Annotated in this window: 110 protein-coding genes and 7 tRNA genes (2 of these 117 cut by a window edge); 38 read left to right on the top strand and 79 right to left on the bottom strand. The window is 56.9% G+C overall.

The genetic code is table 11. The features are described 5' to 3' along the window. The 4 genes from F0319_RS00855 to F0319_RS00840 form a co-directional block, all read left to right on the top strand. Positions 1-3,477, top strand: the 3' portion of a protein-coding gene (locus F0319_RS00855; RefSeq protein ID WP_149366068.1) for an RHS repeat-associated core domain-containing protein. It extends 780 nt beyond the left edge of the window; 3,477 of the gene's 4,257 nt are visible here — the last part of the coding sequence; its start codon lies beyond the left edge, outside the window; the stop codon is at positions 3,475-3,477. 33 nt (positions 3,478-3,510) lie between these two features. Next, on the top strand, positions 3,511-4,074 hold the full coding sequence (locus tag F0319_RS00850) for a hypothetical protein (RefSeq protein ID WP_045401990.1): 564 nt from the start codon (positions 3,511-3,513) through the stop codon (positions 4,072-4,074). A gap of 189 nt (positions 4,075-4,263) precedes the next feature. After that, positions 4,264-4,497, top strand: coding sequence for an SMI1/KNR4 family protein (locus F0319_RS22300; RefSeq protein WP_240168069.1), 234 nt, complete (start codon positions 4,264-4,266; stop codon positions 4,495-4,497). A gap of 909 nt (positions 4,498-5,406) precedes the next feature. Further along, on the top strand, positions 5,407-5,793 hold the full coding sequence (locus tag F0319_RS00840; protein ID WP_149366067.1) for a hypothetical protein: 387 nt from the start codon (positions 5,407-5,409) through the stop codon (positions 5,791-5,793). 272 nt (positions 5,794-6,065) lie between these two features. On the opposite strand, the gene F0319_RS00835 is transcribed toward F0319_RS00840, so the two are convergent. The 11 genes from F0319_RS00835 to F0319_RS00785 all read right to left on the bottom strand — a co-directional run bounded on the left by F0319_RS00835 (position 6,066) and on the right by F0319_RS00785 (position 15,156). Beyond that, positions 6,066-6,320 (bottom strand): hypothetical protein, encoded by a 255-nt coding sequence (locus F0319_RS00835; RefSeq protein ID WP_111964480.1) that lies wholly within the window; start codon positions 6,318-6,320, stop codon positions 6,066-6,068. 82 nt (positions 6,321-6,402) lie between these two features. Continuing rightward, the gene (locus F0319_RS00830) at positions 6,403-6,993 is read right to left on the bottom strand and encodes a hypothetical protein (RefSeq protein ID WP_111964461.1); all 591 of its coding nucleotides are present in this window, start codon (positions 6,991-6,993) and stop codon (positions 6,403-6,405) included. Between the two features lie 138 nt (positions 6,994-7,131). Beyond that, a complete protein-coding gene (locus F0319_RS00825) occupies positions 7,132-7,587 on the bottom strand; it encodes a hypothetical protein (RefSeq protein ID WP_149366066.1) in 456 nt (151 codons plus the stop codon). A 231-nt stretch (positions 7,588-7,818) separates the two neighbouring features. Next, positions 7,819-8,850, bottom strand: coding sequence for a C45 family autoproteolytic acyltransferase/hydrolase (locus F0319_RS00820; protein WP_149366065.1), 1,032 nt, complete (start codon positions 8,848-8,850; stop codon positions 7,819-7,821). Between the two features lie 21 nt (positions 8,851-8,871). Then, a complete protein-coding gene (glnQ, locus tag F0319_RS00815; RefSeq protein WP_024906944.1) occupies positions 8,872-9,594 on the bottom strand; it encodes a glutamine ABC transporter ATP-binding protein GlnQ in 723 nt (240 codons plus the stop codon). A 2-nt stretch (positions 9,595-9,596) separates the two neighbouring features. Beyond that, positions 9,597-10,253, bottom strand: a complete 657-nt coding sequence (glnP, locus tag F0319_RS00810; RefSeq protein WP_024906945.1) for a glutamine ABC transporter permease GlnP — start codon at positions 10,251-10,253, stop codon at positions 9,597-9,599. Between the two features lie 50 nt (positions 10,254-10,303). After that, on the bottom strand, positions 10,304-11,056 hold the full coding sequence (gene glnH, locus F0319_RS00805; protein WP_111964458.1) for a glutamine ABC transporter substrate-binding protein GlnH: 753 nt from the start codon (positions 11,054-11,056) through the stop codon (positions 10,304-10,306). 125 nt (positions 11,057-11,181) lie between these two features. After that, on the bottom strand, positions 11,182-11,736 hold the full coding sequence (locus F0319_RS00800; RefSeq protein WP_181574023.1) for a carboxymuconolactone decarboxylase family protein: 555 nt from the start codon (positions 11,734-11,736) through the stop codon (positions 11,182-11,184). Then, entirely contained in the window at positions 11,733-13,061 is a 1,329-nt protein-coding gene (locus tag F0319_RS00795) for an aspartate aminotransferase family protein (protein WP_149366064.1), read from the bottom strand. The genes F0319_RS00800 and F0319_RS00795 overlap by 4 nt, the downstream gene beginning before the upstream one ends. Before the next feature lie 127 nt (positions 13,062-13,188). Next, positions 13,189-14,046 (bottom strand): MurR/RpiR family transcriptional regulator, encoded by an 858-nt coding sequence (locus F0319_RS00790; RefSeq protein ID WP_111964456.1) that lies wholly within the window; start codon positions 14,044-14,046, stop codon positions 13,189-13,191. A gap of 228 nt (positions 14,047-14,274) precedes the next feature. Next, positions 14,275-15,156 carry a LysR family transcriptional regulator gene (locus F0319_RS00785; RefSeq protein WP_149366063.1) on the bottom strand — a complete coding sequence of 294 codons (882 nt, stop codon included), beginning with the start codon at positions 15,154-15,156 and terminating at the stop codon, positions 14,275-14,277. A 105-nt stretch (positions 15,157-15,261) separates the two neighbouring features. On the opposite strand from F0319_RS00785, the gene budA reads away from it, so the two are divergent. The 4 genes from budA (at position 15,262) to F0319_RS00765 (ending at position 19,130) form a co-directional block, all read left to right on the top strand. Beyond that, the gene (gene budA / locus F0319_RS00780) at positions 15,262-16,041 is read left to right on the top strand and encodes an acetolactate decarboxylase (RefSeq protein WP_149366173.1); all 780 of its coding nucleotides are present in this window, start codon (positions 15,262-15,264) and stop codon (positions 16,039-16,041) included. Positions 16,042-16,054: 13 nt separating this feature from the next. Continuing rightward, on the top strand, positions 16,055-17,734 hold the full coding sequence (gene alsS, locus F0319_RS00775; protein ID WP_111964453.1) for an acetolactate synthase AlsS: 1,680 nt from the start codon (positions 16,055-16,057) through the stop codon (positions 17,732-17,734). A gap of 20 nt (positions 17,735-17,754) precedes the next feature. Beyond that, on the top strand, positions 17,755-18,525 hold the full coding sequence (locus F0319_RS00770; RefSeq protein WP_023618768.1) for a (S)-acetoin forming diacetyl reductase: 771 nt from the start codon (positions 17,755-17,757) through the stop codon (positions 18,523-18,525). A gap of 125 nt (positions 18,526-18,650) precedes the next feature. Continuing rightward, positions 18,651-19,130 (top strand): cold-shock protein, encoded by a 480-nt coding sequence (locus F0319_RS00765; protein WP_149366062.1) that lies wholly within the window; start codon positions 18,651-18,653, stop codon positions 19,128-19,130. A 60-nt stretch (positions 19,131-19,190) separates the two neighbouring features. Here the strand turns inward: F0319_RS00765 and F0319_RS00760 are convergent, their stop codons facing one another. The 5 genes from F0319_RS00760 to F0319_RS00740 form a co-directional block, all read right to left on the bottom strand. Next, the gene (locus F0319_RS00760; protein WP_149366061.1) at positions 19,191-19,895 is read right to left on the bottom strand and encodes an ABC transporter ATP-binding protein; all 705 of its coding nucleotides are present in this window, start codon (positions 19,893-19,895) and stop codon (positions 19,191-19,193) included. Next, a complete protein-coding gene (locus F0319_RS00755; protein ID WP_149366060.1) occupies positions 19,882-20,718 on the bottom strand; it encodes an ABC transporter ATP-binding protein in 837 nt (278 codons plus the stop codon). Before F0319_RS00755 ends, F0319_RS00760 begins: the two co-directional genes overlap by 14 nt. Then, positions 20,711-21,544, bottom strand: a complete 834-nt coding sequence (locus F0319_RS00750; RefSeq protein WP_111964448.1) for an ABC transporter permease — start codon at positions 21,542-21,544, stop codon at positions 20,711-20,713. Before F0319_RS00750 ends, F0319_RS00755 begins: the two co-directional genes overlap by 8 nt. Continuing rightward, on the bottom strand, positions 21,544-22,557 hold the full coding sequence (locus F0319_RS00745) for an ABC transporter permease (RefSeq protein WP_149366059.1): 1,014 nt from the start codon (positions 22,555-22,557) through the stop codon (positions 21,544-21,546). The genes F0319_RS00750 and F0319_RS00745 overlap by 1 nt, the downstream gene beginning before the upstream one ends. A gap of 97 nt (positions 22,558-22,654) precedes the next feature. Next, on the bottom strand, positions 22,655-24,223 hold the full coding sequence (locus tag F0319_RS00740; protein ID WP_149366058.1) for an ABC transporter substrate-binding protein: 1,569 nt from the start codon (positions 24,221-24,223) through the stop codon (positions 22,655-22,657). A 201-nt stretch (positions 24,224-24,424) separates the two neighbouring features. On the opposite strand from F0319_RS00740, the gene F0319_RS00735 reads away from it, so the two are divergent. Beyond that, positions 24,425-25,123, top strand: a complete 699-nt coding sequence (locus F0319_RS00735) for a GNAT family N-acetyltransferase (protein WP_115876037.1) — start codon at positions 24,425-24,427, stop codon at positions 25,121-25,123. A 33-nt stretch (positions 25,124-25,156) separates the two neighbouring features. Here the strand turns inward: F0319_RS00735 and F0319_RS00730 are convergent, their stop codons facing one another. From F0319_RS00730 to betI, 8 genes are all read right to left on the bottom strand, one after another. After that, positions 25,157-26,851, bottom strand: a complete 1,695-nt coding sequence (locus F0319_RS00730) for a thiamine pyrophosphate-binding protein (RefSeq protein WP_149366057.1) — start codon at positions 26,849-26,851, stop codon at positions 25,157-25,159. A 33-nt stretch (positions 26,852-26,884) separates the two neighbouring features. Further along, positions 26,885-27,625, bottom strand: a complete 741-nt coding sequence (locus F0319_RS00725; protein WP_111964443.1) for an SDR family oxidoreductase — start codon at positions 27,623-27,625, stop codon at positions 26,885-26,887. A gap of 273 nt (positions 27,626-27,898) precedes the next feature. Beyond that, entirely contained in the window at positions 27,899-28,546 is a 648-nt protein-coding gene (locus F0319_RS00720) for an anti-sigma factor (RefSeq protein WP_149366056.1), read from the bottom strand. Further along, complete coding sequence (locus tag F0319_RS00715) at positions 28,543-29,097, bottom strand: RNA polymerase sigma factor (protein WP_115874447.1); 555 nt, start codon at positions 29,095-29,097, stop codon at positions 28,543-28,545. Before F0319_RS00715 ends, F0319_RS00720 begins: the two co-directional genes overlap by 4 nt. Before the next feature lie 43 nt (positions 29,098-29,140). Further along, entirely contained in the window at positions 29,141-29,704 is a 564-nt protein-coding gene (locus F0319_RS00710) for a fasciclin domain-containing protein (protein ID WP_115874448.1), read from the bottom strand. A 153-nt stretch (positions 29,705-29,857) separates the two neighbouring features. Then, a complete protein-coding gene (gene betA / locus F0319_RS00705; protein ID WP_127729938.1) occupies positions 29,858-31,522 on the bottom strand; it encodes a choline dehydrogenase in 1,665 nt (554 codons plus the stop codon). A gap of 13 nt (positions 31,523-31,535) precedes the next feature. Further along, positions 31,536-33,008 carry a betaine-aldehyde dehydrogenase gene (gene betB / locus F0319_RS00700; RefSeq protein ID WP_149366055.1) on the bottom strand — a complete coding sequence of 491 codons (1,473 nt, stop codon included), beginning with the start codon at positions 33,006-33,008 and terminating at the stop codon, positions 31,536-31,538. Positions 33,009-33,021: 13 nt separating this feature from the next. After that, a complete protein-coding gene (betI, locus tag F0319_RS00695) occupies positions 33,022-33,609 on the bottom strand; it encodes a transcriptional regulator BetI (protein WP_111964437.1) in 588 nt (195 codons plus the stop codon). A gap of 128 nt (positions 33,610-33,737) precedes the next feature. Here betI and betT point away from each other — a divergent pair, with 128 nt between their 5' ends. Beyond that, positions 33,738-35,771, top strand: a complete 2,034-nt coding sequence (gene betT / locus F0319_RS00690) for a choline BCCT transporter BetT (RefSeq protein WP_029741651.1) — start codon at positions 33,738-33,740, stop codon at positions 35,769-35,771. A gap of 111 nt (positions 35,772-35,882) precedes the next feature. Here betT and entD read toward each other — a convergent pair whose 3' ends face one another. Continuing rightward, the gene (gene entD / locus F0319_RS00685) at positions 35,883-36,530 is read right to left on the bottom strand and encodes an enterobactin synthase subunit EntD (RefSeq protein WP_149366054.1); all 648 of its coding nucleotides are present in this window, start codon (positions 36,528-36,530) and stop codon (positions 35,883-35,885) included. Positions 36,531-36,615: 85 nt separating this feature from the next. After that, complete coding sequence (locus F0319_RS00680; RefSeq protein WP_115874453.1) at positions 36,616-38,865, bottom strand: TonB-dependent siderophore receptor; 2,250 nt, start codon at positions 38,863-38,865, stop codon at positions 36,616-36,618. Between the two features lie 144 nt (positions 38,866-39,009). On the opposite strand from F0319_RS00680, the gene fes reads away from it, so the two are divergent. The 3 genes from fes to entF are packed head-to-tail and all read left to right on the top strand — an operon-like array spanning position 39,010 to position 44,286. Then, complete coding sequence (gene fes, locus F0319_RS00675; protein WP_149366053.1) at positions 39,010-40,209, top strand: enterochelin esterase; 1,200 nt, start codon at positions 39,010-39,012, stop codon at positions 40,207-40,209. 10 nt (positions 40,210-40,219) lie between these two features. After that, positions 40,220-40,432: an MbtH family protein gene (locus F0319_RS00670; protein ID WP_149366052.1), complete on the top strand. Its 213-nt coding sequence runs from the start codon at positions 40,220-40,222 to the stop codon at positions 40,430-40,432. After that, positions 40,429-44,286 carry an enterobactin non-ribosomal peptide synthetase EntF gene (gene entF, locus F0319_RS00665; RefSeq protein ID WP_149366051.1) on the top strand — a complete coding sequence of 1,286 codons (3,858 nt, stop codon included), beginning with the start codon at positions 40,429-40,431 and terminating at the stop codon, positions 44,284-44,286. Before F0319_RS00670 ends, entF begins: the two co-directional genes overlap by 4 nt. Positions 44,287-44,368: 82 nt before the next feature. Here entF and fepC read toward each other — a convergent pair whose 3' ends face one another. The 3 genes from fepC to fepD are packed head-to-tail and all read right to left on the bottom strand — an operon-like array spanning position 44,369 to position 47,153. Further along, on the bottom strand, positions 44,369-45,163 hold the full coding sequence (gene fepC, locus F0319_RS00660; protein ID WP_111964431.1) for an iron-enterobactin ABC transporter ATP-binding protein: 795 nt from the start codon (positions 45,161-45,163) through the stop codon (positions 44,369-44,371). Next, the gene (gene fepG, locus F0319_RS00655; RefSeq protein ID WP_111964476.1) at positions 45,160-46,149 is read right to left on the bottom strand and encodes an iron-enterobactin ABC transporter permease; all 990 of its coding nucleotides are present in this window, start codon (positions 46,147-46,149) and stop codon (positions 45,160-45,162) included. Before fepG ends, fepC begins: the two co-directional genes overlap by 4 nt. Then, complete coding sequence (gene fepD, locus F0319_RS00650) at positions 46,149-47,153, bottom strand: Fe(3+)-siderophore ABC transporter permease (RefSeq protein ID WP_149366050.1); 1,005 nt, start codon at positions 47,151-47,153, stop codon at positions 46,149-46,151. The genes fepG and fepD overlap by 1 nt, the downstream gene beginning before the upstream one ends. Positions 47,154-47,261: 108 nt before the next feature. Here fepD and entS point away from each other — a divergent pair, with 108 nt between their 5' ends. Then, positions 47,262-48,509, top strand: coding sequence for an enterobactin transporter EntS (entS, locus tag F0319_RS00645; protein WP_149366049.1), 1,248 nt, complete (start codon positions 47,262-47,264; stop codon positions 48,507-48,509). A 46-nt stretch (positions 48,510-48,555) separates the two neighbouring features. On the opposite strand, the gene fepB is transcribed toward entS, so the two are convergent. After that, complete coding sequence (gene fepB / locus F0319_RS00640) at positions 48,556-49,515, bottom strand: Fe2+-enterobactin ABC transporter substrate-binding protein (RefSeq protein WP_149366048.1); 960 nt, start codon at positions 49,513-49,515, stop codon at positions 48,556-48,558. A gap of 188 nt (positions 49,516-49,703) precedes the next feature. Between fepB and entC the strand changes: the two genes are divergently transcribed. The 7 genes from entC (at position 49,704) to F0319_RS00605 (ending at position 57,090) form a co-directional block, all read left to right on the top strand. Further along, positions 49,704-50,879: an isochorismate synthase EntC gene (gene entC / locus F0319_RS00635; RefSeq protein ID WP_149366047.1), complete on the top strand. Its 1,176-nt coding sequence runs from the start codon at positions 49,704-49,706 to the stop codon at positions 50,877-50,879. Between the two features lie 9 nt (positions 50,880-50,888). Further along, the gene (gene entE / locus F0319_RS00630) at positions 50,889-52,499 is read left to right on the top strand and encodes a (2,3-dihydroxybenzoyl)adenylate synthase EntE (RefSeq protein WP_149366046.1); all 1,611 of its coding nucleotides are present in this window, start codon (positions 50,889-50,891) and stop codon (positions 52,497-52,499) included. 10 nt (positions 52,500-52,509) lie between these two features. Then, the gene (locus F0319_RS00625) at positions 52,510-53,364 is read left to right on the top strand and encodes an isochorismatase (protein WP_149366045.1); all 855 of its coding nucleotides are present in this window, start codon (positions 52,510-52,512) and stop codon (positions 53,362-53,364) included. Continuing rightward, positions 53,364-54,119: a 2,3-dihydro-2,3-dihydroxybenzoate dehydrogenase EntA gene (entA, locus tag F0319_RS00620; protein ID WP_111964424.1), complete on the top strand. Its 756-nt coding sequence runs from the start codon at positions 53,364-53,366 to the stop codon at positions 54,117-54,119. The genes F0319_RS00625 and entA overlap by 1 nt, the downstream gene beginning before the upstream one ends. Continuing rightward, positions 54,120-54,533 carry a proofreading thioesterase EntH gene (gene entH, locus F0319_RS00615; protein ID WP_136195332.1) on the top strand — a complete coding sequence of 138 codons (414 nt, stop codon included), beginning with the start codon at positions 54,120-54,122 and terminating at the stop codon, positions 54,531-54,533. It abuts the gene before it with no gap. Positions 54,534-54,682: 149 nt separating this feature from the next. After that, positions 54,683-56,788: a pyruvate/proton symporter CstA gene (gene cstA / locus F0319_RS00610; RefSeq protein ID WP_136195333.1), complete on the top strand. Its 2,106-nt coding sequence runs from the start codon at positions 54,683-54,685 to the stop codon at positions 56,786-56,788. 104 nt (positions 56,789-56,892) lie between these two features. Then, a complete protein-coding gene (locus tag F0319_RS00605; protein ID WP_006809671.1) occupies positions 56,893-57,090 on the top strand; it encodes a YbdD/YjiX family protein in 198 nt (65 codons plus the stop codon). On the opposite strand, the gene F0319_RS00600 is transcribed toward F0319_RS00605, so the two are convergent. The 4 genes from F0319_RS00600 to F0319_RS00585 all read right to left on the bottom strand — a co-directional run bounded on the left by F0319_RS00600 (position 57,087) and on the right by F0319_RS00585 (position 59,840). After that, positions 57,087-57,491 carry a helix-turn-helix domain-containing protein gene (locus F0319_RS00600; protein WP_149366044.1) on the bottom strand — a complete coding sequence of 135 codons (405 nt, stop codon included), beginning with the start codon at positions 57,489-57,491 and terminating at the stop codon, positions 57,087-57,089. The genes F0319_RS00605 and F0319_RS00600 overlap by 4 nt on opposite strands. Then, positions 57,472-57,768 (bottom strand): type II toxin-antitoxin system RelE family toxin, encoded by a 297-nt coding sequence (locus F0319_RS00595; RefSeq protein WP_149366043.1) that lies wholly within the window; start codon positions 57,766-57,768, stop codon positions 57,472-57,474. The genes F0319_RS00600 and F0319_RS00595 overlap by 20 nt, the downstream gene beginning before the upstream one ends. A gap of 182 nt (positions 57,769-57,950) precedes the next feature. Next, positions 57,951-58,694, bottom strand: coding sequence for an SDR family NAD(P)-dependent oxidoreductase (locus F0319_RS00590; RefSeq protein WP_149366042.1), 744 nt, complete (start codon positions 58,692-58,694; stop codon positions 57,951-57,953). Positions 58,695-58,751: 57 nt separating this feature from the next. Further along, positions 58,752-59,840, bottom strand: a complete 1,089-nt coding sequence (locus tag F0319_RS00585; protein ID WP_149366041.1) for an oxidoreductase — start codon at positions 59,838-59,840, stop codon at positions 58,752-58,754. A gap of 158 nt (positions 59,841-59,998) precedes the next feature. Between F0319_RS00585 and F0319_RS00580 the strand changes: the two genes are divergently transcribed. The 4 genes from F0319_RS00580 to F0319_RS00565 are packed head-to-tail and all read left to right on the top strand — an operon-like array spanning position 59,999 to position 64,815. Then, positions 59,999-61,501, top strand: a complete 1,503-nt coding sequence (locus F0319_RS00580) for a sugar ABC transporter ATP-binding protein (protein WP_149366040.1) — start codon at positions 59,999-60,001, stop codon at positions 61,499-61,501. After that, positions 61,498-62,493 carry an ABC transporter permease gene (locus tag F0319_RS00575; RefSeq protein WP_115874471.1) on the top strand — a complete coding sequence of 332 codons (996 nt, stop codon included), beginning with the start codon at positions 61,498-61,500 and terminating at the stop codon, positions 62,491-62,493. The genes F0319_RS00580 and F0319_RS00575 overlap by 4 nt, the downstream gene beginning before the upstream one ends. Positions 62,494-62,512: 19 nt before the next feature. Continuing rightward, complete coding sequence (locus F0319_RS00570; RefSeq protein ID WP_048026943.1) at positions 62,513-63,577, top strand: sugar ABC transporter substrate-binding protein; 1,065 nt, start codon at positions 62,513-62,515, stop codon at positions 63,575-63,577. Further along, positions 63,574-64,815: an LVIVD repeat-containing protein gene (locus F0319_RS00565; protein ID WP_149366039.1), complete on the top strand. Its 1,242-nt coding sequence runs from the start codon at positions 63,574-63,576 to the stop codon at positions 64,813-64,815. The genes F0319_RS00570 and F0319_RS00565 overlap by 4 nt, the downstream gene beginning before the upstream one ends. A 52-nt stretch (positions 64,816-64,867) precedes the next feature. Here F0319_RS00565 and mtnK read toward each other — a convergent pair whose 3' ends face one another. Next, complete coding sequence (gene mtnK, locus F0319_RS00560; RefSeq protein ID WP_149366038.1) at positions 64,868-66,067, bottom strand: S-methyl-5-thioribose kinase; 1,200 nt, start codon at positions 66,065-66,067, stop codon at positions 64,868-64,870. Positions 66,068-66,171: 104 nt separating this feature from the next. On the opposite strand from mtnK, the gene mtnA reads away from it, so the two are divergent. Both mtnA and F0319_RS00550 read left to right on the top strand, forming a co-directional pair. After that, the gene (gene mtnA, locus F0319_RS00555; protein ID WP_149366037.1) at positions 66,172-67,188 is read left to right on the top strand and encodes an S-methyl-5-thioribose-1-phosphate isomerase; all 1,017 of its coding nucleotides are present in this window, start codon (positions 66,172-66,174) and stop codon (positions 67,186-67,188) included. Between the two features lie 42 nt (positions 67,189-67,230). Further along, the gene (locus tag F0319_RS00550) at positions 67,231-67,701 is read left to right on the top strand and encodes an SRPBCC family protein (RefSeq protein ID WP_111964413.1); all 471 of its coding nucleotides are present in this window, start codon (positions 67,231-67,233) and stop codon (positions 67,699-67,701) included. A gap of 53 nt (positions 67,702-67,754) precedes the next feature. Here the strand turns inward: F0319_RS00550 and F0319_RS00545 are convergent, their stop codons facing one another. Genes F0319_RS00545 through F0319_RS00535 form a run of 3 tightly spaced genes read right to left on the bottom strand, consistent with a single transcriptional unit; the run spans position 67,755 to position 69,594 of the window. Beyond that, positions 67,755-68,297, bottom strand: coding sequence for a 1,2-dihydroxy-3-keto-5-methylthiopentene dioxygenase (locus tag F0319_RS00545; RefSeq protein ID WP_023293046.1), 543 nt, complete (start codon positions 68,295-68,297; stop codon positions 67,755-67,757). After that, positions 68,294-68,983, bottom strand: a complete 690-nt coding sequence (gene mtnC, locus F0319_RS00540) for an acireductone synthase (RefSeq protein ID WP_149366036.1) — start codon at positions 68,981-68,983, stop codon at positions 68,294-68,296. The genes F0319_RS00545 and mtnC overlap by 4 nt, the downstream gene beginning before the upstream one ends. Beyond that, positions 68,980-69,594, bottom strand: a complete 615-nt coding sequence (locus tag F0319_RS00535; protein ID WP_111964411.1) for a methylthioribulose 1-phosphate dehydratase — start codon at positions 69,592-69,594, stop codon at positions 68,980-68,982. The genes mtnC and F0319_RS00535 overlap by 4 nt, the downstream gene beginning before the upstream one ends. Before the next feature lie 122 nt (positions 69,595-69,716). Here F0319_RS00535 and F0319_RS00530 point away from each other — a divergent pair, with 122 nt between their 5' ends. Beyond that, the gene (locus tag F0319_RS00530; RefSeq protein WP_111964410.1) at positions 69,717-70,877 is read left to right on the top strand and encodes a pyridoxal phosphate-dependent aminotransferase; all 1,161 of its coding nucleotides are present in this window, start codon (positions 69,717-69,719) and stop codon (positions 70,875-70,877) included. On the opposite strand, the gene F0319_RS00525 is transcribed toward F0319_RS00530, so the two are convergent. The 3 genes from F0319_RS00525 to citR all read right to left on the bottom strand — a co-directional run bounded on the left by F0319_RS00525 (position 70,878) and on the right by citR (position 73,782). Continuing rightward, complete coding sequence (locus F0319_RS00525) at positions 70,878-71,504, bottom strand: IbrB-like domain-containing protein (RefSeq protein ID WP_111964409.1); 627 nt, start codon at positions 71,502-71,504, stop codon at positions 70,878-70,880. It abuts the gene before it with no gap. Beyond that, positions 71,489-72,712, bottom strand: coding sequence for a phosphoadenosine phosphosulfate reductase (locus F0319_RS00520; protein WP_111964408.1), 1,224 nt, complete (start codon positions 72,710-72,712; stop codon positions 71,489-71,491). The genes F0319_RS00525 and F0319_RS00520 overlap by 16 nt, the downstream gene beginning before the upstream one ends. A 170-nt stretch (positions 72,713-72,882) precedes the next feature. Next, the gene (gene citR, locus F0319_RS00515; protein ID WP_111964407.1) at positions 72,883-73,782 is read right to left on the bottom strand and encodes a DNA-binding transcriptional repressor CitR; all 900 of its coding nucleotides are present in this window, start codon (positions 73,780-73,782) and stop codon (positions 72,883-72,885) included. 622 nt (positions 73,783-74,404) lie between these two features. Here citR and ahpC point away from each other — a divergent pair. Together ahpC and ahpF are read left to right on the top strand one after the other, a co-directional pair. Beyond that, positions 74,405-74,968, top strand: a complete 564-nt coding sequence (ahpC, locus tag F0319_RS00510) for an alkyl hydroperoxide reductase subunit C (RefSeq protein ID WP_014882974.1) — start codon at positions 74,405-74,407, stop codon at positions 74,966-74,968. Positions 74,969-75,094: 126 nt separating this feature from the next. After that, on the top strand, positions 75,095-76,660 hold the full coding sequence (ahpF, locus tag F0319_RS00505; protein WP_047648423.1) for an alkyl hydroperoxide reductase subunit F: 1,566 nt from the start codon (positions 75,095-75,097) through the stop codon (positions 76,658-76,660). A 61-nt stretch (positions 76,661-76,721) separates the two neighbouring features. Here the strand turns inward: ahpF and uspG are convergent, their stop codons facing one another. Beyond that, positions 76,722-77,150, bottom strand: a complete 429-nt coding sequence (uspG, locus tag F0319_RS00500; protein ID WP_023310731.1) for a universal stress protein UspG — start codon at positions 77,148-77,150, stop codon at positions 76,722-76,724. Between the two features lie 180 nt (positions 77,151-77,330). Between uspG and F0319_RS00495 the strand changes: the two genes are divergently transcribed. Beyond that, positions 77,331-78,569, top strand: a complete 1,239-nt coding sequence (locus F0319_RS00495) for a zinc-dependent alcohol dehydrogenase (RefSeq protein WP_149366035.1) — start codon at positions 77,331-77,333, stop codon at positions 78,567-78,569. An 8-nt stretch (positions 78,570-78,577) separates the two neighbouring features. Here F0319_RS00495 and yldA read toward each other — a convergent pair whose 3' ends face one another. After that, positions 78,578-78,667 carry a small membrane protein YldA gene (gene yldA / locus F0319_RS22460; protein WP_271367125.1) on the bottom strand — a complete coding sequence of 30 codons (90 nt, stop codon included), beginning with the start codon at positions 78,665-78,667 and terminating at the stop codon, positions 78,578-78,580. Between the two features lie 139 nt (positions 78,668-78,806). Beyond that, positions 78,807-79,217, bottom strand: a complete 411-nt coding sequence (gene rnk, locus F0319_RS00490; RefSeq protein ID WP_033144918.1) for a nucleoside diphosphate kinase regulator — start codon at positions 79,215-79,217, stop codon at positions 78,807-78,809. A 246-nt stretch (positions 79,218-79,463) separates the two neighbouring features. Between rnk and F0319_RS00485 the strand changes: the two genes are divergently transcribed. After that, positions 79,464-80,081, top strand: coding sequence for a flavin reductase family protein (locus F0319_RS00485; RefSeq protein WP_149366034.1), 618 nt, complete (start codon positions 79,464-79,466; stop codon positions 80,079-80,081). On the opposite strand, the gene rna is transcribed toward F0319_RS00485, so the two are convergent. Together rna and dcuC are read right to left on the bottom strand one after the other, a co-directional pair. After that, the gene (rna, locus tag F0319_RS00480) at positions 80,075-80,848 is read right to left on the bottom strand and encodes a ribonuclease I (protein WP_411800868.1); all 774 of its coding nucleotides are present in this window, start codon (positions 80,846-80,848) and stop codon (positions 80,075-80,077) included. The genes F0319_RS00485 and rna overlap by 7 nt on opposite strands. A 130-nt stretch (positions 80,849-80,978) precedes the next feature. Further along, the gene (gene dcuC / locus F0319_RS00475; protein WP_111964403.1) at positions 80,979-82,346 is read right to left on the bottom strand and encodes an anaerobic C4-dicarboxylate transporter DcuC; all 1,368 of its coding nucleotides are present in this window, start codon (positions 82,344-82,346) and stop codon (positions 80,979-80,981) included. A 392-nt stretch (positions 82,347-82,738) separates the two neighbouring features. Between dcuC and pagP the strand changes: the two genes are divergently transcribed. Both pagP and cspE read left to right on the top strand, forming a co-directional pair. Then, complete coding sequence (gene pagP, locus F0319_RS00470) at positions 82,739-83,356, top strand: lipid IV(A) palmitoyltransferase PagP (RefSeq protein ID WP_249429395.1); 618 nt, start codon at positions 82,739-82,741, stop codon at positions 83,354-83,356. Between the two features lie 190 nt (positions 83,357-83,546). Further along, on the top strand, positions 83,547-83,756 hold the full coding sequence (gene cspE / locus F0319_RS00465) for a transcription antiterminator/RNA stability regulator CspE (RefSeq protein WP_002439184.1): 210 nt from the start codon (positions 83,547-83,549) through the stop codon (positions 83,754-83,756). A 219-nt stretch (positions 83,757-83,975) separates the two neighbouring features. Here cspE and crcB read toward each other — a convergent pair whose 3' ends face one another. Continuing rightward, positions 83,976-84,359 carry a fluoride efflux transporter CrcB gene (gene crcB, locus F0319_RS00460; RefSeq protein ID WP_008501029.1) on the bottom strand — a complete coding sequence of 128 codons (384 nt, stop codon included), beginning with the start codon at positions 84,357-84,359 and terminating at the stop codon, positions 83,976-83,978. A gap of 67 nt (positions 84,360-84,426) precedes the next feature. Here crcB and F0319_RS00455 point away from each other — a divergent pair, with 67 nt between their 5' ends. Together F0319_RS00455 and tatE are read left to right on the top strand one after the other, a co-directional pair. Continuing rightward, on the top strand, positions 84,427-85,215 hold the full coding sequence (locus F0319_RS00455; protein WP_149366032.1) for a deaminated glutathione amidase: 789 nt from the start codon (positions 84,427-84,429) through the stop codon (positions 85,213-85,215). A gap of 125 nt (positions 85,216-85,340) precedes the next feature. Then, complete coding sequence (gene tatE, locus F0319_RS00450; protein WP_023310742.1) at positions 85,341-85,544, top strand: twin-arginine translocase subunit TatE; 204 nt, start codon at positions 85,341-85,343, stop codon at positions 85,542-85,544. Positions 85,545-85,625: 81 nt separating this feature from the next. On the opposite strand, the gene lipA is transcribed toward tatE, so the two are convergent. The 14 genes from lipA to leuS all read right to left on the bottom strand — a co-directional run bounded on the left by lipA (position 85,626) and on the right by leuS (position 100,587). Further along, positions 85,626-86,591: a lipoyl synthase gene (lipA, locus tag F0319_RS00445; protein ID WP_028019480.1), complete on the bottom strand. Its 966-nt coding sequence runs from the start codon at positions 86,589-86,591 to the stop codon at positions 85,626-85,628. Between the two features lie 207 nt (positions 86,592-86,798). Continuing rightward, positions 86,799-87,752 carry a YbeF family transcriptional regulator gene (locus F0319_RS00440; protein WP_115874489.1) on the bottom strand — a complete coding sequence of 318 codons (954 nt, stop codon included), beginning with the start codon at positions 87,750-87,752 and terminating at the stop codon, positions 86,799-86,801. 291 nt (positions 87,753-88,043) lie between these two features. Continuing rightward, positions 88,044-88,685, bottom strand: a complete 642-nt coding sequence (gene lipB / locus F0319_RS00435) for a lipoyl(octanoyl) transferase LipB (RefSeq protein WP_111964398.1) — start codon at positions 88,683-88,685, stop codon at positions 88,044-88,046. Positions 88,686-88,779: 94 nt separating this feature from the next. Further along, positions 88,780-89,043, bottom strand: coding sequence for a DUF493 family protein YbeD (gene ybeD / locus F0319_RS00430; protein WP_006177135.1), 264 nt, complete (start codon positions 89,041-89,043; stop codon positions 88,780-88,782). Positions 89,044-89,149: 106 nt separating this feature from the next. Next, the gene (dacA, locus tag F0319_RS00425) at positions 89,150-90,361 is read right to left on the bottom strand and encodes a D-alanyl-D-alanine carboxypeptidase DacA (RefSeq protein WP_032638844.1); all 1,212 of its coding nucleotides are present in this window, start codon (positions 90,359-90,361) and stop codon (positions 89,150-89,152) included. Positions 90,362-90,500: 139 nt separating this feature from the next. Next, the gene (gene rlpA / locus F0319_RS00420) at positions 90,501-91,613 is read right to left on the bottom strand and encodes an endolytic peptidoglycan transglycosylase RlpA (RefSeq protein ID WP_149366031.1); all 1,113 of its coding nucleotides are present in this window, start codon (positions 91,611-91,613) and stop codon (positions 90,501-90,503) included. A 16-nt stretch (positions 91,614-91,629) separates the two neighbouring features. Continuing rightward, positions 91,630-92,742: a peptidoglycan glycosyltransferase MrdB gene (mrdB, locus tag F0319_RS00415; RefSeq protein WP_023310746.1), complete on the bottom strand. Its 1,113-nt coding sequence runs from the start codon at positions 92,740-92,742 to the stop codon at positions 91,630-91,632. Positions 92,743-92,744: 2 nt separating this feature from the next. Further along, positions 92,745-94,646, bottom strand: a complete 1,902-nt coding sequence (gene mrdA / locus F0319_RS00410; protein WP_008501038.1) for a peptidoglycan DD-transpeptidase MrdA — start codon at positions 94,644-94,646, stop codon at positions 92,745-92,747. A 28-nt stretch (positions 94,647-94,674) separates the two neighbouring features. Then, entirely contained in the window at positions 94,675-95,142 is a 468-nt protein-coding gene (gene rlmH, locus F0319_RS00405) for a 23S rRNA (pseudouridine(1915)-N(3))-methyltransferase RlmH (protein WP_003858701.1), read from the bottom strand. 3 nt (positions 95,143-95,145) lie between these two features. Further along, positions 95,146-95,463 carry a ribosome silencing factor gene (gene rsfS, locus F0319_RS00400; RefSeq protein WP_023334893.1) on the bottom strand — a complete coding sequence of 106 codons (318 nt, stop codon included), beginning with the start codon at positions 95,461-95,463 and terminating at the stop codon, positions 95,146-95,148. Between the two features lie 268 nt (positions 95,464-95,731). After that, a complete protein-coding gene (gene nadD, locus F0319_RS00395; protein ID WP_045402141.1) occupies positions 95,732-96,397 on the bottom strand; it encodes a nicotinate-nucleotide adenylyltransferase in 666 nt (221 codons plus the stop codon). Beyond that, positions 96,390-97,421: a DNA polymerase III subunit delta gene (gene holA, locus F0319_RS00390; RefSeq protein ID WP_149366172.1), complete on the bottom strand. Its 1,032-nt coding sequence runs from the start codon at positions 97,419-97,421 to the stop codon at positions 96,390-96,392. Before holA ends, nadD begins: the two co-directional genes overlap by 8 nt. After that, positions 97,421-97,990, bottom strand: a complete 570-nt coding sequence (lptE, locus tag F0319_RS00385; RefSeq protein WP_111964394.1) for an LPS assembly lipoprotein LptE — start codon at positions 97,988-97,990, stop codon at positions 97,421-97,423. Before lptE ends, holA begins: the two co-directional genes overlap by 1 nt. Before the next feature lie 14 nt (positions 97,991-98,004). Continuing rightward, positions 98,005-100,587: a leucine--tRNA ligase gene (leuS, locus tag F0319_RS00380; protein ID WP_146749031.1), complete on the bottom strand. Its 2,583-nt coding sequence runs from the start codon at positions 100,585-100,587 to the stop codon at positions 98,005-98,007. A 214-nt stretch (positions 100,588-100,801) separates the two neighbouring features. On the opposite strand from leuS, the gene F0319_RS00375 reads away from it, so the two are divergent. Beyond that, entirely contained in the window at positions 100,802-101,284 is a 483-nt protein-coding gene (locus F0319_RS00375) for a zinc ribbon-containing protein (protein WP_111964474.1), read from the top strand. A gap of 63 nt (positions 101,285-101,347) precedes the next feature. Here F0319_RS00375 and rihA read toward each other — a convergent pair whose 3' ends face one another. The 10 genes from rihA to miaB all read right to left on the bottom strand — a co-directional run bounded on the left by rihA (position 101,348) and on the right by miaB (position 111,571). After that, a complete protein-coding gene (rihA, locus tag F0319_RS00370) occupies positions 101,348-102,286 on the bottom strand; it encodes a pyrimidine-specific ribonucleoside hydrolase RihA (protein WP_149366030.1) in 939 nt (312 codons plus the stop codon). 120 nt (positions 102,287-102,406) lie between these two features. Then, the gene (locus F0319_RS00365) at positions 102,407-103,132 is read right to left on the bottom strand and encodes an amino acid ABC transporter ATP-binding protein (protein ID WP_014883001.1); all 726 of its coding nucleotides are present in this window, start codon (positions 103,130-103,132) and stop codon (positions 102,407-102,409) included. Further along, entirely contained in the window at positions 103,132-103,806 is a 675-nt protein-coding gene (gene gltK / locus F0319_RS00360; protein WP_111964391.1) for a glutamate/aspartate ABC transporter permease GltK, read from the bottom strand. Before gltK ends, F0319_RS00365 begins: the two co-directional genes overlap by 1 nt. After that, positions 103,806-104,546: a glutamate/aspartate ABC transporter permease GltJ gene (gene gltJ, locus F0319_RS00355; protein ID WP_008501048.1), complete on the bottom strand. Its 741-nt coding sequence runs from the start codon at positions 104,544-104,546 to the stop codon at positions 103,806-103,808. The genes gltK and gltJ overlap by 1 nt, the downstream gene beginning before the upstream one ends. Before the next feature lie 155 nt (positions 104,547-104,701). Continuing rightward, on the bottom strand, positions 104,702-105,607 hold the full coding sequence (locus F0319_RS00350) for an amino acid ABC transporter substrate-binding protein (protein WP_008501049.1): 906 nt from the start codon (positions 105,605-105,607) through the stop codon (positions 104,702-104,704). Between the two features lie 353 nt (positions 105,608-105,960). Then, a complete protein-coding gene (lnt, locus tag F0319_RS00340) occupies positions 105,961-107,499 on the bottom strand; it encodes an apolipoprotein N-acyltransferase (RefSeq protein ID WP_111964389.1) in 1,539 nt (512 codons plus the stop codon). A gap of 5 nt (positions 107,500-107,504) precedes the next feature. Continuing rightward, positions 107,505-108,383, bottom strand: coding sequence for a CNNM family magnesium/cobalt transport protein CorC (corC, locus tag F0319_RS00335; RefSeq protein WP_021242574.1), 879 nt, complete (start codon positions 108,381-108,383; stop codon positions 107,505-107,507). A gap of 89 nt (positions 108,384-108,472) precedes the next feature. After that, positions 108,473-108,940: an rRNA maturation RNase YbeY gene (ybeY, locus tag F0319_RS00330; protein WP_008501052.1), complete on the bottom strand. Its 468-nt coding sequence runs from the start codon at positions 108,938-108,940 to the stop codon at positions 108,473-108,475. Beyond that, complete coding sequence (locus tag F0319_RS00325) at positions 108,937-109,983, bottom strand: PhoH family protein (protein WP_149366029.1); 1,047 nt, start codon at positions 109,981-109,983, stop codon at positions 108,937-108,939. The genes ybeY and F0319_RS00325 overlap by 4 nt, the downstream gene beginning before the upstream one ends. A 163-nt stretch (positions 109,984-110,146) precedes the next feature. Then, on the bottom strand, positions 110,147-111,571 hold the full coding sequence (miaB, locus tag F0319_RS00320; protein ID WP_111964387.1) for a tRNA (N6-isopentenyl adenosine(37)-C2)-methylthiotransferase MiaB: 1,425 nt from the start codon (positions 111,569-111,571) through the stop codon (positions 110,147-110,149). Positions 111,572-111,706: 135 nt separating this feature from the next. On the opposite strand from miaB, the gene ubiF reads away from it, so the two are divergent. Beyond that, positions 111,707-112,882, top strand: coding sequence for a 3-demethoxyubiquinol 3-hydroxylase (ubiF, locus tag F0319_RS00315; protein WP_149366028.1), 1,176 nt, complete (start codon positions 111,707-111,709; stop codon positions 112,880-112,882). A gap of 97 nt (positions 112,883-112,979) precedes the next feature. On the opposite strand, the gene F0319_RS00310 is transcribed toward ubiF, so the two are convergent. From F0319_RS00310 to asnB, 8 genes are all read right to left on the bottom strand, one after another. Next, a tRNA-Gln gene (locus tag F0319_RS00310) sits at positions 112,980-113,054 on the bottom strand. A gap of 36 nt (positions 113,055-113,090) precedes the next feature. Continuing rightward, a tRNA-Gln gene (locus F0319_RS00305) sits at positions 113,091-113,165 on the bottom strand. Positions 113,166-113,205: 40 nt separating this feature from the next. After that, a tRNA-Met gene (locus F0319_RS00300) sits at positions 113,206-113,282 on the bottom strand. A gap of 17 nt (positions 113,283-113,299) precedes the next feature. Beyond that, positions 113,300-113,374, bottom strand: a tRNA-Gln gene (locus F0319_RS00295). 32 nt (positions 113,375-113,406) lie between these two features. Then, positions 113,407-113,481: transfer RNA gene (locus tag F0319_RS00290), tRNA-Gln, on the bottom strand. Positions 113,482-113,504: 23 nt separating this feature from the next. Beyond that, positions 113,505-113,589, bottom strand: a tRNA-Leu gene (locus tag F0319_RS00285). 8 nt (positions 113,590-113,597) lie between these two features. Then, a tRNA-Met gene (locus F0319_RS00280) sits at positions 113,598-113,674 on the bottom strand. A 226-nt stretch (positions 113,675-113,900) separates the two neighbouring features. After that, positions 113,901-113,933, bottom strand: the 3' portion of a protein-coding gene (gene asnB / locus F0319_RS00275; protein WP_010428626.1) for an asparagine synthase B. It continues 1,632 nt past the right edge of the window; only the last 33 of its 1,665 coding nucleotides appear in the window; its start codon lies off the right edge, out of view; it ends in the stop codon at positions 113,901-113,903.

Genomic DNA, 113,933 nt, shown 5'->3' with positions numbered 1-113,933 from the left:
GTCCTGCCTTCCCGTCTTCCGGTGCGCTGGCAGCGCTACTGGCGCAGCGGCAACCCCGGCGACAGCGTGCTGGGCCGCGGCTGGAGCCTGTTCTGGGAAAGCCGCCTTGAGCCGTATCAGGACGGCCTGGTGTGGCGCGCGCCGTCCGGCGATTACGTCGCCTTCCCGAAGGTCCCGAAAGGGATGCGCACCTACTGCGAAAGCGAAAAGAACTGGCTTGAACATCATCAGGACGACAGCTGGTCGGTGTATGACGTCAGCGGCGAACGCTGGCGCTATTCACCGCTTAAGGATGATGCCCCGTCGCTGCTCCAGCGCATCTCTGAACCCTGCGGCAACGATATCCTCTTCGAGTGGAATGCGGATAATACCCTGCATGCCCTGACCGACAGCGCGGGCCAGCGCGTGGTCTGCCGCTACGACCGTGACAGGCTCCTCGGCGCCTGGCTGGATGACGAGATCTGCCTGGTCAGTTACGCTTATGATGAACAGCGCCAGCTGGTCTGTGTGACCGGCCGGGGCGGTAGCGTGCGCCGACGCTTCCGCTGGCAGGACGGGCTGATGAGCGCCCACGAGGACGTCAACGGCCTGCTGAGCGAATACCGCTGGCGGGAGATTGACGGCCTGCCGCGCGTGGTCGGCTTCCGCCACAGCGGCGGCGAACAGCTGACGTTCGAATATGATTTTGATAACGGCACCCGCCGCGCGACCCGCGAAGACGGCGCTCAGGCGCACTGGCTGGTGGACGACGACGACAACGTCGCGCGCTTCGCGGATTACGACGGTCGCCAGACGACGTTTGTTTACCGCGACGGCGAGCTCTGCGACGTTATTCTGCCCGGCGGCGCGATGCGCCGCAGCACGTGGGACAAATACGGCCGCATGACCAGCGAGACGGACCCGGCGGGCCGCCGCACCGAGTATCACTGGCATCGCCTGACCGACCGCATCACCCGCACGGTGTACCCGGACGGCACCTCATCGCAGGCCATGTACGACCTTCGCGGTCGTCTGCTGTCGGAAACGTATCCGGCCGGTAGCACCACCGCGTATCGCTATCCTGACGATGAAGAAAACCTGCCGGAGAGCATTACCGACGCCGTCGGCGGCGTGGTGCGCCTGGTCTGGAACCACCAGGGGCTGCTGACGCAGCGCACCGACTGCTCCGGCAGCGTCACCCGCTTCACCTACGATCGATTCGGGCAACTGATTGCCAGTGAGGATGCGGAAGGGAATATCACGCGCCGGGAGTGGAGCCGTGCCGGGCTGCTGATCGCCGTGATCCACCCGGACGGCAGCCGCGAGTCGCTGGTGTGGAACGAACGCGGCCAGCTCACGGGCTGGCGCGATCCGCTGGAAAGCGAGGTGAGCTGGGCCTACAACGTGCTCGGCCTCCCGGTCAGCCTCACCGACCGTATTGGCCGCGTGCGCCAGTGGCGCTACGACCCGCGCGGCAACCTGCTGCGACTTGATAACGGCAACGGGGCGGAATACCGCTTCACCTACGACGCCGTGGGCCGCCCGCTCAGCGAAACGCGCCCGGATGAGACCGTGCGCCATATGGAATGGGACGCGCGAGGGTTCCTCTGCGCGCTCGAAGAAAACGGACGGCCTGCCGCCGACGGCGGCATCGCCCGTCGCGTCCAGCAGTTCAGCTATGACGACAGCGGGCTGCTGATCGGACGCACTCAGCGCCAAGCGGAGTACCGCTACTTTCGCGATCTGAGCGGCCAGATCACCCGCATCCGCCGCACGCCGACGGCCGAAGGCGTTGCCCTGGGTATAGAAAGCGATGAGATCGCTTACCGCCACGACGCCGCCGGGCGCGTGCTGAGCGAGTCCGGCATTAACGGCGCGGTGGGCTACGAATGGGATGCCCTGAGCAACCTGACCGGCCTGACGCTGCCCGGCGAGCAAAAGCTGGCGTGGCTGCACTACGGCTCCGGCCACGTCAGCGCCATCCGCTTCGGGCAGCAGTTGGTGACCGAGTTCACCCGCGACCGCCTGCACCGCGAGGTGCGCCGCACTCAGGGCGCGCGCGAGCAGATTCGCCATTATGACAGCCTCGGCAGACGCACCCTGCAGCGCAGCGAATTAAGCACGGACGTGACCCTGCCGGAGCAGGCGATACTGGAACGCCTGTATCGCTACACCGCACGCGGCGAGCTTTCCGGCGTCAGCGACACCCTGCGCGGTGAGGTGGACTACGGCTACGACGCCGAAGGGCGTCTGCTGAAGCACTACGAGGCCCGCCAGGGGCACAGCCGCGCGCAGTTCAGCTATGACGCCGCGGATAACCTCGCCGCCAATGACGATGCGGAACCGGTCACGGATAACCGCCTGCAGCACTGGCAGGCGCTGTTTATGAAATACGACTCCTGGGGCAACCTGGTCAGCCGCCGGAACGGGCTGTATGAACAGCATTATGCGTATGACGCCGAGAACCGTCTGGTGTCCGCCCGGGGAACCGGGCCGGAAGGGCGGTTTGAGGCGCGCTATCACTACGACGCTCTGGGCCGCCGTACGCGCAAAATCGTCACTACGACGCACGGCACCACAGAAACGCGCTTCCTGTGGCAGGGCTACCGCCTGCTGCAGGAGCAGCAGGAGAGCGGGCTGTGCAGCACCTATGTTTACGATCCGAATGAGGCCTGGAGCCCGCTGGCGCGGGTGGATCACCTTCGAGACCAGAGCAGCGGTGAGATTTACTGGTTCAACACCGACCTGAACGGCGCGCCGCTGGAGGTCACAGACGAGCGCGGCGCGGTGCGCTGGAGCGGCCAGTTCGACAGCTTTGGCGAGGTACGCCACCAGAGCGAAGGGTTCTCACGGGTTGTGAACCGTACGGCGATGCCACACCAGCCGCTTCGCTATGCCGGGCAGTACGCTGACGGTGAAACGGGATTGCACTATAACCTGTTCCGCTACTACGACCCGCAGGTCGGGCGGTTTATTGTGCAGGACCCGATTGGGTTGAATGGTGGGTGGAACCTTTATCAGTATGCGCCAAATCCGTTGGGGTGGATTGATCCGTGGGGACTCTCTGCGCAAGGTTTAGTTCGTTATAAACCAGATCCCACCCTTAGCGCGCAACCGGGAGCTAGGGCGACAGCAATAAGCCGAGCATGGGGAGAAGAAAGGGAACTAGTTGCGGCTGGTGGTGGAAGCCGAGACTGGACGGCCGCTGAACGCGAAGTAATATTAAGCACAAAAAATAATCGCCAATTATCGTCGGTTATGTCCGAAATGGGTTATACAGGCCATCATATCAATAGTGTGAAAGGTAATGGTGTTCTGGGAGGGAAATGGCAAGGTGATCCAAGGAATATTGTATTTCTCCAGAATGCTAATCATCCAAGCGGCTATGATGAGCATTTACATGGTCTACAAGGCCACCGTGGCAGCTATGAGACTCCAGGTAAAGGACGATTGATAGACCGTAATCTTACCCGTAAGAATTTGAAGAGCTGTCAATAATATCAATGAATATGCTGAATGTGAGGTATTGTTATGAGTGAAATTGAAGAGTCTTTAAAAAAACTTGTTGCTGTTTGCAAAAAATTCTCGCTGTCAGGGAATTTTAATACAATCAATGACTTGGATAATGCATTCCCGTCCAGCTTACCTCGTTCAACAGATGTTGATTACTTATATAAAAATTATAATCCTGAAAAATTAAAGATTGAAACAGGCTTCACGCCAATTAAAATTCATTCTGTCAGTGAGCTCTCGAAGGCTCAAAGTGGTTATGAATACTTACCAAACAATTATCTTGTTTTTGGTGATGATTTAGGTGGAGGTAAACCTATAATTGCGGTTATCGATGAAGGGAATACCTCTGTCTATGCTAGTTATGATGTAATTGAACCATTTAAAATAGCTGGCAGTCTCTCTGGATTTATATTTTCATTGGCTGAGCTTATTGATTTGGTATATGGTCAATACGATATCTTTGATATAGCAGATGATAATGACGAAGTGAAAGATGACTTTATTGATGAGTTGCGGAAAAGAATTGTGCCTCTTATCGGTAATGAAAGTTTTAATGCATTCTATGATTATTTTTATGGCTAGGGCACATGTTTTTTTATTTAGATAAATGAATGCAATATGCCGGAAACCATTAAGTTCCGGCTTTAATTACTACCATCGATTTTTCCATAATAGAGGTGGAGTATCTAAGATCACTAAGTCATGACCTTTGCAAGGAGAGCTTATGCCTATTTCATATGGTAAACCTGCAAATAAAGATGAAATTAAAGTTTGGAGAGGAAATTCAAAATCAGTTTACCTGAAGATTATAAAGAATTTCTCAGGTTGAAAAATGGCTTTGTTGTAAAATCTCCGGATTTTTGTGAGTTGGAGTATGAAGGTGTCGATGACGGGGTTATCGCTTTTTATGCCCTTTTTGGAATAAATATGAAAAATCCAAACCACGACATTTTTCGTCAAAATGAAGATTTTTTAAGTGAACTTGATTTCATTGATGATAAGTAAATTATTGGTGATGATCCTGGAGGTGATTTTTACCTTATATTAAATGGCAGTGAAAGCCAAGGCGTGTATTATTGGGACAGAACACATCTACATGCTGAGGATGATATCCAACAGTTTGAAATCGCTGAGAAAAAAGAGTGCGGCAATATCTATGAAATTACTAATAGTTTTACGGAATTATACAAGGAAATTTGTGAGGCATCTCTTGATGCAGTAATGAATGTAACTGTTGATTTATGATATTTCAAAATAAATCCATAATCAGAATATGATCATGGCTTATTTTTTACATTTAGATGTTAGTAAATAGATAAACAGTAATAAAAAGAATGACAGATATGCTTGTATTTTACGATTGGTAATAATGCCATTGCATAGAAAAAAGGCATTACACAGAAAGCGGCTCAGAATTTGTTAAGGGAAAAATGCTTACTCCAAATCATCTTATTGCGAATACTATAATTCTTGTCCCAAGAGATCTTCATGACAATGTGCAACATATTGGCTCCGCATCTGATATGAGGAGGAAAGGAAAATGTTGAAAAATTAGAGCGCTTTGGAGCGAAACCGGCATCATTACCATCAGATGAATTTATAAAGTGTTTAAATACATTAGAAGCATCAATAGGGCTAATCCCTGAAAGTTATCGTGCCTATTTACTTCATTTTGGCGCTTCTGTTCTTTTTAATATAAACATTTTTTTCAAAGTGTTACAACCATCTCTATGGTCTGATGATCAAGGAAACGATACGCTTGAGTCTTTGTACGGCCTTGCAGAATCGGGTAAAGAGTATACTGTGTTTGAAATGGCTGATACATACCGGAATGATTTTCTCGATCTTTAAAATAGTAATACTATGTATTTATTTAATTGTAATTAATCTAATGCATGAAAAGAGAGGGGTTATATGCATACTACGCGAGTAATGGGAGAAGGATATGAACCTTACGTTGAGCAATTAGGTGACAAATTGATTTATTCATTACCTGTTGAATCGGGGTTTGTCAGTTTTCATTTTGAGTTTGATATTCGTCAGACCGATCTTGACATCCTGTTGTCCGATCATTACCGGCGGGCCGTCCTGGAAGTGTCCGCACACACTTTGCTCCAGCGCTCGACGTTAAAGGGACATAAACATTTTACTCAGAACGATTTTGATAACCTTATTGCCACTACCCTTCATGCATCGCAAGAGCATCTTAACGCATTCATTTCTAAGATTAATCGTGAGCACAATATTTCGATTGAACATTATGTAAATGACATAGTGAATAGACGCTTAACTAAAGGATGAATTTACCGATCCTAGATAAGGTCGATATTATTGTCAAAATCACGCTGGATCGATAGCTCTTTTCAATCTCGTGCTGCCCAAAGTGGTTAAAATCGATTTTTCGTGATAAGCGCTCAGGTGGTTCTTTTTTTTCATGGAGAAGCTTTCCATAAACGCTTATCTGTCGGTGTCGTCGTGATGCCTATCTTTTACCTTGCTAAACATTTTTCCGGGAGCTGGAGGCAGGTAAGGAAACAGAATCAGGATGAGCTAGCGTATTGTGACGCTTTATCTCATTGCCTGGCGCTCTTCATTGCATCCTGCTTCCCCGGGTTGCATTGTTTTTTTGTACCGGGAAGATAAAAATGCCCCGATGGATCCGGATCTGTTCCGCCCGGACAACCCGCTCGGCCATTAGATGAGACGGTACCATCAGAACCGCTTCCGCCATCAGAGCCATTTCCTCCATCACCACCCTTACCGCCATCAGCAGAATTTACAGCGAATGAACTGAGTAAGAGCAAACAGGCAATAGCGCGTTTATTCATCAAAACCTCCATTGTTCTATCCATAAATGTTCAGGAAAATATTCCCGTAAGGTTCCCTTTCGGAATATTTCACAGGTACACCTCACGTCTGACTTTCAATATTCGCTCTGACCGCCTTCAGCGTCCTTTTACGGATCCAGCCGCTGCCCGCCCGTATTGCCAGCCAGTAAGCCGCCATTCTGAGCCGGGTGCTTCTGTCCGGGCAATATACGAACGTTTCTGTACTGAGTTCATGCTGCCCTGGCGCCAATTCCGTTACTTGATAGCGCAGCAACAATGTCGCGCTGCCCGGCGTCACTGACGTCTGAAAAGCGCTGACATCCGGTACTTTTTCCAGACCAAAATTTGAACGCCAGAACTGTCCTCGCAAGCCATAGCAGAGCTCAGATGCTGAGTTTTTCAAAAGGGTAAAACTGTGCAAGCCAAAGTTGCCGATGGAGTTAGCCTGCTGATTACGCAGAAATTTCTGCGGTAATTGCCGTAAAAACATCAGCCGCCGAATGACGACATCTTGCCGGACGTCAAAGTTTGCAATCAACGGCAGAATATGTTCGGGATGCGCAGTATGAATGACCGTTCGGTGTTTTTCATGAAACTGGAACTGAGGTAAAAAAGCGGGGACATCCTGCCACTGAGCAAGCGCTTTGCGGGTTACGAATCCAGGATTCAGCATTTCTCTTCCTTGTCATCCCTTGAGTGCAGCCAGAGTATCAGATGGCGTTCCGCAAGCAATTACCAGGAAAAGAGAGGGTATCTGGCCGAAATGCTCCCCCATCCGCAGCAGCAGAATTCCGGCCTTCCATCACCCGTCTCAGTGCGCTGCGATATACGGCTCCTTCACAAACTCCGCCAGCAGCCAGACCATATCATGCAGCAGCCCGGTCAGTTCTTTCGCCACGCTCATGGGCAGTGTTCCGCCCATCACCGCCAGCGTTAACGCTACGGCATAATCCACCTGCAACGTCGTTTCCTGCCAGCAGTCCGGCACGCAGGAGGTAATCTTTTCCCCCGCAACCAACTGTTCAACCAGATACGGCGGAAGTTCCGAGTCACAGCACTCGCGCAGCCGTTTCAGCGCAGCCAGTAATCGCGTACAGAGCATGGCAAACGTCACCGCGTCGTCAGTTTCCACCAGTACGCTTACGTAAGCGGCGCAGGCATCGGCCAGTTCGAAGAGATCCGCAGAATCGGAATTTGGGTGGTTGATGAGATGATGAACAGCGCTTTCCTCAGAAAGCGCGTAGGAAAATTCAGGGATAGTCGCCATTTAGCATCCTCTTTGTCCAAAAATGTCATGTCATGCTAACGGGTTCCTACGCCCGGTTACGGATGTACCGCAACGCAGGCACTTTACGGCGGTGAAAAAAGGAAGGAAAGGGGATGCCCCTGAATTACATAAGGTTGCTTGCAGGTTTGCGAGGCGGCTTCCAGAACGGCATTGCCGGGTGGCGGCTACGCCTGACCCGGCCTACAAAAATCACAGCCCTGTAGGCCCGCGCTAGCGCAGCGCCGCCGGGCATTCCTGCTGTAAAACGGGTTTTTGCCGATCGTGAGTGAATATCTGCCATTTTATGTCCGACGTACTCAGGGTAAAAATGGCCGTGGCCAGCGTGTTCTCTTCATCCGGGTCCTGTGGCGAGAGACGATAAATCGGGAGCGCGGGATCATGCTGGTCTGAAAGAATACCCAGAGCCGCTGCAGCATCAAGGTGAGATTGCGTCTCCAGCCAGGCGTTTAGCCGCTGCTGGCGTGACCGGGAGCTGTCAGTGATTACCTGCTCAACCGCATCAAGCTGAGGGTGGATAAGGTGATTAGCATGGGCGAAAACGTCCCGCAGCGGCGTGACGGAACAGCCTGTTCCCGTCGCCTCCACGCTGAACAGCCGGCTGTCTCCCATTTGTCCCAGCGTATGATGAAAGGCTCCGGCGCGTGGTGATGAGGTCAGTATAGTGACAGCTTCATCCAGGCTGGCGGCATTCAGCGCAGCGCGGGCAAGTATCTGGCGCGGCATGCCGTCCGGACGGTGCAAAGCGCGTATGTTATTCACCGTATTCACTACGCCCTTTTCGTTTACGGCGAAGGTATGTCCGCAAATCGATCCCGGATAAGCAAAACTGGTGAACGCCAGGCCGTCATCCGGGGTGATGCTGACGATGGCGCAGTCATTGCGAAGCTGCGGGAAACCGTCTTCATTATGCGCGATAATCAGCTCTCCCTCAGCGGTGCTTCCCGCTACCGTGGTGCAGCCATCGGAGGTTGAGCGCACCAGATCGCCACGGCAGTTCCAGGCAAACACCTCATCAAACGGTGCATCCAGGCCCTCGGCCAAACCTTCCAGCTCCTGCCAGATCAGGGGATATTGAGACTGGACCCGCGAGCGCATGCTCCGGGTCTGTTCTGCGTCTTTCATGGCGGTAACGGTTTGCCACAAGGCCGTTTGCGTCAGTTTTGCATGCCAGGCCTCGCGGCCGAACGCGCCAAGCGCCTGACCTACTGCAAAAGCGGAACCACGAATGTCGATTTTTTTCATAGGGTTATCATTCACTTCTATTCAGGATACGTGTTGCAAAAATTCTTTCAGGCGTGGATTGCGACTGCTATTCAGCAGCATATCAGGTGGACCATCTTCGGCAATGGTACCGCCATCAATAAAGATGAGCCGCGATGCCACATCGCGGGCGAAGCCGATTTCATGGGTCACAATCACCATGGTCATGCCTTCTTCGGCCAGCGAGCGCATGACTTTCAGCACCTCATGCCGTAATTCGGGGTCCAGGGCTGAGGTCGGCTCATCGAACAGCATCATTTTCGGCTTCACCGCCAGGGCTCTGGCGATGGCCACGCGTTGCTGCTGACCGCCAGAGAGCTCTGATGGGTAGTGACTGGCGCGTTCGCGTAAGCCAACGCGGTCCAGCAGCGCCAGCGCCTGTTCCCGCGCGGCGGCTTTGCTCTGTTTGCGTACGCGAACCGGACCAAACATCACATTCTCCAGCGCCGTCAGATGGGGGAACAGATGAAACTGCTGAAACACCATCCCGGCTTCACGGCGGATATCACATTCGTTAGCGTGAGGATCGGTAATATGCATTCCCGCTACCAGCAGCGTGCCGGAGGAAATTTCCTCCAGCTTGTTAATGCAGCGCAGCAGCGTCGATTTGCCCGAACCGGAAGGTCCGATGATCACCACGACTTCGCCAGCATCAATTTTTAAATTGATGTCGTGCAGCACCTGAGTGGCGCCGAAATTTTTCGACACTGCGCTAAATTCAACCATGCTCATAAAATATGGATCCTCTTCTCCAGTTGCTTCAGCAGGAAACTCAGGCACAGCGTCACCAGCAGGTAGATCATTGCCACTGCGGTCCAGACTTCCAGCGCGCGGAAATTACCGGCAATAATTTCTTGCCCCTGACGAGTCAATTCCGCCACACCAATCACAATAAACAGCGAGGTGTCCTTAATACTGATAATCCACTGATTGCCTAGCGCAGGGATCATCCGGCGTAATGCCAGCGGCATAATGACATGCCATAGCGTGCTGCGCTGGGATAATCCCATTGCCAGGCTGGCCTCTCTAAAACCTTTATTAATTGAGAGGATCGCTCCTCGGGTGATTTCTGCAATATAAGCACCCGAGTTAATCACAATGGTCGTAATGGCTGCCGTTACCGGGTCGATATGAATCGGTAACACCATGGGGAGTGCGAAGTAAATAAACATCACTTGCACCATAATAGGCGTTCCGCGGATTAACTCGACAAAGACTAAAGAGACTGTCTTTGATATTTTTCCTCCGAGCGCCCGGCAGGTTCCCGCCAGCAGGCCAATAACAAAACCACCCAATAAACCTGATAATGAAATAATCAGCGTCAGCTGTAGTCCTTGCAACAGCAGCGGCAGGGACTCCCAAATATATTTACTGTCGAAATTCATATGTTACCCGTTAAGATGCAACGAGGTCGGATCGCTCCGACCTGGTGGGATTATTTTGGCTGTTTAGCAAACCACTTCACGTAAATCTTGCTGTACGTCCCATCCGCACGTAACGCCTGCAGCGCAGCGTTGATCTTCGGCGTCAGAGCGCTGTTCTTCTGCATGGCAAAGCCATAGTGCTGCGGCAGAATGCTGTCAGTCTCGCCGGTCGATTTCACTTTGCCATCGCCCGCCGTTTTTACGTAATAGAGCACGTTGGGGGAATCATGCACCACGGCATCAAGGTTACCTGCCTGCAAATCAAGATAGGCGTTGTCGATATTCGGGAATTCAACATAGTTCGCCTTATATTTGCTTTTCATAAAGCTGGCCGCCGCCGTTCCCTGCTTTAATCCCACTTTCTTTCCTGCTAAATCGCTGAATTTAGTAATGGTGTTATCGCTGCTTTTCACCGCCATTAATAAATCAGCATCATAATAACCGTCGCTGAAATCGACGACCTGTTTACGCGCGTCGGTTATCGTAATGCCCGCCATGGCGACATCCAGATTGCGTGATTGTAAACCCGGGATCAGTCCCCCAAAATCCATCGGGCGTAATTCGTAGCTGACATCCATTTTTTTAGCTATGGCATCCCACAAATCAATATCAAAGCCGACGTATTTATCGCCTTGTTTAAATTCAAAGGGGACAAAGGCGGTATCCACACCAACCGTTAATTTATCCTGCGCTTGTGCCACAAAACTGGCGGAGCAAGCGACCAGCGCTAACGTAACTTTTAATTTAGTGAATAATCCAGACATGATAACCCTCGGCGTCAGTGAAGTAGCGTGCATGAATGTCACCCGGCGAAATACATCGGCGGAATGGGAAAATAAAAAGTTGATATGCAGGGCGCACTTTCATGCGCCAGATTTAAAGCGAAAGCTTATGCGGGAATAATCTCATCCCGGCTGTCGGGTACCGGCGTCTGTGCGCCGTTCATTACCATTGAGAGAAAACTGTAATAACCATTGATGCCGATCAGATCCACCACGCCTTTCTCGCCCCAGAGCGCGATAGCGTGCTGCCAGGTGGCATCGCTGACCTTCTGCTGCTCCTGTAACTCCTTGCAAAAGTGATAGACCGCCCATTCATCCGGCTGCAGATCCTCTGGAAGACGCTTTTCATTAATCGCCTGCACCGACGCGGCAGAAATACCCTTCTCGCGCGCTATCGGCGCGTGAATCGCCCACTCAACAGGCTGCGACCAGTGCCGCGCGGTCATCAAAATCGCCAGTTCCGACAGGCGCTGTCCCAGCGCGCTGCGATAACGCAGGTATTCCCCCATACGTTGCGCATGTGCCATGAGCTCTGGACTGCGCAGCAGCGGCTCGAAAGGTGGCAGCAGCGCACCGCGGGGCCCGTTGATTATCTCTTCGGCCAACGCGCGCTGCTGGTCGTCCCACTCATGCTCCGCCAGCGGCGGTAAACGATTGATCATAATTTGCTGGTCTCTTCGCGAATCACGGTGTTCAGCGTGTCCACCACAAAGTCGAGCTGGCCAGGCGTGACGATAAACGGTGGTGCGATCAGGATATGGTCGCCGTACTGTCCGTCAATGGTTCCACCCATTGGATAGACCATCAGCCCACGTGACATACAGTTTGCTTTGATTGCTGCATGCAGCTTCAGGGCAGGATCGAAGGGGGTTTTGCTGGCTTTATCGCGCACCAGCTCAACCCCCGCAAACAAGCCGCGCCCGCGCGTATCACCGACGTGCGGTAATTCCCCCAGCACTTCACGCAATGCGTTGTGCAGGTAAGCCCCCTGTTGCCTGACCGCCTGCAGCAAATTATCGCGCGCAATCACCTGCTGCACGGCCAGAGCTGCGGAAGCGGCGGTCGCGTGGCAAATGTAGGTGTGCCCGTGCTGGAACAGACCGCTACCGGCCTGCAGCGCTGAGACAACCTTCTCGCTCGCTAATACTGCGCCAATCGGCTGATAGCCGCCCCCCAGCCCCTTCGCGATGGTCACCAAATCCGGCACCACATCATCCTGTTCAAACGCATGCAATGTGCCGGTGCGTCCCATGCCACACATGACTTCATCCGCGATATAGAGGATGCCGTATTTATCACACAGGTTGCGCACGCCTTTAAGATAGCCCGGGGTAGGCGGCGTGGCGCCGGTGGTGGCTCCCACCACGGTTTCTGCACAGAAACCAATAATGGTGTCGGGACCGGCCTCAATAATGGCTTGCTCCAGCTCGTTGAGCAGACGCGTGGTGTATTGCTGCTGGGTTTCGTCTGCGCGGCGGTCGCGATATTCATTGCAGGCCGAAACGCGGATCACGTCGATCAGCAAGGGAGCAAACTGGCGGCGACGCCATTCGTTGCCTCCCACCGCGAGCGCCCCAAGGGTATTGCCATGATAGCTCTGCTTACGGGCGATAAATTTGGTGCGCGACGGCTGTCCGATCTCAACAAAGTACTGGCGCGCCAGCTTAAGCGCGGTTTCAACCGCTTCCGAACCGCCCGAAACGAAATAGGCATAGTTAAGATCGCCAGGCGCGGTGCGCGTCAGCTGTTCAGCAAGCTGTTCAACGGTGTCGCTGGTAAAAAAACTGGTGTGGGCATAGGCCAGCCGATCGATCTGGCGATGCATCGCAGCCAGCACGTCAGGATGCGCGTGGCCTAAACAGGAAACGGCGGCGCCACCGCAGGCATCCAGATACTGTTTTCCCTGTGCATCAAAAATGTACGCCCCCTGGGCGCGTACCGCCACGGCGGGCGTGCTGCGTAAACTGCGGTGAATGATATGGGTCATGCGGGTCCTGCTCCTGAATGCGCTGTGCTAATAAAGCGCATCTTGCAGGATCCATTTGTATCGCGTCAATTTCATTTTGATCCAAATGCATTCTGTTTTCTTATGCCGAATGCAAATGAATCATTTTTCAGGGTTTCCCAGGGACCACATAGGCACCAGAGTCGATAAGATAGCGTTCAGCATTTTCGATTTTATTCACTGCATCCCGACCATGTCGCGCGACCAGCATCGCCAGTAAACACTCGGCGAGCCCCATACCCGACACTACGGAAGGGAAAAATGACGGGCTGTCGACAGAGAATAGCAGCGTGCAATCGGCAGCCTGGGCTAATGGCGAGACGGGAGAATCCGTGATGGCGACGATTGTCGCGCCCGCCTGCCGGGCCGCACGCAGGACATCCAGCGACTCACGGGAATAGGGGGCAAAACTGGTGAGTAACAGGCAATCTTGTGCTGTTAATTCACGTGTGAACACTTCGATGTTGCTCGCCAGACCATCAATGAGCGACGCTTGACGATTAAACAGTCGGTAGACATAAAACAGCGACCAGGCGATAGGAAAGCTGGCCCGGAAGCCGCAAATATAGACATTCTCAGCCGCGTCCAGCAGCGATACGGCCTGCTCCATCGCCTGATGGTTTTCGTGCTGTGTAAAAGCCAAATTTGCCTGATGCGCCTGAAACACCTCTTCATATAACTGCGGCTGAGTGCCTTTGGCGATCAGCTTCTCGGCCTTTGATACATATGTATCATTGCGCAGTCCGAGTTCATCAATGAATGCGTCCTTGAGTTCACCCCAGCCGTTGTAGCCTAATCGTTGCGCCAACCTCAGCAGCGTGGCGGGTTTCACACCGGCTTCACTTGCGAAGGCGCGCATCGATAGCACGACCAGTTGATTGGTATTCTGTAGCGAGAACTCGGCAGCACGCTGTAATTCTGCAGACAACTCACTGAATGTACTGACAATATTTTCCCTTGGATTCATAGCAAATAGTCCTGCTTTTTAAGGTTAGCGCTGCAGTTGTCAAGTGACGTTCGATCTTCGCAGACTGAACGGACTCGCGTTGTCCCGGAAACGGATGATGAAAACACAGCGTAAATAAGTCAACGGGGAGCTGAACAGAGAGCATCAGGCGTGTGAAACCCAACCTGACCGCGTCCCCAACCGTAGGCCCGCGCAAGCGCAGCGCCGCCGGGCACAGCCGCGCTGCCGTCACCCCTCGTTCAGCATCGTCAAAAACCGCTTCACCGTCCGCGAGCGTTCAAACCGCCGCCAGCAGAGCGCGATATCGGTATAAAGCTCCGGCGAGCTCAGCGCGTGGTAGGTGACATTCGGCGGAGAAATGGCCGCCATGGATTTCGGCACCAGCGCGAACCCGCCGCCGGCGGAAACCATGCTCAGGGAGGAGGAAAGCTGCGACGACTGCAGCGCGTGCTGCACGTCGATTCCGGCCCGCTCGCAGCAGCCGTGAACCCGCTCGTACAGCCCCGGCGCGACCTCCTGCGGGAACAACACTACCGGCGTATCCCGAAGCTGCTCTAACGCCAGCGAACCGCACGCCGCCAGCGGATGGTCGCGATGCAGCGCCACCACCATCGGCTCCCGGTCGAGGATTTTTAACTCGAACGCCTTGCTGCTCTCGCACGGCAGGCGCACGAAGGCGATATCCAGTTCACCCTCCGCCAGCATAGTCCCTAGCGACGACATATTGGCTTCCACCTGGTGAACCTGCACCGCCATATTCTGCACCTGAAACTGGCGAATCAGCGCGAAAATTTTGGGATGAAAAGCATCGGAGCTGGTGATGCCAATCGACAGGTTTCCGTTCAGCCCGCGCGCGATGCCGCGGGCTTTTTCCAGCGCGGCGTCGCTCAGCGCCAGGATCTTGCAGGCGTCCTCGTAGAAGGCTTCTCCCGCCTCGGTCAGCTCCACGCCCCGCGTCAGGCGCCTGAACAGCGGCGTACCGACTTCCTCTTCAAGCCGTTTGATCTGCTGACTCAGAGGAGGCTGTGAAATACCCAGCGCTTCGGCCGCCCTGGTGAAGTGTCGCTCGCGTGCAACCGCGACAAAATACCGCAGATAACGAAGTTCCATATCTAAAACGTCTCAAACCAGCATGGTTTCTATATTGGAACTCTCTGCTGAATCGGGTCAACATTTATTTAACCTTTCTAAATAAAGTTGAAGAGGACGAGCATGATGGTGCATTCATCTGCCTGCGACTGTGAAGCCAGCTTGTGCGAGACCCTGCGCGGGTTCTCCGCCCAGCATCCTGACAGCGTGATCTATCAGACATCGCTAATGAGCGCCCTGCTAAGCGGCGTGTATGAAGGAGAGACCACCATCGCCGATCTGCTGGCACACGGTGATTTTGGTCTGGGCACCTTCAACGAGCTGGACGGCGAAATGATTGCCTTCAGCAGCCAGGTGTACCAGCTGCGCGCCGACGGCAGCGCCCGGGCCGCGAAGCCGGAGCAGAAAACGCCGTTCGCGGTGATGACCTGGTTCCAGCCGCAGTATCGTATCACCTTCAATGCGCCGGTTAGCCGTCAGCAGATCCACGACGCGATCGATCAGCAGATTCCCTCCGATAACCTGTTCTGTGCGCTGCGCATTGACGGCAACTTCCGCCATGCCCACACCCGCACCGTACCGCGCCAGACGCCGCCGTACCGCGCGATGACCGACGTGCTGGACGACCAGCCGGTGTTCCGCTTTAACCAGCGTGAAGGGGTGTTGGTCGGGTTCCGTACGCCACAGCATATGCAGGGCATCAACGTGGCGGGCTACCACGAACATTTCATCACCGACGACCGTCAGGGCGGGGGCCATCTGCTCGATTACCAGCTGGAGAGCGGCGTGCTCACCTTCGGTGAAATTCACAAGCTGATGATTGACCTGCCCGCCGACAGCGCGTTTTTACAGGCCAACCTTCACCCCAGCAATCTGGACGCAGCGATCCGTTCCGTCGAAAACTAACAGGAGAACTATCGTGAACAGTGAGAAACAGTCACGTCAGTGGGCGCACGGCGCCGATTTGGTTGTCGGCCAGCTGGAAGCGCAGGGCGTGAAGCAGGTGTTCGGGATCCCGGGGGCGAAAATCGACAAGGTCTTTGACTCCCTGCTGGATTCCTCCATCGAGATTATTCCGGTGCGTCACGAAGCGAACGCGGCGTTCATGGCGGCGGCGGTAGGGCGTCTGACCGGCAAGGCCGGGGTGGCGCTGGTGACCTCCGGGCCCGGCTGTTCGAACCTGATCACCGGCATTGCCACCGCCAACAGCGAAGGCGACCCGGTCGTGGCGCTGGGCGGGGCGGTGAAGCGGGCAGATAAAGCCAAACTGGTGCACCAGAGCATGGACACCGTCGCCATGTTCAGCCCGGTCACCAAATACGCTGTCGAAGTGAGTGCGCCGGACGCGATCGCTGAGGTGGTTTCCAACGCGTTTCGCGCCGCCGAGCACGGCAGGCCGGGGGGCGCGTTTGTCAGCCTGCCGCAGGATATTGTCGACCAGCCCGCCACGGGAGCAATTTTGCCTGCCAGCGGCCCGGCGCTGATGGGCCCGGCACCGGAATCCGCCATTAACGACGTGGCGAAGCTTATCGAAAAGGCCAAAAACCCGGTCATCCTGCTGGGGCTCATGGCGAGCCAGCCCGCCAACAGCGCCGCGCTGCGCAAGCTGCTGGAAAAAAGCCGTATTCCGGTCACCAGCACCTATCAGGCCGCCGGGGCGGTGAATCAGGAGCACTTCACCCGCTTCGCCGGACGCGTCGGTCTGTTCAATAACCAGGCGGGCGACCGGCTGCTCCATCTGGCGGATCTGATTATTTGCATCGGCTACAGCCCGGTGGAGTACGAGCCGTCCATGTGGAACAGCGGCGACGCCACGCTGGTGCACATTGACGTGCTGCCTGCCTATGAAGAACGTAACTACGTGCCGGATCTGGAGCTGGTGGGGGACATTGCCGAAACGCTGAACCTGCTCGCTAACCGTATCGACCATAAGCTCGAGCTGAGCCAGCGGGCCTCCGAAATTCTGGTCGATCGCCAGCATCAGCGCGATCTGCTCGATCGTCGCGGCGCCTCGCTCAACCAGTTTGCCCTGCATCCGCTGCGCATCGTGCGGGCCATGCAGGATATCGTGAATAACGACGTGACGCTCACCGTGGATATGGGCAGCTTCCACATCTGGATCGCCCGCTACCTCTACAGCTTCCGTGCGCGTCAGGTGATGATCTCCAACGGTCAGCAGACCATGGGCGTCGCGCTGCCGTGGGCGATTGGCGCGTGGCTGGTCAACCCGAGCCGCAAGGTGGTGTCGGTCTCGGGTGACGGCGGCTTCCTGCAGTCAAGCATGGAGCTGGAAACCGCGGTGCGCCTCAACGCTAACGTGCTGCACATCATCTGGGTGGATAACGGCTACAACATGGTTGCCATTCAGGAAGAGAAAAAATACCAGCGTCTTTCCGGCGTCGAGTTCGGCCCGGTCGATTTTAAAGTCTATGCCGACGCCTTTGGCGCGAAAGGCTTTGCCGTGGAGAGCGCCGACGCGCTCGAACCCACGCTGCGTGCGGCGATGGATGTGGATGGCCCGGCCGTGGTGGCCATTCCGGTCGACTACAGCGATAACCCGCTGCTGATGGGCCAGCTCCATCTCAGCCAGATTTTGTGACTCAACATAAGGACAGAGAAATGCAAAAAGTTGCTCTCGTAACAGGCTCAGGCCAGGGGATTGGTAAAGCGATTGCGCTTCGCCTGGTGAAAGATGGCTTTGCCGTCGCCATCGCCGACTATAACGCGGAAACGGCCAGAGCCGTGGCCGATGAAATTATCCGCAACGGCGGTAACGCCGTTGCCGTGAAGGTGGACGTCTCTGACCGCGAGCAGGTATTTGCGGCGGTGGAGAAAGCCCGCACCGCGCTGGGCGGTTTCCACGTTATCGTTAACAACGCCGGGATCGCGCCGTCCACGCCGATCGAATCCATCACGCCGGAGATTGTCGACAAGGTCTACAACATCAACGTGAAAGGGGTGATCTGGGGGATCCAGGCCGCGATTGACGCGTTCCGCAAAGAGGGGCACGGCGGCAAAATCATCAACGCCTGCTCCCAGGCGGGCCACACCGGCAACCCCGAGCTGGCCGTCTACAGTTCCAGTAAATTCGCGGTGCGCGGCCTAACCCAGACCGCCGCGCGGGATCTTGCTCCGCTGGGGATCACCGTTAACGCCTACTGCCCGGGCATCGTTAAAACGCCGATGTGGGCAGAGATTGACCGTCAGGTTTCCGAGGCGGCGGGTAAACCGCTCGGCTACGGTACCGAAACCTTTGCCAAACGCATCACGCTTGGCCGCCTGTCCGAACCGGAAGATGTCGCCGCCTGCGTTTCATACCTGGCGGGACCGGATTCCGACTACATGACCGGCCAGTCTCTGCTCATCGATGGCGGGATGGTGTTCAACTAAATTCTAATAAGCTCTGACATGAGTTTTCCCCTGCACCCGTGCAGGGGCTTTTTTTTGTCTCCTCCGTCATTGTGCATTACACTGCGCGCTGCAAAACTTTAGTCATTACGATCTGACAGGCGGTAATAGCGATGAACGGTACAATCACAACGTGGTTTAAAGATAAAGGCTTTGGATTTATCAAAGATGAAAACGGCGACAACCGCTATTTTCATGTGATTAAGGTCGCGAACCCCGATCTGATTAAGAAAGATGCCGCGGTGACCTTTGAGCCAACGACCAACAACAAAGGCCTTTCCGCCTACGCGGTGAAGGTGATCCCCGAAAGCAAACATCTCTATATCGCAGGAGAGCGCGTGAAGCTCAGCTCGATCAAGTCCTTCGTGGTGTTCAGCGAAGAAGAGCCTGCCGATACCAAAATCGACAAAGAGAATGCGGTGCTGTCGGTGGGGCTGCTGATGAACAGCATCAAGCCGAAATCTGATAAAAAGCCGGGCGAAATGCGCACGGTGAAGAAGCTGGCGATCACCACCTTCCAGAACACGACGCTGATCTTCACCGAAGATGAGATCGACATTGATGCCACGGTGAAGCTGCTGAAGTAATTGTAGGCCGGGTGGCGGCGATGCCTTACCCGGCCTGGAAAACCCGCGCCGCCGCACGGTTTACCCCATCCTGTGCTCGCCTCTTAACATAGCCTCACGGTCAAACACCTTCTGGATCTTCCCGTGCGCCATAAACGCCGCCCGCTCGGACATATGCGCAATCACGTCCGCGTCGTGGCTCACCAGCAGATAGGTCATCTCGTGCTCGGCCTTAAGACGGTTGAGCAGGTTCAGGATCTCCGCCTGCACCGACATATCCAGCGCCGAGGTCGGCTCGTCCAGCAGCAGAAGCTGCGGGCGCAGCAGCAGCGCGCGGGCAATAGCCACGCGCTGGCGCTGGCCGCCGGAAAGCTGGTGCGGGTAGCGCCTGCCCGCGTCGGCGGAAAGCCCCACCTGCTGCAGCGCATCCGCCACCTTTTCGGCAATCTGCGTTTCGCCGTGGATTTTTAACGGCTCCGACAGGGTGCGCGCAATGGTGTGGTTCGGGTGCAGCGACGCCCACGGATCCTGAAATACCATCTGCACGTTGCGGCGAAGCTCGCCTTCAAAACGTCGTCCTGGCGTTAACGCTTCTCCCAGTAGCGCAATACTGCCGCGCCACTCGCGCTGCAGCCCAGCCAGCACGCGCAGAAGGGTCGATTTGCCGCAGCCGGATTCACCGATCAGGCTGAACGTCTCGCCTCTCTCAATGCTAAAGCTGGCGGCCGAAACCGCCGTTTTTTCCCCAAAGGTGACCTGCACCTGGTTAACCTCAACGAGCGCCATCGCTGGCCTCCTTCCACGGCTGCGAACGGTCGAGCGTCGGCAGCATCTGCCCATAGGTATTGGCGTCTGGACGACAGGTCCACAGGGTTCGCGTGTACGGATGCGTCGCCTGCGGGAGCCGGCTTGCCGCCATCTCATCGACCTTTTCACCCTGATACATCACCAGCACGCGGTCGCAGTGCTCCGCCACCAGCGGCAGATCGTGGCTGATTAACAGCATCGCCATCTGGCGTTCTTCGCACTGCTGCACCAGCAGCTCGAGGATCTGGTTGCGCAGGCGGGCGTCCAGCGCGGAGGTGGGTTCATCGGCAATCAGCACCTGCGGGTTGTTGATCAGCGCCATCGCAATCATCACCCGCTGGCCCATGCCCCCGGAGAGTTCGCCGGGATAGCGCTGGAGGACATGTTCGTTGAGTCCGACGGCGCGGAGGATGTCGTGAATGCGCGCCAGGCGTTCAGCGCGGGGCAGGCGCTGATGCAGGGTCTGCGCCTCATCAAGCTGAGCAGCGACGTTTTTCGCCGGATTCAGCGCGTAGCGCGGGTCCTGCAGGACCATCGCAATCCCGTTACCGCGCAGCGCCTGCCAGCGGCGGGCGTTCAGGGTCAGCAGATCGTTGCCAAGCACGTTAAGCCGGTTGGCGCTTACAATACCGGGTTTGCGCACCAGACCCATCAGGGCGCGGGCGGACATGGACTTGCCGGAGCCGGATTCCCCCACCAGCGCCAGCCGCTCGTTGCCAAGCGTAAAGCTCAGATTGTTGACCACGCGCGCGGCGGGGTAGTCGATATTCAGCGCATCGACGATGACGCGGGGTTCATTCATGCTGTGGCTCCAGAACGTCGCGCAGGCCATCGCCCAGCAGGTTAAACGCCAGGCTGGCAAACAGGATGGCCCCGCCCGGAATGGCGGCAATCCACCACTGGTCGAAAATCACCTGCATGCCGTCGGCAATCATCGCTCCCCATTCGGCCATGGGCGGACGTGCGCCAAGGCCGAGGAAGCCGAGACCGGCGGCGGCCAGAATAATGCCTGCCAGATCCAGCGCCAGCCGCACAATCGCGGACGGCAAACACAGGGGCAGAATATGCCCGACCAGCAGGCGCAGGCCGCGAATGCCCATCATCTCCGCGGCGGCCAGGTAATCGCTGTGGCGCAGACGCTGAATTTCACTCCGCGCCTGACGCGCGTATGCGGGCCAGGTGGTTAAGGCCAGCGCCAGCGCGCCGTTGACCAGCCCCGGGCCAAGCATCGCCACAAACGCGAAGGCGAGGATCAGGCGAGGCATCGACATCACCACGTCGGTAAAACGCATCAGGATGCGCTCCAGCCAGCCGCCGTAGTAGCCGGACAAAATTCCCACCAGCAGCCCGGCGGGCAGGGTAATGACGGTAACCAGCGCCACCAGCCCGAGCGCCGGACGGGTGCCGTAAATCAGACGTGAAAGCAGGTCGCGCCCGTAGCTGTCGGTGCCCAGCCAGTGCTGGATATTGGGTGCCTGAAGGCGCGCGGCGGCGTCCTGCCAGTTCGGGTCAACCGGGGCCAGCAACGGCGCGAACAGGGCAATAACCCCCAGCAGCGCGATGGCAACCAGCCCGCAAAATGCGGCAGGGGAGCGGCGCAGCCGGCGTAAGAAGAGATATAACGGCATCAGCGTACCCTGGGATCGGTTGCCCGCACGAGCAGGTCGGTAAGGTTATTGATCAGGACAAAGCAGACGCCAATCAGCAGCGTGCCGCCCATGACCGCGGTGGTGTCTCCTGCGAACAGGGCGGTGGTGAGATAGCGCCCGATCCCCGGCCATGAAAAGACGGTTTCGGTTAATACCGCGCCCTCCAGCATGCTGGTGTAGGCCAGCGCGATCACCGTCAGCAGGGTGCTGCGAATGTTAGGCAGGACGTGTCGCAGCAGGATGGCCATCTCCCCGGCACCTTTTGCGCGGGCAAGCAGGATGTACTCTTTGTTCATTTCGCTCAGGCAGGCCGAGCGCGTCAGGCGGGTAATGCTTGCCAGCGAGTAATAGGCCAGCAGCAGCACCGGCAGCACCAGGTGGCTGAGGGCGTTGCGCAACGCCTCGCGATCGCCGGAAAGCCAGGTATCTATCAGCGCAAAGCCGGTACGCGGCTCGACGGTGAACTGCCAGAGATCGTCCAGCCTGCCGGGACCCGCGCTCCACTGCAGCTTCGCGTAGAACAGGGCCAGCATCAGCAGGCCGAGCCAGAAAATCGGCACCGAGTTGCCGAGCAGGGTGAGGGTTCTGATGGCTAAATCGAGCGGCGAACCGGCGTAGCGAGCGCACAGCACTCCGGCAGTCACGCCGAGCACGGCGCCGATGATTAATGCCAGCGTTGCCAGTTCCAGCGTGGCGGGGAAGGCGTGCAGCAGATCCTGCAGCACCGGCTGGCCGGTGGCGCTGGCGGTGCCTAAATCCCCGTGGGCAAGGTTTTGCAGGTAATGCCAGAACTGCACGGGCAGGGGCCGATCCAGCCCTAGCTGGTGGCGAACCTGATCGTACGTCGACTGGCTGGCGTGATCGCCGACGATCTGCAGCACGCGATCGACCGGTGAAAACGCCGAGAGCGCAAACGTGACGAGCAGCAGCCCGAAAAGCGTGAGCAGCAGGGTCAGCAGGCCCTGAAGCACGCGGGTGGAAAGATGTGGCATGGGAAATCTCTTCATGCCGGGTGCGGCTTCGCCTTACCCGGCCTACAAAAACCGATAACACAGGCCGGGTCAGCGCAGCGCCACCCGGCAACAAGGGCTACTTCGTGACGCGATCGTACCAGACCATATCCGCGTTCAGCCCCTGCTGATACCCCTTCACGTTATCGCGCACCACGATCTGGGTTTTGCCCTGATCGACGAACACGTACGGCGAGCTCTGCTGCAGCTGTTCCTGCATTTTCTTGTACAGGTCCAGACGCTTCGCCGGATCCGGCTCGGCAACCGCCGCCAGCGTGGCCTTGTTCAGCTCCGGAATTTTCCAGCCGTTCAGACCGGCCACGGTGCTGGATTTACCGTCGTTCCACGCGAAGGCGCTGGCGTTAGAGTGCGCATCGAAGTAGTCCGGGATCCACAGACGAATCGCCGCCTGATGCTGCTTAGCGCGCACGCGGGCATAGACCTGGCTCCCGGCTGCAGGCAGCAGATCCACCTTCACGCCACCCTGCGCAAAGCTCGCCTGCATCGACTGGGCGATGGTAATAAACGGCGGCTTGTTCTCCACGTCCAGCGTGAAGTGCGCGTCCTTAATGCCCGCTTTGGCGAGGATGTCTTTCGCTTTTGCAGGGTCAAACTTAAACGGGTTGTCTTCCAGCGCGCCCGGCAGGCCGACCGGCAGGAAACTCTGATGAACAAAATACTGGCCTTTCAGCAGATTTTTGGTGATGCCTTCATAATCGACCAGCCAGCGCGAGGCTTCCCAGAACGCCGGGTTGTTCAGAAGCGGGTTGGCGCTGTTGCCGGTGTTAAACACCAGGTAATTCTGCTCCGCAGACGGGATGCTCAGCACCTTCACGCCCGGCTTGCCGTCCAGGGCGCTTATCTGATCTGCACCGAGATCGCGCGCCACGTCCGCATCACCCTGCTGGATCAGCAGGCGGCGCGAAGCCGGATCGGGGACGTTTTTAATGATGATGCTTTTCAGCTTCGGCGCGCCGCCGGGGGCGGAGTCGTTGGCTTCCAGCACGATGGCCTGATGCGGCTGATAGACGCGCATTTTGAACGCGCCGCTGCCCGCCGAGTGCATTTTCAGCCAGGCGTTGCCGAAGTCGTTATCCTTCACGTTCGCGGCGACGAGCTTTTCATCCACGATGGAGGCAATCGGCGTGGAGAGAATATTCAGCGCCACCGACGGGCTCACGTCCGCCGTCCAGTGAAGCTGGAGGGTGTGATCGTCCACCTTTTTCAGCTGGCTGGCGATGTTGCTCGCGTCCCAGCCCAGCACGTTGAGAATAAAGGCCGGGGATTTGTTCAGCGTCACGGCGCGGGTGTAAGAGAAAATTACGTCTTCCGGGCGCAGCGGGTTGCCGGAGGCGAATTTCGCATCGGGCTTGAGCTTGATGGTCAGGGTTTTTGCTGCCGCGTCCGCTTCCCAGCTTTCTGCCAGAATCGGCGTGATTTTTTCCGGATTATCGCGGTCCGGCTGTACCAGACGCTGGTACAGGCTCGGCACGGTCTGGATGCTGGAGAGCTCGTTGGCTTCGGCCGGGTCGAGGCTCACGATGTCATCCAGCCCCTGGGCAACCACCAGCGTGTTGGGCGGAGTAGCGGCGTGGGCTGCGCCTGCGAGCGCAGTCAGTACCAGTAACGGCAGCAGTTTTTTCGTCATAGCGATCCCTGAGAAGAATATATTGTGATTGTTTTATGCTCCGCTACGTTAGGTCGAGTGTGACATTCCGCAAAGTCGAAATTCAGCTTTACTTATGCCTTCCGGGAATATCGCATGCGCTCGTGCTATTAAAACACGCTGCTTTTCGCCTGCTTTTTAACCTGCTATAACAAATGCCTTACCTTTCAGGGAGTCACCGCCGTGCCCGAAATCAATCAACATGGTCAAACCGTTAACGATATCGTTCCCGACTGGAAAGGCGCGCGCGTATTAACCCGCACCCCGCTGTTCGGACAGTATTGTCGCCTGGAGCCGCTGGACGCCGATCGCCACGCGGCCGATCTCTATGAGGCCTACGCGCTGGGCGACGACAGCGACTGGACGTGGCTTGCCAGCACGCAGCCCACGAGCGTGGAAGCCACCGCGCACTGGATCGTGGCGAAGGTTATGGACGATGAGCTGGTGCCGTTTGCCGTCATTGATTTACGCACCGAGCGGGCGGTAGGGCTGGTGAGCTATATGGCCAACGAGCGGCTGCTCGGGTCGGTGGAGATAGGACACGTCACCTGGTCGCGTAAAATGAAAGGATCCCGCATCGGCACCGAAACGGTGTGGCTGCTGCTGAAAAATGCGTTTGAGCACGGCTACCGGCGCCTCGAGTGGAAGTGTGATTCCATGAACGTTGCCTCACGCAGGGCGGCGGAGCGGCTGGGGTTTGTCTGGGAAGGGCGCCTGCGCCAGAAGCTGGTGCGCAAAGGGCGCAACCGCGACAGCGATATGCTTTCTGTTATTGACGGCGAATGGCCACAAAGAGACGCGGAGCTGCGCGCCTGGCTGGCGGCGGAGAATTTTGACCATGAAGGGCGGCAGATAAAGCGGCTTGAGGCGTTTCGGTTATAAGTTTTTTATGTAGGGTACAGCGTAAGCGCGCGGCTAATCCGCGGAAATTGCGATTTCAATCAGGTTGGTTTTTCCTGACTGCAGGCCGCGCGTTACCGCTTCGGCGATATCTGCAGCCTCGGTTACCCGGCAGCAGTGGACGCCCATGGCGGTGGCAAGCGACTGAAAATCAATATGTGGGTTCACCAGGTCCATCCCGATAAAACGCCCCAGCCGCGTTGAGCTGTAGTCAGCCTGGCTCTTCATAAAGTTTTTCAGGATGTTGTACTCCCTGTTATTCATGACGATAAAGGTGACCGGCAGATTTTCGTGTGCCGCCGTCCAGAGCGCCTGCGGCGAGTACAGGGAGGCCCCGTCGCCTATCAGGCAGACCACCGGCTCCCGTCCGCGTCCCAGCGAGTGCCCTACTGAGGCAGGCATCCCCCAGCCCAGTCCGCCGCCGCGCATAAAGTAGTAGCGCTGGTGCTGCTGGTCAGAGATGAACCGGCGGACATGCCTGGCGGTCGCTATCGCCTCATCAACGATGGTGGTACCCGCCGGAATGGATCGGATGACTTCCCAGGCTGCGACCATCGGGGAGATCGCCGGGCGTAGCCGCTCGGCGGCCAGACGTTCCTCCTGCTGCTGCCACTCCTTCTCCCGTTCGTCGCGGGCCGCAACCAGCAGCCGCTGGTGGACCAGCGTGCTGGCGATCAGTCGCTGCTTAAGCTTTGGCAGTAGTTCATGTAGGGACAGTTTGATATCCCCCATCACTGAAAGGCGAGTGGCATAGGTGCGGCCAAGCTCGTGCATATCCGCCGAAAGCTGATATACCGCGCAGGTTTCCGGAATGGCCTCGCCCTCGCTGTACAAAATGGTGATCAGGCTTCTGCCGCCGATGATAAATACGGCATCGTAGGCGTTGATGATGCTGGCGATTTCGCTGGCGGTGGTGGGCATATTGCCCCGCCAGAGCGCATGCTGCGTAGGGAAGGGCAAATTCAGGGGCCAGGAGGAGCCGTAGACATGGGCGCTGAGCGCTTCAGCAAGCTGGACAATCTCCTGCGTCGAGCCGCTGGAGTGAACTTCATCTCCCGCCACAATCATGATCCTACCGGGCGTAACCTGGCTCAGTTCTTCGGCCAGTTCGTCCAGCGAGCCCGCCACGGTGTGGTAGTTCACTTTTGAGGCCGTCTGTATTCCGGCGTCGCTCAGCTCTTCCATGACGTTCATCGGGAGTGAAAGCAGGACCGGGCCACCCGGAGGGTAGCTGGCCGCGTGAAACGCACGTCGAACCAGCACCGGGAGCTGGTCGGCGCTGGTAACCTCCTGCGCCCATTTCATGACCGGGGAGCCTATGGACACAATATCGTCATACAGAAGCGGGTCGCGGACGTAGTGCCGCGTGTCCTGCTGTCCAACGGTGACCACCAGCGGGGTTTTCATGATCCGCGAATTAATGAGGTTCCCCATGCCGTGTCCCAGACCGCTGGCGGTATGCAAATTGATAAATCCGGTCTTGCCGGAGGCTTTTGCGTAGCCGTCGGCAATGGCCACCACGGTGCTTTCCTGAAGCGCGAGAATATAGTGAATATTTTCATGGCGAAGCAGGGCATCAATGAGCGGAAGTTCGGTTGTTCCGGGGTTGCCAAAAATATATTCCACCCCTTCACTCTCCAGCACTTCAAGAAGAATGTCGGCACCCGATCGCATATTTAAATCTGATAAGGACGTTAATGATTTAATCATAATGACACCTCATTCAGCATTATTTAACGCCGGCTAAAATTCTTCCTGCGTCGGACGAACAACAATTTCATTAATATCAACGTCGCCCGGCTGTTCAATAGCAAATAAAACCGCGCGGGCAATTGCGTCAGCCGGAATAGCCTGCTTGTAAAATTCATGCAGGAACTGTTTGCTTGGGGCATCAGAGCTGCCGAACTGCAGTTCGCTTTCGACGGCACCGGGAGAAATAAGCGTCGTGCGGATGGTTTTACCCGCCTCCTGACGTAAGCCTTCACTCAGCGCGCGGACGGCGAATTTCGTGGCGCTATACACCACGCCGCCAGGGGCCAGCACTTTGATGCCCGCGACGGAGGCAACGTTTATAAAATGCCCGCGGCCCTGACGCTGGAACACCGGGAAAGCCGCGGCGATGCCGTACAGCACCCCTTTCAGATTGGTATCAATCATCTTGTCCCATTCGTCGGTTTTCAGCTCGCTGAGCGGGGCGATAGCCATAAAGCCCGCGTTATTGATCAGCACATCCACGCGCTGGTAGGCGGCAACGGCAGCGTCAATGGCGCGCTGCACCTCTTCCTGACGGGTGACATCGGCTTTTACGGCTATCGCCTGGCCACCCTGCTGGATGATGCGGTCCACCAGGGCATTAATTTTCTCCAGACGACGGGCAACAAGCACCAGTGAAAAAGGTTTATCTGCCAGATGAAGGGCGATGGCCTCACCAATACCGCTGCTGGCGCCGGTGATAACAACAACTTTGTTTGCACTATTATTCATGATCTTATCTCGCTATTGAGTGATGCAAAAAATAAAAGGCAGAGAAGCGTTAATGAATAATGACAAATTCATTAACGCGGTTTTTGATATATTGTGTATCAGGAATAAAAGGATGTTCGTATAAAACTTAATGGAGTGCGGAAGAGTCTGTCAATGTCGTTTTTTAATAATTAAACTAATTGCCGGGCTAATATTTAATTTTTATAGGTAACCGAGGGTATTATATAAATGAAATTGGTTAACAATAGCGGCCCTGCGAACAGGGCCTGAGGATTACAATTTGCCACTGTAAAGCACCGGCCCTGTCGGGAGGCCAGTGGGCGAGCCGCCCTCTGGTTCAAGGCTTATGGCTATCATGACGTCAGGAGGGAGCGTTGTGTTCCGGAGGGTGACGCGTGTGGGTATGTCGTTATGCAGCAGCCCCATGGAGACCGGCGCCTGCCCGCCTGGGATCAGCCAAAGCTGCAGGCTGTGTTGCGCCGCGACAGCAGTTGGTCGAAGAGGGGCAATGCTCAGGTGCTGGCGGCTCGCGTCCGCGCTGACGACCCAATCCCCGTGCTGTTGGGCATCGTTGAGGACCATCAGCGGAACGAGTTCCGGGGCTCGGGTGGCATACCAGGCAACGACCGCCAGGGCGGCGAGTGAGGCTGCAACCATCCAGCCGACATAAGGCCGACTTTTGCGTAAAGGCTTTTTAGGCGGCAGATCGAGGGCGATTCTTTTCCACACCGTCTCGGGTGGAGGGACGGGCACAAGATGGCTATCCAGCGTGCTGAACATTTCCTGCCAGTACGCGACGCGGGCGGCCAGGGCGGGTTCATGGGCAACCCGTTTCTGGAACTGAAGCCGCGCTCCTCCCCGCAGCGTGCCGAGGGCATACTCTGCTGCCAGCATGTCGTCGCGTTTTTCTGCGTCATTCATAGCCCGACACACTCCCGAAGATGGTCCATTGCCCGACGTATCCAGCTTTTCACCGAGCCAAGAGGCTGCTGGAGCCAGTCGGCAATGTCGCTGTGAGACATTCCCTGATAGTAGGCGAGCGTAATGCTCTGGCGCTGCTCGCTGCTTAAATGTTCGAGACACTGCCTGAGCCGTGCTGCCTGCCCATCGTCGTGCCAGTTATTCTGCTCATCGTTCTCGCAAGGCAAAAGCGCTTCGTTATACGGCGTCTCGCGGTCGGCAGCCCGCGTTTGCCCGCTGCGCAGCCAGTCGATACACCGGTTGCGCACAATATGCGTAAGCCAGGTCATCGGGGAGCTCAGTGCAGCGTTGTAGGTTTCAGCTTTACTCCAGACGGTGATAAAACAGTCGTGAAGGATCTCTTCTGCCCATGCGCGGTCGTGCAGCATGCGCAGCGCGACGGCAAACAGGTGTGGCGATGTGAGTCGATAAAGTTGTTCAAATGCACGGCGATCGCCGTTTGCGACCGCCTGCATTAATTTCAGCTGCTGTTCAGCCAGCGCGTTATCCATATTATTCCCGGAAGGCAACGTCACACTTCCGAAGTATAGACAACTACTTAGGCATCAGGACGGTATCAATCACATCGATCACGCCGTTTTTTTGATGAACGTCATAAGTGCTAATGTTCGCCACATTACCTTTACCATCCTTAAGCTGAATATTGTGCGGGCCGTTGCTCATGATCCACAGCGGCTGACCGTTAACGGTCTTCAGCTCCGCGCGGCCGCCGCCCTGTTTAATTTTCTGCTCCAGCGCTTTCATATCGTAATTACCGGCGACCACGTGATAGGTCAGGATGCTGGTGAGCGTGGCTTTGTTTTCGGGTTTGACCAGGTTCTCGACGGTGCCGGCAGGCAATTTTGCAAACGCCGCATTGGTCGGCGCAAAGACGGTGAATGGCCCTTTGCTCTGAAGCGTATCCACCAGCCCGGCCGCTTTGACGGCGGCCACCAGCGTGGTGTGATCTTTCGAGTTCACGGCGTTTTCAACAATATTTTTGCTCGGGTACATTTCCGCTCCGCCCACCATCACGGAGCCTGACGTCATGGCTGCTGATGCGCCTGCACAGAAGAGTAAAGCGCTGGTTACGAATGCAACACGGGTTAGCTTTTTCATCATCTTTCCTCGGATTAGGGAGCAAAGGGGTTGCTCACATATGCATATACGAGGGGAGGGTGGAAACTGGATGCAGGAAAATAAAAAAATTTGGGGTGGGAAGATAAATGCCCTCTCCCTTGAGGGAGAGGGCTCGGGTGAGGGGAAATATCCTCAGCGGCGAACCGGCGCCCCGTTCGCCACATAATACGCAGCCGTGCTCTTCGCCAGCGGCTCGCGCCCGCGAATGGCGTCGGCAATCTTTTCGCCGATCATAATAGTGGTGGCGTTCAGGTTGCCGGTGATGATCTGCGGCATAATCGACGCATCCACCACGCGCAGCCCTTCCAGCCCGTGAACGCGGCCTTCGCCGTCGACTACCGCCATCTCGTCGTAACCCATCTTGCAGGTGCCGCACGGGTGGAACGCGGTTTCGGCGTGGTTACGCACGAACTCGTCCAGCTGCTCGTCGGTCTGGCAGTCAATACCCGGACTGATTTCACGGCCGCGGTACTTGTCCAGCGCGGGCTGGTGCATGATCTCGCGGGTGATGCGGATCGCGTCGCGGAACTCCTGCCAGTCCTGCTCGTGGGACATATAGTTGAACAGGATCGCCGGATGCTGGTGCGGATCGCGCGACTTAATGCGCACGTGCCCACGGCTCGGGGAGCGCATGGAGCCAACGTGGCACTGGAAGCCGTGCTCTTTCACCGCGTTCGAGCCGTTGTAGTTAATCGCCACCGGCAGGAAGTGGTACTGAATGTTCGGCCACTCGAACTCCTCGCGGCTGCGGATAAACCCGCCCGCTTCGAAGTGGTTGCTCGCGCCCACGCCGGTGCCGCCAAACAGCCACTCGGCGCCAATCTTCGGCTGGTTCCACCACTGCAGGGCAGGGTAGAGAGAGACCGGCTCTTTGCATTCATACTGGAGGTACATCTCCAGGTGATCCTGCAGATTTTCCCCCACGCCGGGCAGGTCGTGCACCAGCGGGATATCAAACTGCTTCAGCAGGTCAGCATTGCCCACGCCGGAGCGCTGGAGGATCTGCGGGGAGGCAATCGCCCCGGCGCTCAGCAGCACTTCTTTCTTCGCCGTTGCTTTGGACGGAATGGTGCTTTCGCCCTCCAGCCACTCGACGCCCACGGCGCGCTTGCCGTCAAACAGAATGCGATCGGTCATGGCGTGGGTGCGGATGGTCAGATTCGGACGGGGTTTCGCCTGATCCAGATAGCCGCGCGCGGTGCTGGCGCGTCGGCCCTGCGGCGTGACCGTGCGGTCCATCGGGCCGAAGCCTTCCTGCTGATAGCCGTTGAGATCGTCGGTGCGCGGATAGCCCGCCTGCACGCCCGCTTCCACCATCGCCTCAAACAGCGGGTTCACGCCAGGCTTCGAGGTGGTGACGCTCACCGGACCATCGCCGCCGTGGTAGTCGTTCGGCCCCACGTCGCGCGTCTCTGCCTTGCGGTAGTAGGGCAGGCAGTTGAGGTAGCTCCAGTGCTCCAGACCCGGCTCTTTCGCCCAGTGGTCGAGGTCCATCGCGTTACCGCGGATGTAGCACATGCCGTTGATCAGCGACGAGCCGCCCAGCCCTTTGCCGCGACCGCACTCCATGCGGCGGTTGTTCATGTACGGCTCTGGCTCGGTTTCGTACGCCCAGTTGTAGCGCTTGCCCTGCAGCGGGAACGCCAGCGCGGCGGGCATCTGGGTGCGGAAGTCAAAGCGGTAGTCCGGCCCGCCTGCCTCAAGCAGCAGGACGGTGGTGTTCGGATCTTCAGTCAGTCGTGTAGCCAGCACGTTGCCGGCAGAGCCGGCCCCGATAATGATGTAGTCAAATTGCAAATAAACCTCCCGGTTAAAATATGGACTGGAATTTACCCATCTCAACCTGGATGGACTTCACCTGGGTGTAGCTCTGCAGCGTCATCACGCCGTTCTCGCGACCAATGCCGGAGTGCTTGTAGCCGCCGACCGGCATCTCTGCGGCGGATTCACCCCAGGTGTTGATCCAGCAGATGCCCGCTTCGAGCTGATGAATGGCGCCGTGGGCGCGGTTCAGGTCTGTCGTGACGATGCCCGCCGCCAGACCGTAGTCGGTATCGTTGGCGCGGCGAATCGCTTCTTCATCGGTGTCATAGGTCAGGATGGACATCACCGGGCCGAAGATCTCTTCGCGCACGATGGTCATTTCGTCAGTGCAGTCGGTGAACACGGTCGGGGCTACCCACGCGCCGTTATCGAAGCCTTCGCCCTTCAGCATGTCGCCGCCGCACAGTACGCGCGCGCCTTCCTCTTTGCCTTTGGCGATGTAGCGCATCACGCTGTCGCGGTGCGGGAAGCTGACCATCGGACCAAAGTTGGTGGTTTCATCGAACAGATCGCCCGCGCGGATGCGGCCCACGCGCTCAACGATTTTCTGCTCAAACGCGGCTTTGAACTTAGCCGGAACAAACACGCGGGTGCCGTTGGTACACACCTGGCCGGAGCTGAAGAAGTTGGCCATCATGGCGATGTCCGCCGCGAGATCGAGATCCGCATCGTCAAAAATAATCAGCGGCGATTTGCCGCCCAGCTCCATCGTCACCTCTTTCAGGGACGAGGCCGCCGAGTTGGCCATCACTTTTTTTCCGCTGGCGACGCCGCCGGTAAAGGAGACTTTGGCGATGCCCGGATGCTCGGTCAGGTACTGGCCGGTCTCCGCGCCCACGCCCGGCAGGACGTTAAACACGCCGTCCGGAACGCCCGCTTCGGTGTAGATCTCTGCAAGCTTCAGGGCGGTGAGCGGGGTCACTTCGCTCGGCTTGAAGATCATTGCGTTGCCCGCCGCCAGCGCCGGGGCGGATTTCCACAGGGCTATCTGGATCGGGTAGTTCCACGCGCCGATGCCCGCCACCACGCCCAGCGGCTCGCGGCGGGTGTAGACGAACGAGGTCTCACGCAGCGGGATCTGGCTGCCTTCCAGCGCCGGGATCAGCCCCGCGTAGTACTCCAGCACGTCCGCGCCGGTGACAATGTCGACGGTTGAGGTTTCGGAATACGCTTTACCGGTGTCGAGGGTTTCCAGCTTCGCCAGCTCGTCGTTGCGCTCGCGCAGGATACCAACGGCGCGACGCAGGATGCGCGAGCGCTCCATGGCGGTCATCGCCGCCCAGACTTTTTGCCCGCGCGTTGCGCTTTCTACGGCGCGATCGACGTCCTCGCGCCCGGCGGCCTGTACGGTCGCCAGGACTTCACCGTTGGCCGGGTTGATGGTCTCGAAGGTGCGACCGCTGGTGGCCGATGTATAACCACCATTGATATAAAGCTGCTGTTCTGCCATTCGGGACATAAATTCTCCTCGGTTATTCGGTCGGTAAATGCTGGCTGATAAAGTGGCTGGTCAGTGACTGGGCCTGGGTCTTATCCAGCGGTTTGCCACTCAGCGCGGCGCGCAGCCACAGCCCGTCGATCAGCGCCGCCAGGCCGTAGCCCGCCTCCTGGGCCTGTTCGCGCGGAAGCTCGCGGCGGAACTCGTACACCAGGTTCGACAGCAGGCGGCGGCTGCTCACCTGCTGCAGGCGGTAGAGCATCGGCTGGTGCATGCTGCTCGCCCAGAAGGCCAGCCAGGCCTTCATTGCCGCGCCGCTGGTCTGGGTTTCATCAAAATTGCCGCCGACAATCGCCTGCAGACGCTGCTCCGCGCTGCCGTTCGGCAGGGCGTGCAGGCGGCTCAAAACCGCGTCGCGCAGCTGGCCGGTGATGTCGCGCATGGTCGCTTCCAGCAGACCGTTTTTGTCTTTGAAGTAGTGACTGATGATCCCCGTGGAAACGCCCGCCCGACGGGCGATCTGCGCGATCGTCGCGTCATGCATTCCCACTTCATTTATTGCTTCCAGCGTGGCGTCGATAAGCTGCCTGCGCCGGATCGGCTGCATCCCCACTTTGGGCATTGTTGCCACTCCATTCATCAGCTTTGGTTATACATTAAAGCGGTTTTTGATTGGACGTTCAATATAAAATGTGTCTTAATTGTTGCGGATTTGGATTTTAATAGTTACAAAAACAGTGAGGATACTGGATGACAGACCTTTCACAGGACAGAGAAAAAGACAAAATCAACCCGGTCGTTTTTTATACGTCCGCCGGGCTGATTTTGTTGTTTTCCCTGACGACGATCTTCTTTCGTGATTTTTCTGCCGAGTGGATTGGGCGCACCCTGAACTGGGTGTCGAAGACCTTCGGCTGGTACTACCTGCTGGCGGCGACGCTCTATATTGTCTTCGTGGTCTGCATTGCCTGCTCGCGCTTTGGTTCGGTAAAGCTCGGGCCTGAGCAGTCCAAGCCCGAGTTCAGCCTGCTGAGCTGGGCCGCAATGCTGTTTGCCGCAGGCATCGGCATCGACCTGATGTTCTTCTCCGTGGCGGAACCGGTCACGCAGTATATGCAGCCGCCGGAAGGGGCAGGGCAGACGATGGAGGCCGCGCGCCAGGCGATGGTCTGGACGCTCTTCCACTACGGACTGACGGGCTGGTCGATGTACGCCCTGATGGGCATGGCGCTGGGATACTTTAGCTATCGTTATAATTTACCCCTCACCATCCGCTCTGCGCTCTACCCGATCTTCGGTAAAAAGATTAACGGCCCGATTGGCCACAGCGTCGACATTGCGGCAGTGATCGGCACCATCTTCGGCATCGCGACAACGCTCGGGATCGGCGTGGTGCAGCTCAACTACGGGCTGAGCGTGCTGTTTGATATTCCGGACTCGATGGCGGCGAAAGCGGCGCTGATTGCGCTCTCCGTCATTATCGCCACCATTTCGGTGACGTCGGGCGTCGATAAAGGCATCCGCGTGCTCTCCGAGCTGAACGTGGCGCTGGCGCTGGGCCTGATCCTGTTCGTGCTGTTTATGGGGGATACCTCATTCCTGCTCAATGCCTTAGTGCTGAACGTGGGCGACTACGTGAACCGCTTTATGGGCATGACGCTGAACAGCTTCGCCTTTGACCGCCCGGTGGAGTGGATGAACAACTGGACGCTGTTCTTCTGGGCGTGGTGGGTCGCGTGGTCGCCGTTTGTCGGCCTGTTCCTCGCGCGCATTTCGCGTGGCCGCACCATTCGTCAGTTCGTAATGGGCACGCTGATTATCCCGTTCACCTTTACCCTGCTGTGGCTGTCGATTTTCGGCAACAGCGCGCTGCACGAGATCATCCACGGCAATGCAACCTTCGCGCAGGAAGCGATGGCGCACCCGGAGCGCGGCTTCTACAGCCTGCTGGCGCAGTACCCGGCGTTTACCTTTAGCGCCTCCGTGGCGACCATCACCGGCCTGCTGTTTTACGTCACCTCGGCGGACTCCGGTGCGCTGGTGCTGGGCAACTTCACCTCGAAGCTCAAAGACATCAACAGCGACGCGCCGAACTGGCTGCGCATCTTCTGGTCCGTCGCCATCGGCCTGCTGACGCTCGGCATGCTAATGACCAACGGCATCTCGGCGCTGCAGAACACCACGGTGATCATGGGGCTGCCGTTCAGCTTCGTCATCTTCTTTGTCATGGCCGGGCTGTATAAATCGCTCAAGGTGGAAGACTACCGCCGCGTCAGCGCCAGCCGCGACACCGCGCCGCGTCCGATGGGGGCGCAGGACAGGCTGAGCTGGAAGAAACGCCTGTCGCGCCTGATGAATTACCCGGGCACGCGCTACACCAAACAGATGATGGAGACCGTCTGCTTCCCTGCGATGGAAGAGGTGGCGCAGGAGCTTAAGCTGCGTGGCGCCTACGTGGAGCTCAAAAATCTGCCGCCGGAGGAGGGCGAGACCCTGGGGCACCTGGATCTGCTGGTGCACATGGGCGACGAGCAGAACTTTGTCTACCAGATCTGGCCGCAGCAGTACTCGGTGCCCGGGTTTACCTACCGGGCGCGCAGCGGGAAGTCGACCTACTACCGGCTGGAGACCTTCCTGCTGGAAGGAAGCCAGGGGAATGATTTGATGGACTACAGCAAGGAGCAGGTGATTACCGACATCCTGGATCAGTATGAACGGCACCTGAACTTTATCCATCTTCACAGGGAAGCGCCGGGTAATAGCGTGATGTTCCCGGATGTTTGAGCCTTGATCTGAAGAACGTATAAAGGCATCGCCGCTGTCCTCATGCCGGGTGGCACTGCGCTTACCCGGCCTACAAACCGCTTTACTGTAGGCCTGATAAGCGTTGCGCCATCAGGCTTTTAGCAGTGTCCACACGCTCGTATCATTATTCTGCCAGATGAGGGTGAAGCGTTTACCCTCAGGATAGTCTCCAGCCGGGTGCGAAAGCGCCAGCGTGATTGTTTTTTCCGTTAACTCTGTGACTCTCGCCCACTCAAACCCCATAAAAGTCTTCACCTGCGGAAAGAACGCCTTAAACAAACTTTCTTTGGCGCTGAATGCAAGCGTCAACGCCAGCGCAAAGGGGTAGCCCGAGCGCGTCAGGCACATCGCTTCCTGTGCATTAATGATGCCGTCCTGGATTTCTCGGGCTTCACGGTCAGGAAGAATGGCTTCGCAATCAATACCCACAAGCGCGTCTGGATAACGCACGGCAACCGCAATCGCCTGCGTGCCGCTGTGGGTGATGCTCCCTGAGACGCCTTCCGGCCAGAGCGGTTCACCGCTGGGGCCGATGCCGGGGACGGTGTGCTCAGGTAAGGCATGTGCGGCGGCAATGCGGCCTGCCAGATGCTCGGCTTTGCGTTTGCGTCCGGCTTTTGAAAGCTCTGCGTGATGGGGGAGCCAGAGAAGATCGGCGTCTGTGAAGGTGGTTGGGTCGAAGGTGACGTGGTGTACGGTATGGCCGGCGAGAATGAACGTGCGGTGGGTGGTGTGCATGGTTTCCCCTCTATCAATAAATAGTGCGGCCTGATGCCCTCACCCAGCCCTCTCCCACAGGGAGAGGGAGGCGTTGTTGCCTTTATCAGAATCGCGTATTTACGCTCATATACCACGTGCGGCCTGGCTCATTATAGGTATAAGCCCCCGCGCCGTACATATACGCGCCGGTGGTGGCGTTCCCGGTCGTCTGGGCATTACCCGCACGCCACTGGCGCTTGTCGAAGACGTTATCCACGCCGCCGGTCAGGCTGACATTTTTGGTCATGTCCCAGGTCGCGCTAAGGCCAACGATGCTGTACGGACTGACCTCGTCTTTTTCAGACCCGGTCACAGGCTGACCTTTGTAGTTGTACTTCTTCGGCTGCTGCTTGCCGTACCAGGTAAAGGTCGACTGGAGCGACACGTCCTGATGAACCTGCCAGCTCAGGGTCGAGTTCAGCGTGTACTCTGGAATAATCGACAGACGATCGCCGGTCTCCTTGTTCTTGCTCTGCAGCATGTATGTAATATTGTTGGTCCAGTTAATGGTGTCGCTGACCGGTACGTTCAGGGAGCCTTCCAGCCCCTCGACCACCGCCTTCGGTACGTTTTCCCACTGGTAGATATCCGTCTTCACTTTACCGGACGAGGTGTGACCGATCGGCGCGTAGCCCGCTTCGATCTTGTCGCGGTAGTCGTTACGGAACCAGGTCACGCCCGCCAGCCAGCCGTCGCGTTTCCACTCCAGGCCAATCTCTTTGTTGATGCTGGTTTCGGCCTTAAGGTCGTCGTTACCCATCATGTAGCAGCCCACGCCGTCGGAGCTGGCGTAGCAGCCCTGACCTTTACTGTAGAGCAGGTAGTTCGGGTTGGTCTGGTACAGGCTCGGCGCTTTGTAGGCGCGGGCGATCCCCATCTTCAGCGTGAAGTCATCCCCCAGACCCTGCGACAGGTTAAGTGACGGGCTCCAGTTGTTGCCGACGATGGTGTGATGGTCGAAGCGCAGGGCAGGGGTCAGCATGGTGCTGTCGGTCAGCTCCATGTTGTTCTCGGCGAACAGCGAGAAAATCTCTGCCGAGGTGTACGGGCTGCGGTCGTTGCTCATGCCCGGAATGATGCCGCCCTGCTGGGTTTGCGTGAAGGAGGTGGAGTCCTTCATACGCTGCTGGTTCCACTCGGTGCCCAGCGTCAGGTTCTGGTTAACGAGGAAATCAATCGGCAGGTTGATTTCACTGTGCAGCATCACGTCGGCCAGATCGGTGTCGGTGAATTTATTACTGTTGAACAGGCCTTCCAGACCGCCCGCCAGCCCTTCGCCCAGACGGGAGTTGCGGGTGTGCTCGTACTGTGCCCAGTTGCTGGTCGTGATGCCGTTATCCCAGCCGCCGTTCCAGGTCACCGCGAAGTTCTGGCGATAGATACGGTTGGTCTCTTTGCCGTAGTTCTTCTTCACCAGGCCGCTGGAGCTGTTGTCGTTGTTGGTGTTCTGGGTATCACCGGCGTAGAGGTTATTCTGACGGCTGTAGCCCGCCTCAAATTCCAGGGACTGCATCGGCGCAAAGTCCCAGCGCACCACGCCGTTGATGTCTTTATTTTCCACCCCTTCACGGCCCGCGGGCAGCGTGTCGGCGTAGGCACCGGTTCGGTCAGACTGGTGACCCTGGTTGATGTCCCACGCGTCGGCCTGGGTTTTGTCCAGGTTACCGAACATGCGGAAGCTGAAGTCGCCGCCCAGCGGGCCGCTCAGGCTGAAGTTGGTGCGTTTGGTGGAACCTTCATCCTTGTGCTCAGGCGCATTCAGGTAGGTGTTCCAGGATCCGTGCCACTGGTCGTCGAATTTTTTGGTGATGATGTTCACTACGCCGCCTGCCGCGCCGTTGCCGTAGCGCGCGGCGGCCGGACCGCGGATCACTTCGATGCGCTCGATCATCTCCGGCGGCACCCAGCCGGTATCGCCGCGGGTGTCGCGCTCGCCGCGCCAGCCCAGACGGATGGAGTTACGGCTGGTCACCGGCTTGCCGTCGATCAGGATCAGGGTGTTTTCTGGCCCCATGCCGCGGATATCAATCTGACGGTTATTCCCGCGCTGGCCGCTGGTGGAGTTACCGGTCAGGTTAACGCCCGGCATGGTGCGGATGATTTCCGCCACGTCCCGCGCGGGCGGGTTTTTGCGGATCTCATCGGCGGTGATGGTCGATACCCCCGGCGCCTGCAGATTCTGCTCGGCGGCGGTGATCACCATCGTGTCTTCGTGCTGCGCAGAGGCGGTGTTGTCGTCTGCCAGAGCGGGCAGCGCGACGCCGTAAATCCCTAAATTGACCAGCAAGGCCAGAGAGTGAATCTTCTTATTCATTGTACGTCCTGCTTTTGTGGTTGTTTTATGAGCGCTTCCCACAGCGCGGGCACTACGCTATTGCAAATGCAAATAGTTATCAATAATATTATCAATAAAATTTGCTCTGAAACAAAAAAGACTGTTAAACATGAGGTTATAAGGGTGACGGCGTTAACAACGGGAAGTGAGGCGTGGTGGCAGTCTAAAAACGGGCCTGAATGGAAGCCGGAAAAGGGAAAATATCGCGTCACGTTCTGGTGGCGTGACCCGGCAGGAACGCAAACAACGTCACCGATCAAACGCGTCTGGCTCTACGTCACCGGCGTGACCGATCATCACCAAAATGCCCGTCCGCAGTCCCTCAAACGCATTCCCGATACCGACGTCTGGCAGTGGCAGGGTGAGTTCAGCCCCGAGTGGCGCGGAAGCTACTGCTTTATCCCCTCTGTGAATGAAAACGATTTTGCCAGCGTCGTGTTTGAAGGCGAGCAGCCGGAACGCATGGCGCTGCGCGAGGGCTGGCGCAAGCTGCTGCCGCACGCGGTTTCAGACCCGCTGAATCCGCAGAGCTGGCGCGGCGGGCGCGGCCATGCCGTCTCCGCGCTGGAGATGCCGGACGCGCCGGTTCAGCCGGGCTGGAATCATCCCGATACGCCGTATCAACCTCCGATTTGCATTGAGTGGGAAAGCGCGCGCCTGAAAAATCGCCGCCGCATCTGGATTTTCACCTCCGGGGGCGACAACCCGGAACGTCCGCTGGCGGTGCTGCTCGACGGGCAGTTCTGGGCCGAAAGCATGCCGGTCTGGCCTGCGCTGGCGTCTCTCACCGCCGAGCGCAAATTACCGCCTGCGGTCTACGTCTTAATCGATGTTATCGACATGCAGCATCGCAACCGCGAGCTGCCGTGCAATCCCGATTTCTGGCTGGCGGTGCAGGAAGAACTTCTCCCCCTTGTCCAAAAAAGCGCGCCGTTCAGCGACCGCGCCGACCGTACGGTGGTCGCAGGGCAAAGCTTTGGCGGGCTCGCGTCTCTTTATGCAGGCCTCAACTGGCCGCAGCGTTTTGGTTGCGTGCTCAGCCAGTCCGGCTCCTACTGGTGGCCGCACCGCGGCGGGCAGCAGGACGGGCTGTTAATCGAACTACTTAAAGCCGGTGAAATATCCCCTCGCGGGCTACGCATCATTCTTGAAGCCGGGCGCAACGAGCCGCTCATCTTCCGCGCGAATCAGGCGATTTACGCCGAACTGCACACGCACCAACCGGTTATCTGGCGTCAGGTTGACGGCGGACACGATGCGCTTTGCTGGCGCGGTGGGCTGACGCAGGGGCTGATGACCCTCTGGCAGCCGCTTATTCACTAACGGAGTCTGTATGGAATTCAGCAATCCTTTCGATAATCCGCAGGGACAGTTCGCCATTTTGCAAAATGACCAGGGGCAGTACAGCCTGTGGCCGCAGCAGTGCGAACTGCCGGCAGGGTGGCGCGTAGTGTGCGAAGCACAGTCTCAGGAGGCGTGCCAGCAGTGGCTGGCGGAGTACTGGCAAACGCTTGAGCCGTCTCACTTTGCGGGAGAGAACGCATGAACCGTCTTCCTCTCGTCGCTGCCCAGCCGGGTATCTGGATGGCGGAACAGCTGTCCACGCTGCCAAACGCCTGGAGCGTGGCGCACTACACCGAGCTGAAAGGCGATATTGATGCGCCACTGCTGGCAAAAGCCATTGCCGCAGGCATGATGCAGGCCGATACCCTGCGCATGCGCTTTGCGGAAGAAAACGGTGAGGTGTGGCAGTGGGTGGATGACACCTTCATTCTGCCGGAACCGCCCGTTGTTCGCGTTGATTCCCACGCCGCCGCCGTGGCGCTGATGGAATCCGATCTTAACCAGAACCTGCGCGTCGACAGCGGCCAGCCGCTGGCGTTTCACCAGCTGATTCAGGTCGGTGAAAACCACTGGTACTGGTATCAGCGCTATCACCATCTGGTGGTGGATGGCTTCAGCTTCCCGGCCATTACCCGGCAGATAGCCGCGATTTATGCCTCGTGGAAAAAGGGCGAAACCACGCCTGAATCCCCGTTTACGCCTTTTGAAGAGGTAGTGGGCGAGTACCAGCGCTATCGCGACAGCGAGGCGTACCGGCGCGACGGCGCGTTCTGGGCCGAGCAGCGTAAACAGCTGCCTTCTCCGGTCTCGCTCTCTTCCGCGCCGCTGCCTGGACGCGCTGCCGCGACCGATATTCTTCGCCTGAAGGTTGACGCCGACGGTCGCGCCTTTAGCCAGCTTGCGCAGGCGGCAGGGCAGACGCAGCGTACTGAACTGGCGCTTGCGCTGGTGGCGCTGTGGCTGGGCCGTCTTACCGGACGCCTGGACTACGCCGCCGGGTTTATCTTTATGCGCCGCATGGGGTCTGCCGCGCTGACCGCAACCGGCCCGGTGCTTAACGTCCTGCCGCTGGCGGTCAATATCAATCCGCAGGAGAGCCTGCCCTCGCTGGCGCTGCGCCTGGCGAACCAGCTGAAAAAAATGCGCCGCCACCAGCGCTACGACGCCGAGCAGATCGTGCGCGACAGTGGGAAAGCGGCGGGCGATGAAGCGCTGTTTGGTCCCGTGCTGAACGTTAAAGTGTTCGACTACCAGCTGGATATCGACGGCGTGGAGGCCATCACCCACACGCTGGCGACCGGCCCGGTGAACGATCTGGAGCTGGCGCTGTTCCCGGACGAGCAGGGCGGGTTGGGCATTGAGATCCTCGCCAATAAACAGCGCTACGACGAGGCGACGCTGACGCGTCACGTCGCGCGCCTGAACGCGATGCTGGTGCAGTTTGCTACCAACCCGGACCTGCGCTGTGGTGAAGTGGAAACCGTTTCTGAACAGGAATACGCGCAGCTTGCGCGCATCAACGATACCGGACTGGCGCTGCCGTCCACTACGCTCGCGGATCTGGTGGCGGAACAGGCGAGCAAAACGCCGGACGCCCTGGCGCTGGCGGATGCGCATAATGAGCTGAACTATCGCCAGATGCGCGAGCAGGTCATCGCGCTGGCAAACCTGCTGCGCGCGCGCGGCGTGAAGCCGGGCGACAGCGTGGCGGTGGCCCTGCCGCGCTCGGTGTTCCTGACGTTAGCACTGCACGGCATTGTGGAGGCGGGCGCCGCGTGGCTGCCGCTCGACACCGGCTACCCGGACGATCGCCTGCGGATGATGCTGGAGGATGCGAAGCCGTCCCTGCTTATTACCACTGACGAACAGCTTTCGCGCTTTAGCGATCTTTCCGTCGAGACGTTTAGTTACAACACGCTATTACCGACCGCGGGTGCTGAGCCGCTGCGGCTGGCGAAGCCGGAGCAGACGGCGTACATCATCTTTACCTCCGGCTCGACCGGGCGTCCAAAAGGGGTCATGGTCGGCCATACCGCTATCGTCAACCGCCTGAAGTGGATGCAGGATCGCTACCCTCTGAACGCGAACGACGTGGTGGCGCAGAAAACGCCGTGCAGCTTTGACGTGTCGGTGTGGGAGTTCTGGTGGCCGTTTATCGCCGGGGCGAAGCTGGTGATGGCCGAGCCGGACGCGCACCGCGATCCACAGGCGATGCAGAGCTTCTTCGCCCACTACGGCGTGACCACCACCCACTTCGTGCCGTCGATGCTGGCGGCGTTTGTTGCCTCACTGACGCCGGAAAACGTCGACTGCTGCAAAACGCTTAAGCAGGTGTTCTGCAGCGGCGAAGCGCTGCCGACGGAACTGTGCCGCGAGTGGGAACAGCTGACCCACGTGCCGCTGCACAACCTCTATGGCCCGACGGAAGCGGCGGTAGACGTCAGCTGGTATCCGGCGTATGGCCCTGAGCTGGCGGCAGTTGCAGGCAACAGCGTGCCGATCGGCTTCCCGGTGTGGAACACGGGCCTGCGCATTCTGGATGCCATGATGCGCCCGGTGCCGTTCGGCGTGGCGGGCGATCTCTACCTCACCGGCATTCAGCTGGCGCAGGGATATCTGGGCCGTCCGGACCTCACCGCCAGCCGCTTTATTGCTGACCCGTTCGCTCCCGGCGAGCGCATGTACCGCACCGGCGACGTTGCCCGCTGGCTGGATAACGGCGCGGTGGAATATCTCGGCCGCAGCGACGATCAGCTAAAAATTCGCGGTCAGCGCATTGAGCTGGGCGAAATCGACCGGGCGATGCTGTCGCTGCCGGACGTGGCCCAGGCTGTGGCGCACGCCTGCGTCTTCAACCAGGCGGCTGCAACGGGTGGCGATGCCCGCCAGCTGGTGGGGTACGTGGTTTCTGAGTCCGGTTTACCGCTGGATCGCGATGCGCTGCTGGAATCACTCAAAGCCCAGTTGCCGCCGCATATGGTGCCGGTGGTGCTGCTGCAAATCAGCGCGATGCCGCTGAGCGCCAACGGCAAGCTTGACCGCAAGGCGCTGCCGCTGCCGGAACTGACCCGCAATACCTCCGGGCGGGCGCCGGAAAGCGAAACCGAAATCGCCGTCGCGCAGGCTTTTACCGCGCTGCTGGGCTGCGAGATCAATGACATCGAGGCGGATTTCTTTGCCCTCGGCGGCCACTCGCTGCTGGCCATGCGTCTGGCGGCGCAGCTTAGCCGCACGTTCAACCGTAAGGTGACGCCGGGGCAAATTATGGTTGCCTCCACGGTGAGCAAGCTTAGCGCGCTGTTGGATTCGGCGATGAGCGACGAGCTGGCGCAGCGTCTGGGGTTTGAAACGCTTCTGCCGCTGCGTGAGAGCGACGGCCCGACGCTGTTCTGCTTCCATCCGGCGTCCGGCTTCGCCTGGCAGTTTAGCGTCCTGGCGCGCTATCTCAGCCCACGCTGGTCAATCGTCGGCATTCAGTCGCCGCGCCCGGACGGCCCGATGCAGCAGTGCGCGGATCTCAATGGGGTGATCGAACATCATCTGAACACGTTGCGTAAGCAGCAGCCGCAGGGGCCGTATTACCTGTTCGGTTATTCCCTCGGCGGCACGCTGGCGCAGGGTATTGCGGCCCGCCTGCGCGAGCAGGGTGAAGAGGTGTCGTTCCTCGGCCTGCTGGATACCTGGCCGCCGGAAACCCAGAACTGGGCGGAAAAAGAGGCTAACGGTCTCGACCCGGCGGTGCTGGCGGAGATCGAACGCGAGCGTCATGCGTTTATCGCCGCCCAGCAGGGACAGGGCTCCAGCGAGCTGTTTAACGCCATTGAGGGCAACTACGCCGATGCGGTGCGGCTGCTCACCACAGCGCACAGTTCACGCTTTGACGGTAAAGCGACGCTGTTTGTCGCCGAACGTACGCGAACGATGGATCCGCATACGGCCTGGATGCCGTGGGGGGGGGAGCTGGAGGTCTACAGCCAGGACTGCGCCCACGTGGATATCATTTCACCGCAGGCGTTTGAAAAGATTGGGCCGGTGTTGAAGGAAATTTTAGGATAGTGCAAATGCCCGGTGGCGCTGCGCTTACCGGGCCTACGGGAGCTAAATGTAGGCCGGGTAAGGCGTAGCCGCCACCCGGCTATTACCGCCGACCTAACGGCACCACCAGCGGCGTACCCGCCACCGGATCGTCGATTATCATGCAGCGCATGCCGTAGATCCGCTCTATAAGCTCCTGCGTGACAATCTCTTTCGGCGCACCCTGGGCCACAATCTCACCGTCCCGCAAGGCAATCAGGTGCGTGGCGTAGCGGCATGCCTGGTTTAAATCGTGCAGTACCGCCGCCAGGGTGTACCCCTGCGTGCGGTTCAGCTCGCTCAGCAGCTCCAGCAGGTCAATCTGATGGCTGATGTCCAGCCACGTTGTCGGCTCGTCCAGCAGCATGATCGACGTCTCCTGCGCCAGCACCATCGCAATCCACGCTCGCTGACGCTGGCCGCCGGAGAGGGTGTCCACGCTCTGCCGGGCGAGATCGGCGATCCCCGTCGCCTGCATCGCGCGGTTCACCGCCTCGTCGTCCTCTTTACGCCAGCGGGTAAACAGCGGCTGGTGCGGGTAGCGCCCGCGCGAGACCAGCTCCTGCACCGTGATGTCCCCCGGCGTAGTGGCGTTTTGGGCCAGCAGCCCGATGCGGCGTGCCACCTCTTTGCTGGCGAAGCGCTGGATCTGCTCCCCGTCGAGGAAGACGCTGCCTTCCACCGGCGTCATCAGGCGGCTCAGCGTGCGCAGCAGGGTAGATTTGCCGCAGCCGTTCGGGCCGATAATTGCCGTGAAGTGGCCGTCCGGAATGGCAACGGTTAAGTCTCGGGCAATGATTTTTTTGCCGTAGCCGAGGGTGAGATGTTCGCCGCGCAAGCGGGTGGTTGTATCTGTCATTTCTTGCGTGACTCCTGAACGAGCAAGACGATGAGGTAAATCCCGCCGAGGCTGACGGTCACTACGCCCACCGGCAGTTGATAAGGCATAAACAGCTGTTGGGCGCAGAGATCGGCGGCCAGCAGCAGCAGCGCGCCGCACAGCGCCGCCTGGGTTAATCCCCAGCGCGCCGTCCCGCTAAGACGTCGCGCGATATGCGGTGCCACGAGGGCGATAAACGAGATTGGCCCGGCGATCGCCGTAGAGGCTGCGGTCAGCAGTACGGCGACCAGCATCAGCATCAGGCGCGAGCGCTCGACGCTCACGCCCAGCGCGCAGGCGCTGTCGTCGCCCATCTCCAGCAGCCGCATGCGGCGAACCAGCAGCAGCGCGCCGATAAACATCAGCACAAGCAGCGGCGCGGCGGGCCAGGTTTTGCCCCACGTCAGGCCGTTAAGGGAACCTGCGTACCACAGCCCGGCGGAAAGCGCCGTTTCCAGCGAGGCCTGCAGCAGCAGCCAGGTATTGAAGGCCATCAGCATCGCACGTACGCCGATACCGATAATGATCAGCCGGAAGGTATCGATGCCGTTGCGCCAGGCCAGCAGCCAGATAACCAGCGACGTCAGAATGCCGCCCGCCATTGCCGTAAAGGTGATGGCCGTCAGGTGCTGGCCGAACAGCACCATCGCCACCAGCACGCCGCTCCAGGCCCCGGTGTTGAGGCCCATCACGTCCGGGCTGCCGAGCGGGTTGCGCATCAGCGACTGGAATATCGCACCGCTGACGCCGAGCGCCGCACCTACCAGAATCGCCATCGCCACGCGCGGCAGGCGCCATTCGGTGACAACCATGGTGATATTGCGCGGCGCGCTGCCGAGCAGGGCGTTAAGCACCTGAGAAAAATCGAGCGTTACCGCGCCGCTGCGCAGGCTCCAGACCGCCAGCAGCAGAATGAGGATACTTAGCAGCGAGACGCTGGTGAGTAAACGACGGGACGGGGCCATCATGCGCCACCTCCGCGTCTACGACGAACCAGGAAGATCAGCACCGGCGCGCCGATAAAGGCGCTGACCACCGAGACGCGCAGCTCGCCCGGCACCAGCAGGCGACCCAGCACGTCGGCAAACAGCAGCAGCGCAGGAGTAGCCAGCAGCGTGACCGGCAGCGACCAGCGGTGATCCGTCCCCACCAGCCAGCGCGCCATGTGCGGCATCATCAGGCCGATAAAGGCAATCGGACCGACCACGGCGGTCGCGCTGCCGCACAGGACGGTGATGGCAAGCAGGCCAATCAGCTGCGTGCGCGCCACGCGGTTGCCTAGAGCGGTAGCGGTGTCGCTGCCGAGGCTCAGGCTGTTCAGCGCCCGGCTTAAAAACAGCGCCACGGCGGCAGCAATAATGACCGGGAACGCCACCACTTTCAGGGTTTCAAGGGTGCGGATATCCAGCGAGCCGGCCTGCCAGAAGCGCAGCTGGTCGTAGACGTCCGGGTTGAGCAGGGCGATGCCGTTAGATAAGCCTTCCAGCACCGCCGCGAGCGCCACGCCCGCCAGCGTCAGGCGTACCGGACTCAGCTGGCCGCCGCCCTGGCTGCCGGTAAATGCCACTAGCAGCGAGGCGGCCAGCGCGCCGCAGAAAGCCATCGCCAGCTGTTCAGAGGGAGAAGTAAACCCAAACAACGCCGCGCCGAGGACGATGGCAAAACTGGCGCCAGAGTTAACGCCGAGAATACCGGGGTCCGCCAGCGGATTGCGGGTGAGGGTTTGCATCAGGGCACCGGCAAGGCCGAGTGCACCACCGGCCAGCAGCCCGGCAAGGGTGCGGGGTAGGCGAGCGTCGAGCACGATAGTGCAGTCAGCGCTCTGGCAGGTGCCGGAGAGTGCATCAACGATGACGGACGCGGGAAGCGGCTTCGCGCCGACCAGCAGGCTGAGTGCAGTCGCAAGGATCAACAGCAGCAATAAAACGGGCACGGCAATGGCGCGCACCGAAGAAGAGGAAAACGACATAGCAACATCCATGATTTGATAATGATAGTGATTATCGTTATCTATCTTATTTGGCTATGTTAGCATGTGCGCCCATGGAATGGGTAGAATTACACTCAAGGCTTTGTCATGAATCAAAAATCCTGGCTGCTTAACCTCAGCCTGCTCAAAACGCACCCGGCCTATCGCGCCGTGTTTATCGCTCGCTTTATCTCCATTTTATCCCTCGGCCTGCTCGGCGTGGCCGTGCCGGTCCAGATCCAGACCATGACGCACTCCAGCTGGCTGGTGGGGTTATCGGTTACCTTAACCGGCGGGGCGATGTTTATCGGCCTGATGGTTGGCGGCGTGCTGGCGGACCGCTACGAGCGCAAGAAGCTGATCCTGCTGGCGCGCGGCACCTGCGGCGTGGGCTTTATCGGGCTGTGTCTGAACGCCATGCTGCCAGAGCCGTCGCTGATCGCCATTTATGCCCTGGGGCTGTGGGACGGCTTTTTCGCCTCGCTGGGCGTGACGGCGCTGCTGGCGGCCACGCCCGCGCTGGTCGGGCGAGAAAATCTGATGCAGGCGGGGGCGATCACCATGCTCACCGTGCGCCTCGGCTCGGTGATTTCACCGATGGTGGGCGGCCTGCTGCTGGCGACCGGCAACGTGGCGTGGAACTACGGGCTGGCGGCGGCAGGGACCTTTATCACCACGCTGACGCTGCTGCGCCTGCCGCTGCTGCCGCCTCCGCCGCAGCCGCGCGAGCATCCCCTGAAATCGCTGATGGCCGCGATTCGTTTCCTGTTCAGAAACCCGCTGATTGGCGGCATTGCGCTGCTCGGCGGCCTGCTGACCATGGCGAGCGCCGTGCGCGTGCTGTATCCGGCATTAGCGGGAGAATGGCAGATGAGCGCCTCGGAGATTGGCATTCTCTACGCGGCCATTCCGCTCGGCGCGGCGTGCGGGGCGCTGACCAGCGGCAACCTGGCGCAGAGCGCGCGTCCGGGGCTGATTATGCTGCTTGCCACTCTGGCGTCGTTTATCGCCATCGGCTTCTTTAGCCTGATGCCGGCGTGGGCGCTCGGGGTGTTGTGCCTGGTGATTTTCGGCTGGCTGAGCGCCATCAGTTCGCTGCTGCAGTACACCCTGATCCAGACCCAGACGCCGGAAGGGATGCTCGGGCGCATCAACGGCCTGTGGACGGCGCAGAACGTCACGGGGGATGCGATTGGCGCGGCGATCCTCGGCGGGCTGGGGGCGATAATGACCCCGGCGGCGTCGGCGAGCAGCAGCGGGTTTGCGTTAGCGATGGTTGGCGTGATTTTGTTAGTGGCGTTGGTGGAATTGCGGCGGTTCAGGCAGGAGGTTGTGTTGAACGACGGTGTGGCCTGATGCCCTCACCCCGGCCCTCTCCCACAGGGAGAGGGTGGGAAAATGCCTACTTAAACAACGTATTCAATCTGTCTAACACCAGCATCGCGCTGTAATAATCCAGGCGGAACGTCTCTGTTCCCAATGCCCAAACCCGTTTGTTTTTCACGGACGGCAGATGCGCCAGCAGCGGGTTGGCGTAAATCGCATCCACATCTTTCTGGTCGCCGGCAAACACGAACAGCCCTTCGCCGTTCAGTCCCGTTGCCAGGTTTTCACCGCCCAGCTGGATAATATCGTGCCGTTTTCCCTGGCTTTTAGAGGTGTGCAGCCCGGCGGGCAGGTCCGCCAGCGTAAAGCCCAGCTGGTGCAGCAGCTTGCCCTGCGCTGATTCCGCGGTCCACAGGTTGGCGCTGTGCGCGGCGGCGGTGTAGACGATGGCGTTCACCGGCTGCGGCGGCAGCTTCATCTGCTGTTTCACCTGCGCGAGCTGTTTATCAAACGCGGCAATGCGCTCTTCGGCCTGTTTTTCCTGCCCGGTGATGGTGCCCAGTTGCGTCAGCAGTGCCTGCCAGCTCTTGTCGTCGTAGTTGATGATAAGCGTCGGCGCGATGGCGGAGAGCTGATCGTACAGCGCCAGCGCGGAATCACCGCCGGTGGCGCTAATCAAAATCAGATCCGGCATTTGTGCGGCGACCGCTTCGGCGCTCGGTTCGCCAATATACATCCGCGCAACCTTACGCTGTTTCGCAATATCGCCCCACTGGCGCAAAAAGCCCTGCGCATCCGCCACGCGGTTGTTCGGCGTGGTCGCGCCGCTGGCGACGACCGGGGCGTCTATCGCCAGCAGGGAGCCGGTTAAGGTCACGCTGGTAGAAACAATGCGCGTCGGTTTGCTCTCTAGCGTGTGAACGCCGCGGCTGTCAGTCACCTGACGCGGCCAGTCGGCGGCAGCGGCTGAGGTAAGTCCTAAAACAAAAAGTGCCAATAAAAGCAGGGGATTACGGAAAACGGCAGGGGATTTCACAGCGCGGGATCCTGTTTTTGTTGAAGATAATGCTTCTCATTTTCATGGTTGCAGCATCTGGATGCAAGCTTTTGTCGCACAAGTTAATTGTCCGACGGTTGACAGCGGAGCGATGTGGGATTAGGTTAGCCGACGAAAATATAAATGATAATCATTATTGCTTCTTTTATCATTTTAAGGAGGATGATATGGATACGTCCCTGGCTGAGGAAGTTCAGCACGCCGCAACCACGCTGGAATCAGACCGTTTTTTCTTTATGTCGCCTTACCGCAGCTTTACTACGTCCGGCTGCTTTGCCCGCTTCAGTGAACCCGCTGTTGGCGGTGACGATCCGGCGGGTCGCTTCCAGCAAAAATTAGCCCAGGCCTTCCTGAATGCGAAAGCCAGCGGTATCGCTCATCCGGTGATGGTAGGGGCTATCCCGTTCGATACCCGCAAGCCGTCCTCTCTGTTTATTCCCCAACGCTGGCAGACCTTTTCCCGTCCGGCACGTCAGCAGTCTGCACGCTATTTTTCCGGCTCGCAGGCGCTGAAGGTGGAACAACGCACCGAGATCCCGCCGCAGCCCGTTTTCGAAGAGATGGTGGCTCGCGCCGCGTCGCTCACCGCCACACCGCAGGTGAACAAGGTGGTGCTGTCGCGCCTGATTGATATCGCGACCGACAAAAACATGGACAGCGGCGCCCTGATGGAGCGCCTGATCGCCCAGAACCCGGCGAGCTTCAACTTCCACGTGCCGCTGGAAGACGGCGGCGTGCTCCTCGGCGCCAGCCCTGAACTGCTGCTGCGCAAAGAGGGCGCGCACTTTAGTTCGCTGCCGCTGGCAGGCTCGGCGCGTCGTCAGCCCGATGATGTATTAGATCGCGAAGCGGGCAATAAGCTCCTGGCCTCTGAAAAGGATCGCCACGAGCACGATTTGGTGACCCAGGCGATGAAGGCCATTCTGGCACCGCGCAGCCACCATCTCAGCATGCCTGATTCTCCTCAGTTGATTACCACGCCGACGCTGTGGCATCTGGCGACGCCGGTAGAAGGCGAGGCGCGTGAAAACGAAAACGCCCTGACCCTGGCCTGCCTGCTGCACCCGACCCCGGCGCTGAGCGGCTTCCCGCATCAGGCGGCAAAAGAGCTGATCGCCGAGCTGGAGCCGTTCGACCGCGAGCTGTTCGGCGGCATCGTCGGCTGGTGCGACAGCGAAGGCAACGGCGAGTGGGTGGTGACCATCCGCTGCGCGCGCCTTCGTGAAAATACCGTTCGCCTGTTTGCCGGCGCGGGCATTGTGCCTGCCTCCTCGCCGGTGGGCGAGTGGCGCGAGACGGGCGTGAAGCTCTCCACCATGCTCAACGTATTTGGTTTGCACTAAGGAAGACTCATGACCATTCCCTTTACCCGCTGGCCTGAGGCATTTGCCCGCCGCTACCGTGAAAAAGGCTACTGGCAGGATCTGCCGTTGACCCACATCCTGACGGATCGCGCGGACAGCGATGCCGTGGCGATAATTGACGGCGAGCGGCACATCACCTACCGCGCGCTGAATCAGGCCGTAAACAACCTGGCCTCAGCCCTTCAGGGGCGAGGGCTGCACCGCGGCGAGACCGCGCTGGTGCAGCTCGGCAACGTGGCCGAGTTCTACATCACCTTCTTCGCGCTGCTGCAAATCGGCGTCGCGCCGGTCAACGCGCTCTTTAGCCACCAGCGCAGCGAGCTGAACGCCTACGCGGCGCAGATCAACCCCGCCGTGCTGATCGCCGATCGCGACCACGCGCTGTTTGCGGGCGATGACTTCCTCAACGCTTTCGTGGATGAACACCGTTCGGTACGCGTCGTGCTCCTGCGCGGCGATAAGGGTGAACATGCCCTGGAAAAGGCGATTGCGCGTCCGGCGGACAACTTCATCCCGAACCCGACGCCCGCCGACGAAGTGGCCTTCTTCCAGCTCTCCGGCGGCAGCACCGGCACGCCGAAGCTGATCCCGCGCACGCATAACGACTACGACTACAGCATCCGCCGCAGCAACGAGATCTGCGGCATTACCGCCGAAACCCGTTACCTGAACGCGCTCCCCGCGGCGCACAACTACGCCATGAGTTCGCCGGGATCGCTGGGCGTCTTCACCGCGGGCGGCTGCGTGGTGCTGGCGAACGATCCGAGCGCCACGCTCTGCTTCCCGCTGATCGAACGGCATCAGATTAACGTCACCTCGCTGGTGCCCCCGGCGGTCAGCCTCTGGCTGCAGGCGATTGCCGACGGTGCGGACAACGCGCAGCTTAAGACCCTGAAGCTGTTGCAGGTGGGCGGCGCGCGCCTCTCCGCCACGCTCGCGGCGCGCATTCCGGCGGAAATCGGCTGCCAGCTTCAGCAGGTGTTCGGCATGGCGGAAGGGCTGGTGAACTATACCGCGCTCGACGATGCGCCGGAGCGCATCATCAACACTCAGGGCCGCCCGATGTGCCCGGACGACGAAGTGTGGGTGGCTGACGAGCACGGCAACCCGCTGCCGCGCGGGGAAGTCGGACGCCTGATGACGCGGGGTCCGTATACCTTCCGCGGCTATTTCAACAGTCCGGAACACAATGCCAGCGCCTTCAACGCCGACGGCTTTTACTGCTCCGGGGATCTGATCGCCATCGACGAGCAGGGCTACATCACCGTGCAGGGTCGTGAGAAAGATCAGATCAACCGCGGCGGGGAGAAGATCGCCGCCGAAGAGATCGAGAACCTGCTGCTGCGCCATGAGTCGGTGATCCACGCCGCGCTGGTGAGCATGGAGGACAGCCTGCTGGGCGAGAAGAGCTGCGCGTATCTGGTGGTGAAACAGCCCCTGCGCGCGGTCGAGGTGCGTCGCTTCCTGCGCGAGCAGGGCGTTGCCGAATTCAAGCTGCCGGACCGCGTGGAGAGCGTGGATGCGCTCCCGCTGACGCCGGTCGGCAAAGTCGATAAGAAACAGTTGCGCCTGTGGCTTGCTGAACGCGCCCGGGGCTGAGGAACAGAGTATGGCCATCCCAAAATTAACCGCTTACGCGCTGCCAACCGCCGCAGAGTTGCCGACCAACAAGGTGAACTGGGCGTTTGAACCGGAGCGCGCCGCGCTGTTGATCCACGATATGCAGGAGTACTTCCTGAACTTCTGGGGCGAAAATAGCGCGATGATGCAGCAAGTAGTAGCGAACATCGCTAAACTGCGCGCGTACTGCAAAGAACACAATATCCCGATTTACTACACCGCGCAGCCAAAAGAGCAGAGCGATGAAGACCGCGCCCTGCTGAACGACATGTGGGGGCCGGGCCTGACCCGCTTGCCGGAGCAGCAGCGCATCGTCGCTGAGCTGACCCCGGACGAAGCGGACACGGTGCTGGTGAAGTGGCGCTACAGCGCGTTTCACCGCTCGCCCCTGGAGCAGATGCTGAAAGAGACGGACCGCAACCAGCTGCTGATTACCGGCGTGTACGCTCACATCGGCTGCATGACCACCGCCACCGACGCCTTTATGCGCGACATTAAGCCGTTCTTTATTGCCGACGCGCTGGCGGATTTCACCCGTGACGAGCACCTGATGTCCCTGAACTACGTGGCCGGACGTTCTGGCCGCGTGGTGATGACCGACGAGCTGCTGCCGTCCGTTCCGGCCTCGAAAACCGCGCTGCGCGAGCTGATCCTTCCGCTGCTGGACGAGTCCGACGAGCCGATGGATGACGAAAACCTGATCGACTACGGCCTGGATTCAGTGCGCATGATGGCGTTGGCCGCCCGCTGGCGCAAAGTGCACGGCGATATCGACTTCGTGATGCTGGCAAAAAATCCCACTCTCGACGCCTGGTGGGCGCTGCTTTCCCGCGAGGTGAAGTAATGGCGGGATTCGATTTTACCGGCAAAACAGTCTGGGTGACGGGCGCGGGGAAGGGGATTGGCTACGCGACTGCACTGGCGTTTGCCGAAGCAGGCGCGCAGGTGACCGGATTCGATCTGGCCTTCCCGCAGGATGATTATCCGTTTGCCACCGAAACGCTGGACGTGGCGGATGCCGCACAGGTACATGAGGTGTGCGGGCGCGCGCTGGCTTCGCTCGAACGGCTGGACGTGCTGGTCAACGCCGCGGGCATTCTGCGCATGGGGGCGACGGACCAGCTCTCGCAGGATGACTGGCAGCATACCTTCGCGGTCAACGTCGGCGGCGCGTTCAACCTTTTCCAGCAGACGATGGGCCAGTTTCGCCGCCAGCAGGGCGGGGCGATAGTCACCGTGGCGTCCGACGCGGCGCACACGCCGCGCATCGGCATGAGCGCCTACGGCGCATCGAAAGCAGCGCTGAAAAGCCTGTCCCTGACCGTCGGGCTGGAGCTGGCGGGCAGCGGCGTGCGCTGTAATCTGGTGTCGCCGGGCTCAACGGATACCGATATGCAGCGCACCCTGTGGAAAAGCGACGACGCGGAGCAGCAGCGCATCCGCGGCTTCGGCGAGCAGTTTAAGCTCGGCATTCCGCTGGGCAAAATTGCCCGCCCGCAGGAGATAGCTGCGACCGTGCTGTTCCTTGCCTCCGATGCCGCCAGCCACATCACCCTGCAGGATATCGTGGTGGACGGCGGCTCCACGCTGGGGGCGTAAATGATCTGGAAACGTCATTTATCGCTTGAAGAACTGAACGCCACCAGCGTGAATACCCTGGTGGCGAACCTGGGCATCGTCTATACCCGCCTCGGGGATGACACGCTGGAAGCGGAGATGCCGGTAGATGCGCGAACCCATCAGCCGTTTGGCCTGCTTCACGGCGGTGCCTCGGCGGCGCTGGCGGAAACGCTCGGCTCAATGGCCGGATTTCTGATGACCCGCGACGGGCAGAGCGTGGTGGGAACGGAGCTGAACGCCACGCATCATCGGGCAGTTTCCCACGGTAAGGTTCGCGGCGTGTGTCAGCCGCTGCATCTTGGGCGTTCGAGCCAGAGCTGGGAGATTGTGGTCTTCGACGAGCAGGGGCGGCGGTGCTGCACCTGTCGGTTGAGTACGATGGTGCTGGGCTAACCCAGGCAGATCAAAGTGATCGGCTTAACACTGTGGTGTAAATCTCTGGTTTGACCACGCATTATTGCGTTTCAAAGTTGTTAAATTTTTCCGGTTGTTCTAGAAACAAAATGTAACATCTCACTGTTTCACAACAACGGACAACAACTATGAACAACTCAGGGAAATACCTTACATGGGCAGGGCTCTCCGTTGTGGGAGCCTTTGCCCTGGGCTATATCGCCCTCAACCGGGGGGAACAGATCAATGCGCTCTGGATCGTCGTCGCCTCGGTCTGCGTTTACCTGATCGCCTATCGTTTTTATGGCCGCTATATCGCGAAGAACGTCCTGGGCGTTGACGCAACGCGCATGACGCCTGCCGTTCGCCATAACGACGGTCTGGACTACGTGCCGACCGACAAAAAAGTGCTGTTCGGTCACCATTTTGCGGCGATTGCCGGGGCAGGCCCGCTGGTGGGGCCGGTGCTGGCGGCGCAAATGGGCTACCTGCCGGGGATGATCTGGATCCTGGCGGGCGTGGTGCTGGCAGGCGCGGTGCAGGACTTTATGGTGCTGTTCGTCTCCACCCGCCGCGACGGACGTTCGCTGGGTGAGCTGGTGAAAGAGGAGATGGGCGCGACCGCCGGGGTGATTGCGCTGGTGGCGACCTTTATGATCATGGTCATCATCCTCGCGGTGCTGGCGATGATCGTGGTGAAAGCGCTGACCCACAGCCCTTGGGGAACGTATACCGTTGCCTTCACCATTCCGCTGGCGCTGTTTATGGGGATCTATATCCGCTACCTGCGTCCGGGCCGCATTGGTGAAGTGTCGGTGATTGGCCTGGTATTCCTGGTGTTCGCCATTATCTCCGGCGGCTGGGTGGCGGAAAGCCCGACCTGGGCGCCTTTCTTCGACTTTACCGGCGTACAGCTGACCTGGATGCTGGTGGGCTACGGCTTTGTGGCGGCGGTGCTGCCGGTATGGCTGCTGCTGGCGCCGCGTGATTACCTCTCCACCTTCCTGAAAATCGGCACTATCGTCGGGCTGGCGATCGGCATTCTGATTATGCGCCCGACCCTGACCATGCCGGCGTTAACCAAATTCATCGACGGTACCGGCCCGGTCTGGACCGGCAATCTCTTCCCGTTCCTGTTTATCACTATCGCCTGTGGTGCGGTGTCGGGCTTCCACGCGCTGATTGCCTCCGGTACCACGCCGAAGATGCTGGCGAATGAAAATCAGGCCTGCCTGATCGGCTACGGCGGTATGCTGATGGAGTCCTTCGTGGCCATTATGGCGCTGGTCTCCGCCTGCATTATCGACCCGGGCGTGTATTTCGCAATGAACAGCCCGATGGCGGTCCTGGCCCCGGCCGGCACCGTTGACGTGGTAGCGTCTGCCGCGCAGGTGGTGAGCGGCTGGGGCTTTGCGATCACCCCTGATACGTTGACGAGCATCGCCAGCGAAGTGGGCGAGCAGTCGATTATCTCCCGCGCGGGCGGCGCGCCGACGCTGGCGGTCGGCATGGCGTATATTCTTCACGGCGCGCTGGGCGGGCTGATGGATGTGTCGTTCTGGTATCACTTCGCCATCCTGTTTGAAGCGCTGTTTATCCTGACGGCAGTGGATGCGGGAACCCGTGCGGCGCGCTTTATGCTGCAGGATCTGCTGGGCGTCATCTCCCCGAACCTGAAGCGGACCGATTCGCTCCCGGCTAACCTACTGGCGACGGCGCTGTGCGTGCTGGCGTGGGGGTATTTCCTGCATCAGGGCGTGGTCGATCCGCTGGGCGGGATTAACACCCTGTGGCCGCTGTTCGGTATCGCCAACCAGATGCTGGCGGGCATGGCGCTGATGCTCTGCGCGGTGGTGCTGTTCAAGATGAAGCGCCAGCGTTACGCCTGGGTGGCGCTGGTGCCAACCGCGTGGCTGCTTATCTGTACCCTGACGGCGGGCTGGCAGAAAGCCTTCAGCCCGGATAATAAGGTGGGCTTCCTGGCGATTGCCAACAAGTTCCAGGCGATGATCGACAGCGGCAAGATCCCGGCACAGTACACCGAATCGCAGCTGTCGCAGCTGGTGTTTAACAACCGTCTGGACGCCGGGCTAACCATCTTCTTTATGGTGGTGGTCGTGGTGCTGGCGTTGTATTCTCTCAGGACCGCGCTGGCTGCGTTGAAAAATGATAAGCCAACGGCGAAAGAGACGCCGTACGAGCCAATGCCTGAAAACCTGGAAGAGATTGTGACCCAGGCGAAAGGGGCGCACTAACCTGTGTGCCGGGTGGCGGCTTCGCCTTACCCGGCCTACATTTCTTATCCTCCCTCTCCCTTTGGGAGAGGGGCGGGGTGAGGGAAACAAACGAGAAATGACCTATGTTCGACACCCTTTCCAAAGCAGGTAAGTACCTGGGCCAGGCCGCCAAAATGATGATTGGCGTGCCGGACTACGACAACTACGTCGAGCATATGCGCGTCAATCATCCGGACCAGACGCCCATGACCTACGAAGAATTTTTCCGTGACCGCCAGGATGCCCGCTACGGCGGCAAGGGCGGAGCGAAGTGCTGTTAACCCTCTTTCGGTAAATAGAGGCTGATCTGCTCCTGCTTACAGCCGTAGATCGCCGCCAGCTTTTTGCGGGTGCGCTTTTGCGGACGGGAGTCCAGCGCTTCCAGCTGTGACACGGCGGACTGGCTGATGCCGAGTTTCTCCGCCACCTCCTGCTGGGATAGCCCGCGCAGGATACGCCACGCGGCCTGCAGGCTGACGTTCTCGCTATGCATGACGTCGCATACTTCACCAGGTAATCCTACGTCATCATAACAATCGTGTTCGACTTCAATATCCTCTAGATCATCATCGGTTTCGTCGTCAATTTCTGCCATCTGTAAGCACATACGAAAGTATTCATCATAGGGAATAACGGCGTACTGCGCTTTTCCGTCATCGTCCTTAATTAGCTGAACAGCCATAGGGGGCTTTCTCCTCGTGAAGGTAGGTCGTTGATGTTCTGCGCTTGACGGCCAAAACATAACAATGGTTATCGGGATCGTCCCGAAGTGTAATCAGAATGCGGTAATCGCCAACGCGTAGCCGAAAATGATTTTCTGTTGCCGATTTTTTTTTGATATCGGGCCGGGGAGCTGAGCGATCGCCCAGCTCAGCAAGTTTTGCTTTGATTCTTCGCTGATATCGGCCATCGATTTTGGAAAACTCTTTCTTTGCATTCTTTGACCAGACAATCTTCATCCGTACCTCCACTGTACGCCCACACAAAATATAAGGAAATAATAAGGCTATTAGATAAATTCCGAATTTCTTATGGGGTACTGTAGAGCGGAGAAAAATACAGGTAAGAGGCAAAACGCAAACCTTCGAGGCGGCTCGAGAAGGCCTCTGCCTGGCGACAGAGGCTTGCAGGGTGATTGCGATCAGGCGTTCAACCCGCCGTCCACATCCAGGCCGGTACCGGAGATCTGCCCGGCGGCTGGGCTGGCAAGAAACGTGACCGCCGCCGCGATGTCTTCCGGCTGGCCGTAGTGGCCGACGGCGATCATCTGGCGCTGGGCTTCCGCCTGTTCGCCGTCTTCCGGATTCATATCGCTGTTGGTGGGGCCGGGGTGGACAAGGTTAACGGTAATACCGCGCGGCCCCAGATCGCGCGCCAGGCCGCGGGTGAGGGAGTTGAGGGCAGACTTGGTCATCGAGTAAACGGCAATACCCGGCATCGCCACGCGGTTGGCCAGACAGCTGCCGATGTTGATAATGCGCCCGCCGTCAGACATGTGCACCAGCGCTTCCTGAATGGCGATCACCACGCCGCGAATGTTGACGTTGATGAGCGCGTCGATGTCCGCCAGCGTCATAGACTCCAGCGGGCCGCCGCGCGCGATCCCGGCGTTATTGACCAGAATATCCAGCCCGCTAAGGGAACGCGCCGCATGGGTGACGGCATCCTGAATCGCCTGCGCGCTGGCGCTGTCCGCCTGCACGGCTTCGCCGTGTCGTCCCAGCGCCTTAATCTCATTGGCGACCGCCTGGGCTTTATCGGCAGATTTTTCATACGTAATAATCACATCCGCACCGGCGCGCGCCAGCGACAGTGCAATAGCCCGACCCAACCCGCGGCTGGCACCGGTAACCAGCGCCTTTTTACCTGTTAAATCGATCTGCATGATGACCTCGTTACGAGAGTGGTAAGAATCATCATTAGGTATAGACGGTCAGGGAGATTAACGGCTGAAGTATTCCACCTTCTCAAACGCCGCGCGCAGAACGTCGGGCGTTAACGTCACCGGCAGATAATGAATTGACTCCACCGGACGCAGGGTGTGGGCAATCACCTTATCCAGCTCCTCTCGGCTGTTAATATCGACCTCCAGCGCGCGAAGCGTGGTCGGCAGGTTAAAACGCCGATACGCCGAGACCAGCTGTGCCAGCACGTCGTCCTGGCCGAGCAGGGCGCTCTGCACCAGAATGCCGTAGGCCACCTTGGTGCCGTGGAGGTATTTTTCCGTCTGCGGCAGCACGGTCAAACCGTTGTGCACCGCATGCGCCGCCGCCACGCGGGTATAGCGTTCGCCCAGACCGCCGACCATCCCGCCGCCTGCGATAATCGCATCCACCACGTCCCGGAACGCCTGCGTCTGTTCACCGCGCTGCTGGTCAGCCAGGGCTTCCTCACTGTGCTCCAGCAGCACGTCGCGGATAGCCAGCGCGCCGTTGATGCCCAGCCGCACGGTCAGCGGCAGCTTTTCAGGCTGCGGGGCGAGCACTACCGCTTCGTACCACTTCGCCAGCGTATCGCCGATGCCCGCCAGCAGGTATTCCGCGGGTGCGTTAAGGACGATCTGCGGCTCCACCAGTACCAGGAAGTTGGCGTCGTCGAAGATCTCAAAATGCAGCGCCTGACCGGCATCGTTGTACCAGACGGAGAGCGGGGTCCACGCCGCGCAGGTGGCGGCAATAGTGGGGATGCCCACGAACGGCACTCCTAAGCGGCGCGCCACGGCCTTGACGGCATCGAGCACCGTGCCGCCGCCAACGCCAATCACCACGCTGGCGTCGCTGCCGGATTCATTCACCAGATCGGTGACGTCGCGCTCGCTGCAGTGGCCTTTAAACAGCAGGTGTTTCGCCCCCGGCGCATTAAAGCTCTCCGGCAGGAAAGGGCGCGCGCCTTCGATCGCGCGCTCGCCGTAGATCCACACCGCGCGGGAAAGCTGTTCAGGGGTAAAGAAGTCATTCAGATGCGCAAGGCTTCCGGAATGAGAGAAGTAGTTCGCCGGGCCAGGCACGACGCGGATATCGGTGTTGCTCATGATGGTGTCCTTTTTGGGAAGCGCTAACCCGATGTTATGTCTGGACATCCGGATGGCTAATAATATTTCGCTTTAACTTATGCCTTTTCCGTCGTTGTCAGTCAACCGGAGCTGTGAAAAATTCGATAAATCAGAAGAGTAATGAAGGATTTACGCGGATGGTTTCCAGTCGCCTTGAAATGCGCGGTATCAGCCTGGCCTTTTCCGGCTTTCAGGCGCTGTCGCGCGTGAATTTCACCTTAGCCGGCGGCTCCGTACACGCGCTGACCGGCGCCAACGGCGCGGGAAAATCGACGCTGATGGCGGTGCTGTGCGGGACGCACGACCACTATGAGGGCGAGATCAGTATTAACAACCAGCCGGTGAGCATCCGCGAACCGCTCGATGCCAAACGGCTGGGGATCCACCTTGTGCAGCAGGAAGTGGACGTGGCCCTGATCCCGGGGTTAAGCATCGCCGAGAACATCATGCTCGACCAGCTGGCGCAGCCGGGGCATCGCTTCAGCTGGGGAGCGATCCGTCAGCAGGCGAGACAGGCGCTGGCGCAGCTGGATGTTTCTCTGGACGTACGCCGTTCCATCGACAGCTGCACGCTTGCCGAAAAGCAGCAGATTTTGCTGGCGCGGGCGCTGTCCCACCACTGCCGTTTTTTGATTCTTGATGAGCCCACCGCGCCGCTGGACGCGCACGAGAGCGAGCGCCTGTTTGCGGTAGTAAGACGCTTAAAGCAGCAGGGCATCGGCGTGGTGTTTATCTCCCACCGCATTCACGAGCTGAAGGCCATCTGCGACACCCTGACGGTGCTGCGCGACGGCAAGCTGATTGAGTCCGGACCGATGGCCGATCTTAGCGGAGAAGCGATCGTCGAGAAGATGCTCGGCCACGTGCTGAGCGATATCTATCCGCCCGCGCGGCCGCCGCACGGCGACGAAACGTTGCTGCGGGTAGAAGGTCTGCACGACGACGCGCTGCTGAAAGATATCTCCCTGCACCTGCGCAAGGGCGAAATTCTTGGTATTGCCGGGCTGGCGGGGGCGGGAAAAACCGAACTCTGTAAGGCGCTGTTTGGTGCCAGCAAAAGCCGCGTGGCGCGCGGTGAGCTGAATCAACAGCCCTGGCAGCCGCGCGATCCGGCGGACTCGGTGCTGCGCGGGCTGGCGCTGGTGCCGGAAGAGCGGCGTAAAGAGGGTATTTTTATCGACGAGCCGGTGAGCATGAACCTTGCCGTGTGCGCTGATAACAGCTTCTCGCGCTGGAGCCTGTTCGGCCATCGTCAGGCGTGGCGCTGGGCGGAGGAGGTGATCGCCCGCGTCGGCGTTCGCGCGCGCGGTCCCGGGCAGGTTTTGCGACGTCTGTCCGGCGGTAACCAGCAGAAGGTGGCTATCGGCAAGTGGCTGCGCAATGACGCGAGCGTGCTGATCTTCGACGAGCCGACCAAAGGCGTGGACGTGAAGGCCAAAACCGATCTTTTCCAGCTGATTGACGGCCTGGCGCGCGAGGGCAAAGGGGTGATTTACGCCTCCGGCGAATTTGCCGAGCTGGTCGGGCTGTGCGACCGCATCTGCGTCCTGTGGGACGGGCGCATCGTGGCGGAAATCGCCGGGACCGAGGCCCGTGAAGAGACATTACTTTATTATTCAACCGGAGGAACGGCGTCGTGAGCAAGGCCCTTTCAGTAAACGCGACGGCGTCTGGCCGTCAGCAGATTTTCGATTTTCTCTACAGGTGGGGCATGTTGCTGACCGTCGTCGCGCTGGTGGCCGTCTTTGGCCTGGCGTCGGACAGCTTCCTCGATCCGAACAACATCATCAACATTCTGCGCTCGATTGCCATCGTGACGGTGATTGCCATAGGCGTGTCGATTTCGCTGACCATCGGCGGATTCGATCTCTCCGTGGGGTCTACCGCGTCGCTGGCGAACGCGCTGGTGATTTCCCTTTTCGTCTGGCACGGCTTCGGCACCACCGAGTCGATTCTGATTACCCTCGCGCTCTGCACGCTGGTGGGACTGTTTAACGCCTTTCTGATCGTTATCCTGCGTATTCCGGACATGCTCGCGACGCTGGCCAGCCTATTTGTGATCCAGGGCGTGGCGATGACCTACAGCTACGGCGGGTCGATTACCGAAAACATGGTGCTGCCGAGCGGCGATATGGCGGAAGGGACTATTCCGGCGACGTTCAGCCTGCTGGGACAGGTGCCGACCATCGTGATCGTCATGCTGGTGGTGACCGTGCTGGCACAGCTGGGGCTGTCGCTCACCACTCACGGACGCCGGATGTACGCCATTGGCGGTAACCCGGAAGCGGCGCGTCTCTCCGGGATTCGCACCACCCGCTACAAGGTGGCGGCCTACGTGATTGCCTCCCTGCTGGCGGGCCTGGGCGGGATTTTGCTGGCCTCGCGCATCGGGTCGTCGCAGGTGAACGCAGGCGGCGGATATCTGATGGATGCGGTGGCGGCGGCGTGGATTGGCTTCTCGCTGGCCGGGTCCGGCAAGCCGAACGCGCTGGGGACCCTGGTCGGGGCGGTGATTCTCGGCGTGCTGTCGAACGGGCTGGTGATGCTCTCCGTGCCGTATTACGCCATGGACATTATAAAAGGGCTGGTGCTCGCGGTAGCGCTGGCGATTACCTACATACAAAAACGCTGACAACACAACGGGATAAAAAATGAAAAAGATTGCACTCTCTTTGGTGGCATTAGGGTTATTCACCGCTCTGCCTGGCTTCGCGGCCACGCCCGCACCGCTTCCGGCTGCCATTGCGAACCATGACGGCCCGATCCGCATAGCGGTGATCCGTAACCTCGGCTCAGACGACAACACCACGCAGTTTATTGCCGGGGCCATTCAGGAAGGGAAGAAGCTTGGCTTTAAGGTCAGCACCTTTTTAAGCAACGGCGACGACGCCAAATTCCAGGACTTCGTGAACCAGGCCATCAGCCAGAAGTACGACGGGATTATCTTGTCTCAGGGCCGCGATCCGTACTCCACCGCGCTGGTGAAGAAGGCGGTGGACGCCGGGATTAAGGTCGCGGTGTTTGATACCGCCGTCAACGGCGAGATCCCGGGCGTGACCGTTACCCAGCAAGACGATGCCTCCCTGACGAACCTCTCCTTCGGCCAGCTGGCGAAAGATTTCAACGGCAAGGCCAATATCGTCAAGCTATGGGTGGCGGGCTTCCCGCCGATGGAGCGTCGTCAGGCGGCCTATAAAGAGCTGCAAAAACAGTATCCGGACATTAAAGAGCTGGAGTCTATCGGCGCGGTCTCTTCCGACGTGCAGGGCGACACCGCCAACAAGGTGGGCGCAATCCTCGCTAAATACCCGAAAGGCAAAATCGATGCCATCTGGGGAACCTGGGACGCCTTCAGCCAGGGCGCGTATAAGGCGCTGAAAGAGAACGGCCGCACCGAGATTAAGCTCTACAGCATCGACATCTCCAACCAGGATCTGCAGCTTATGCGCGAGCCGGGCAGCCCGTGGAAGGTGAGCGTGGCGGTGGATCCGAAGCTGATTGGGGCGACCAACGTGCGTCTGGTGGCGAACAAGATTGCCGGGGAAGCGACGCCAGCGACCTACGATTTTAAGGCGGCGGCCATTCCTCAGGCGCTGCTGACCGCCCAGCCGGGCGCGGTGAACGTGGCGTCGCTGGGCAAAATCATTCCGGGCTGGGGCCAGACGGAAGATTTCATTGCGCCGTGGTTTGCGACGCTGGAAGCGAAAAATAAATGAGCGAGCTCCCTACGCCCGAATACAGCCGCAATATGCGGCTGATTGGCCATAGCGATCAGGGTGGTCGCCCGGACGGCGTGCAGCTGATGGTGCATCGCGGTTTCGCCTATATCGGCCATATGGTGTCGCAGGGCTTTTCGATTGTCGACGTGCGCGACCCGAAAAACCCGAAAGCGGCAGGCTACGTGCCCGCGCCGCCGGGCACCTGGAACGTGCATCTGCAGGCGCATGACGATCTCCTGCTGGTCATCAACGCGCGGGATCTTTTTGCCGATGCGCGTTTTGCCGACGAGAAGGTCTACTACACCCGGCAGGTGGGCGAGACCGTCAGCGACGTGCAGGACAAAGGCTGGAGCGCGGGGCTTCGCGTTTTTGATATCTCCACGCCGGACAAGCCGCGCGAAATCGGTTTTCTGTCGCTGAGCGGTATCGGCATCCACCGCATCTGGTACATCGGCGGACGCTGGGCGTACGTGTCGGCGCTGATCGACGGCTTTACCGACTACATCTTTTTGACGATCGACCTGGCCGACCCGCGTAAGCCTGAGGTGGCAGGGCGCTGGTGGCTGCCGGGCATGAACCAGGCCAAAGGTGAGAAGCCGAACTGGCCGGAAGGGAAACGCTACGCGCTGCACCATGCGATTATTGCAGGCGATACCGCGTACGGCAGCTGGCGCGACGGCGGCCTGACGCTGCTGGACGTGAAGGATCGTACCCAGCCTAAGCTCATTAGCCACCGTAACTGGAGCCCGCCGTTTGGCGGCGGCACGCACACCGCGCTGCCGCTGCCCGACCGCGATCTGCTGGTGGTGCTGGACGAAGCGGTGCTCGATAACCAGGAAGACGGTGAGAAGCTGATCTGGCTGTTTGATATCCGCGAGCCGTCGAATCCGGTAAGCATCTCGACCTTCCCGCAGCCGGATGAAACCGACTACGTGGCGAAAGGGGCGCATTTCGGGCCACACAACCTGCACGAGAACCGGCCGGGGAGCTTTGTCAGCTCAACGCTGATCTTTGCGACGTATCAGAACGCGGGCGTGCGCGCGTATGACATTTCCAATCCGTATAGACCGGTTGAAACGGGGGCGCTGGTGCCCGCAGCACCGGAGAAAATGATGGATACCCGCCCGAATCGCCCGCAGGTGATCCAGTCGTGTGACGTGTTTGTGGATGCGCAGGGAATTATCTACAGCACGGATTATAACGGCGGGCTGTCGGTGATTGAGTATTTGGGGTAAGCGCGGTTTGATGCCCTCACCCCGGCCCTCTCCCACAGGGAGAGGGAGAAAATCAACTGTACTGCCGCACCCGCGCCACCAGATCTTCCACGCTGTCGATGCGGTCGGCAATCACAATTAGCGCTTTACCGAGCGTTATCGCGTGGCGCAGGCATTCGTGTCGCATGGCCTCGTCCTGAATGGTGTCGATATCCGCGACGTGGGAAAGCCCGACGCTGCGGCGAATGAGTTCGGTGCCGCAGAAGCCGATGGCGTCATGCCAGACCTTTTTCAGGAACGCAGAGGCGTAACCCGGCGCGCCGAGCGCGGCGTCGCGCGTTTTCTCGTGTGCCAGTGCCTGGAAGCGTTCCGCGAAGGTGTTCCACAGCTCCTGAATATCGGTCAGGCGCTGCTCGCGCGCGGCGGCGGCATCGCGAATGCCCAGGTGCCCCGGCAGGCCGCAGAAGTTCAGCAGCAGGTTGCCGATGGCGGTACCGACGTCAAAGCCAATCGGGCCAAAGTAGCCAAACTCGGCGTCGATGGCCTTCAGGCTGCCGTGCGCCACAAAAATCGACCCGCTGTGAATATCGCCGTGCAGGAGCGCTTCGGCGTGCGAGAAGAAGCGGTGCTTCAGGGAGGCCACGGCTATTTTCAGCTGGGCGTCGTCGCGCAGCGCCGCGACGTCATTTTCCAGCTCGGCCGGGTAGCTGTTGCGCTCGTGGATCTGGTACGGATCGTTGAAGAACAGATCTTCGGTGATCTCGCACATCTCCGGGTTGATGAATTTCGCCACCTGCGCTTTCTTCTCGTGCGGGTGCAGGTAGAAATCGCTGGTGTGGAACAGCGCGTGCGCGAGGTATTCACCCAGCTGGCGCGCCGCCAGCGGGTAATAATTATTTTTGATCAGCTCGCCGCGCCAGATGCGATGGCTGGAGAGATCTTCCATCACCATCACCGCCAGCTCCGGATCGAAGTGGTGGATTTTCACGGTGTGCTGCGGGCTGTGCCGGTAGTGCTCGACCAGGGTTTGCGCCTCCAGGCGGGCGCGGTCCAGCGTCAGCGGCCAGGACTCGCCGACGCAGCGCACGTAGGGTAGCGCCTGCTTAACGACGATGCGGCTCACGCCCGCGCTGTCGAAAATTTTAAAGACCAGATTGAGGTTGCCGTCGCCAATCTCCTGCGCCTCTACCAGCGATGAAGGATCGTCAAGTCCGCCAAACTGCCTGGCATACTCCACGGCATCCTGAGCGGTAAAGGTACGGTATTGCGACATGGCCTGCTCCTCACGAGTTTTTAAATTAAGACATGTAGACGTCTATACATCTGGATTTCATCCTGACACAATGTGCTACAACAACGCAACAGGGAATTAACGACATGCAGACATTACAGACGACCAGCCTGCGGGTGGCGAATAATCAGCTCTTTATTCTCGACCAGCAGGCCCTCCCGCAGGAGATACGCTGGCTGGATGCCTCGACCGTAGAGGCGCTGGTTGGGCATATCCACGCCCTGCGCGTGCGCGGCGCGCCGCTGATTGGTCTCTCTGCAAGCCTGCTGCTGGCGCTGCTGGCGGAAAACGGCAAAAACCGTGACGAGCTGGCGGTTGCGCTGGAAACCCTGCGCGCGTCCCGCCCGACGGCGGGGAACCTCATGAACAATCTCGACCGCATGAAGATTGCGCTGTGGCAGGAAGAGTATGTTCCGGCGCTGGTGTCGGAAGCGCTGCGCCTGATTGATGAAGATAAACGACTCTGTGATGCCATTGCGAAAGCGGGCAGCGCGCTGGTGAAGCCCGGCAGCCGCCTGCTGACCCACTGCAACACCGGCGGACTGGCAACGGCGGGGGTCGGTACGGCGCTTGGGGTCATTGCTCGCGCGCACCGGGAAGGCAACGTCAGCAACGTCTGGGTCGATGAAACCCGCCCGCTGCTGCAGGGCGGTAGATTGACCGCGTGGGAGCTTGGCGAGCTGGGCGTGCCGTATCAGCTGATTACCGATTCCATGGCCGCCAGCCTGATGGCGAAAGGGCAGGTAGACGCCGTGTGGGTGGGCGCAGACCGCATTGCGGCTAACGGCGACGTGGCGAACAAAATCGGCACCTACTCCCTGGCGGTGCTGGCAAAATTCCACGGCATTCCGTTCTATGTGGCCGCGCCGCAAACGACCCTCGACCCTGAATGCCCGAACGGCGACGCGATCCCGATTGAGCAGCGTGCCGCCAGCGAGGTGACGGGCGTCGCCGGAAGCTTTGGCGCGGTTCAGTGGGCGCCGGAAAACGCGCAGGTCTACAACCCGGCGTTTGACGTTACGCCAGCCTCGCTGATTAGCGGCTGGGTGCTGGATACGGGCGTGGTCACGCCGGAAGAGGTTGCGGAAGGGAAATTTGCCTGAGTCCGGCTATCCTTTAAGGGGCTCCCTTAAGAGGACAACATCGTGACGCTCGATCCTGAAACTGACTTAAAACTGGAGCGCGTGGTGGATGCACCGCGCGACCTGCTTTGGCTCTGCTGGACTAGGCCGGAACACATCAAAAACTTCTTCATTCCTGCTCCCCATAAGGTGACCGAATGCGATCTCGACCTGCGCGTGGGCGGGCGGTTCAACACCGTATTTGAGGTGGACGGTCAGCGGATGGATAACCGGGGCGTCTTCCTGGAAATCGATCCCGGTAAAAAGCTGGTCTTTACCGACGGCTATACCGAAGGCTGGAAACCGGCCGAGAAGCCGTTTATGACGGCGATTTTATTGCTGGAAGATGTCGGGGAGGGGAAGACCCGCTATACGGCGATTGCGCGTCATCCGACGAAGGAGATCCGCGAGCAGCATGAACAGATGGGCTTCCACGAAGGATGGGGGATTGTGCTGGATCAGCTGGTGGGATATGTGAAGGGATTGAAGGTGTAACGCGCGCGGATGCCCTCACTCCTACCCTCTCCCACAGGGAGAGGGAGAAAAGATCATGCCAGGCGTGGATACGCATCCGCGATGGCATCACCGGTAAACTGGGCCACCCAGCCTTCCGGGTTATCGAAAATACGAATGGCGGTAAAGTTCGGCTCTGAGCCCATATCAAACCAGTGCGGCGTGCCCGCGGGGACGGAGATCAGGTCGTTTTTCTCGCACAGCACCTGATACACCTCATCGCCAATGTGCAGGCAGAACAGCCCCGCGCCTTCCACGAAAAAGCGTACCTCGTCTTCGCCGTGGGTGTGTTCGTTCAGGAACTTCGCGCGTAGCGCATCTTTCTGCGGATTGTCGGCGCGCAGGCTGATCACGTCCCAGCTCTGGTAACCCTTCTCTGCCACCAGTTTGTCGATCGCATGTTGATACGCCTCGATCACTGCTTCAGGCGCGGGATCGTGTCCTAAATCGCGATCCGCAGCCCAGCGTTCAAACCGAACGCCTTTCGCGTTGAGCTGTTGGGCAATCTCGGCGGCGTCGGTACTGTGCCACTGGTGTTGACTGGCGTCTTTGTCGGAATAAATGGTCAATGCGCTCATGAAGGGATCTGCTCCGGGTTAATCTCGTCAAACTGGTGGACCTGATGGTGGTGGCTTGCGCCGTCATCATCACCGCGAATCAGCTGCAGGGTACGAAAACCTGCCTGTTCAGCCGCATCCAGCTCCTGATGAATATCGGACAGGAACAGGATCTGCGACGGGGCAATGCCCGTTTGCGCCGCGATGTTCTGATAAGACTGCACCTCGCGCTTGGCGCCGATGTGGGTATCAAAATAGCCGCTGAACAGATGAGTAATATCACCTTCGTCGCTGTAGCCAAATAACAGTTTCTGCGCGGCGACGGAGCCAGAGGAATAAACATAGAGATCAATCCCTTGCGCTTTCCACTTTTCCAGTGCAGGCAGCACGTCGGGGTAGAGGTGTCCGGTAAAATCGCCGTTAACGTAGCCGTCGTGCCAGATGATCCCCTGCAGGGCTTTGAGCGCGGTCGATTTGCGGTCTTCGTCCATAAAGGCAAACAGAGCGTCGATAAGTTCGCCGACGCTGGCGTGCGGGTTATCGATTTCATCACGCAGGTTGTCCAGAATGGATTTGACCGGCTCGGCGTACTGCTGCGCGGTCACGAAGGCCGCCAGCCGCTCACGCGCGTAGGGGAACAAAACGTTATGGACAAAACGAATATCGCTGGTGGTCCCTTCAATATCCGTCACAATCGCGCGAATCATATTCTCTCCAGTTGTCGTAAACGCATTTCGCATTCAAATAAGAATTCTAGCCCTTCCAGATGACGGCGGGCCTCGGCCACGTCGCGTCCCCAGCAGGTTAAGCCATGACCGCGCAGAAGAAAACCATAATTAAGCGGGCGTTCCTCTGCGTAATGGGCGATTCGGGAGGCGAGGGCGTCGATATCCTGGTCGTTATCAAAGATCGGGATAGCCACCGTGTCCATATGCGTGGTCTGCCCGGTGAGGGATTTTTGCATCTCAAAGCCGCTGATGTTGAGCTCGGCTTCTTTGACCAGACGGGACAGCACCGTGGCGTTAACCGTGTGAACGTGAAGGACGGCGTTGGCGTCAGGGAACAGGCGATAGATGAGGGTATGCAGCCCGGTCTCCGCCGACGGTTTACGACCGGACGGGGCGCGATTGGTGGCAATCTCGACCTGGAGGAAGTCATCGGTGGTGAGGCTGCCTTTGTCCTTTCCGGATTCGCTGAGCCAGCACAGATGTTCGTCCTGACGCACCGACATGTTGCCGCCGGTGGCGGGGGCCCAGCCTTTGGCACCAATCCAGCGGCAGGCGTCGACCAGATGCGTGAGTTGCAGGTTATCTCTCATTTCCTTTTACCCTCTCGGCCAGGAATATTCATATGGTTTAGACGTCTAAGCGTCTTGATTGCCAAAGACTAACATCGTGTTATAGTGGCAGCAACATAAGTATTACAGGCAGGCACGACACAATGAGCAATAACGCATTGATTCCGCAGAGTAAACTTCCCAATCTCGGTACCACCATCTTTACGCAGATGAGCGCTCTGGCACAAAAGCACAACGCCATTAACCTTTCTCAGGGGTTCCCGGATTTCGATGGCCCGACGTATCTGCAGGAGCGTCTCGCGTACCACGTGGCGCAGGGGGCAAATCAGTATGCACCGATGACGGGCGTGCAGGCGCTGCGGGAAGCCATTGCGGATAAAACGGCGGAGCTGTATGGCTATAAGCCCGATGCGAACAGCGACATTACGGTGACGGCAGGGGCGACCGAAGCGCTGTATGCCGCCATCACCGCGCTGGTGCGTACGGGCGATGAAGTCATCTGCTTTGATCCGAGCTACGACAGCTATGCGCCTGCGGTTGAACTCTCCGGCGGCGTGGTGAAACGCGTGGCGCTCCAGCCGCCGCATTTCCGCCCTGACTGGCAGGCGTTTGCTGCGCTGCTGAGCGACAAAACCCGCCTGGTGATCCTGAATACCCCGCACAATCCGTCGGCGACGGTGTGGCAGAAAGCCGATTTCGCCGCGCTGTGGCAGGCAATTGCGGAACGCGAAATTTACGTGCTGAGCGATGAGGTCTATGAGCACATTTGCTTTGCTGAAGAGGGACACGCCAGCGTGCTGGCCCATCCGCAGCTTCGCGAGCGTGCTATCGCCGTCTCTTCGTTTGGTAAGACCTACCATATGACCGGCTGGAAAGTGGGCTACTGCGTCGCACCGGCGGCTATCAGCGCTGAGCTGCGCAAGGTGCACCAGTACCTGACCTTTGCCGTGAACACGCCGGCCCAGCTGGCGCTGGCGGATATGCTGCGCGCTGAGCCCGGACATTACCGCGAGCTGCCGCACTTCTATCGTGAACGTCGGGATCTGTTTGTGACGGCATTAAGCAAAAGCCGTCTGGAAATTTTGCCCTCAGAAGGGACCTATTTCCTGCTCGCCGACTACAGCGCGATATCGGAGCTGGACGACGTGAGTTTCTGCCAGTGGCTGACGAAAGAGGTCGGCGTGGCCGCAATTCCGCTGTCGGTGTTCTGCGCCGATCCCTTCCCGCATAAGCTGATCCGTCTTTGCTTTGCGAAGCAGGAATCGACGCTGCTGGCGGCGGCAGAGCGCCTGAACACGCTCTGATTATTTCACCGTCCAGGCTTCTGAGTAACGGCGGTCTGCAAACAGCTCCAGCAGGCCGTTGATTTGCTTGAGGCGCAAGACTTCATCGCTGTCCATGCCCAGCTCTTTGCCTATTCTCTCATCATTCCAGCCAAGCAGCGCCAGCTCGCGAACGATTTCCGACATGGCGTTAATCTGGTGTCGACCCCGCGCCCGATTGTGGCGAATGGTTGCGGCCATACGGTTATGTTTATCCTGCCGATCCCGACGCAGGCAGGTGACGGGGAGATAACCCTTAAGCTGACGCTTCAACGCCGCCCGATTTTTACCGATTTCATGGCGATGAAAACCATCCACGATTTCGTAGTGTTGCGGTTCACTTTCTGTCACAACGATAGGTTGGGTGAATCCATCGAGTTCCAGCGACTTACTGAGCAGTCGTTTTTCTGGTGGAGCAACGTTATTGGGGTTGTAATCGTTAGCGGTAATAGCGTCCTGTCTTATCCAGAGGACGCAGTCTATCGGTTGCTCGCGAAACGGACTGTGTTTATGGATCGCCTCACGAAAAGCATTTATTGCGTTAATGCGGTCCTCTTCTGAAAGTGACTGAAGGTACGTTTCCATCTCGGTGATTAGTCTTTGTCGCATAATATGCCCCACTCCTTGCGTTTAGCCTTCATTCTGTCGCTGTAGCGCTGATAATGTTTGGGTTTATTCGGGCTGAACGATAGCGCCCTGCACCAGTAGTCGTTATTCAGGAGAACCTTGCAAATACGGCGCCATGAGGGAATGTCTTTGGCTCCGATATCACCGTCCTGGGTATCGGGAATATCCTTCATGCCTCTCTTCTGATACCAGTGCAGATAAATGGCGATTTTATTGCGGTAATGCTCAGCCGTATTTTGCGGCATGCTTTCGAGGAGCAACATGGCATATTCGCGCCAGCAGAGGTGTTCGGGTTTCAAAATTTTTCGGTGACCATAAAAATGATTATCGTGTCCGGCGTACATTCCTCCGCTGCGCGCACCGCTCACGCGCTCGCACATGGCCGCCCAGCGATCGGGCTCAACAACGTGGTAGAGCCATAGTCCCTGGCGCTGTTCCGGGCCAAAGGGTTCACAAATACGCATGTAGCGTAGCGGCACGCCAGCCTGAAACATCAGGTCATAAAGTGGGTTATAGCAACAACCTGATTTGGCGAACCAGGTCCATATATCGGCGGTTTTCCAGTCGTAGAGAGGATAGATATACCAGGCATGTCCTCCCGGTGCGACGGTAGTCCAGGGTTTATCGTCGGCAAACCGCTGCTTACGCGCCGATGCAATAGCCAGGAAACGGTTGTAAGACTCATCGGCGCGGATGCCAATCAGTACCGCCGCCGGGCGATTGCGAGAGAACCAGTCGCAGAAACTGCGGACAAAGGTTTCAAACGTCATTCCAGGCTGGTAAAAAGGAAAAAAAGCGGGATCGGTTATCGCATCGCCGGGAGGCTGGCGGACCCATTGGGTGCCGGGTTCCCAGCATTGCCATTCCGGCTGGAATTGCGACAGTGAATTTTGCGTTGTCAGGGGAAGCGCGACCCACCAGAAATGGTTAATGACATCGCTGTACAATTCACGCATATGTTGCACATGGTTAATGGTATGGGAAAACTGCGCCTCCCAGTCAATAAAGAGCACATCTATTTTGACTTTCATCTGTCGCGCCTGTTGGGCAACCAGATGCAGCATGACGGTGGAGTCTTTTCCACCTGAAAAAGAAACACAGGTTCTGGGAAAATTTTCGAGAGTCCATTTTATTCGTTCCCGAGCAGCAGTAAGAACATCCTGGTTTAAAGGGTATTTATAAATTGACATGTTTATTCTCATCCTGAGGAATAAATACCAGACTGTAGCGTCAAAACCAAAGAGAGGATTATATCAGTCAACAATTAAATGGATATATGACGGTCATGTCGCGTAGTTCTATAACGGTGGTGTATGTTTTGCAGTATGTTTCCCATTTGGTGCGAAAACTACATCAATATTCACGGTGATGATATTTCTCCAATAAAACTGGCGAATGCCGAGCTATTGAGTGCAGAACGATTATACATCATGTAAATATCAATGCTGGGGAAATGAATGTCTGTTTCCACTTTGCGCAGATTGAGGGCGGGCCCATATTGTTCGAAGGCCGACGTGGGTACTAAACCTATGAGATCGGATGAACCGATCATCGACAGAAGGGATATAAAAGAGTCGCTACGATAGACGATATTTCTTTCGAATAACAGGTTATCGGCCTTGTTCTGATAGCCTTTGAAGCTGTTCTCACCGTTCAGGCAGGCGGTGAAGTTTTCATTCAGAATTTCTTCACGTGTAGGATTTTCACCGAGACGGGGGTGACCCTCCCGACAAACGAGAACGAAAGGAAGTTTATGGTAGAGGCTACAGGCGACAGAATGACTGTTAGAAGAGGAATACGAGAATATCAAGTCCGCCCTTCTGTAGGCCAGGAGATCTTCCGCTGAATCAGGAGAAAGAAAAACATCATGTAATTCAATCGAATAGTTATGGTTATTCATGAGCAGTTTTATAGGATCAAGGGTTGCTTTCGTACTCATAAACTGCGGGCAATAAATGACAAAATTCTTCTTCAACCCGCTGCTGTGCATGATATTGATAGTCTGCTCTAGCTGGTTCAGGTTCTGTTCCAGATGATAATGCAAATTGACGCCGACGGTCGTGGGCGTGATCCCTTTTCCGGAACGGATAAACAGAGGATCGTTAAGTTGTCCTCTCAGGCGTTGCAGTGACTGGCTCACGGCAGAGGGCGTGATATACAGCGTCTCGGCGGCTTTACTGATACTAAGGTGTTGGTAAATACACTCAAAAATGACTAACAGATTAAGATCGAATTTTTTAAGGTCATAGAGGTTTGCCATGTTTCGTCCTGAGATGCTGCGTTTGCTTTGGTTATCATATAACTGATAACAATAGTTTGAAGCTAATCATTAACAATCCGTTCGGTTAACTTTCGTAGTTTTAAATTAAAATCATCTTAATATATCACGGTGCCAGATTATTGAAATAGCGCTTCGAAGACGATTAGGATAATTTTATCCTCGAGTAGGGAGTAAACGTATTAAATGACAATTGTCACTTATATATTGTGATGGTTTTATAATAAAAATAAATTTATAACGCTCCGCAATGATGTTCGACATAGCCTATCACAGCCATAGGCAGGAATGCCTCTCTTATGGATTGCTCAATCCCTGCGCGGGTGGTGTAATCAAACGGCTGTTACCGCCTTGATATAAAGGGTTGTAGAGCGCAACGCAACGCCAGTTTCGGCTGGCACTGAATGTACCTGCGGGGAATTCAGGTATCAGGGCCGCCCGTTGAGGCGGCCTTTTTACTTTCAGGCTTTCCTGTAAAAGGTTCACCTTGTTGTCTTGTCGACGTTGTAAGGTTTGGCTGATTGATTTGATAAAGCATACGCATTAGCCCCGATGAATAAAGTTGGTTACCTTACATCTCAACGAAAACACGGAGGAAGTACAGATGTCTTTGATTAATACCAAAATTAAACCTTTCAAAAACCAGGCGTTCAAAAACGGTGAGTTCATCGAAGTTACCGAGAAAGATACCGAAGGCCGCTGGAGCGTCTTCTTCTTCTATCCGGCTGACTTTACCTTCGTTTGCCCGACTGAACTGGGCGACGTGGCAGACCATTACGAAGAACTGCAGAAGCTGGGCGTAGACGTTTACTCTGTCTCTACCGATACCCACTTCACCCACAAAGCATGGCACAGCAGCTCTGAAACCATCGCCAAAATCAAATACGCGATGATCGGCGACCCGACTGGCGCCCTGACCCGTAACTTCGACAACATGCGTGAAGATGAAGGCCTGGCTGACCGCGCCACCTTCGTTGTTGACCCGCAGGGCATTATCCAGGCTATCGAAGTTACCGCTGAAGGTATCGGCCGTGATGCTTCTGACCTGCTGCGTAAAGTGAAAGCCGCTCAGTACGTGGCTTCTCACCCAGGCGAAGTGTGCCCGGCAAAATGGAAAGAAGGCGAAGCAACGCTGGCTCCATCCTTAGATCTGGTTGGTAAAATCTAAGTTTTGCCCATTCAGTAATCAATGGGCGCACCGCGCCCATTTCATTCCAGCACCATGATGCAAGTTGCATTCAGGCCGCCCGTATAAGGCAGCTTGCATGATGACGTCTTAAGAGAGGGAAGAACAATGCTCGACACAAACATGAAAACCCAGCTCAAGGCCTACCTTGAGAAACTGACCAAACCCGTTGAGCTGATTGCTACGCTTGACGACAGCGCCAAATCGGCAGAGATCAAGGAACTGCTGGCGGAGATCGCCGAGCTGTCGCCGAAAGTGACCTTCAAAGAAGACAACGCGCTGCCGGTCCGTAAGCCCTCTTTCCTGATTACCAACCCAGGGTCCGATCGAGGACCACGCTTTGCCGGTTCTCCGCTGGGTCACGAGTTTACCTCACTGGTGCTGGCGCTGTTGTGGACCGGTGGTCATCCGTCAAAAGAAGCGCAGGCGCTTCTGGAGCAAATCCGCGATATCGACGGTGATTTCGAGTTTGAAACCTACTACTCGCTCTCCTGCCACAACTGCCCGGACGTGGTGCAGGCGCTGAACCTGATGTCGGTCCTGAACCCGCGCATCAAGCACACGGCGATTGATGGCGGTACCTTCCAGAATGAAATCACCGATCGCAACGTGATGGGCGTTCCGGCGGTCTACATGAACGGCAAAGAGTTCGGCCAGGGCCGCATGACGCTGACTGAAATCGTTGCCAAAGTGGATACCGGTGCTGAAAAACGTGCGGCGGAAGAGCTGAACAAACGCGATGCCTACGACGTGCTGATCGTCGGTTCCGGCCCTGCCGGCGCGGCAGCAGCGGTGTACTCCGCGCGTAAAGGTATTCGTACCGGCCTGATGGGCGAACGCTTTGGCGGCCAGGTGCTCGATACCGTGGACATCGAAAACTACATCTCCGTGCCGAAGACCGAAGGCCAGAAGCTGGCGGGGGCGCTGAAGGCGCACGTCAGCGACTATGACGTGGACGTGATCGACAGCCAGAGCGCCAGCAAGCTGGTTCCAGCAGCGGTCGAGGGTGGCTTACACCAGATTGAAACCGCTTCCGGCGCGGTGCTGAAAGCCCGCAGCATTATCATTGCCACCGGTGCGAAATGGCGCAACATGAACGTCCCGGGTGAAGATCAGTATCGCACCAAAGGCGTGACCTACTGTCCGCACTGCGACGGTCCACTCTTCAAAGGTAAACGCGTGGCGGTGATCGGCGGCGGTAACTCCGGCGTGGAAGCGGCCATTGACCTGGCGGGGATTGTTGAACACGTAACCCTTCTGGAGTTTGCTCCGGAGATGAAAGCCGACCAGGTTCTGCAGGATAAAGTTCGCAGCCTGAAAAACGTCGACATCGTACTGAACGCGCAGACGACGGAAGTGAAGGGCGACGGCAGCAAAGTGACCGGTCTGGAATATCGCGACCGCGTGAGCGGCGACGTGCACAGCGTTCAGCTGTCAGGGATCTTTGTGCAGATTGGTCTGCTGCCAAACACCACCTGGCTGGAAGGCGCGATTGAGCGCAACCGCATGGGCGAAATCATCATTGATGCGAAGTGTGAAACCAGCGTGAAAGGCGTGTTTGCGGCGGGCGACTGCACCACCGTGCCGTACAAACAGATCATTATCGCCACGGGCGAAGGGGCGAAGGCGTCTCTGAGTTCATTTGACTATCTGATTCGCACCAAAACCGCATAAGAAAAGAAAGTAAGGCTACACCTGCAATAGCGAGAGGCCACCGAAAGGTGGCCTCTTTTTTTTATCTGACGACCATCACCGGTATATGGGTATGGCGGATGACGCTGGAGGCGTTAGAGCCCAGCAGATGCGTGGTAATGGAAGGGTTGCGCGAACCGATGACCACCACGTCTGCCTTCAGTTCGTTCGCCAGTTCGTTTACCGCATCGCGAACGCTGCCGAATCTGACGTGCGTTTTGATTCGTGAAGGGTCGATGCTGAAGTGGCTGACCATGGTTTGCAGGCGAGTTTCCGCTTCATGCTGCAAATGCTCCTCGAAGCGGCGTACATCGGCGGCAAAGCGGTGCAGGCTCAGGCTGGCGGAACCCGGCAGTACGTGTAAAAGATGGATAACACCGTCCTGCTGCGCCAGGAACTCCGCATGGCGAACGGCCTTGTCGCTCAGCTCCATCTCAAAAACATCAACCGGCATAATGATTCTCTGATACATACCCGTTTCTCCTTGTTTATAAACGCTGAACTCATTTAACCATAAAATATTAATGGTTTCTGTAAGCGCTCCGTCAGTTTTCTTATCTCACCAGGATAAATCTCAAAAGCCCCGTATTCCAGGGCAGACCTTCAGGGGTAGCTACCCTTATACACTTACCTGAAGCCTTTCGGAGGTCGCATGAAAGCACTTACGTATCACGGTCCGCACCATGTTCGCGTCGAGAATGTCCCCGATCCCATCATCGAACAGCCTGACGATATCATTCTGCGCGTTACGGCCACGGCTATATGCGGCTCCGATTTGCATCTTTATCGCGGAAAGATCCCGAAGGTGCAGCACGGCGACATTTTTGGCCATGAGTTTATGGGGGAAATCGTCGAGTGCGGCACAGAGGTGAAGAATTTGCAAAAAGGCGATCGCGTGGTGATCCCCTTTGTCATCGCCTGCGGAGACTGTTTCTTCTGTCGTCTGCAGCAATACGCGGCCTGTGAGAATACCAATGCCGGGCAGGGTGCCGCGCTGAACAAAAAGCAAATTCCCGCACCGGCCGCGCTGTTTGGCTATAGCCATCTCTACGGCGGCGTGCCGGGGGGGCAGGCGGAATATGTCCGCGTGCCAAAAGGCAACGTCGGGCCGTTTAAGGTCCCGCAGCTTCTTTCCGATGATAAAGCGTTATTCCTTTCCGATATTTTGCCTACGGCCTGGCAGGCGGCAAAAAATGCGCAGATTGAAAGAGGCTCAAGCGTAGCGGTTTTCGGTGCCGGGCCGGTGGGGCTACTGACCATTGCCTGCGCGCGACTGCTGGGGGCTGAGCAGATCTTTGTTATCGATCATCATCCGTACCGGTTGCGATTTGCAGAGGCGCGTTACGGCGCAATCCCTATCAACTTTGATGATGATAACGACGCGGCGGAAAAAATCATCGAACAGACCGCGGGCCATCGCGGCGTTGACGCCGTGATTGATGCAGTCGGGTTTGAAGCGAAAGGTAGCACCACTGAAACGATCCTCAGCAATCTTAAAATTGAAGGTAGTAGCGGCAAAGCGTTGCGTCAGTGCATTGCTGCCGTTCGACGCGGTGGGGTGGTCAGCGTACCCGGCGTGTACGCTGGGTTTATTCATGGCTTCCTGTTTGGCGATGCCTTCGATAAGGGGCTGACGTTTAAGATGGGCCAAACGCATGTCCATGCCTGGCTGGGTGAACTGTTACCGCTGATCGAAAAAGGGCTGCTTACCCCGGAAGAGATCGTGACCCATTATCTTCCCCTTGCGGATGCGGAACGCGCCTATAAGGTATTCGAAAAACGGGAGGAAGAGTGCCGGAAGGTGATTCTGGTCCCTGGTGCGGAAACGCCCGAGGCCGCAGAGCAGAAAGTTAAGGGCCTGGTAAATGCTTTCCCGGGTGGGGTTGCATGAGTTCTTGCTTAACTGTGGCGTTCAAGATAAAGCACGGCCGCAACGATAATCGCCACAATAATGAGAAAAATAAGTGTGATAGCCAGTATCTCACTCATGACCGTCCCCACGGCACCAAAACAGATTAAGCCTGGGTTAAGGGCCTTTTGCGCGATATAAGAAAATGGGGTGAATTTACGGAAAGAGGATGCGGCTGCATCCTCTGTGCAAAGCGGGTGGGCGCTTGTTCAGAAGTGTTTAACGCAGGTAATCGCCCGCAGCTTCTGGCTGGTACAGCAACGCCAGTACTTCCAGATGGGCAGAGGCGCCGCCCGGCAATTCCCAGTGGATCGTATCTCCCGTACGCAGCCCCAGCAGTGCGGCACCCACAGGGGCCAGAACAGAAAGCTGTGTGCTGCTGTCGGTCATCTGAGCCGGATAAACCAGCGTACGGGTCAGCTCTTCACCGGTGGTCAGGTTGCGGAATTTCACCTGGCTGTTCATAGTGACCACGTCATGCGGCATCGTCTCAGGCGTGCACATCTGTGCCCGGTCGAGCTCCTCATTAAGGGCGTCGGCCACGGGGAGCGAGGCGAATTCCGCTTTTTCCAGCAGTCTGTCGATACGTTCTGCGTCGAGCTCATTGATGATAATGGTAGGTCTGGACATTTTTTACTCCATGTCGTTAATGCTGCGTCTAACGCAGAAACTGATCCAAAAGAAAACCCTCGCCGTCTGGCAGCGAGGGTTTAACTCTCCCGATGATACTGGCTGAGCGCGCAAGTTTGAAGTGATGAAGGTCACATTCATGGTCCATATGAATTTTCACTGAAATTTATTCAGTCTTCATTCCCGGCGGAATACGTTACGCTGAGTGTCCTGAATCCGGGCGTTGCCCACCAACGAGAGAGCACTATGTACTTCTATCAACCGTCCCAGGGGCACGGCCTGCCGCATGACCCGCTAAACGCCATTATTGGTCCACGTCCGATTGGCTGGATCTCCTCCTGCGATAAGGCCGGTCAGCTCAATCTCGCGCCGTATAGCTTCTTTAACTGCTTTAACTATCGCCCGCCGATCATCGGCTTTTCCAGCAACGGCTGGAAGGACAGCGTGCGTAATATTACCGAAACAAAGGAATTTGTCTGGAACCTGGCAACGCGCGATCTCGCGCACGCGATGAATCAAACCTCTGCAATGCTTCCGCACGATCGGGATGAATTTAGCTTTGCCGGGCTCACGCCAGCGGCAAGTCAACTGGTTAACGCGCCCCGCGTCGCAGAAAGCCCGGTGAACTTTGAGTGCCGCCTGTCGCAGTGCATTCAGCTTACCGGTGCCGACGGCACACCGGTCGAGACCTGGCTGGTGTTGGGGGAGGTGGTCGGTATCCATATTGCCGAAACGCTGCTGGAAGAGGGGATATACCAGACGGCGAAAGCGCAGCCCATCCTGCGTGCAGGTGGGCCGACGGCGTATTATGGCATCAGTGACGAAAACCGGTTTGATATGGTGCGCCCGACTGTGGGTCAGTAACCGGCTTTATCAATCACGAATTGATTTCCGCAGTTACCTGGATGTGGCTGCGGTGCAAATGACGCTGCAGAAAGTGGATTGTTGATAGTGTCAGCCTTCAGCGAAATCTGCATCTCGGTCAGATACGCCGGGTTGCCGTTGCATGTCAGCTTGATCGCTTTGATGTTCTCCCTGCCCCAACTTTTGGCAACGGCACTGTCAAAGTCGCTGCGATTGACGGGTTTTCCGTAGTTATCGGCAAGGAATTTACCGACCGCACTGTTTTTAACTTCCTGGTTCATTCGCACCATCGTGCCGAAATAGGCATCCGGATCGAAACCAAAGCAGACGCCATGTTTGGCGTATTCGTAGCGTTCCAGGCAGGAATTACCGCCTGCACCCGGCATCACGTCGTTGAGCTTTGCGGCAGCGGAAAGCGACAGCCCGGTTTCGGCGGCATCGCATTTGCGGCTGGCCTTCACTTCCGGCATGTTCGGAATGGGGCGCGTGGCGCAGCCAAAACGCATCCATCGACGCTCATCTACCCCGCGTGCGGCGATGGATTTCGGCAGGCCGGGCCATAGTCCGTGAACGGTCAGAAAATCGGCTTTATTATCACGCTCTTTTTGCAGGCGACATTCGTCAGGTTCATTGCGGTTGCGTTCGACCATGCTCTGGCAAAAACCGGTTTGCCAGGACAGAGCCAACACATAGCGATCGAAATCGCCGTACTGTGTTGCCTTCAGCGGTTCCGCCTGTGCGGAGAAGATACAGAGAGCAAGCGCCATTGCGCCAGACGGGATGACGATATCCTTCCTGAACATATGATTTCCTGATCGAATGAGCACGATTAATTTCTGGAAGTTATTAAAGCACAAAAAGCGCCCGCAGGCGCTTTTTGGATATCAGTAATTTAGCTTAGGCCGCGCCGGGAACCAGCACTTCCGTGGCGATAATCACGATAATCAGACCAACCAAAACGGGTACTGAGGTGCGCTTGACGACTTCAAATGGCGAGATTTTCGCCATTCCGGCAACGGCAACGACCACGCCCGACACCGGCGAAATGGTTCGGCCCAGGTTTGACGCCTGCAGCATAGGAATGGAGAGATAGGCCGGGTTAATACCGGACGAGTGAGCCAGCTTCGGGATCATCTCAACGAAAGCGTAGAAAGGGGCATTGCCGGAACCGGTGGTCATCGCCGCCAGCATGGTCAGCACCACCAGAACCAGCATCAGGATAATACTGGCCGAGCCGAACGAGGTGGCGATAGAGATCAGGCTCTGGATAAAGCCGATCGTGCTCAGACCCTGGGCAAAAACGCCCGCTGCAACCAGCAGCATCACCACGCCAGCGAAGGCATCCGCCATACCGCGATACGCTACTTCCAGACCCGAGAAGACCTTTTGCGTGTTAAAACCGCGCACAAACTCCAGCGCGGCGGCAAGCAGCATACAGATAACCAGAATGGTGATGATGTGCAGCTGTGGACCCCATTTGCCGTCAAAAATCAGCACTCCGACGATCGGAGTGAACGGCAGAATGGCATAGAGCGCGGGAGCGGTGGTGGTGATTTCACTCACATCCATCATTTCATGGCTAATGTTTTCTTTCTTATCGAGATAGCGTTGCCAGAAGAAATGCGCGATCCCCATGCCCACTATGGCAACGATTGAGATCGGTAACGTGGTTTTAAAGGCGAAGTCGATGAGTGACATCTCCGCCGCCTTTGCCGCCAGCACAACGTCGCCGGATGTTGGGGAGAGAATAATGGCCGCAGGAGACGCACAAATTGCCGCGGCCGCGCCACGGCTAATGCCCACGTTCACCATAACCGGGAACAGCGTGGCCATCAGCAGTACGCCAAGTCCGGTAGCCGACGAAACGGCCAGCGACATCAGGCAGGCGAGGAAATAGGCCGCGACCATCAGCAGATATGGCGAATTGATGTATTGCAGAGGTTTGGAGGCTAGCTTAACGACCATATCGTTAGCGCCGATGTGGGTCATATAGGCCGCAAAACCACACAGCATCATGATCATCATGCCCAGATCGCCGCCGCGGCTCATGAGCAATATTTTAATGTATTCAACAATATCTGTAGCGCTGTAACCGGTGCTGGTCGCGCTGGCAGGTAACACCTGATGCCCCATTATTGCGCTGATAATCAGCAGTGTTAAACCGCCAACAAATAATACGCCCGTGGCCGAGTAGCCTTTAATGATGTAGCGTGCGACGCCGACAATGACGACGACTCCAATAAGGAGTTCGAATAGCGTAAGCATGATTTCCCCTGTATCTCTGCTGCAATGGAGCACAAAAAATCAATAAAAAAAGAAGGATGAAAATGTGCCGAATAATTGGCCTGTTCTTGCTGATTAAAATCAATAAACAGACGACTAGAGAACAGAACAACCGTGTTTTTGCCATAGTTCATACATTTATGTCATGAGGCCCTTGACCGTCAGAAATAGCGCAACATGTCCCAATAATGATAACAAATTGTTAATGCTTTGTGTGGTTTTGCATGTCACTGATTAAGAAGGTTAAAGTATAAGCCCACACTCCGAATGGGATTATTTGAGCGTGCTGCATGCTTTCTTTAAGAATATTCCCGGAAAGAGGCCGAATAATTAGGAATAACGCCGATGTCGTTAAGACTTGATTCAACTACTTTATGGTAAACTTTGCTTCGAATACTAAGAATGGTAATTGCATTGTGATCGTACGTAATACATTTTTCTCTATTTTGTTGTTTATTTTTGGGCAGTTAACGTTTTCTTCTGTTGCACAGGCAGAAGGCAAAGAGGCGGATAAAGGCTGGTTCTCAACCTTTACGGATAATGTTTCCCAGACATGGACTGCACCTGAACATTATGATCTCTATGTTCCGGCAATAACGTGGCATGCGCGGTTTGCTTATGACAAAGAGAAAACCGATAAATACAACGAGCGTCCATGGGGTGCGGGTTTTGGTCAGTCGCGCTGGGATGAAAAGGGAAACTGGCATGGCATCTATCTGATGGCCTTCAAAGACTCGTTTAATAAATGGGAGCCTATTGGGGGTTATGGTTGGGAGAAAACCTGGCGCCCGCTAGCGGACGAAAACTTCCACGTCGGTTTGGGCTATACCGCCGGGGTCACTGCACGTGACAACTGGAACTACATCCCGATCCCAGTGCTGCTGCCGTTGGCCTCTATTGGCTATGGCCCCGCAACGTTCCAGATGACCTACATTCCGGGTACGTACAACAACGGTAACGTTTACTTCGCCTGGATGCGTTTTCAGTTTTAACTGACAAAACGTTACATGCTGGTGAAAAAACGCGCAGACGTTGATTCATAAGCGATAAAAATCTGTCAGTGAAAATTAACGCGACTTTAGTCACTTTTTATCAAAGATCCGCTGGACAAAAGGTCCCACAATTGATGTACTGATAACCGACACAGCATTTGTGTCGTTTTTTAATGTAAAGGTAATTTTGATGTCTAAGATTAAAGGTAACGTTAAGTGGTTTAATGAGTCCAAAGGATTCGGTTTCATTACTCCTGAAGATGGCAGCAAAGACGTGTTCGTACACTTCTCTGCAATCCAGTCTAATGGTTTCAAAACTCTGGCTGAAGGTCAGCGTGTAGAGTTCGAAATCACTAACGGTGCCAAAGGCCCTTCTGCTGCTAACGTAATCGCTCTGTAATTCAGACGCGTCAGCAAGAATTTCAAAACCCGCTCAACGAGCGGGTTTTTTTCGTGTTGAATCAGCCAAGCAGATACATTTTCAGGAAGCTGGCAACGATCAGCACGCTCAATAACACCATTCCTGCGCTCATCAGACTCTGTTTCATTCTGTCACCCTCGTTCAGTACTGCATTCAGAGTGACAGAGAAAAATTAAGCCAACATTAACGGTTCGGCTGTTAATGCGCGCTTGCGGAAGAAAATAGCCAAAATGCGATCCCCGTCATCGCAAAAGAGCCGAGCATATTGATCGCCATATTCATCAGCGCCCAGCCGATACGGCCTTCCTGAAAGAGAAAAACTGTCTCCGCAGAAAAGGTTGAGAAGGTGGTCAAACCGCCGCAAAATCCGGTGGTAATCAATACCTTCCACATTGGGTCGATGTGCGTCATTCGGTTAAACCAGGCCAGCCCCATGCCAATGATAAAAGCACCAATCAGGTTAGCGGCAAGCGTCCCCATGGGAATCGCCTGATGCAGGGGATTAAACCGCATACTCAGAAACCACCGCGCAACGCTACCCGTTCCCCCACCAATAAAAACGGCTAAAAGTAGTTGTAACACGCTAAATACCTGCTATTTGATGTGTAAGAGAAGCGAGTTTAACGCCGTTTATGATAAGGGGACAAATATGTATGTTGCGGTAGGGCAGTTTGTGGTCACGCCTGAGTGGCATATAAATGCGCTCACGTGCGTCAACCTGATGAAGCAGGCCGGGCAGAAAGGGGCGTCGCTGCTGGTTCTTCCCGAGGCGCTGCTGGCCAGGGATGATAATGACCCGGATTTATCCGTGAAGTCCGCGCAGCCGCTGGACGGCGAATTTTTACAACATTTGCTCGCCCAGAGCGCGGGCAATACGATGACGACAATCTTAACGATCCATGTCCCCTCCACGCCGGGTCGCGCAGTGAATACGCTGGTGGCGATTCGTGACGGGGCCATAGTCGCACGTTACGCCAAGCTTCATCTCTATGACGCGTTCAGCATCCAGGAGTCGAGGCTCGTTGACCCCGGAGACAATATCCCACCGCTGCTGGAGATTGACGGATTCAGGATCGGGCTGATGACCTGCTATGACCTGCGTTTTCCCGAGCTGGCGCTGCATCTGGCGCTGCAGGGTGCGGACTTACTGGTGCTGCCTGCCGCGTGGGTCAAAGGGCCGTTAAAAGAGCACCATTGGGCAACGCTGCTTGCGGCACGCGCGCTGGATACCACCTGCTATGTCGTTGCCGCAGGAGAATGTGGCACGAAAAACATCGGGCAAAGCAGGGTGGTTGATCCGCTGGGGGTGACGATAGCCGCCGCCGCTGAAGCCCCGGACTTGCTGGTTGCGGAGATAAAACCAGAGAGAATTGCGCTTGCGCGTCAGCAATTACCCGTTCTTCTTAATCGTCGGTTTGCGCCACCGCAATTATTGTGATGTTTTTTTCAACAATGCTTGATTCACCTTGTTACAGATTGCTATTGTGTGCACGCGCTAAATGACCGTTAATACAATCAGGTTTTGGCGCTGAATGCAGCCTGTTATAAGTAAAGAAGGTATCTATGGGTGAGATTAGTATTACCAAACTGCTGGTGGTTGCCGCACTGGTCGTCCTGCTGTTTGGTACCAAGAAGTTACGCACGCTGGGTGGTGACCTGGGGGCTGCCATCAAAGGCTTTAAGAAAGCGATGAACGATGATGATGCAGCGGCGAAGAAAAGCGCCGAGGATGACGTCCCGGCAGATAAGCTTTCTCACAAAGAGTGACAGCATCGCCCAAGGGCTTGCGAAAAAAAACCGGCTCATGTGGCCGGTTTTTTTGTATTACTGTAAATGAATATTACAGCATTATTTCACTTCTTCGCCTTTAGCCTGCATATCGGCATGGTATGAAGAGCGAACAAATGGGCCGCATGCTGCGTGGGTGAAGCCCATCGCCATCGCTTCGGCTTTCATTTCATCGAACTCGTCCGGGCTCACGTAGCGCTGTACCGGCAGGTGGTGACGGCTTGGCTGGAGATACTGTCCCAGGGTCAACATGGTCACACCGTGGCGGCGAAGATCGCGCATCACCTCGATGATTTCGTCGTTAGTTTCACCCAGACCCACCATCAGACCAGACTTAGTCGGAATATGTGGATGCGCTTCTTTGAAACGCTCCAGCAGTTTCAGAGACCAGTTATAGTCAGCACCCGGGCGTACCTGACGGTAGATACGCGGCACGTTCTCCAGATTGTGGTTAAACACATCTGGCGGCGTAGCGGTGAGGATATCCAGCGCGCGGTCCATACGACCACGGAAGTCAGGCACCAGCGTCTCGATTTTGATGTTTGGACTTTTCTCGCGAATGGCCGTAATACAGTCGGCGAAGTGCTGCGCTCCGCCGTCACGCAGATCGTCACGGTCAACGGAGGTGATAACTACGTAACGCAGCGCCATGTCGGCGATAGTCTGCGCTAGCTTCTGGGGTTCGTTAGCATCAGGTGCGACTGGACGGCCATGAGCAACATCGCAGAACGGGCAGCGACGGGTACAGATAGCACCCAGAATCATAAACGTCGCGGTACCGTGATTGAAACATTCAGCAAGGTTCGGACAAGAGGCTTCTTCACAAACGGAGTGAAGGCCATTCTTGCGCATCGCCGCTTTGATCCCCTGGATACGCGAAGAGTCGGCCGGAAGTTTGATTTTCATCCATTCCGGTTTTCTTAACAGCGCCTCGCGCTCTGTAGCCACGTTTTTAACCGGGATAAGGGCCATTTTATCGGCATCGCGGTATTTAACACCGCGTTCCATCACAATGGGTTTACTCATAGCGTGCGTGTTCCAGTTGCGAATATCGAAGGAAAGCGTTTCAATTCAAGGGAATGTTGTATTTATCAACTATTTTTGAACGAACGACAGGCAGTATATCATTGAAACGGTCGTTAAAGCAGCCTGCCAGATCGCCAATTTGTAAAATAGTTGTTGTTTTGTGCCTTTTGCCCTGCCCGTTGCAGGGGCTTGTGCTGGAGAAACCTGTCAGAAGGCCTGACGTATAATGCGGATGACGTTTTCCAGGACCGGATCGCGCAAACTCAGCTTGTTATAATGCAGTGAAATCTCGATAGATTCCGCATTAAGCTGGCTAAGCGGAATGCTTTCCAGCGGCCAGCATTTTCGTAGCAGACTGTACAGGCGCGATGGCATAACGCACAGCATGTCACTGCTACCGATCAGGGATGCGGTGGTAAACATATTGTAGCTGCTGAAGCTGATCTGTCGTTCAGGGAAAATTTCATCAATGCGCTGACGAAGTGCATGGTTAGACTGCCCTTCGGTCATGAAAGACGAATGGTCGTAGTTGCGAAGGTTTTCGATGGTCAACGGCTCGCTAAGAGCAGGATGCTGCTGGCGGCAAACCAGCACCAGATTATCTGCATAGAGCACATTTTGACCCAGCGCTCTGGCACTGAAGCTGCCGCTTTCTATAATCAGGTCCGTCTGGAACTGGGCAAGTTGAATGTCAGGTTCATTGAGAGGCACATTGCGAAGCAGGAGCTGCGGAGCATGCTCTTTCACGGCCTGAAAGATCGCAGGCATGACCAATACACCCACAGAAGGGGAACAGCCGATGGTGATGGTTCTTTGCTTATCATAGCTCCCGGTTAAATCCAGTGCGCCCAGAATCGACTCCAGACCCTGGCTGATGTACTCATGCAGATGCGTGGCGTAAGCCGTCGGCGTTACCCCCTGGCCCTTACGGATAAATAACGGGTCAGGAAATATAGCGCGCAGCTTTTGGATTGACTGGCTTATTGCTGAAGGCGTGAGATTAAGAATTTTCGCAGCGTTAACGATACCCTTATGGACATATACTGCCTCAAAAATAGTCAATAAATTGAGATCAATATTACGTAAAGTCCGAAAAATTTGCGGCTTGTCTTCGCCACCGGGTTCATTCAGTCGTTTGGCTGGTAAATTATTATACTCCACGCTTTCACTCCGTATACATTCACAATATGAATGATAGTTGAATTTATTTATTATGCTTGTAGAGATTCGTAAAGTGTTGGTTTTGTTTCACTTGTTTATCAAAAGCAAACACTTGTGTGATAATTGCTCACGTTACTTATGCCGTGTTTGCCGTACTTGCTGGAGGCTAAATAATATGTAGCGGTAATATTCGGGCGCTTCGAAAATATAGAATCTGTGGATTATTGTAAAGCGCAAAAACGGTAAATAAACGGTGGCCCGCCAAATTAGCGAGCCATGTTGTATGATATATTAAGCAGCGATATATTCGTGTGGGGGATTGTTAAGTAGTGCTAAAACATTCTTCAAAAGCACGGGACGAATACTGTCTGGCGTAGCGGTTTCAACCCACTGACGCACTTGCGTCATTTCCATGCCGGCGTAGCCGCAGGGGTTTATGCGCTGGAAAGGGGCGAGATCCATATTAATGTTCAATGCCAGGCCGTGGAACGAACAGCCTTTACGAATACGCAGCCCCAGAGAGCAGATCTTCATTTCCCCAACGTACACCCCAGGCGCATCGGCTCGCGGATGCGCATCAATACCATATTCCGCCAGCGTGTTGACGACAGTTTGTTCCAGTAAGGTAACCAGTTCGCGGACGCCCAGCTTTCTGCGCTTCAGGTTGAGCAGGACGTACATCACCTGCTGCCCGGGTCCATGGTAAGTGACCTGACCGCCGCGATCGCTCTGAATAACCGGGATATCTCCCGTCATTAACAAATGTTCTGCTTTACCCGCCTGACCCTGAGTAAATACCGGCAGGTGTTCGACAAGCCAGATCTCATCCGGGGTGCTGTCATCGCGTGAATCGGTGAAGTCATGCATAGCCTGGGAGACAGGCTCATAAGGTTGCAGCCCGAGGTGACGGACCAGAATTTTATCCTGATACAAAACTGCGTCTCCGAAGACGAGGGACAAAAGGTGTGCGGGATTATATCACAGCGGGGAGAGGGGTTACCCGGCAAACCGGGTAACCGCGAAGGGGCTACAGCACCATACGAACAATTTCGATATTGCCGAGTTCTTCGTAAAGCGTTTCAACCTGCTCAATATGTGTCGCAGTGATGGTAATAGAAACCGAGTGGTAGTTGCCCTTGCTGCTTGGTTTTACTGACGGAGAGTAGTCACCGGGCGCATGGCGCTGTACCACTTCAACCACCTGATCAACCAGCTCAGGTTTCGCCAGACCCATTACTTTGTAGGTAAATGAGGTAGGGAATTCAAGCAGTTCGTTAAGTTTGGTTTTCATGTCAGCTCCGGCGTAACGTCAAAAAATAATAACTCCCACGTCAGGTGGGAGTTATCAGGATACTTAGTATATGGGGATCAAAATCACACTTTCAAGTGTTCAATTTTTAACCAAACCAGTGGTGGAACATCAATTTAATGTAATCAATGATTTTGCCGAAGAAATTGCCTTCAGGAATTTCTTGCAGGACCACCAGCGGACGCTGATCGATCGTTTTGCCATCCAGCTGGAAGTTGATGGTGCCCACAACCTGGTTCTTCTGCAGCGGGGCGTGCAACTCGGTGCTGTTCAGTACGTAGCTGGCTTTCAGATCCTTCATACGACCACGCGGAATGGTCAGATAGAGATCTTTATCAACACCGAGTGAAGCACGGTCATTGTCGCCGAACCAGACGGGTTCAGACGCAAACTCTTTGCCTGCTTTCAGTGGATTCACGGTTTCGAAGAAACGGAAGCCCCAGGTCAGCAGCTTCTTGCTTTCTGTTTCACGGCCTTTAAAGGTGCGGCCGCCCATCACGGCAGAGATCAGACGCATCTGACCTTCAGTGGCAGAGGCCACCAGGTTGTAGCCCGCTTTGTCGGTGTGGCCAGTTTTGATGCCGTCAACGTTCAGGCTGTTATCCCACAGCAGACCGTTACGGTTGGTCTGACGAATACCGTTGAAAGTGAACTCTTTCTCTTTATAGATAGAGTATTCATTGGGGACATCGCGGATCAGCGCCTGACCAATCAGCGCCATGTCACGCGCGGAGCTGTACTGGCCGTCTGCATCCAGGCCGTGTACGGTCTGGAAATGGCTATTTTTCAGACCCAGCGCGTTCACGTAGCTGTTCATCAGGCCCACGAAGGCGTCCTGGCTACCGGCGGCGAAATCGGCCATTGCCACGCAGGCGTCGTTACCCGACTGCAGGTTGATACCGCGAATCAGCTGGGAAACAGGAACCTGCATACCCGGCTTCAGGAACATCAGAGAGGAACCTTTGAAAACAGGGTTCCCGGTTGCCCACGCATCGTTACCGATGGTGACCAGATCCGATTCTTTGAATTTACCCGCCTTCATCGCCTGGCCAATAACGTAGCTGGTCATCATTTTGGTCAGGCTGGCCGGGTCACGGCGGGCATCGGCATTCTGTTCTGCCAGCACTTTGCCAGAGTTGTAATCGATCAGGATGTAGGATTCCGCGTCGATTTGCGGAACGCCAGGGATCATGGTCTTGATATTCAGGTCATCGGCATGAGCTGCAGAGAGCGCAGCCGCGCAAAGGGCCGTGGTCAGCGCCATACGCTGCACAAAACGAGCAGAAAAAGTGGTCTTCATGGTCAGAACTACGACATCCGTGATGGAATTAAAAAAAGTGCCTTACTATAGCAAATGCTATTCAGGCAGGCATCCGACTTTAAGCATGAGTTTGTGAATGCGTTTTACACAAACTGACAATTCGGATACCGCCGGTTAATTATTTTGCAACAGCGATAAATGACTGAAGCTGAGCTTCATTCTGCAAACGCTGCTGCAGGGAGGCGGCCTGCGATTTGCTGGCAAATGGCCCCATCTGAATGCGCCAGACCGCACCGTTCTGCTCAACGCGTCCAGGTACGCCAAACTGCTGGCTCAGACGCTGCTGATACTGTTTGGCCCGGGCCTGATCGCTCACTGCACCGACCTGAACCACATAGCTGCCGCTGGCTGCTGTTGAAGCCGCCACCGCCGCACTTTGCGTGGCCGCGGGCGCCGTTACGGGAGCCGGCTGGGTTGCTGGCGCGGCAACGGGAGCAGGGGCTGGAGTAGGCTCACTGCCTTCGAGCACGCCCGAGGCTAAGGTCGTTGGGGCGCCAAGAAAACCGCTACTCTTTACCGGTGCGCCGGTAGAATCCTCGCTTTGCAGCGTATCATTACTGATCGGGCGTATTTCTCCCCCCGGCTGAGCAGGCTCTGCCGGAGACGAGACGCTTCCCATTCCGCCGTCAAGATTTGGGCGGTCAGGAAGGGCATAGGTCTGTTTTGCGACCGTCGTACACGCGGTTCCCGGCCCGGAGAGCGAACCATCCTGCGCGACGATAATCGGGTCAATACGGACCTTGGTGTTGTTCGAGGTGTTCAGGCGATCGGCAGACGCGCGCGACAGGGAAATCACCCGGTCATTCCCGTACGGGCCGCGGTCGTTGATGCGCACGACGATCATACGGCCGTTCGCCAGGTTGGTGATACGGGCGTAGCTCGGGATAGGCAGCGTCGGATGTGCTGCCGTCAGCTGCATTGGGTCGAACGCTTCCCCGGATGCCGTCAGGTTACTGCCTGGCTCGGCATCATAAATGGCGGCAAAGCCCGCCTGACTGAAACGGGAAGGGTCCTGAACAATTTTATAGCTTTTGCCGTCGCGCTCGTAATCCTGATTGGCACTGGCATTCAGCGGTTCATAAACGGGATCGGCACCGCTGATTTCAACGATCGGGCCATTACACACCGCAGGCTGCGGCGGCGCGACGGTTGCCTGTTGCTGACCATCATCACTTGTGCAGGCCGCAAGTAAACTTGCCGCAATGCAGATCCCCAGCCACTGCTTACGCATTCCGATCCCCTTATTTTTATACGCTTTTTGACAACATTTTTCTGTGGGTATGGATCGACATTACGATACCAAACCCGGCCATCAACACGATCAGTGCCGAGCCTCCGTAACTCACCAGCGGCAGCGGTACGCCTACCACCGGCAGAATACCACTCACCATACCAATATTTACGAAGACATAAACGAATAAAATCAGCATCAACCCGCCAGCCATGACGCGACCAAAGGTGGTTTGCGCGCGTGCTGCAATCCACAATCCACGCATGATCAGCAGTACATAAAGCGCCAGCAATATTAAGATGCCAACCAGTCCCAGTTCTTCCGCCAGTACGGCAAAGATAAAGTCGGTGTGGCGTTCCGGTAAAAATTCCAGCTGAGACTGCGTGCCGTGCAGCCAGCCTTTACCGCGCAGCCCGCCGGAGCCAATCGCAATCTTTGACTGAATAATATGATAGCCCGCGCCCAGCGGATCGGTTTCCGGATCGAGCAGCATCATAACGCGCTGGCGCTGGTAGTCATGCATCAGGAAGAACCACAGGATAGGAATGAAAGCCGCAATCAGCACCACCGCGATACCAATCAGGCGCCAGCTCAGTCCCGAGAGGAACAGGACAAACAGGCCGGAGAGGGCAATAAGGATTGAGGTGCCGAGGTCAGGCTGTGCCGCAACCAGCAGCGTTGGCAGGAAAATCAGCACCAGCGCGATAGCGGTATTCTTCAGAGACGGCGGACAGACGTCGCGGTTGATAAAGCGTGCCACCATCAGTGGAACGGCGATTTTGGCAATTTCAGAGGGCTGGAAGCGGACAACGCCCAGATCCAGCCAGCGCTGCGCCCCTTTTGAAATGGCGCCAAACGCATCGACCGCAACCAGCAGAATAATACAGAAGATGTAGAGATAGGGCGCCCAGCCTTCGTAGACGCGCGGCGGGATCTGCGCCATCACCACCATGATAATTAGACCCATGGCAATCTGGCCGATTTTGCGCTCCATCATCCCGATGTCCTGGCCGCTGGCGCTCCAGATAACCAGCGCGCTGTAAACCAGCAGAGCCAGCAGGATCAGCAGCATGGCTGGGTCGATGTGGATTTTGTCCCACAGCGATTTTTTATTTGGATTATCCGTCATGATTATTGGTCCTCCGCCGCAGCGGCGGCCGGGTTTTCAGCCGGCAGTTCGGTGTTGTTATCACCCAGCATAATGTGGTCAAGGATCTGGCGCATGATGGTCCCTACTGCAGGCCCGGCACCGCCGTTCTCGAGAATCATCGCCACCGCGACCTGCGGGTTGTCATAAGGAGCAAACGCCGTCATCAGCTTATGGTCACGCAGACGTTCAGCAATGCGGTGCGCGTTATAGGTTTCATTGGCCTTAAGACCAAACACCTGCGCAGTACCGGACTTCGCCGCCACTTTGTACGGCGTCCCGGCGAAATATTTGTGTGCGGTACCGTTCGGGCGGTTTGCCACGCCGTACATACCGTCTTTCGCAATTTCCCAGAAGCCTGAATGTATGTCACCCACCGGGGCTTCATGCGGCTGGTTCCACGGCACTTTTTTGCCGTCTTCAACCGTACTCTGAAGCAGATGCGGCACTTTCACCACGCCGTCATTGATGAGGATCATCATGGCTTTGTTCATCTGAAGCGGCGTTGCCGTCCAGTAGCCCTGACCGATACCCACCGGAATGGTGTCGCCCTGATACCACGGTTTTTTAAAGCGCTTCAGCTTCCATTCGCGCGTCGGCATGTTGCCGGAGCGTTCTTCTGCAAGGTCAACGCCGGTATAGTGTCCGTAGCCGAATTTGCTCATCCATTCTGACAGGCGGTCGATCCCCATGTCATACGCCACCTGATAGAAGAAGGTATCCGCAGACTCCTCTAGCGATTTGGTGACGTTCAGATGACCGTGGCCCCATTTTTTCCAGTCACGATAGCGCTTATCTGAGCCAGGTAGCTGCCACCAGCCTGGGTCAAACAGGCTGGTATTACGGTTGATGACGCCGGCACTCAGCGCAGAAACCGCGACGTACGGTTTAACCGTTGATGCCGGCGGGTAAACCCCTTGCGTTGCACGGTTCACCAGAGGCGTGTTCGGATCGTTCAGCAGACCGGAATAGTCTTTACTGGATATGCCGTCAACGAAGAGGTTCGGGTCATAGCTAGGCATGGAGACCATCGCCAGGATGCCGCCGGTACGAGGATCGGTGACCACAACGGCTGCACGACTGCCCGCCAGCAGGGTTTCAATATACTGCTGAAGCTTGAGGTCGAGCGTCAGATAGACGTCATGCCCCGCCTGAGGCGGCACTTCTTTCAGCTGGCGGATCACGCGGCCACGGTTGTTAACCTCAACCTCTTCATAGCCGGTTTGCCCGTGCAGAACGTCTTCGTAGTAGCGTTCGATCCCCAGCTTACCGATATCGTGCGTTGCGGCGTAGTTGGCCAGCTTGCCGTCTTTATCAAGACGGTCAACGTCTTTGTCGTTAATTTTGGAAACGTAGCCAATCACATGCGTCAGGGCGGAGCCGTAGGGATAGTAGCGACGCTTATAGCCCTTCACTTCCACGCCGGGGAAACGGTACTGGTTCACCGCAAAGCGGGCCACCTGAACTTCCGTCAGATTGGTTTTAACCGGAATGGAGGTAAAACGGTGAGAGCGGGCGCGCTCTTTTTTGAAGGCGGCGATATCGTCATCGTTAAGGTCGACAACGCTCTTTAGCGCTTCCAGCGTATCCTGAACGTTATCGACTTTTTCCGGCATCATCTCGATTTGATAGATGGTGCGGTTTAGCGCCAGCGGGGTGCCGTTACGATCGTAAATAATGCCGCGGCTGGGTGCGATAGGCACCAGCTTAATACGGTTTTCGTTTGAACGCGTCTGGTAGTCGGTAAAGCGGACAATTTGCAGATTATAAAGGTTGGCGATCAGCACGCCGGTAAGCAGCAAAATCCCGGTAAAGGCGACCAGCGCCCGGCGCACAAACAGCGCGGACTCAGCCGTATAGTCGCGAAAAGAATTCTGTAGTTTCATCCGCTGCTTAATCTACCCTGGTCAGTCATTACTCGCGGTGATAGGGGTGGTTGGTAGTAATGCTCCACGCGCGATACAGGCTTTCAGCCACCAGTACCCGAACGAGCGGGTGGGGAAGCGTCAGCGCGGAGAGGGACCAACTTTGTTCAGCCGCCGCTTTGCAGGCAGGGGATAACCCTTCTGGCCCGCCAATCAACAGACTGACGTCACGGCCATCCTGCTTCCAGCGCTCCAGTTCATGCGCCAGCTGCGGCGTATCCCAGGGCTTACCTGGAATATCGAGGGTGACGATGCGGTTCTTGCCTGCGGCAGCCAGCATCAGTTCGCCCTCTTTATCGAGAATACGTTTGATATCAGCGTTCTTGCCGCGCTTACCGGCGGGAATTTCCACCAGCTCGAACGGCATGTCTTTTGGAAAACGACGCAGATATTCAGTAAAACCGGTTTGTACCCAGTCCGGCATTTTGGTGCCGACAGCGACCAGCTGCAACTTCACGCATTAACCCCAGAGTTTTTCCAGCTCATACAGGCGACGGCTCTCGTCCTGCATGACGTGGACAATCACATCGCCGAGGTCGACCACCACCCAGTCAGCCGTCGCTTCACCTTCAACGCCCAGCGGCAACAGCCCTGCTGCACGCGATTCCTGAACCACGTGATCGGCAATTGAAACAACATGACGCGTCGATGTACCGGTGCAGATGATCATGCAGTCGGTAATACTGGATTTACCCTTAACGTCGATAGCGATGATGTCCTGACCTTTCAGGTCATCAATTTTGTCAATAACAAAATCCTGGAGTGCTTTACCCTGCAAGTTTTCCCCCTGGGTGAATGAGATTGTAAAACTTTGAATTCGTAGCCAGACAGTATACCTGAACTCACGCCTGTGTCGGGACAAATGTCTCCGGTCGGGCTTCAGAAGGCGGGTATCATCCCACCCTCCGCCTGAGATTGCATCGCCATTTTTGTAAAACAATTTCTGTAAAGCAATTATCGGCGGGAAAGTCTGGCAGCGGAGAATAACAGTATGGCTTACCCTGTCAAGGCAGGATAAACAATAAGCCCCTTTTTATGCCCTCCGGCTATTCATCTGCGCTTTTCTGATACAAACCGTGCGCATGGATATAGGCTAACACCGGTGCGGGGAGCAGATCGTCACAGGCTAAACCCTGCTGTAAACGCTCACGAATGAGGGTCGCAGAGATATCGAACCACGGCGTTTCCGCAAGATAGATCTTCCCGGCAGGCTGATTGTGAAGATCTTCAACATTATCGGTGAGATGGTCTTCCAGCCACTGCTGGTACTGCGCTTCGCGCATGGTCAGCGGATAGCCCGGACGGCGGCAGACCAGCAAATGGCTGTTCTCCAGAATAGTTTCATACTGATGCCATGTGGGGAAATTCAGCAGGGAATCCTGGCCGATGATAAACGCCAGCGGCTGGTCTGGCCCTTGTTCGGCGCGCCACTCCTGAAGCGTCTGAGATGTCCAGGAGGGTGTGTCGCGACGCAGCTCACGCTCGTCAAGTCGGAAGAGGGGTTTATCCGCGATGGCAAGGGCAAGCATCTCTTTTCGCTGCTCGCTGGTCGCCTCGGGCTGTGGACGATGGGGCGGGACATTGTTGGGCATAATGGTGACGCGCTGAAGGCCGATCAGATTCGCCAGAATTTCAACCGGCTTCAGATGCCCGTAATGTACCGGGTCGAAGGTGCCGCCATATAAGGCCTGTAAAGAATGCATGCTATCCATCAATAAAAACGTCTGCCAGCGCCTTGTGGCAGAGCAGCAGAGAAAGGCTTTCCAGCTCCGCCCACACCGACTGGCCGTAATCTTGTTTTAACGTGAGCTCTGCGCGCATCAGAAGCTGTACAGCCTGACGAAGCTGTTCATGACTCAGGCGGTTGACGGCCTCGGTGGTCAAAGCCCGGCGATTTTGCCACACGCGGTGTTTATCAAACAGCGAACGCAGCGGCGTATGGGCAGACTGACGCTTGAGCGTAATCAGCAGCAGTAATTCGCGCTGCAGCGTACGCAGCAGAATAACGGGTTCGCTCCCTTCGAGACGCAGCTGTTGCAGAATATGCAGGGCGCGTTTGCTTTTCGCCGACAGCAGCGCGTCCACCCAGTGGAACGGCGTGAAGTGTGCCGCGTCGTTAACGGCCTGCTCGACGCGCGGCAAGGTCAGCTTGCCATCCGGCCAGAGCAGGGAGAGTCTGTCCAGCGCCTGTGCCAGTGCAAGCAGATTGCCTTCATAGCAGTAGCAGAGCAGTTGGTTCGCCGCATCATCCAGCTCAAGGTTGTTCTGCTTCGCTCTCGCTGCGACCCATTTTGGCAGATGCGCCTGTTCAGGCGTCTGACAGGTGACCTGCACCGCGTGGGCTGCGATTTGGGTGAACCACGCCGCGTTTTCCTGCGCTTTGGTGAGCTTGTTACCGCGCACAATCAGCAGCAGATCGCTGTGAAGCAGGCTGACCAGCGTGGCCAGCTGTTCATTGATGGCCGCGTTAGGGCCGTTCTCCGGCAGCAGGATCTGAATAGTCTGGCGCGACGCAAAAAGGCTCATCGCCTGACAGAGTGAGAAGAGGGCATTCCAGTCGGTGCTGTTATCCAGCTGGACGGTGTGGTGTTCATCAAAGCCCTGAGAAGCGGCCTCATGCCGCACGGCATCCAGGCTTTCCTGAAGTAATAACGGATCGTTTCCAAGAAGCAGATACGCCGCGCGCAGCCCTTCTTTGAGCTGCGCGCGGAGTTGTTCAGGATACAGCCTGATCATCATTTACCCAGAGAGTTAGCAGCAGGAAGCGTGCCAGCAACCGGTTTTTCAACAATGTCAGAGCCTTGTTTGGTAGACGCTGCAATACTTGGCAGTTTACGGATCAGCTGTTCCGCCGCCTTGTCGTACATTTCGTTGATGATAATCTGCTGTTCGGCATCTTTTGCCAGCGCCGTCTGCGGGTTATCGAAGAACGAACGGTACACTTTCGTGCTGATCGGATAGATGTCTTTACCCGGGATCAGGACCGCTGCGCTGACCGTTAGCACCATCTGATATTCAGCTGTACGGCCATCCTGGAAGATAGAAGCGGTATCTCTCGACAGACCTCCTCCTATAATACGCAGAGACGGTACATCCTGGCGCAGCGTTTGTTTCTCAACAAGCTCAACGCCGTTCAGACGCAGCTGATTACGAATTGCCCGGCTGAGTGGGCCATTCGGATCTGATGAGTCGAAAATCATCGTTTTCATCTCAGCAGGCACCGCCGTGGTATTGCGCAGGTGCCATCCGCAGCCAGCGGTGACAAGCACCGCCAGTGATAAGAGTATTGTTGCCAGTTGTCGCACGTTTCCTCCCGCGCTTAGCCAACGACCAGATTGAGCAGTTTACCCGGTACGTAGATCACTTTACGTACGGTAACGCCCTCAAGATATTTTGCGACCAGAGGTTCCTGACCCGCGCGCTCGCGAACCTGTTCTTCGGTTGCATCGACCGCCACGGTAATTTTACCGCGGACTTTACCGTTCACCTGAACCACTACCAGCGTCGTGTTTTCCACCATCGCTGCTTCGTCAGCCTGCGGCCACGGCGCGTTGTCGATATCTCCTTCGCCTTTCAGCTCCTGCCACAGGGTGAAGCTAACGTGTGGAGTGAACGGGTTCAGCATGCGAACAACAGCCAGCAGTGCTTCACGCATTAAGGCGCGATCCTGCTCACCGTCCTGCGGGGCTTTCGCCAGCTTGTTCATCAGTTCCATAATAGCCGCAATTGCGGTATTGAAGGTCTGACGACGACCAATATCATCGGTTACTTTCGCAATCGTTTTATGAACATCACGACGCAGCGCCTGCTGATCTTCAGTCAGTGCGGCGGCGTTCAACGCTGGGGCATCACCCAGAGCAGTATGTTCATAAACCAGTTTCCAGACGCGTTTCAGGAAACGGTTAGCGCCTTCAACGCCAGATTCCTGCCACTCCAGAGTCATATCAGCCGGAGAGGCAAACATCATGAACAGACGAACGGTGTCAGCACCGTAACGCTCAACCATCACCTGTGGGTCGATACCGTTGTTTTTCGACTTGGACATCTTGCTCATGCCGGTATAAACCAGTTCATGGCCTTCGGCGTCTTTCGCCTTCACGATACGGCCTTTCTCGTCGCGCTCGACAATGGCATCAACCGGAGAAACCCAGTTACGCTCGCCGTTGGCGCCGACGTAATAGAATGCATCTGCCAGCACCATGCCCTGACACAGCAGCTGTTTGGCCGGTTCGTCAGAGTTCACCATGCCCGCATCGCGCATCAGCTTGTGGAAGAAGCGGAAGTAAAGCAGGTGCATGATGGCGTGTTCAATGCCGCCGATGTAGATATCTACCGGCAGCCAGTAGTTTGCCGCTTTGGAATCCAGCATGCCTTCCTGATACTGCGGACAGGTGTAGCGAGCATAGTACCAGGATGACTCCATAAAGGTGTCAAAGGTGTCGGTTTCGCGCAGCGCAGGCTGACCGTTGACGGTGGTTTTTGCCCACTCAGGATCGGCTTTGATCGGGCTGGTGATGCCGTCCATGACGACGTCTTCCGGCAGGATCACCGGGAGCTGATCTTCCGGCGTTGGCATCACGGTGCCATCTTCCAGCGTCACCATTGGGATTGGTGCACCCCAGTAACGCTGACGGGATACGCCCCAGTCGCGCAGACGGAAGTTAACCTTACGCTCACCCACGCCCAGAGAGGCCAGCTTATCGGCGATGGCATTGAAGCCCTCTTCGAAGCTCAGACCGCTGAACTCGCCGGAGTTGAACAAGGTCCCTTTTTCGGTCAGCGCTTGTTCAGACAGGTCTGGTTCTGAACCGTCAGCCGCCAGGATAACAGGCTTGATGGTCAGGCCATATTTGGTGGCAAATTCGTAGTCGCGCTGATCGTGACCCGGAACGGCCATCACGGCGCCCGTGCCGTATTCCATCAGTACGAAGTTGGCGGCCCAGACAGGGATCGCTTCGCCCGTCAGCGGGTGAATGGCTTTAAAGCCGGTATCAACGCCTTTTTTCTCCATCGTTGCCATATCGGCTTCGGCCACTTTGGTGTTGCGGCATTCGTCGATGAAGGTAGCCAGTTCCGGATTGTTTTCTGCCGCTTTCTGCGCCAGCGGGTGACCTGCGGCCACGGCCAGGTAGGTCGCGCCCATGAAGGTGTCCGGACGGGTGGTGTAGACGGTCAGGGTCTGGTCGTAGTTCTCAACGTTGAAGGTGATTTCCACGCCTTCGGAACGGCCGATCCAGTTGCGCTGCATGGTCTTAACGGTATCTGGCCAGTGGTCCAGGTTATCCAGATCGTTCAGCAGCTCATCAGCATAAGCGGTGATTTTGATAAACCACTGCGGGATCTCTTTACGCTCTACTTTGGTGTCGCAGCGCCAGCAGCAGCCATCAATAACCTGTTCGTTCGCGAGAACGGTCTGGTCGTTCGGGCACCAGTTAACGGCAGAGGTCTTCTTATACACCAGCCCTTTTTTGTACAGCTCGGTGAAGAACTTCTGCTCCCAGCGATAGTATTCTGGCGTACAGGTTGCCAGCTCGCGGCTCCAGTCATAGCCAAAGCCCAGCATTTTGAGCTGGTTTTTCATGTACGCGATGTTGTCGTACGTCCACGGTGCCGGTGCGGTGTTGTTTTTGACCGCTGCGCCTTCCGCAGGAAGACCGAACGCATCCCAGCCGATAGGCTGGAGCACGTTTTTGCCGAGCATGCGCTGGTAACGCGCAATCACATCGCCGATGGTGTAGTTACGCACGTGGCCCATGTGTAGTCGACCAGAAGGATAGGGAAGCATCGACAGGCAGTAATACTTCTCTTTGCTCTCGTCTTCGGTTACTTCAAAGGTGCGCTTCTCGTCCCAGTGTTGCTGGACTTTTGATTCTATCTCTTCCGGGCGGTATTGCTCTTGCATGGCAGCCAGTGGTCCTGTTTTCAATACAGCTACAAATGTAGCCAATGGATGTGGTAATTCAGATCCGCATAGCATAGCCCAAACGCCCGCGTCAAAACAGCCTTTCGCACAAATGCGCTTTGCAGGAATTTACCGGGTCTGTGCTTCACCTGACAAAGCGGCGATGAAATAAGGTCTATTATTAGAAATAGTTACTTACCCGGGAGGCAAAATGATGAACAAGGTTGCTCAATTTTACCGCGAACTGGTGGCGACACTGACGGAACGGCTGCGTAACGGCGAGCGCGATATCGATGCGCTGGTGGAGCAGGCGCGTGCCCGCGTGTCGCAAACGGGTGAGTTAACGCGAACCGAAGTGGAAGAGGTGACGCGTGCCGTGCGTCGCGATCTGGAGGAGTTCGCGCGCAGCTACCAGGAGAGCCAGGAGGAGGTCACGGACAGCGTTTTCATGCGGGTGATCAAAGAGAGCCTGTGGCAAGAGCTGGCCGACATCACGGATAAAACGCAGCTGGAATGGCGCGAGGTCTTTCAGGATTTGAACCACCACGGTGTGTACCACAGCGGTGAGGTGGTCGGGCTGGGAAATCTGGTGTGCGAGAATTGCCACCACCATATTGCGGTCTATACGCCGGACGTGCTGCCGCTGTGTCCGAAATGCGGCCACGATCAGTTCCAGCGTCGGCCGTTTGAGCCCTAAGTAAAGCGCAGGTTTGCGCCCTCTCCCTGTGGGAGAGGGCCGGGGTGAGGGCATCAGGCCCCACTACGCACTATAGTAAGCCAGCCTCTCCGCCAGCAAATCCACAAACGCCTCCCGGTCAATATCCACCATCACCGTAGTATTCGGCTTATTTCCCGTCAGCGAGTAGTAGTCCACCACCGTCATGCCCTGGGTGTATTTCCCCTGCGTTTCGACGCCAACCCATCTGTGAACCGTAGTAAACATCTCCGGTTTTAACAGCCAGGCAATGGTGCACGGATCGTGCAGCGGCGCGCCGTGGAAGCCCCACTTCTCGGCTTTGTGATACTCCATAAAGAAGTCGAGCAGCTCAGCCACGGTTGTCGCGACCGGATTACCCACGGCACGGAAGCGCTCAATGTCGTCTGCCATAATCTGTGCGCGATGGGTCACGTCCAGCCCTGCCATCACAACTGGCAAGCCTGACTGGAACACAATCTCCGCCGCTTCCGGGTCGACAAAAATGTTGAATTCTGCGGACGGCGTCCAGTTTCCCAGCCCCATGGCTCCGCCCGTGATGACGATACGGGCGATTTTACCGTGCAGTTCAGGATGGCAGTTCAGCAGCAGCGCGACGTTGGTTTGCGGTCCCGTTGCCACCAGCGTGACGGGCTCCGCGCTCTCGCGCAGCACCTTCGCCATCAGCTCCACGGCGGTACAGTTTTGCGGCGTAAAGCCCGGCTCCGGCAGTGCCGGACCGTCCAGCCCGCTTTCACCATGCACGTTATCCGCGATAATTAATTCACGCATCAGGGGCTTGAGGGCGCCACCGGCGACGGGAATATCGGTGCGCCCAAGCAGCGTCAGCATGCGCAAAACGTTACGCAGGGTTTTAACCGGCGTCTGGTTTCCGGCGGAAGAAGTGACGGCTTTGACGTCGAGTTCAGGGGAGGCAAGTGCAAGAACGAGCGCGATCGCGTCATCATGACCCGGATCGCAATCGAAAATGATGGGTTGTGCCATAGCGTTCTCCATTCATAGCGTTATTTTGTGACAAGGTTAACGCTGCAATGTGACGCCGAATAGATAAAGAGAGTTAAAGCGTGAAGCAGTGCGCAATCCGCAGATTGCGCACCGGGAAGATTAGTGCAGGATTTTGGCGAGGAAATCTTTCGCACGTTCAGATTTCGGGTTGGCGAAGAACTCCTCTTTCGGAGAATCTTCGACAATTTTCCCTTCGTCCATAAAGATCACGCGGTTGGCCACCTTACGGGCGAAGCCCATTTCGTGGGTCACAACCATCATGGTCATCCCTTCGTGCGCCAGCTCGACCATCACGTCCAGCACTTCGTTGATCATCTCTGGATCGAGCGCCGACGTGGGCTCATCAAACAGCATCGCCACCGGATCCATGCACAGCGCGCGGGCGATCGCCACACGCTGCTGTTGGCCGCCGGAGAGCTGCGCCGGGAACTTATCGGCATGCGCCGAGAGCCCAACGCGTTCCAGGAGCTTAAGGCCTTTCTCGCGCGACGCTTTTTTATCACGCTTTAGCACTTTTACCTGAGCCAGCGTCAGGTTCTCAATAATGGAGAGGTGTGGGAACAGCTCAAAATGCTGGAACACCATGCCAACGTGAGAGCGAAGCTGGGCGAGGTTGGTTTTCTTGTCGTTGACTTTGGTGCCGTTGACGACGATCTCACCCTGCTGGACCGGCTCCAGTCCGTTAACGGTTTTGATCAGCGTCGATTTACCGGAACCGGACGGCCCGCACACCACTACCACATCACCTTTTTTTACCTCGGTGGAGCAGTCGGTCAGCACCTGAAAGTGCCCATACCATTTAGAAACATTTTTCAGGGAAATCATTATACCGTCCTTTTCTTCAGCCAGCTGACCAACAGCGACGCGCTTAAACTAATCACAAAATAGACCGCACCCGCAAAGAGCACCATCTCAACCTGCGTACCATCACGTTCGCCGATGGTTGACGCGGTACGGAAAAAGTCTGCCAGGCTCAGCACGTAGACCAGCGAGGTATCCTGGAACAACACGATACCTTGGGTAAGCAGGAGCGGAACCATGGCGCGAAACGCCTGCGGCAGAATAATGAGCTGCATGGACTGCCAGTGCGTCATCCCCAGGGCCAGCGCGGCGCTGGATTGCCCACGGGAGATACTCTGAATGCCCGCTCGGATAATCTCAGAGTAGTAAGCGGCCTCAAACATTGAGAACGCCACCATGGCGGAGATCAGACGGATATCGGTTTTCGGCGACAGCCCCAGCACGTTTTGCAGGAAGCCGGGCACGATCAGGTAAAACCACAGCAGCACCATTACCAGCGGGATGGAGCGGAACACGTTAACGTAGGCGGTCGCAAACCATGCGAGCGGCTTAAAGCTCGACAGGCGCATGACGGCCAGCAGGGTGCCCCAGACGATACCGACGATGATGGCAATGACGGTGATTTTTAAGGTAATCATCAGTCCATCAAGCAGGTAAGGCATGGATGGAACGACAGAACTCCAGTCAAATTCGTACATTATTTGCCCCCCATGTTGCCCGGCAGGCGAATTTTGCGTTCAACCAGGTTCATCACCAGCATGATGAAAGCGTTAATCAGAACATACGCGAGCGTGATCGCGGTGAAGGATTCCCACGCGTGAGCGGAGTAATCCAGCAGTTTGCCCGCCTGCGCGGCCATATCGACCAGGCCGATAGTCGAGGCGATGGCCGAGTTTTTCACCAGGTTCATCATCTCTGAGGTCATCGGTGGAACGATAACGCGGTAGGCGTTTGGCAGCAGCACGTAGCGGTAGGTTTGGGGCAGCGTCAGGCCCATCGCCAGGCCCGCATTTTTTTGTCCGCGCGGCAATGACTGAATGGCGGCACGCACCTGCTCGCAAACGCGCGCAGCGGTAAACAGCCCCAGACACATCATGGAGGAGACAAAGAACTGCACGTTCGGATCCAGTTCCGACTTGAACCACATGCCAATATTTTCCGGCAGCAGTTCCGGGATAACCAGATACCAGGTAAAGAATTGCACGATCAGCGGAACGTTACGGAACAGTTCCACATACAGGGTGCCAAGTGTTGAAAGAAAGCGGTTAGGGACGGTGCGCAGAATACCGAACAAAGAACCGACAAGAAACGCGATAATCCACGCCGTTATCGATAATGCCACGGTGACCTGAAAGCCGCTCCACAGCCAGCCAAGATAGGTGGTGTTGCCGAACGGGGCTTGTTGCAGGAATATGCCCCAGTTCCAGTCGATTGACATAATAAACTCCAGAAAAAAAAGGGTAGCAGCGCTACCCTCGAAGATTGGTGAGAAGCTCATTTTTCGCGCTGAGTGGGGAACGACCACTCAACGTATAGTCTGTCCATGCTTCCCGACAATCGAGAGGGCAGGAGATCCCGCCCCTGTTGTTCTAATTAGTTAAGAGCCTTGTCATTTGGAGATTTGAACAGCGCTTTCATGTCGTCAGACAGTTCAAAATTCATGTTCAGGTTTTTCGGTGGAATCGGGTTCTTGAACCATTTGTCGAACCATTTTTCCGCTTCGCCGGAGGTCTGCACCTGAGCGATGGTGTCATCGATCAGCTTTTTAAACTGCGGATCGTCTTTACGCAGCATACAGCCGTAGGCTTCTTTCGACTGCGCGGTACCGACGATATCCCAGTTGTCTGGTTTTTTCGCTTTCGCACGCTCGCCCGCCAGCAGGGCGTCATCCATCATAAACGCGACGGCACGGCCGCTTTCCAGGGTACGGAAGGAGTCGCCATGGTCTTTCGCGCTGATGATGCGCATGTCCATTTTCTTCTCGTCGTTCAGCTTGTGGAGCAGCACTTCTGACGTGGTACCGGAGGTCACGACAACCGCTTTACCTTTCAGGTCAGCGAAGTCTTTGATCTCACCGCCTTTCTTCGTCAGCAGGCGGGTACCCACGACAAAGATGGTGTCAGAGAAAGCAGCCTGTTTCTGACGCTCCAGGTTGTTAGTGGTGGAGCCACACTCGAAGTCAAAGGTGCCGTTTTGCAGCAGTGGAATACGGTTCTGTGAAGTGATTGGGATCAGCTTCACCTGCAGGTCAGGTTTGTTCAGCTTTTTCTTCACGGCTTCAACGATGGCGTTGGAGTAATCCTGTGAATAGCCCACGACTTTTTGCGTGTTGTCGTAGTAAGAGAACGGGACAGAAGATTCACGGTGGCCGACCACGATAACGCCGTTTTTGGCAATCTTGTCGAGAGTACTGCCTGCTGCAGGCGCATCTTCAGCGTGAACCACGCCTGCAGACATTCCCATAACCAGCATTGCTGTGGCCAGTTTACGTAATTGCATACCCAACTCCTTTTTATCAGCGCCAGTGACGCATTGATACCCATTGTGATGTTGTTATATCTCGCGCAATGCGAGTGCAGTGTTATGCAAGCTTGTTAACATTTAGTCTGGCTTAATGTAAAGATTTTGCTGCGTTATTGTTTATTTTTGCGAAGCGCGCCGCACCATTCAGAGGCAAATATCTCCCGTTGCACCGTTATGGTGCTAAAGGTGATCTACGCTGGTGCGACAAAGTTGCACGTTAAGCCAAACTGCGTTTACCTGAATAAACAAAGCAATAGGCGTGCCAGTTTTAAGATTTGGAAGGGATTGCCGGGTAAGGCGTAGCCGCCACCCGGCAACAGAAGGGAAGGTTATTTACGACGCTGGCGCAGGCTCATCAGCACCGCGCCAAAGCCGAATAGCGCGGTCAGGATCCACAGCGGCCAGTTGCCGGTGCGCGCATATGGCGTCAGGCCTGTGGTTGGCGTGACATTCGTGGTCAGCACCTCTCGGGTAAACTGCGGGATCATCGCCTGGATTTCACCCTGCGGACCAATCACAGCGGTGATGCCGTTGTTGGTGCTGCGCAGCAGCGGACGCGCCAGCTCCAGAGAGCGCATACGTGCCATCTGGAAGTGCTGCCACGGGCCGATAGACTTACCAAACCAGGCATCGTTGGAGATGGTCAGCAGATAGTCTGTATCAGGGCGGAAGTTATCGCGCACCTGCTCGCCGAGGATGATTTCGTAGCAGATAGCCGCCGTCAGGGCTGCGCCGTGCGCGTGCAGCTGAGGCTGTACGTACGGGCCGCGGCTGAAGGAGGACATCGGCAGGTCGAAGAACGGGGCCAGCGGGCGCAGAATCGACTCCAGCGGGACAAATTCACCGAACGGCACCAGATGGTTCTTGTTGTACCGGTCACTGGAGTGGTAGCTGTATTCGCTGTCTTTTCCGAGCGTAATGATGGTGTTGTAGGTGTCGTAGCGGTTCTGCTGATTCAGACGCGCATCGACAATCCCGGTGATTAGCGTGCTGCCACGAGAGAGCAGCAGGTCGTTCATCATGTTGAGGAACGGCTGCTGATTGATTTCCAGATCGGGAATGGCAGACTCCGGCCAGATAATCAGCTGCGATTTACCCATCACCTCTTCGGTGGCGTTGGCGTAGATCTTCAGCGTGTTCAGCAGCTCTTTCTCGTCCCACTTCATGGACTGCGGGATATTCCCCTGCACCATGGAAACCTGCATGGCGCGCGCGGGCTCAGGCGTGAACCACTGGATATAGCGCAGCGGGAAGGGAAGGGCGAACAGCACCAGCGCCATAACCAGCGGCTTCCAGCCGCGCGTGACCAGCGTCAGGACCAGCAGGCCGCTCACCACCATCAGCAGGAAGTTGATGGCCTCAACGCCCATTACCGGCGCCAGGCCTTTAAGCGGGCCGTCAATCTGACTGTAGCCGAACTGCAGCCACGGGAAGCCGGTCAGCACCCAGCCGCGCAGGAATTCCGTGATTTGCCAGACCACCGGTGCGGCAATGGCGACGCGCAGCCAGCTGGTTTTGGGCCACAGGCGAGAAAGGATGCCGGCGAACAGACCGGTATAGAGCGAGAGATACGCGGCGAGCAGTACCACCAGGAAGACGTTAACCGGGCCCGGCATACCGCCAAACTGGGCGATGCTGACGTAGACCCAGTTAATACCTGAGCCAAACAGCCCCAGTCCCCAGAAGTAGCCAATAGCGGCAGCCTGTACCGGACGACGATGCAGGGTCAGACCCTGAAGCCCCATCAGGGAGAGTATGGCCGCAGGCCAGATGTCGTAAGGAGAAAAAGCCAGCGTACCGCTGGCTCCGAGTAACAGCGCCAGCAGCAAACGGACGCGCTGGCGTTCAAGCAATGGGGCAAATGCCATTTACATTAATCTTCCAGTTTTGGCACCGGTGAGTCGTCCGGCGTTCTGACGTGAACCTGTATAATACGTCGGCTGTCGGCCATGGCTACTTTGAACTGGTAACCGTCGATGTCAACGGTCTCACCGCGCGCCGGGAGATGACCAAAGGCCTGCATCACCAGCCCGCCAATGGTATCGACCTCTTCATCGCTGAAGTGGGTCCCGAAGGCGTCGTTGAAGTCCTCAATGGAGGCCAGCGCGCGCACGGTCCAGGTGTGGCGGCTGAGCTGACGGAAGTCGATATCCTCTTCTTCGTCGTACTCGTCTTCGATTTCGCCCACGATCAGCTCAAGAATATCCTCGATCGTGACCAGACCGGAGACGCCACCAAATTCATCAATAACAATCGCCATGTGGTAACGCTGAGAGCGAAACTCTTTCAGCATCCGATCCACACGTTTACTTTCCGGCACAACCACGGCCTGGCGTAACACTTTTTCCATGCTGAAGGCTTCGGCATCGCTGCGCATAAACGGCAGCAGATCTTTCGCCATTAAAATCCCTTCGATGTGATCTTTATCTTCGCTGATGACCGGGAAACGCGAGTGGGCGGATTCGATGATCACATCGAGGCACTCGTCCAGGGTCTGGTTACGTTTCAGGGTGATCATCTGCGAGCGGGGGATCATGATATCGCGAACGCGCTGGTCGGCGATGTCCATAACCCCTTCGAGCATTTCGCGCGTATCTTCATCGATAAGGTCGTTCTGCCCGGAATCACGAATCAGCTCCAGCAGTTCATCACGGTTTTTGGGTTCGCCGTGGAAAAGCTGGTTCAGAATGAGGGAGAAAAATCCCTTTTTACTGGTTGTCGTGTCGCTACTGTGTGAATTGTCGTCGCTCATGGCGTTTGTTAAGGGTTCTCTTGTTAGTTCAACGTTTACCGCCACGCGATATCCTTTCGTGGCGGCAGGGGAGTCAGTCAGGTGACGGACTATTCTTTCTCGGCAATGTACGGATCCTCATAGCCCAGAGCAAGCATTATCTCTGTCTCGAGGGACTCCATCTCTTCCGCTTCGTCATCTTCAATGTGATCGTAGCCGAGCAGATGCAGACTGCCGTGTACCACCATATGCGCCCAGTGGGCCTCAAGCGGCTTTTGCTGCTCTTTCGCTTCCTGTTCAACCACCTGACGGCAGATGATCAGATCGCCCAGCAGCGGCATCTCGATACCCGGCGGCGCTTCGAACGGGAAAGAGAGCACGTTGGTCGGCTTATCTTTCCCGCGATAGGTCAGGTTAAGCTCATGGCTTTCCGCTTCATCCACCAGGCGAATCGTAACTTCTGATTCTTCCTGAAACTGAGGAATAACGGCATCCAGCCATTTCTGAAACTGTGCCTCATCTGGCATGCCGGAATTGTCTTCACAGGCCAGCTGTAAATCGAGGATCACCTGACTCATTTCTGTTCTTGCTCCTGCGCTTCGCGCTTACGTTCTGCGGCCAGTTCGGCCTTACGCTTCTGATCCGCCTCTTCCCAGGCTTCATAGGCGTTTACGATACGCGCGACCACCGGGTGGCGTACCACGTCTTCACTGTGGAAGAAGTTAAAGCTGATTTCGTCGACCTCGGCCAGCACCTCGATGGCGTGGCGCAGGCCGGATTTGGAGCTGCGCGGCAGGTCGATCTGGGTGACGTCGCCGGTGATGACCGCTTTCGAGTTAAAGCCGATACGCGTCAGGAACATCTTCATCTGTTCGATGGTGGTGTTCTGGCTCTCATCGAGAATGATGAACGCATCGTTCAGCGTACGGCCGCGCATGTAGGCGAGCGGGGCAACTTCGATAACGTTACGCTCAATGAGCTTCTCGACCTTCTCAAAGCCCAGCATTTCGAACAGCGCATCGTATAAAGGACGCAGATACGGGTCGACCTTCTGGCTCAGATCGCCCGGCAGGAAGCCCAGCTTTTCGCCCGCTTCAACGGCCGGACGGGTCAGCAGAATTCGACGGATCTCCTGGCGTTCCAGCGCATCGACCGCCGCGGCAACGGCCAGATAGGTTTTACCCGTGCCCGCCGGCCCCACCCCGAAGGTGATGTCGTGGTCGAGGATATTGGCGATGTACTGTGCCTGGTTTGGCGTACGCGGCTTAATGACGCCACGTTTCGTCTTGATATTGATTGCCTTACCGTAGTCCGGAACGCTTTCCGCGCTTTGCTCAAGCACGCGCGCCTCTTTAATAGCGAGGTGAATTTGTTCCGGTTCGATATCCTGAATTTCGCCGCGCATCGGGGAGGTATCGACATACAAGCTACGCAGAATGTCCGCAGCGGCATTGACGCAGATAGGGCGTCCGGTAAGTTTGAAATGATTATCGCGACGATTGATTTCGATACCCAGACGTCGCTCCAGTTGTTTGATGTTGTCATCAAACGGCCCGCACAGGCTCAGCAGGCGAGCGTTGTCTGCTGGCTCAAGGCTAATTTCACGCGTATCTATGTTCAAACTGTTCCTCTTTGATTGGTTAACTGACCCGCTGCCACACGGCGCAATAAAACGGTCATTACCGAAATTATTCACGCCACAGAATAAAGGCGCAAGCGTTGCGGAAGATATTGGGGATGATGAGAGGAAATACAAGGCCTGCCGGAAGGGCAGGCCAGAAGGATTATGGCTGGTAAATCCCAACGCCAGAATCGTTTTCTTTGCGAGTACGAGAGATGACGGATTCAGGTGACTCGGCAATACGCAGGCCCATTTCATCCTCGGTGCGGACCACTTTCGCGCGCAGCGAGTTGGTCAGCACTTCGATAATCTCGACGTCCACGAATTTACCGATCATATCCGGAGTGCCTTCAAAGTTCACCACGCGGTTGTTTTCAGTACGACCGGACAGCTCCATAATGCTCTTACGGGAAGTGCCTTCCACCAGAATGCGCTGAACGGTGCCGAGCATGCGGCGGCTCCACGCGTTGGCCTGCTGGTTAATACGTTCCTGCAGAATATACAGACGTTGCTTTTTCTCTTCTTCCGGCACATCGTCAACCATATCGGCCGCCGGTGTCCCGGGACGCGCAGAGAAGATGAAGCTGTAGCTGACGTCAAAATTCACTTCGCCGATGAGCTTCATGGTGCGCTCGAAGTCATCAGCGGTTTCGCCAGGGAAGCCGACGATAAAGTCAGAGCTAATCTGGATATCCGGACGCGCTTCACGCAGCTTGCGAATGGTGGACTTATATTCCAGCACCGTATGCGGGCGGCCCATCAGGTTCAGCACGCGGTCAGAGCCGCACTGAATCGGCAGGTGCAGGAAGCTCACCAGCTCTGGCGTATCGCGATAGACGTCAATGATGTCATCGGTAAACTCCATCGGATGGCTGGTGGTAAAGCGAATGCGGTCGATGCCGTCAATCGCGGCCACCAGGCGCAGCAGCTCAGCAAAGCTGCCGGTGGTACCGTCGTAGTTTTCCCCTCGCCAGGCGTTAACGTTCTGGCCCAGCAGGTTAACTTCGCGAACGCCCTGCGCGGCAAGCTGTGCGATTTCAAACAGAATATCGTCTGCCGGACGGCTGACTTCTTCACCACGGGTGTAAGGCACCACGCAGTACGTGCAGTATTTGTTGCAGCCCTCCATGATGGAGACGAAGGCGGTTGGGCCATCGGCTCGCGGCTCTGGCAGACGGTCGAATTTTTCGATTTCCGGGAAGCTGACGTCAACGACCGGGCTACGGTTGCCGCGAACCTGATTGATCATCTCCGGCAGGCGGTGCAGGGTCTGAGGACCAAAGACAATATCCACATACGGGGCTCTCTGGCGGATCAGCTTGCCTTCCTGCGACGCGACGCAGCCGCCCACCCCGATGATCAGGTCCGGATTTTTTCGTTTGAGAAGTTTCCAGCGCCCTAATACGTGAAAGACTTTTTCCTGCGCTTTTTCACGAATCGAACAGGTGTTCAGCAGCAGCACGTCCGCTTCTTTCGCATTTTCAGTCAGCTGGTATCCGTGGGTGGTATCCAGCAGATCGGCCATCTTGGATGAATCGTATTCGTTCATCTGACAGCCCCAGGTTTTTATATGGAGTTTTTTAGTCATCGACTTGCTCAGCTCAGGATTGCAAGCCGCGTATTGTAATGCTTTGGTGGGGTTGTGACCAGTATGAAGGTTGTGTGTCTCAGGACCGCAAAAATCCGGTAAACTTAAGGGATTCTCCAATAAGGAAAATTGACCATGACACTCCTACACACCGAAGTTGCCGTTGTCGGCGGCGGTATGGTCGGCGGCGCGCTGGCGCTGGGGCTGGCGAAGCAGGGATTTGAGGTAACGATAATTGAACAGGCTGCTCCGCCGGCCTTCGATCCCGCTAGCAAACCTGATGTGCGCATATCCGCGATCAGCGCGGCGTCCGTCGATCTGCTGCGCGGGCTGGGCGTCTGGGAGGCGGTGCTGGAAATGCGCGCGCACCCCTATAGCCGTCTTGAAACCTGGGAGTGGGAAAATGCCCACGTCGCGTTTGATGCCGCTGAGCTGAAGCTGCCGCGCCTGGGCTATATGGTGGAAAACAACGTGCTCCAGCGGGCGCTCTGGCAGTCGCTGGAGGCGCATCCGCAGGTGACGCTGCGCGTGCCTGCGTCGCTTAAGGCGCTGCATCCTCACGAGAGTGGGTATTTACTGACGCTCGATAGCGGCGATGAGCTGGCCGTGAAGCTGGTCATTGGGGCGGACGGTGCTAACTCGCAGGTTAGACAGATGGCGGGAATTGGGATTCATGCCTGGCAGTATGAGCAGTCCTGCATGCTGATTACCGTCGAGTGCGAGAATGCACCGGGCGAGAGTACCTGGCAGCACTTTACCCCGAATGGCCCGCACGCCTTTTTACCGCTGTTCGATAACTGGGGATCGCTGGTGTGGTACGACAAACCGGCGCGCATTCGCCAGCTGCAGGGGCTTTCAATGGAGCAATTGCAGCGGGAAATCCGCCTGCACTTCCCGAGCCGTCTGGGCAACGTCACGCCGGTCGCCGCAGGGGCATTCCCGCTCACGCGACGTCACGCTTTGCAGTATGCCCGTGAAGGGCTGGCGCTGGTGGGCGATGCGGCACACACCATTCATCCGCTGGCCGGGCAGGGTGTCAACCTGGGGTATCGTGATGTCGATGCGTTACTGGATGTGCTGGGCAGCGCCCGCGAACACGCGGAAAACTGGGCCAGCCATCAGGTCCTGAAGCGTTATCAGACGCGACGCATGGCGGATAACTTTATCATGCAGTCGGGAATGGATCTGTTCTATGCCGGGTTCAGCAATGATTTAGCCCCGGTGCGCATTCTGCGTAATATTGGATTGATGGCAGCGGAGCGTGCCGGTGGCTTGAAGCGTCAGGCGCTCAAGTACGCCCTGGGACTTTAATATTGATGCCCTCTCCCCATGGGAGAGGGCATCAGGCTACTCGATTCTGAACAACAAAAACAAAAAAGCCCGCAGAGCGGGCTTTTTTGTTACTAAGTGGCTGGGGTGCAGGGATTCGAACCCCGGAATGCTGGTATCAGAAACCAGAGCCTTACCGCTTGGCGACACCCCAATTGCGTTAAACAAACTGCTTAACGACTTTTTAAATTGGCTGGGGTACGAGGATTCGAACCTCGGAATGCCGGAATCAGAATCCGGTGCCTTACCGCTTGGCGATACCCCAACAATTTGTCTTGATTACCGAAAAATCGACAATCTTAATTTGGTGGCTACGACGGGATTCGAACCTGTGACCCCATCATTATGAGTGATGTGCTCTAACCAACTGAGCTACGTAGCCAGTACTGCAATCTTCGATGGCTGGGGTACCTGGATTCGAACCAGGGAATGCCGGTATCAAAAACCGGTGCCTTACCGCTTGGCGATACCCCAATACCGCGGAGAACCGCAAAATCGAAGAAATATGGCTGGGGTACCTGGATTCGAACCAGGGAATGCCGGTATCAAAAACCGGTGCCTTACCGCTTGGCGATACCCCATCCGTGCAACGCTTACCCGGGAATGGTGCGGGAGGCGAGACTTGAACTCGCACACCTTGCGGCGCCAGAACCTAAATCTGGTGCGTCTACCAATTTCGCCACTCCCGCAAAAAAGATGGTGGCTACGACGGGATTCGAACCTGTGACCCCATCATTATGAGTGATGTGCTCTAACCAACTGAGCTACGTAGCCATCTTTTTTCGCGTTACCTTATCGGCGTTGCGGGGCGCATTATGCGTATAGACCCTTGCAGCGTCAACACCTTTTTCAACGAAAATAGCCGGAATGTGACTGTTTGGTTAGGTTGCGAACAGCGTGACCGAATATTCGGCAATTATTGGTTATTAATCAGATTTAGGCGGTGAAATGTGAGGCAAAAAAAACAGGCCCCTGAGGGGCCTGATTGCGATCTAGGTGATTATTTGTAGGCTGACTGATGGACGCCTACCGC

Origin of the sequence: Enterobacter vonholyi, assembly GCF_008364555.1 — a bacterium.
GTDB lineage: Bacteria > Pseudomonadota > Gammaproteobacteria > Enterobacterales > Enterobacteriaceae > Enterobacter > Enterobacter vonholyi.
Note: the sequence above shows the minus strand (reverse complement) of the source record. Positions and strands in the feature narration are given on the sequence as shown.

What these genes read in the sequence shown, in the direction of transcription:
- F0319_RS00850 (WP_045401990.1), top strand. Translation starts at nt 3,511, where the DNA reads ATGAGTGAAATTGAAGAGTCTTTAAAAAAACTTGTTGCTGTTTGCAAA.
- F0319_RS00840 (WP_149366067.1), top strand. Translation starts at nt 5,407, where the DNA reads ATGCATACTACGCGAGTAATGGGAGAAGGATATGAACCTTACGTTGAG.
- F0319_RS00835 (WP_111964480.1), bottom strand. Translation starts at nt 6,320, where the DNA reads ATGAATAAACGCGCTATTGCCTGTTTGCTCTTACTCAGTTCATTCGCT.
- F0319_RS00830 (WP_111964461.1), bottom strand. Translation starts at nt 6,993, where the DNA reads ATGCTGAATCCTGGATTCGTAACCCGCAAAGCGCTTGCTCAGTGGCAG.
- F0319_RS00825 (WP_149366066.1), bottom strand. Translation starts at nt 7,587, where the DNA reads ATGGCGACTATCCCTGAATTTTCCTACGCGCTTTCTGAGGAAAGCGCT.
- F0319_RS00820 (WP_149366065.1), bottom strand. Translation starts at nt 8,850, where the DNA reads ATGAAAAAAATCGACATTCGTGGTTCCGCTTTTGCAGTAGGTCAGGCG.
- glnQ (WP_024906944.1), bottom strand. Translation starts at nt 9,594, where the DNA reads ATGGTTGAATTTAGCGCAGTGTCGAAAAATTTCGGCGCCACTCAGGTG.
- glnP (WP_024906945.1), bottom strand. Translation starts at nt 10,253, where the DNA reads ATGAATTTCGACAGTAAATATATTTGGGAGTCCCTGCCGCTGCTGTTG.
- glnH (WP_111964458.1), bottom strand. Translation starts at nt 11,056, where the DNA reads ATGTCTGGATTATTCACTAAATTAAAAGTTACGTTAGCGCTGGTCGCT.
- F0319_RS00800 (WP_181574023.1), bottom strand. Translation starts at nt 11,736, where the DNA reads ATGATCAATCGTTTACCGCCGCTGGCGGAGCATGAGTGGGACGACCAG.
- F0319_RS00795 (WP_149366064.1), bottom strand. Translation starts at nt 13,061, where the DNA reads ATGACCCATATCATTCACCGCAGTTTACGCAGCACGCCCGCCGTGGCG.
- F0319_RS00790 (WP_111964456.1), bottom strand. Translation starts at nt 14,046, where the DNA reads ATGAATCCAAGGGAAAATATTGTCAGTACATTCAGTGAGTTGTCTGCA.
- F0319_RS00785 (WP_149366063.1), bottom strand. Translation starts at nt 15,156, where the DNA reads ATGGAACTTCGTTATCTGCGGTATTTTGTCGCGGTTGCACGCGAGCGA.
- budA (WP_149366173.1), top strand. Translation starts at nt 15,262, where the DNA reads ATGGTGCATTCATCTGCCTGCGACTGTGAAGCCAGCTTGTGCGAGACC.
- F0319_RS00770 (WP_023618768.1), top strand. Translation starts at nt 17,755, where the DNA reads ATGCAAAAAGTTGCTCTCGTAACAGGCTCAGGCCAGGGGATTGGTAAA.
- F0319_RS00760 (WP_149366061.1), bottom strand. Translation starts at nt 19,895, where the DNA reads ATGGCGCTCGTTGAGGTTAACCAGGTGCAGGTCACCTTTGGGGAAAAA.
- F0319_RS00755 (WP_149366060.1), bottom strand. Translation starts at nt 20,718, where the DNA reads ATGAATGAACCCCGCGTCATCGTCGATGCGCTGAATATCGACTACCCC.
- F0319_RS00750 (WP_111964448.1), bottom strand. Translation starts at nt 21,544, where the DNA reads ATGCCGTTATATCTCTTCTTACGCCGGCTGCGCCGCTCCCCTGCCGCA.
- F0319_RS00745 (WP_149366059.1), bottom strand. Translation starts at nt 22,557, where the DNA reads ATGCCACATCTTTCCACCCGCGTGCTTCAGGGCCTGCTGACCCTGCTG.
- F0319_RS00740 (WP_149366058.1), bottom strand. Translation starts at nt 24,223, where the DNA reads ATGACGAAAAAACTGCTGCCGTTACTGGTACTGACTGCGCTCGCAGGC.
- F0319_RS00730 (WP_149366057.1), bottom strand. Translation starts at nt 26,851, where the DNA reads ATGATTAAATCATTAACGTCCTTATCAGATTTAAATATGCGATCGGGT.
- F0319_RS00725 (WP_111964443.1), bottom strand. Translation starts at nt 27,625, where the DNA reads ATGAATAATAGTGCAAACAAAGTTGTTGTTATCACCGGCGCCAGCAGC.
- F0319_RS00720 (WP_149366056.1), bottom strand. Translation starts at nt 28,546, where the DNA reads ATGAATGACGCAGAAAAACGCGACGACATGCTGGCAGCAGAGTATGCC.
- F0319_RS00715 (WP_115874447.1), bottom strand. Translation starts at nt 29,097, where the DNA reads ATGGATAACGCGCTGGCTGAACAGCAGCTGAAATTAATGCAGGCGGTC.
- F0319_RS00710 (WP_115874448.1), bottom strand. Translation starts at nt 29,704, where the DNA reads ATGAAAAAGCTAACCCGTGTTGCATTCGTAACCAGCGCTTTACTCTTC.
- betB (WP_149366055.1), bottom strand. Translation starts at nt 33,008, where the DNA reads ATGTCCCGAATGGCAGAACAGCAGCTTTATATCAATGGTGGTTATACA.
- betI (WP_111964437.1), bottom strand. Translation starts at nt 33,609, where the DNA reads ATGCCCAAAGTGGGGATGCAGCCGATCCGGCGCAGGCAGCTTATCGAC.
- betT (WP_029741651.1), top strand. Translation starts at nt 33,738, where the DNA reads ATGACAGACCTTTCACAGGACAGAGAAAAAGACAAAATCAACCCGGTC.
- entD (WP_149366054.1), bottom strand. Translation starts at nt 36,530, where the DNA reads ATGCACACCACCCACCGCACGTTCATTCTCGCCGGCCATACCGTACAC.
- F0319_RS00680 (WP_115874453.1), bottom strand. Translation starts at nt 38,865, where the DNA reads ATGAATAAGAAGATTCACTCTCTGGCCTTGCTGGTCAATTTAGGGATT.
- F0319_RS00670 (WP_149366052.1), top strand. Translation starts at nt 40,220, where the DNA reads ATGGAATTCAGCAATCCTTTCGATAATCCGCAGGGACAGTTCGCCATT.
- entF (WP_149366051.1), top strand. Translation starts at nt 40,429, where the DNA reads ATGAACCGTCTTCCTCTCGTCGCTGCCCAGCCGGGTATCTGGATGGCG.
- fepC (WP_111964431.1), bottom strand. Translation starts at nt 45,163, where the DNA reads ATGACAGATACAACCACCCGCTTGCGCGGCGAACATCTCACCCTCGGC.
- fepG (WP_111964476.1), bottom strand. Translation starts at nt 46,149, where the DNA reads ATGGCCCCGTCCCGTCGTTTACTCACCAGCGTCTCGCTGCTAAGTATC.
- fepD (WP_149366050.1), bottom strand. Translation starts at nt 47,153, where the DNA reads ATGTCGTTTTCCTCTTCTTCGGTGCGCGCCATTGCCGTGCCCGTTTTA.
- entS (WP_149366049.1), top strand. Translation starts at nt 47,262, where the DNA reads ATGAATCAAAAATCCTGGCTGCTTAACCTCAGCCTGCTCAAAACGCAC.
- entC (WP_149366047.1), top strand. Translation starts at nt 49,704, where the DNA reads ATGGATACGTCCCTGGCTGAGGAAGTTCAGCACGCCGCAACCACGCTG.
- entE (WP_149366046.1), top strand. Translation starts at nt 50,889, where the DNA reads ATGACCATTCCCTTTACCCGCTGGCCTGAGGCATTTGCCCGCCGCTAC.
- F0319_RS00625 (WP_149366045.1), top strand. Translation starts at nt 52,510, where the DNA reads ATGGCCATCCCAAAATTAACCGCTTACGCGCTGCCAACCGCCGCAGAG.
- entA (WP_111964424.1), top strand. Translation starts at nt 53,364, where the DNA reads ATGGCGGGATTCGATTTTACCGGCAAAACAGTCTGGGTGACGGGCGCG.
- entH (WP_136195332.1), top strand. Translation starts at nt 54,120, where the DNA reads ATGATCTGGAAACGTCATTTATCGCTTGAAGAACTGAACGCCACCAGC.
- cstA (WP_136195333.1), top strand. Translation starts at nt 54,683, where the DNA reads ATGAACAACTCAGGGAAATACCTTACATGGGCAGGGCTCTCCGTTGTG.
- F0319_RS00605 (WP_006809671.1), top strand. Translation starts at nt 56,893, where the DNA reads ATGTTCGACACCCTTTCCAAAGCAGGTAAGTACCTGGGCCAGGCCGCC.
- F0319_RS00600 (WP_149366044.1), bottom strand. Translation starts at nt 57,491, where the DNA reads ATGGCTGTTCAGCTAATTAAGGACGATGACGGAAAAGCGCAGTACGCC.
- F0319_RS00595 (WP_149366043.1), bottom strand. Translation starts at nt 57,768, where the DNA reads ATGAAGATTGTCTGGTCAAAGAATGCAAAGAAAGAGTTTTCCAAAATC.
- F0319_RS00590 (WP_149366042.1), bottom strand. Translation starts at nt 58,694, where the DNA reads ATGCAGATCGATTTAACAGGTAAAAAGGCGCTGGTTACCGGTGCCAGC.
- F0319_RS00585 (WP_149366041.1), bottom strand. Translation starts at nt 59,840, where the DNA reads ATGAGCAACACCGATATCCGCGTCGTGCCTGGCCCGGCGAACTACTTC.
- F0319_RS00580 (WP_149366040.1), top strand. Translation starts at nt 59,999, where the DNA reads ATGGTTTCCAGTCGCCTTGAAATGCGCGGTATCAGCCTGGCCTTTTCC.
- F0319_RS00570 (WP_048026943.1), top strand. Translation starts at nt 62,513, where the DNA reads ATGAAAAAGATTGCACTCTCTTTGGTGGCATTAGGGTTATTCACCGCT.
- F0319_RS00565 (WP_149366039.1), top strand. Translation starts at nt 63,574, where the DNA reads ATGAGCGAGCTCCCTACGCCCGAATACAGCCGCAATATGCGGCTGATT.
- mtnK (WP_149366038.1), bottom strand. Translation starts at nt 66,067, where the DNA reads ATGTCGCAATACCGTACCTTTACCGCTCAGGATGCCGTGGAGTATGCC.
- mtnA (WP_149366037.1), top strand. Translation starts at nt 66,172, where the DNA reads ATGCAGACATTACAGACGACCAGCCTGCGGGTGGCGAATAATCAGCTC.
- F0319_RS00545 (WP_023293046.1), bottom strand. Translation starts at nt 68,297, where the DNA reads ATGAGCGCATTGACCATTTATTCCGACAAAGACGCCAGTCAACACCAG.
- mtnC (WP_149366036.1), bottom strand. Translation starts at nt 68,983, where the DNA reads ATGATTCGCGCGATTGTGACGGATATTGAAGGGACCACCAGCGATATT.
- F0319_RS00535 (WP_111964411.1), bottom strand. Translation starts at nt 69,594, where the DNA reads ATGAGAGATAACCTGCAACTCACGCATCTGGTCGACGCCTGCCGCTGG.
- F0319_RS00530 (WP_111964410.1), top strand. Translation starts at nt 69,717, where the DNA reads ATGAGCAATAACGCATTGATTCCGCAGAGTAAACTTCCCAATCTCGGT.
- F0319_RS00525 (WP_111964409.1), bottom strand. Translation starts at nt 71,504, where the DNA reads ATGCGACAAAGACTAATCACCGAGATGGAAACGTACCTTCAGTCACTT.
- F0319_RS00520 (WP_111964408.1), bottom strand. Translation starts at nt 72,712, where the DNA reads ATGTCAATTTATAAATACCCTTTAAACCAGGATGTTCTTACTGCTGCT.
- citR (WP_111964407.1), bottom strand. Translation starts at nt 73,782, where the DNA reads ATGGCAAACCTCTATGACCTTAAAAAATTCGATCTTAATCTGTTAGTC.
- ahpC (WP_014882974.1), top strand. Translation starts at nt 74,405, where the DNA reads ATGTCTTTGATTAATACCAAAATTAAACCTTTCAAAAACCAGGCGTTC.
- ahpF (WP_047648423.1), top strand. Translation starts at nt 75,095, where the DNA reads ATGCTCGACACAAACATGAAAACCCAGCTCAAGGCCTACCTTGAGAAA.
- uspG (WP_023310731.1), bottom strand. Translation starts at nt 77,150, where the DNA reads ATGTATCAGAGAATCATTATGCCGGTTGATGTTTTTGAGATGGAGCTG.
- F0319_RS00495 (WP_149366035.1), top strand. Translation starts at nt 77,331, where the DNA reads ATGAAAGCACTTACGTATCACGGTCCGCACCATGTTCGCGTCGAGAAT.
- yldA (WP_271367125.1), bottom strand. Translation starts at nt 78,667, where the DNA reads ATGAGTGAGATACTGGCTATCACACTTATTTTTCTCATTATTGTGGCG.
- rnk (WP_033144918.1), bottom strand. Translation starts at nt 79,217, where the DNA reads ATGTCCAGACCTACCATTATCATCAATGAGCTCGACGCAGAACGTATC.
- F0319_RS00485 (WP_149366034.1), top strand. Translation starts at nt 79,464, where the DNA reads ATGTACTTCTATCAACCGTCCCAGGGGCACGGCCTGCCGCATGACCCG.
- rna (WP_411800868.1), bottom strand. Translation starts at nt 80,848, where the DNA reads ATGGCGCTTGCTCTCTGTATCTTCTCCGCACAGGCGGAACCGCTGAAG.
- dcuC (WP_111964403.1), bottom strand. Translation starts at nt 82,346, where the DNA reads ATGCTTACGCTATTCGAACTCCTTATTGGAGTCGTCGTCATTGTCGGC.
- pagP (WP_249429395.1), top strand. Translation starts at nt 82,739, where the DNA reads ATGGTAAACTTTGCTTCGAATACTAAGAATGGTAATTGCATTGTGATC.
- cspE (WP_002439184.1), top strand. Translation starts at nt 83,547, where the DNA reads ATGTCTAAGATTAAAGGTAACGTTAAGTGGTTTAATGAGTCCAAAGGA.
- F0319_RS00455 (WP_149366032.1), top strand. Translation starts at nt 84,427, where the DNA reads ATGTATGTTGCGGTAGGGCAGTTTGTGGTCACGCCTGAGTGGCATATA.
- tatE (WP_023310742.1), top strand. Translation starts at nt 85,341, where the DNA reads ATGGGTGAGATTAGTATTACCAAACTGCTGGTGGTTGCCGCACTGGTC.
- lipA (WP_028019480.1), bottom strand. Translation starts at nt 86,591, where the DNA reads ATGAGTAAACCCATTGTGATGGAACGCGGTGTTAAATACCGCGATGCC.
- ybeD (WP_006177135.1), bottom strand. Translation starts at nt 89,043, where the DNA reads ATGAAAACCAAACTTAACGAACTGCTTGAATTCCCTACCTCATTTACC.
- dacA (WP_032638844.1), bottom strand. Translation starts at nt 90,361, where the DNA reads ATGAAGACCACTTTTTCTGCTCGTTTTGTGCAGCGTATGGCGCTGACC.
- rlpA (WP_149366031.1), bottom strand. Translation starts at nt 91,613, where the DNA reads ATGCGTAAGCAGTGGCTGGGGATCTGCATTGCGGCAAGTTTACTTGCG.
- mrdB (WP_023310746.1), bottom strand. Translation starts at nt 92,742, where the DNA reads ATGACGGATAATCCAAATAAAAAATCGCTGTGGGACAAAATCCACATC.
- mrdA (WP_008501038.1), bottom strand. Translation starts at nt 94,646, where the DNA reads ATGAAACTACAGAATTCTTTTCGCGACTATACGGCTGAGTCCGCGCTG.
- nadD (WP_045402141.1), bottom strand. Translation starts at nt 96,397, where the DNA reads ATGGATAGCATGCATTCTTTACAGGCCTTATATGGCGGCACCTTCGAC.
- holA (WP_149366172.1), bottom strand. Translation starts at nt 97,421, where the DNA reads ATGATCAGGCTGTATCCTGAACAACTCCGCGCGCAGCTCAAAGAAGGG.
- leuS (WP_146749031.1), bottom strand. Translation starts at nt 100,587, where the DNA reads ATGCAAGAGCAATACCGCCCGGAAGAGATAGAATCAAAAGTCCAGCAA.
- F0319_RS00375 (WP_111964474.1), top strand. Translation starts at nt 100,802, where the DNA reads ATGAACAAGGTTGCTCAATTTTACCGCGAACTGGTGGCGACACTGACG.
- rihA (WP_149366030.1), bottom strand. Translation starts at nt 102,286, where the DNA reads ATGGCACAACCCATCATTTTCGATTGCGATCCGGGTCATGATGACGCG.
- F0319_RS00365 (WP_014883001.1), bottom strand. Translation starts at nt 103,132, where the DNA reads ATGATTTCCCTGAAAAATGTTTCTAAATGGTATGGGCACTTTCAGGTG.
- gltK (WP_111964391.1), bottom strand. Translation starts at nt 103,806, where the DNA reads ATGTACGAATTTGACTGGAGTTCTGTCGTTCCATCCATGCCTTACCTG.
- gltJ (WP_008501048.1), bottom strand. Translation starts at nt 104,546, where the DNA reads ATGTCAATCGACTGGAACTGGGGCATATTCCTGCAACAAGCCCCGTTC.
- F0319_RS00350 (WP_008501049.1), bottom strand. Translation starts at nt 105,607, where the DNA reads ATGCAATTACGTAAACTGGCCACAGCAATGCTGGTTATGGGAATGTCT.
- lnt (WP_111964389.1), bottom strand. Translation starts at nt 107,499, where the DNA reads ATGGCATTTGCCCCATTGCTTGAACGCCAGCGCGTCCGTTTGCTGCTG.
- corC (WP_021242574.1), bottom strand. Translation starts at nt 108,383, where the DNA reads ATGAGCGACGACAATTCACACAGTAGCGACACGACAACCAGTAAAAAG.
- ybeY (WP_008501052.1), bottom strand. Translation starts at nt 108,940, where the DNA reads ATGAGTCAGGTGATCCTCGATTTACAGCTGGCCTGTGAAGACAATTCC.
- miaB (WP_111964387.1), bottom strand. Translation starts at nt 111,571, where the DNA reads ATGACTAAAAAACTCCATATAAAAACCTGGGGCTGTCAGATGAACGAA.
- ubiF (WP_149366028.1), top strand. Translation starts at nt 111,707, where the DNA reads ATGACACTCCTACACACCGAAGTTGCCGTTGTCGGCGGCGGTATGGTC.